The sequence below is a fragment of the Pedobacter sp. V48 genome (genome assembly GCF_000523515.1).
Taxonomy (GTDB): Bacteria; Bacteroidota; Bacteroidia; order Sphingobacteriales; family Sphingobacteriaceae; genus Pedobacter.
This window is the reverse complement of sequence record NZ_AWRU01000016.1, coordinates 1-115,343: the sequence shown is the minus strand read 5'-3', so window position 1 is coordinate 115,343 and position 115,343 is coordinate 1. Positions and strand designations below refer to the sequence as shown.

The window sequence follows — 115,343 nt, the reverse complement described above, 5'->3', positions numbered from 1 at the left end:
AAAATCAACATGAGCGTAAACACTTTGAATAACGAATTTTTTAAAAATATCGGTAAGGTTAACTTCGAGGGGCGTGAAAGCGACAACCCTCTGGCATTTAAATGGTATGATCCTGAAAGGATTGTAGCTGGGAAAACACTTAAAGATCACCTTCGTTTCGCCGGCGCTTACTGGCATTCATTCTGTGGTAACGGTGCCGATCCTTTTGGCGAAGCAAGCCATATCTTTCCTTGGAACCAAAAAAGCGATCCTGTAGAACGTGCTAAAGATAAAATGGATGCAGCATTTGAGTTTTTAACCAAGCTAAGTATCCCGTATTACTGCTTCCATGATGTTGATATGGTAGATTACGGTAACGACATTAAGGAGAACGAAAGAAGACTGCAGGCATTGGTAGATTATGCCCGTCAGAAACAAGACGAAACAGGCGTAAAATTATTATGGGGTACTGCAAATCTGTTCTCGCACAGGAGATATATGAATGGTGCAGCCACAAACCCAGATTTTCATGTGCTAACGCATGGTGCTGCCCAGGTAAAAGCTGCCCTTGATGCAACTATTGCATTAGGTGGAGAGAATTATGTGTTCTGGGGTGGTCGCGAAGGATACATGTCGCTATTAAATACCGACATGAAGAGAGAGCAGGAGCATCTTGCCCGTTTCCTTCATACTGCAAAAGACTATGCAAGAAAGAATGGATTTAAAGGTACGTTCTTAATTGAACCAAAACCATGTGAGCCTACCAAGCATCAGTACGATTATGATGCAGCAACAGTTTTAGGTTTCCTTCAAAAATATGACCTTCTGGGCGATTTTAAATTAAACCTAGAAGTAAATCACGCAACCCTTGCCGGTCATACCTTCCAGCACGAATTACAAGTAGCTGCAGATGCAGGTCTTCTTGGATCTATTGATGCAAACCGCGGAGATTATCAAAATGGTTGGGATACAGATCAGTTCCCAAATAACATTAACGAATTGGTAGAGTCTATGCTGATCATTCTTGAGGCAGGTGGCTTTAGCCGTGGTGGAATAAACTTTGATGCCAAAATCCGTAGAAATTCAACTGATCAGGCTGATTTGTTCTATGCACATATTGGTGGTATGGATATGTTTGCCCGTGCACTTATTATTGCTGATGATATACTTCAAAACTCTGACTATAAAAAAATCAGAACAGACAGATATGCATCTTTCGACAACGGTAAAGGAAAAGAGTTTGAAAATGGTAGTTTGAGTCTTGAAGATCTGCGCGATTATGCAATTCAAAATGGTGAGCCACAAACACTAAGTGGAAGACAAGAGTTCCTTGAAAACTTAATCAACAGACACATTTAAATTCAGCCATTAATCGGAATTTATGAAAACACTGGGCGCATTGGACTATGCAGTTTTCCTGATTTATTTTCTGATCGTTGCGTTTTACGGATGGTGGGTTTATAGACAAAAAAAGGCTCATAAGGAGAACTCTAAGGATTTCTTTCTGGCCAAAGACTCACTTACCTGGTGGGCAATAGGGGCTTCCCTTATTGCCTCCAATATTTCTGCAGAGCAGTTTATTGGAATGAGTGGATCAGGATTTAAGATGGGGTTGGCAATTGCTACCTATGAATGGATGGCGGCTGTTACCTTAATAATTGTGGCGGTGTTTTTTATCCCCGTATACCTTAAAAATAAGATATACACTATGCCGCAGTTCTTAAATCAGCGCTACAATGGTACTGTAGCAATGATTATGGCTATTTTCTGGTTGTTACTATATGTAGTAGTAAACTTAACCTCCATACTTTATTTAGGGGCTCTGGCAATCCATAGCATATCAGGAATTAACCTTACTGCGTGTATGTATCTGCTGGCTATTTTCTCCATCATCATTACACTTGGTGGAATGAAGGTAATTGGTTATACAGATGTAATTCAAGTGTTTTTCCTTATCCTGGGTGGTTTAGCAACTACCTATCTGGCATTAGAACTCGTAGCTACGCATTTCGGTTCAAGCGGGGTAATGAAAGGTTTTAGTCTTTTAAAAGTTCACGCTGAAGAGCATTTTCATATGATCTTTAAGAAAGATAATGAGAATTATCTTGATCTGCCGGGCTTAACTGTATTAATAGGTGGTATGTGGATTGTAAACCTTAACTATTGGGGTTGCAATCAGTACATCACTCAGAGAGCACTTGGAGCTGATCTTAAAACAGCAAGAAATGGACTCCTTTTTGCATCTTTCTTAAAATTACTGATGCCAGTTATCGTCGTACTTCCAGGTATTGCAGCGTTTGTTCTATATAAAGAAGGATATGGTGACTTTAAAACAGATATGCTGCAAGGCGGAGAGGTATCTCCAGATAGTGCTTATCCTGTACTTTTAAATCTTCTTCCTGCAGGATTAAAGGGATTGTCGTTTGCCGCATTAACCGCTGCGGTAGTTGCTTCCCTTGCTGGTAAAGCAAATAGTATTGCAACCATTTTTACGCTTGATATTTACAAGAAAGTAATCAATAAAACAGCGAATGAAGACAAGCAGGTAGTGATTGGACGGATTACTGTGATCCTTGCAATGCTTGTAGCCATCATCATTTCTCCTTTACTTGGTATCGATAAAAAAGGTGGCTTTCAGTTTATTCAGGAATATACCGGCTTTTTCTCGCCAGGTATATTTGCCATGTTTATCTTAGGTTTCTTCTGGAAAAAGACAACCTCAAATGCAGCGTTATTTGCAACAGTTGGAGGTTTTGCGCTTTCAGTGATATTCAAATTCCTTCCAAATTTTATGAACCTGGAATTCCTTAGCTCAACAGGCTTTTCAAAGCTGGTGCAACAGAGAGATGGAAGTATGCTTTATGAAATACCATTTCTAGACCGGATGGGTTTTGTATTTATCATTTGTCTTGTGGTGATGTATGCAATTAGCATCATAGAAACCAGAAGAGGTGTACTAACAAACGGACTTGAAATAGAAAAAGAAATGTTTAGAACTAATAGGGCTTTTACAGTCGGGGCAATCATTGTTTGCGGGCTAATTGTGGCACTATATACAATTTACTGGTAGTTAGGTTTTATCCAGTTTAGGTTAGGACGGTGGGCTGGTTACCTATCGTCCTCTTTTATTATAGACCTTTCAATACACGGGATTTCTTTTATTTATGTTGATCAAGAGCAGGTTGTAACCACATTAATTATTCTCGAAATGAGAAATAATTAATGGGATAAAAAAAGGCAGATAGTTAAATCTGGTCGTTCAATTTCAGCAAGAAATCTTTTAATTTCTCAAGCGAGTCAATGATCTTTTGATTTTCTTTAACCTCTGATGTGTTATTTTTTAGATGATCTTTTGCACCCTTTAAGGTGAAACCTTTATCTTCTACCAGATGAAAAATGATCTTTAAATTTTCAATATCTTCGGGAGTAAAAAGACGGTTTCCTTTTTTGTTTTTTTTAGGTTGCAATACGTCAAATTCCTTTTCGTAAAATCGGATTTGGGATGCATTTACACCAAACATTTCGGTTACCTCACCCATCGTATAGTACATTTTATTGATTTCCCGTTCTTTGTAAGGCATACTTTAGTGTTGATTATTAGTGTTTTACGGCTTTTATTTAAAGTATTCAAATGTAGGGGGATTTTAGTAGAATCCAACAATAAAATTTCAATTTTCCTCGATAGAGGTTATTTTTTTATCTAAGTTTGTTCCAAAATCAAGAGAAGGATGACAGCTAAGGAAATCAGACAGGCATACTTAAAATTTTTCGAATCAAAACAACATCATATTGTTTCATCGGCACCTATTGTAGTTAAAAACGACCCCACATTAATGTTTACTAATGCGGGAATGAATCAGTTTAAAGATTTGTTTTTAGGAGAAGCCCCAATAAAATATCCAAGGGTAACTGATACCCAACGTTGTTTACGCGTATCTGGAAAACATAATGATTTGGAAGAAGTAGGGATAGATACCTACCACCATACCATGTTCGAAATGCTTGGAAACTGGAGCTTTGGCGATTATTTTAAGAAAGAAGCCATTGCCTGGAGCTGGGAGTTGTTGACTGAGGTTTATAAAATTCCAAAAGATAAATTATATGTTTCCATTTTTGAAGGAGACGAAAAAGAAGGTTTGCCAAGAGATAATGAGGCTTACGAGCTTTGGAAACAATATGTTCCTGAAGACCGCATTATTTTAGGTAATAAAAAGGATAATTTCTGGGAAATGGGCGATACGGGCCCATGTGGTCCATGCTCTGAAATCCATGTTGATTGCAGATCGGACGAGGAGCGTAAAGCTGTTGAAGGTAAATCACTGGTAAATGCCGACCATCCTCAGGTTATCGAGATATGGAATAATGTATTTATGCAGTTTAACCGTTTAAAAGATGGTTCGTTGCAGCCACTTCCAGCTCAGCATGTAGATACCGGGATGGGTTTTGAGCGTTTAGTTCGTGTATTGCAAGAGAAATCTTCAAACTATGATACCGATGTTTTTCAACCCTTAATTCAATTCATCGCTAAACATGCGGGGATTGATTATGGTGTAGATGAAAAAACGGATATCGCCATGCGGGTGATGGCTGATCATATTCGTGCCATTTCATTTGTAATTGCCGATGGGCAATTGCCTTCTAATAATAAAGCGGGATATGTGATCCGCCGTATTTTACGTCGCGCGGTTAGGTATGCTTATACTTTCCTTAACCTTAAAGATCCGTTTTTAAATCAGCTGGTGCCTGTGTTGGCTGAGCAATTTAAGGGGGTGTTTGATGAGCTTTCGATGCAGCAGGATTTTGTACAAAAGGTAGTTTTAGAAGAAGAGATTTCTTTCTTAAGAACTCTAGCTACAGGTATCCAACGCTTTGATAATTATACTAAAAAGCAAGGCGAAGTATTAATGGCAGAGAATGCTATTGAGCTTGAGAAAAGATTTGATGATCCATGGGTTTACAGCATATTGAAAGACCAGATGGTGATTTCAGGTGAGTTTGCTTTTGAACTGAATGATACCTACGGGTTTCCGATAGATTTAACGGAATTGATGGCCCGAGAACAACGCTGGACTGTTGATATGGAAGAATATAACAAGGCGCTTTTGAAACAAAAAGAGCGTTCTCGAGCAGCTACTGCGGTTGATACCGGAGACTGGGTTGTGGTAAATCCTGATCTTGAGGTTGAATTTGTAGGATATGACGATTCTGAGGCTGAAACTGAGATTGTAAAGTACCGCAAGGTCAGTGCAAAAGGTAAAGATCAATATCAGATTGTACTGAGTAAAACACCTTTTTATGCTGAGAGTGGCGGTCAGATAGGTGATACAGGTCGCTTAGAGGATCATAGTCGTCTTTTCTTTGTTGAAATAACCGATACCAAGAAAGAAAACGGAGTAATTGTACATTATACCGATACTTTACCTGAAGATGTTGACGGTCAGTTTTGGGCTGTTATTGATGAAGATAAAAGGTTGCTATCTCAGGATAACCACAGCGCTACGCATTTGCTGCATGCTGCATTGAAGAAAGTATTAGGATCGCACGTGAATCAAAAGGGTTCATTGGTAAATCCTGATTACCTACGTTTCGACTTTTCGCATTTTGCAAAAGTTACTGATGAGGAATTGGCGCAGATTGAACATCTGGTTAATCAGAAAGTAAGAGAAAATATTCCTTTAAAGGAGCAAAGATATGTTCCATATGATCAGGCTATTTCGAGCGGTGTAACTGCTTTATTTGGTGAGAAGTATGGAGATTTAGTACGCATCATCACTTTTGATGATCACTATTCTAAAGAGCTTTGTGGTGGTACACACGTACAGGCAACAGGTCAGATCGGTTATTTTAAAATCACATCTGAAAGTGCTGTTGCTGCCGGTGTAAGAAGAATAGAGGCGATTACAGCAGATAAGGCTGAGGCATTTATTTTAGACCAGAACAAAGAATTAAATGAGCTTAGATCATTATTAAAAGGAAATAAGGATCTTAAAGCTGCTGTTGCTGCCCTTATCGAAGAAAATGCGAAGCTTAAAAAGGATGCTGATAAGGCAGTTGGCGAACAAGCTGCAAATCTTAAGCATGAAATTGTACATCACCTTAAGACCATTAATGGCATTAATCTGATCGCAACTCATGTTGATCTGCCAAATGCCGAAGCCGTTAAAAACTTAGCATTTTCAGTTAAGGATCTGGTTGATGATCTGTTCCTTGTGTTTACTACCTTAATTGATGATAAACCTGGAATTACAGTAATGCTATCAGAGAATCTGGTTAAAGATAAGGGCCTTAATGCTTCTAATATAGTTAGAGAATTAGCAAAAGACATACAAGGCGGCGGCGGCGGGCAACCTTTCTATGCTACTGCCGGAGGAAAGAATAAAGATGGTTTAGCTGCTGTTTTAACTAAAGCTGAATCATTAATCAGTTAGTTATACTATTTTTAAAGTTATAGCCTTAATAAAGTCGTCATCTCGACGATAGGAGAGATCTCCTGTCATCGAGACGACGAGGTGGCTATTTTAGAACGATAACTTAATCCACTCGTTTTACTTAAGATCGACTTTCTGCGAAAAGGCCTAGGAAATTTTGCTTATTTAGCGACGCGGGCAAAGATTCCAGCCTTAGAGTAGAATGGCTATTTTACCGTCAGTTTTTTAATCGGCTCCAGTACCACTTTTCTAAACTCCACTTCAGAGCCCTCTGCTTGCAATGCAATATTGCCACTACTAACGGTACAATTGGTTCCATGGTTTACAAAAACGTCATTAACCCATACTTTTACCTCATCACCCAAACATTCGATAACCATTTTATTCCACTCGCCTACAGGCTTTTCAACATCCTGAACCAGTCTTTTAATTCTTCTAAGTTTATCGCCATTAACGCCCCAGTTTTCTTTTGGACCACGTCTTGTTTCCATATCAGGAACAGTAATGTCTTCCTGGATGCACCAAAAATCGCCGGCCATGGTATGCTGCATTTGTACTTCTATTGATTTTGGGAACATATCGTAAAGTGCCCTTGGAGTAGAAGCATGTACAAGTACACCACAATTACCCGGTTTGGCGGCAAAACGATATTGTACTTCCAAACGGTAATTTTTATAAGTAGCATCGGTAATCAGGTGACCTCCGGGAGTTCCCAAACTCACCAATAAGCCGTTGCGAATTATAAAAGGCATCCGGGCATTGGAATCTTTGTCCATTTCAGGAACATCTGCATGCCATCCTGTTAGATCTTTACCATTAAATAAGCTCTTTGATTGAGCAAATGAGGCAGCTGAGCTTAAAATTAAAGCCAGCGCAATGAGTGATTTGGTTAGGTTTTTTTTCATGTTTATTGTAATACTAATATAGAAATACTTTTAGCAACTCGCTTTTTTTTCTATTTTGTGTTTTCCAAATAAAATAAGAAAGTATGACCATCCTAATCGTCCTATTGTGTATCCTATTTCTGATTGTTTTAGTTTCAGCATTTAAGGTCAATGCATTTGTTGCATTCCTAATTGTATCTATACTTGCCGGTATTTTACTGGGTATTCCGCTTAATAAAGTAACAACCTCTGTCGAAAAGGGAATTGGAGATGTTTTAGGCTCGTTGGTAGTAATCATTACTGTGGGGGCTATGCTGGGTAAGCTTGTGGCCCAAAGTGGCGCAGCGCAAAGAATTGCATCATCTATGATGAATTTTTGCGGAGAGAAATATATACAATGGGGTGTAGTTACTACCGGGTTCTTAATCGGTATTCCATTGTTCTACGGGATAGGTTTTGTGTTAATGGTTCCGTTGATTTTTTCTATTGTTTACAAGTATAAGTTGCCTGTTATTTACATCGGTTTACCAATGCTTGCTGCATTATCAGTTACTCACGGGTTTTTACCACCGCACCCTTCACCATCAGCACTGGTTATTCAGTTTAAGGCCAATATGGGTCTAACCTTGTTGTACGGATTAATTGTAGCTGTACCTGCCATTATTATAGGAGGGCCATTGTTTTCGAGAACGCTTAAAGCCATACCATCAAAACCTTTGGAAGCTTTTGTTCCTGCCGATATGCCTGAAGAAGAATTGCCGGGCGCATTTAATAGTTTTTTCACAGCTCTATTACCTGTTTTACTTTTAATAGGCGCTACGGTATTTACGTTTTCAGAAAATCAGAATCCAGCTGTGTCCAGCTTCTTTGCTTTCGCAGGCAGCCCGACAATTGCTATGCTTGTTGCGTTGTTTGTAGCAACATTTTCGCTAGGTATTTTTCAAGGCAAGAAAATGGGAAACATCATGAATATCTATGGCGAAGCGATTAAAGATGTTGCCATGATATTGTTAATTATTGGTGGATCTGGAGCATTAAAGCAAGTTTTGGTAGATAGTGGGGTGAGCGGACAAATAGCGGTGCTTTTAAAAGACATGGATATGCAGCCTTTATTTTTAGGCTGGTTAATTGCCGCAATTATTCGTTTTTGTGTAGGTTCTGCAACGGTAGCAGGCTTGACAACTGCCGGGATTATTTTACCTTTGATGGTATCGTCTAACACAGATCCTAACTTAATGGTTTTGGCGGTAGGCGCAGGTAGTTTAATGTTTTCGCACGTAAACGATTCCGGATTCTGGATGTTTAAAGAGTACTTTAACTTAAGTATGAAAGATACCTTTAAATCGTGGGCTGTAATGGAATCAATAGTAGGAATTGTGGGATTGGCGGGCGTACTTTTATTAAATCAAATTATTTAAATATAGATATGGGAACTTTTAATGCAGATGAACAGTTTGAAAAATTAGGATTAACATTGCCTCCGGCTCCAACGCCTTTGGGTGTTTATAAACCTTTTTTGATTGATGGAAAGTATCTTTATTTATCAGGGCATGGGCCTGTTAGAGATGATAAAAGCTTAATAATTGGACGTGTTGGTGTCGAGTTTGATAAAGAAGAGGGCAAACTTGCTGCAAGACAAGTTGGATTAACCATGTTATCAACCATAAAAACCAATTTAGGAAGCTTAAACCGTGTAAAAAGAGTAATCAAAGTTTTAGGGATGGTAAACTGTACGCCAGATTTCGAAAGACATCCCTTTGTAATTAACGGTTGCAGCGAACTTTTTGCCCAGGTTTGGGGAGAAGAAAACGGCATCGGTACCAGAAGTGCAGTAGGTTTTGGTTCGTTGCCTGATAATATCCCTGTTGAGATTGAAGCTTTATTCGAACTTCATGAATAACCGTAAAAAACTAACAAACCGGTATTGGTTTGAGATTGACAATGTGAGTGAATTTGATTCTCCGGCATTGGCCTTTTATCCCGATCGTATAGCAGGTAACATTACTTATCTAAAAGCCAGCATTGATTCGCTTAGCAGATTGCGCCCTCATGTAAAAACGCACAAATCCAGCGAGGTCACCTTGTTAATGATAAATGCCGGAATAGCCAAGTTTAAATGCGCTACCATAGCAGAGGCAGAGATGTTAGCCCTTTGTGGTGCTACTGATGTCCTGCTGGCCTATCAGCCAGTTGGCCCAAAAGTTAAAAGGTATATATCGCTTATAAAAGCTTTTCCGCTAACAAAATTTTCGTGTCTGGTTGATAATGAGCAGTCATTAAATGAACTTTCGGAAGCTGCAGTTGAATCAGGTTTGGAAATCAATTTGTTTCTGGATTTGAATTTAGGGATGAACCGGACCGGTATTTTGTCAGATGAAAAAGCCTTGGCGCTTTATCAGAAAATGTATACTTCTGGGGGAATAAATGCTATAGGTTTGCATGGCTATGATGGTCATATCCATGACGTTTCGTTATCGCAAAGAAGAGAAAAGTGGCAGGTTGGCTGGAATTTGATTAAAGGCTTAAAAGATAACATTACAGCCAATGGTTTGCCTACGCCGGTTATTGTGGGTGGTGGTACACCAACTTATCCTTTTTATGCAGCGCAACCCGAAGTAGAATGCAGCCCCGGTACGTTCATTCTGTGGGATAAAGGGTATCAGGACTCTTTTGAAGAGCAGGAGTATTCAATTGCAGCGGTGCTGATAAGTCGCGTAATCTCTTTGCCGGATGAAACTAAAGTAAGTCTGGATTTGGGGCATAAGGCTGTAGCTGCCGAAAATGAACTTACTAAAAGAGTTTCATTTTTGAATGCTCCGGATGCCAAAATAATAAGTCAGAGCGAAGAGCATCTGGTATTGGAAATGGCTAAAGGACATGGTTTTAAGATAGGAGATGTTTTGTATGGGTTGCCAATCCATATTTGCCCAACTGTTGCCTTATATGACCGTGCAGCAACGGTTATAGATTATAAAATTACCGGCGAATGGGCCATTGTTTCAAGAAATAGAAAGATTAATATATAACTTATGTTTACAATTGATGCACATTTGGATTTAAGCATGAATGCTTTGGAGTGGAATCGTGATTTGACTTTGTCTGTTTCTTCGATCAATGCAAGGGAGGAGGGATTAACTGATAAGCCGGATAGGGCAAAAGCAGTTGTTTCGCTCCCTGAACTTAGAAAAGGTAAAATCGGACTTGTCGTAGCTACCCAGATTGCCCGATTTGTAGCACCAGGGAATAAATTGCCTGGATGGCACTCGCCAGCTCAGGCATGGGCGCAAACTCAAGGTCAGCTTGCCTGGTATAAAGCTATGGAAGAGGCAGGGGAGATGGTTCAGATTACTGATCTTGCCAGTTTGGAAAAGCACCTTACTTTATGGGCTGCTGATACCGCGGATGCTGAAAAACCAATTGGCTATATTCTAAGTCTTGAGGGTGCTGATTCTATTGTAACCATAGGGCATTTAGAAAAAGCTCACCGCAATGGTTTAAGAGCCGTTGGTCCTGCCCACTATGGCCCTGGAAGATACGCTCAGGGTACTGATGCGACTGGATTTTTGGGGCCGAAAGGTCATGGATTGCTGAAGGAAATGGAGCGATTGAACATTATTTTAGATGCCACACACTTATGTGATGATAGTTTTTGGGAAGCCCTCGATCATTTTAACGGCCATGTTTGGGCCTCACATAACAACTGTAGAGCGCTGGTGAATCATAACCGTCAGTTCAGTGATGATCAGATCAAGGCGCTAATAGAACGCGGTGCTGTTATTGGTGGTGCTTTAGATGCCTGGATGATGGTGCCTAACTGGGTACGTGGTAAATCTACCCCTAAGAGCATGAATTGCAATCTGGATGTGATGATTGATCACATAGATCATATTTGTCAGTTAGCTGGTAATACGCATCATGTTGGAATTGGTTCTGATCTTGACGGTGCATTTGGGAAGGAGCAGTGTCCTTATGATTTGGAAACTATTGCTGATCTTCAAAAGATACCTACATTGTTTAAGGCCAGAGGATATTCGGATGTGGATATTGAAAATCTGATGAGAGGAAACTGGTTAAGGTTTTTGCGAAAAGCCTGGTAATTGGGATCTATACATCTTGGTATATACGTTATCATTTAAACCACTCTAAAAAGCATTTTTAATGATAAAGGTCGGTCAGAGTCGTTCAATAGCCGTCTGAAAATCGTTTAATTTTATTTAAGTGCCCAATACCCTACGGCCAGCCAGATAAGGCCTTTTATCAGGAAAAACAAAAATCCCCAAACACCGACTTTTTTCAGCCATTTTAGGATTGCAGCTTTTTTTTCTGATGGGGTTTTATTAATCATAAGATATCAATTCATAACGCTGTTTATCTTCAGACAAATATATCTTATTTGAAATAATTATAAATAAAATTGAATGTAATTTTAATGTTTGAATACACTCGTTATCATGAGCGCCCAGCATCCGGGAGGGAATGATGTTGACATCATGAAATAGCTCACATCGGCATCTTGACGATGTGAGCTATGAAACGAAAAGCTTTGAGGCAAAACTTTTACCCTCTTGGTCTGATTATTCTTTCAATACCAGGGTCTCTTCTTTCCCTTTTGTTTTCGTAATGCCTGTTGTCACGTCTTCTGTCATTACCTCTTTCTCTGTATTGTCTTCTGCCGTTATCATGGTGTCTATCTTCACGATATCTTTCAGTGTAATGTCTTTTATTACCTTTCCAGTTATCATGTCTACCATATTTAACCCTATAAGCATTATGGTTATGATACGGTCTTGGTGAATTGATCACATATTTTCTTCCAGAGTATAAGTTATAACCCCTGTATCTATGCGGAAGTGAACGAGAATGAACCCATCTATTTCCATTTAAGTAAATAAACTGTCTGGTAGGTACATAGTAATAACTCTCTATGTCGGGCATGTAATAGTAGTCTACATAATCGTAGCCTCTTGGTCCCCATTGCGGCTGTGAGCCTATGTTTACGCTAATGTTTACTTGCGCCTTTGCGGGTGCTGTTAAAGCTATTATTGATGCAAATCCAAGCATCGCCAATAAAAATAGTTTTTTCATAGAATTGATTTATTATTTGTGTGTGATGTATTAAAACCAAAGTTTGTGCCATAAGTATAATTCTAGCTACAAATCTGTGTTAATAACGCATAAATGGTTATGTTTGTATCTTAAATACATGTTGATTAAAGTTAATTATTGCATATAAATGAGTACGAAAACTGCAGTTTCTCCATCAGAATTCGAATTGGTATCTGGTTTAGAAATCCACGTACAATTAAACACACAAACAAAAATATTCTCTTCAGATAGTGCTTCTTTTGGAGCAAAACCTAACGAGCATATCTCTGCTGTTTCGCTGGCATTACCAGGCGCTTTGCCTAAATTGAATAAAGAGGTGGTTGCTAAAGCTGTTAGAATGGGTCTTGCATTAAACTGCACCATTAACCAACTCAATTTTTTTGATAGAAAGAATTATTTCTATGCCGATTTGCCTAAGGGATATCAGATTACTCAGGATAACAGACCAATCTGTCAAAATGGTTACCTGAATGTAACGCTAAGTAATGGTGAAGAAAAACGCATCGGAATTAACAGGATACACCTGGAAGAGGATGCTGGTAAAAGTATGCATGATCAGAATGATCAATACTCTTACGTAGATCTAAACAGGGCAGGGGTTCCATTAATAGAGATCGTTACGGAACCTGATATCAGAAGTTCAGAAGAAGCATCTGCTCTGCTAACAGAGATGAGAAAGTTGGTTCGTCATTTAAATGTGAGTGATGGCAATATGGAAGAAGGAAGTTTGCGTTGTGATGCAAATATCTCTATCCGTGAGGTTGGTGCTACAGCGTTTGGGACGCGCTGTGAGGTAAAAAACCTAAACTCGATAAGAAACGTGCGCAGGGCAATGGATTTTGAGTTTAACAGACAAAAAGAAGTTGTTACCACCGGAGGCAGGATTATACAGAGTACTTTGAACTTTGATGCTGAAGAAGGTACTACATCGCCAATGCGGAGCAAGGAGGAGGCCAATGATTACAGGTATTTTCCGGATCCGGATTTGCCACCTATACATATTTCTGATGAGTGGCTGGAGCAGATAAAGGTTACAATGCCTGAACTGCCTGCAGAGATCTCTAAAAGGCTGGTAAAGGATTATGGAGTTAACGCATCTGAAGCTACATTGCTTGCTGAAGATATTGACTTGCTTACCTATTTTAATTCGGCCTTGCCTATAGTTAAAAATACAAAGAGTCTTGTGAACTGGCTTACAGGATCTATCAGAGCTTTGCTAAGTGAACAAGAAATCACCATATCAGGATTTAAAGTTAGCCCTGTTCAACTTGCAGACGTAATAAATCTGGTAGATAATAAAAAGATCACCCAACAAATTGCATTACAACAGCTGTTGCCTTTGATTGTTAATAATGAGGATGCTGATGTAAATAAACTGGCTACTGAACATAGCTTGCTAATTGAAGAAAATAGTGATGAACTGGCTGGTTTTGTGGATCAGGTTCTATCAAAATATGAAGTGCAGGTACAAGCCTATAAAAAAGGAAAAAAAGGAGTGCTTGGCCTTTTTGTAGGTGAGGTAATGAAACTTGCCAAGGGAAAAGCAGATCCTCAAAAAATAAATGAATTGTTACAAGAGAAATTAAAATAGCAAATATTATGATGAAACGTATTGGGTATGTATTGGTGTTGTGTGTCGTTTTTGCAGCATGTAAGGATAAAAGTAAGTTTGTAATTAACGGGGAGTTTAAAAACGCTGCTCCAAAGAGCAAAGTTTACTTATTTGGTTTGCAAAAAGACAATGCTTTGCCATTAGATTCAACTGTGTTTTCTGAAAAAGGAGAATTTAAATTTACCCATTCTACCCCAGGGGCAGATTTCTTTAGGATTTCTGTGGGCAATAACGAGTATATGATTATTGCAAAGAATGGCGATGAAATTAAAATTACTGCTGATTTGGCCGACAAATCGTTAGCTTATACTACTTCTGGTGCTGCTGAAGCAGATAAACTCCAGGAACTGAATACCACCAAGCATGAATATATGACTAAAATCGCTGCTATACAAACGCAGTTTGATGAGGCGGTGACTGCTCAGCCAGATAAGAGAGAAGCTATTATGGAGCAAATGCGACCTCAATACACTGCTGAAATTGAGGGGCTTAATAAAGCAGTGTTGAAATTTGCTGAGGAGAATACAGAATCGTTAGCAGGTTTTTATGCCATAAACTTGTTAAACCCTTCGGAATTTGAGAAAGAAATGGTGGCTTACTCTGATAAAATTAAAAGTAAGTTTAATGATAATGCTGCAGTTACTGAATTTTTAAAGAGAATGGCTAGCTTAAAGGCAGTTCAAATTGGTCACACTGCACCTGAATTTACCATCACCGGTATCGATGGAAAGCCAGTTAAGTTGTCTGATTTTAAAGGAAAATATGTATTGCTTGATTTCTGGGCTTCGTGGTGTATGCCATGCAGACAGGAAAATCCGAATGTGGTTAAAGCTTACAATACTTATAAAGACAAGAATTTTACCATACTGGGTATTTCTTTAGACAAAGACCCGGCAGCATGGAAAAAAGCAATTGCTGACGATAAACTAACCTGGAACCATGCTAGCGAATTAAGTGATTTTGAAGGTTCAACCGTTAGGTTGTATCAGATAGAGGCTATTCCAAGCTCATTTATTATAGATCCAAAAGGAACAATTGTTGCCAAGAATCTTCGCGGCGAAGAGCTTGATGTATTTTTAAATAAAACTTTACGCTAACCCTAAATTCATGTTAATATACATGATGGTATTAACAATTTGTTAACATGAGTTTAACGGTATATTATAATTGATTACCTAATTTCGTAACAAATAATTAAAGCTATGAGCACCGTAAAACAGAAGATACTAATTGTTGATGACGAACCAGATATTTTAGAGTTAATTGAGTATAACTTAAAGAAAGAGGGATATCAGGTATTCTTAGCCAATAATGGTCAGGAAGGCATTACGATTGCAAAGAAGGTACATCCTGATTTAATTATCTTGGATATCATGATGCCAAAGATGGATGGGATTGAGGCATGCAGGTTAATGAGGGCTATTCCTGAGTTTAAAAATACTTTCATGGTTTTTTTAACAGCACGGAGTGAAGAGTATTCAGAAATAGCAGGATTTAATGTTGGCGCAGATGATTATATAGCTAAGCCAATTAAACCTCGTGCACTGGTAAGTCGTATCAATGCCATATTAAGAAGAAATGCAAGCGGAGACGAAGTTTCTGATAATAAGGTTGAAATAGGTGATTTGGTAATTGACAGAGAAGCTTATCTTGTTTTTCAGAGTGGTAAGAAAGTAATTTTAGCTAAAAAGGAGTTTGAATTACTTTATTTATTAGCCTCAAAACCAGGTAAGGTGTATACCAGAGAATCTATTTTAAAGAATATTTGGGAAGATTCTGTTGTGGTTACCAACCGTACGATTGACGTACACATTCGCAAGTTACGTGAGAAGTTAGGCGAAACTTATGTTGCTACTGTAAAAGGAGTGGGGTATAAATTCGAACTTTCTTAGTACTTTTGCATTCTGGAAGATCATTGGGCTTTTTGCTACCCGTAGCGAATTAGCTCATTGATATCTTTACAGGCTGGAATGCACTAGTTACTTCTGAAAAACACACTGAATTGAAATATCCTTCATTTAAAGACATTATCCTATTCGAAAACGATGATTATATCGTTGTAAATAAACCACCTTTTGTTGCCTCTTTAGATGAGCGCGGCGGTTCGGGTGAAGTAAATATCTTACGCCTTGCTAAACAATATAGTGCTGATGCGCAGGTTTGTCATCGCCTTGATAAAGAAACCTCGGGTGCAATTATTATTGCAAAAACTCCTGAGGCTTACCGTTCTGTAGCCATGCAATTTGAAAAGCGTAAGGTAAATAAAGTATACCACGCTGTGGTTGATGGGCAGTTTACTTTCAAAGATTTGTTTATAGACCTTCCTATTTTAAATGATGGAAATAAGAGTGTAACGATAGACCGTAAGGAAGGTAAACGTGCGGAAACGTATTTTAACTCTATTAAAAACTACCGACATTATACTTTAGTAGAGTGTAAACCAATAACTGGAAGAATGCACCAGATTCGTATACATTTAGCTACACAGCGCGCCGCAATTGTTGGAGATCATATGTATAAGGGTAAGCCGGTATACCTTTCGGCCATGAAAAAGGGATACCGCATTGCAAAGGATGATGAAGAACAACCCATCATGAAACGTTTTGCTTTGCATGCCCGCCATCTGGTATTTAAGGGCCTTGATGATAAGGATATTGTAATTGATGCACCATATCCAAAAGATTTTGCTACGCTAATTAAACTACTAGATAAATTTGACGCTTAAAAGGTAAATTATGTATATACGGCTGGTGAATTATATAGATTCAATTAACCATTACCGGAAAACTAAAATTTCTAACCGCAATTTCCTGGTTATTGCTGCGCTGATTGTTGGTATTCTGGCCGGTCTTGCTGCTGCACTTTTAAAAACCTTAACACACCATATAGAAGATTTTCTGCAAACAGGCTTCCATTGGCAGTACAAATATTATCTGTATTTCTTTTTCCCTTTTATAGGAATACTTCTTTCGGTAATGTATGTTCGAAGATTCATCAGAAAAGGAAAATTTGAAACCGGGTTAACACCTTTACTATATACAATTTCAAAAAAATCAAGTAAAGTAGAGCCTCATAACATCTATTCACAAATTATTACAGCCGCATTAACTGTTGGTTTTGGGGGTTCTACAGGTTTGGAAGCTCCAATTGTGACCAGCGGAGGCGGTATTGGTTCTGTAGTAGGCAGATTTTTAGGGTTATCGTATCGTGAAACTACGATGTTGCTGGCATGTGGCGCAGCAGCCGGAATATCTGCTGCATTTAATAGTCCAATTGCGGGTATTGTATTTGCTATAGAGATATTACTTCCAGAATTCACCATCCCTGCCTTTATACCGTTATTGCTCGCCTCGGCCACCGCTGCGGTTGTAGCAAGGTTCTTTTTTAATGAGCAGCTTTTCTTTCTGGTTACTGAAGGCTGGAAGATGAATGCGCTTGTATATTACGTGCTGCTTGCCGTGTTAATTGGTCTTTTCTCTATCTATTTTACCAAAGCAAATTCAGTTATTAAATCCTTTTTTTATAAGATTAATCATCCATATAAACGAGTGGTTGTAGGCGGTTTGATGCTGGGTATAATGGTTTTCCTGTTTCCAACATTATATGGTGAGGGTTATATTACCATTAAAAATTTGCTTGGTGGAAATTACACCAATGTAATGACAAATAGTATATTCTCTGAGTATAGTAGTTTGCCATGGCTGGTTATCCTTTTTACAGTAATAACTATTTTTGCTAAGTCATGTGCCACCCTTATTACTTTAGGTGCTGGCGGAAATGGAGGAATTTTTGCACCGAGTTTGGTTATTGGAGGTTTAATCGGTTTTGTTGTGGCATTTTCTGCAAATACCTTGGGTATAGCAAACCTGAATGTTGCGAATTTCATTGTGGCGGGTATGGCGGCTTCATTAAGTGCTATTATGMATRCACCGCTTACCGGAATATTTTTGATTGCTGAGATCACAGGTGGTTACGTTTTAATGGTCCCATTGATGATTACATCTGCAATCTCTTATTTGATCAATCGTAGTGCAAATAAATATTCTATCTATACCAAGCCTTTGGCAGAGAAGGGGGAACTGTTGTCGCATGAAGATAAAGACACTACGGTTCTTAATATGATGAAGCTTAAATATCTTGTTGAACGAGATTACCTTGTTTTAAATGAAGATGATTTGGTTTTGGTAAGAATGCCTGAAATTCTACTTTCTAAAAGAAATTTGTTTCCGGTTGTAAGTGCGGACAGGAGCTTTAAGGGTTTGGTGTTTGTTGAAGATGTTTTAAAGAGGAATGTTGCCGAAGAAGATAACCTTTCTGTGAATGACCTGATGCATACCGCTCCAGATATTGTACTGGTTACTGATTCGTTAAAAAAGGTGCTGGGAAAAATGGAAAAGGAAAATGCGTGGCTATTGCCTGTCTTGGATGAGGGTGGGGCATATCTTGGCTTTGTATCCAAAACGGCAATTTTTAATAAGTACAGGGCGCTGTTAAGCAGGCAAGCTGACTATATGGAATAAAAAAAGCTCTTGATTTTTTGAGGGTACTGAAGAAGTGGCTCGAAAATATATGAGATAAATAAAGTTATGAAATAACTGAATTTGACTTCCTTAGAATTAGCCATAGGAAATTTCAGCTAGAAAAACTTTTTACAACTTAAAGAAAATGGGGTAATTCATGACTTATGAACTACCCCATTTTTGTAAATGACTTTTTCAGTGCCCTCGATTTTTTCAGGAGCTTTTTTTTATTCTGAGGATCTTTTTAATCCGAATTTCTCGATCTTACTATATAGATGACTGCGTTGGATATCTATATCATCTGCAGTTTTAGATACATTCCAGTTGTTCTTTTCCAATTTAAACTTAATGAATTCTTTTTCAGCATAGTCTTTGTAATCCTGAAAGTTGTTGAATTTATCATAAGCCAGGGCCGGGGTAGGTACTGTCTGGGTAGATCCGTTTGGCGCAGTACCTGCTGCACCTATATTTGTTCCTCCGCTAGGATTTGCAAATACAGTTACATCATGATCTGTGATGGTTTTATCACTTAAAATAATCAGACGTTCGATCATATTGTGTAATTCCCTAACGTTACCTGTCCATGGCAGACTTTGTAATGCCGTCATGGCGCTATCGCTGATCTTTTTAACCGGCATACCGTATTCTTTACAAATTTCTTCAAGGAAGCTTTGTGCAATCTCCGGGATATCATCAATGCGCTCACTTAGATGTGGAACATGGATGTTTATAACGTTTAGACGATGGTATAAATCCATGCGGAAATTACCATCTTCGATTTCTTTTAATAGATTTTTATTGGTAGCTGCCAGTACACGAACATTAACTTCAAGTTCTTTCTCGCCACCGACACGGGTGATTTTGTGTTCCTGTAATGCGCGTAAAACTTTTGCCTGAGCAGAAAGGCTCATGTCGCCAATTTCATCTAAAAATAGCGTTCCCCCATTGGCAAGTTCAAATTTACCTATACGCTGTTTTACAGCAGAGGTAAATGAGCCTTTTTCGTGGCCAAATAGTTCGCTCTCTATAAGTTCTGACGGAATAGCAGCGCAGTTAACCTCGATAAGAGGGCTGTCAGCGCGATTCGATTTTTCGTGTAACCAACGTGCAACCAATTCTTTACCACTACCATTTGCTCCGGTTATTAATACCCGTGCTTCGGTAGGGGCAACACGCTCAATAGTTTCTTTAATTTTGTTGATATTCTCTGAACTACCTAAAATATCTCTTGTTTTGCTAACTTTTCTTTTTAATACTTTAGTTTCCGTAACTAAAGTACCTCTGTCGAGTGCGTTTCTAACTGTAATCAGTAGCCTGTTTAGATCTGGTGGTTTTGAAATGAAATCAAATGCACCTTTTTTACTGGCTTCTATTGCGGTTTCGACGGTTCCATGTCCTGAAATCATAATGAATGGAAGGTCCGGGCTGTATGCAAGCGCTTGTTCTAGCACCTCCATTCCATCCATTTTATTCATCTTGATGTCACATAGTACAAGGTCGTATTTTTTCTTTTTGATGAGTTCTAATCCATCTACGCCATTGTCAATATCCTCAACCTCATAGTTCTCGTATTCCAGGATTTCACGTAAAGTACTTCTTATCGCTCTCTCATCATCAATTATTAACAATTTTGCCATAGGGTATGCTAAATCTTCTTATTATCCAGTGCTAATATATTATTTTTCAGTTTAATAATGTGCTTTTTAAAATTATGAAACTGATATATCATATAAAAAATAAAATGCAAGCCTGTAAGCCGGGTTCTGTAATCTGATTGCTCAGGTTTTCTATCATTAATCCAGTATAAATGTTGCCATTTATCTCTAACGACCTACCCACTAACATCGGACGAGCAGCCCTACATGCGTTAGCCTATTTGGTCTTTCAACTCCCGGGGTTTACCAGTTCTCCGATCGCCCGGAAAAATCGTGAGCTCTTACCTCACGTTTTCAACCTTACCTGTGCTTAGAAGCCATCGGCGGTATACTTTCTGCGGCACTTTCCATAATTCGGGTGTTCACCCCCAAACCTCTTCCCGTTAGGAAGCGAGATGCTCTGTGTTGCCCGGACTTTCCTCTCCGATATAATCGCAGCGATAGAACGGCTTGCATTTGCGGCAAAGATACAAAATAAGGAATGTATAAATTAGAGTTGTTTACTTTGTCACGTAAATCTTTTTACTGTTTCCTTTGATCGATTTTATTTTACCGAATAACCTTTTTGCATCAAAAGAATTAAAATAGGCGATTTTTACATTTCCTATTGACTTAACCTTTYMGRMSKRAYYRTTAAYRWCAWAAGCATTGTTGTATTTAATCTGAATGGGACCTATAGATTTAATTGCCCCAGATTTATCGTGGACATCGAAAGCATTATTGTATTTAATTTGAATGTTACCGATGGATTTTATTTTTCCTTTGGGATCATGAATATCAAAATTATCATTGTAATCAATTTTGATTCCCCCTATCCATTTTATTTTTCCCGATTTTTCATTGTCAAAACGATCGTAATATTCAATTTTCTGATTGGCAATGAATTTAGAATGTTCGTTATCGGTATATTCTGAATTATTTGTGTAATCCGGAAGTGCTCCTTCGGCCTCATCGATATAAGATATGTCGCCATTAGAATTTAAACCAATGATAATCATGTTGTTAATAGTTAGTTCTACAGATCTGATTCCATTTTCTCTATCGGAGACTCTAAAATGTGCACTTGTTAGGGTCTGTGAGCCGGAAATAAGGCTGTGGCATAGCAACAAGCCAAGCACAAACAGGAGTTTGCGTTTCATAGTAGTTTCATTAAGTGTGTAACCTAAAGTAAGTAAATCTTATCAATCTCGGGAGAAGAAAATCTTATATTTATGGAAACAATCTGTTACGTGCATCTTTTTAATAAATATGAATACACAGAAAATGAAAAGAATTATAACCAATAATTTTAGACCAAAATTAATACTAACTATTTTAATGTTACTGGGCCTTTCAGTTTACGCCAATGCAGCTGATGTAATAAAGCTTATAATTAAGGAAGATCGTGCAAGTTGCACAGGTGTAGCACCACAAACTTGTTTTCAGGTAAAATATAAAAATAGTAAAGGTTGGGAGCTGTTTTACAGCAATATCTCTGGTTTTAATTATAAACCTGGTTATCGTTATGTAATTCTGGTAACACGTACTAAAGGGGCCAATGTTCCTGCTGATGCATCAATTTATACTTATAAACTAAAGAAAGTTTTAAAGAAACAAAAGATGCCAGTGAGAGCTGGTGATTGGGATTTTGTTATTAAACACAAATGGAAACTGATTCAGATGAATGGTGTTACTCAGGAGCGATCGACTGCTTATGTAGTATTTGACAAAGAAAAGGGAAGAATTAATGGTTTCGCAGGATGTAATTCTTTCTTTGGAATTTACGAGAAAGGCGATGGTAAACTTACATTTAAACAAATGGCCAGCACTTTAAAGGCCTGCATAGATGAAGATAGAAATAAGCTCGAAAATGAATTTTTAAAACTAATAAGCGACAAAACATTTAAATACGATGTTGCTGAGCAAACATTAAATTTTTATGAGAACAACCGTTTGGTTTTAATGTTCGGGATGGCTCCTTTAGATAAGAAATAGGGTAACAAAAAACCGGCATCTTTATCAGATGCCGGTTTTTTGTTACCCTATTTTAGTGACCTCTTTTATTTGATATTTTTTTATTCCGTCGGGCATTTCCCATTGTACTATGGCTCCTTGAGTATAGCCAAGGATTGCTACACCTATTGGTGAGAGAATGGAAAGGGTATTGTGTTTTCTTCGTGCCTTTGCAGGAGCAACAAGTTTGTAGGTGAATTCTTTTCCTGATTCCATTTCCCTCACTTTCACATTGGTGTTCACCGTAACCACGTCAGCGGGTAATTCATTTCTTAAAACCTGTTTGGCATGTTTTAGTTCCAATTCAAGTTTTGCTTCGTTATACCTGCTTAACTTTCTTCTTCTTAAATGATCTTTAAGGAGATCATAAATTCCAGTTGATAGCATGATAGGTGTTTCGTTTATTTTTATTAATGCAGTATTCATATTTTTTTGTATTGATTAAATGACTGAATAATTTGATTTTTATGAATTGCCTCAGCCAGTATTAATCGACTGAGGCAATGCCATCGAAGTCTTTATTGCTGTACCAGCTCATTAAAAAGATAAAAGTGCCTGCTGAGAGTAAAACCAGAAGTGGCTTAAGTAGTAAAATAGCCAATAGTAAAACCATCAGTAGAGCTAAAAGCAGCATGATATGAATGGCCCTAAAAAAGCATTTAGCGCTTATTAATTTCATTTTGGAAAAGCAAGAAGGTGAAAGGAAAGAATTAAATATCTGGACCCCTGACCCTAAGAAAAGGGAGGGGTTTATTTAATAAAGTCTTTACTGCTTTTAAGAAACGAATCTCCTAAACCGTACTGTAAGGAAAGAAAGCGTAAAAACATAGCAATAGCAGTTCGCAATAATGTTGCAAGCTGAATACTTATTGTTTTATAAAATTGCTTAAAGAGATACATTGGTTCAAAGATAGCCCTAATGCTTTGATATAAAAATTATACCTGAATGGAATTGCGATTATTGCACTATTATGCCATATGTGGGTCCTGATTTTTGAAATCGGATGTCTAAATTTAATTGATTTATTGTTTCTTTGTTAGCTAAGAGGAAATCCTTTTAGCTAAAGACCTTATGAAGAAAAATACAAAGGCATGTGATCTGCAAAGCTGCTTAATGTGCAGATTGGTTTTAAAGGAATGGAAATTACCTATTGAGAATCATCGGAAGAACTTTTTGATGAAAAAAGGGGAGGTGATAATTAAAGAAGGAGATCCGGTTAATGGTATTTATTTCGTTAATAAAGGCAAAGTTAAAATACACAAAACCTGGGGAGATAAGGAGCTAATAGTTCGTTTTGCCAATAATGGTGCAATTATTGGTCATCGCGGTCTAAGTACCAAAAGTGCCATTTTTCCTATATCTGCCACTGCGCTTGAGGCTACATCGGTATGTTTTATTGATTTAGATTTCTTTATGTCGACCCTTAAGATAAATTCAGACCTTACTTTTCAATTGATGATGTTTTACGCTGATGAACTGCAGGAATCGGAACGTAGAATGCGGAATCTGGCACACATGTCTGTTAAAGGGCGTTTGGCTTTATCTATTCTCCAACTTAAAGATCAATTTGGTGTGAATGATAGAGGACATATTGATATAGAGTTGAGCAGGCAGGATCTTGCTGCTTTTACTGGAACCACATATGAAACGGTTTTTCGAATGATGAATGAGCTTGTTAGAGAGGATTTGATTTCGATAACGGGAAAAGCAATAAGTGTTAAAGATTCCAGGGGTTTAAAAGCATTAACACTTATTGCATAATCCTTGTACTTTAAAATTTATACCCTAAGCCCACTCCAACATTCCACTTTCCATCTTTAGTACTTGTTTTTGCTGTATAAAGCATCGGCATCTGCAAAGCGATGTGTTTATAAATTGCCGTTACACCACAGCCTAAAGAAGGTATGATAATTGCATTTTTGGGCGCATTTCCAGCTGATTTGTCTTCTTTGATTTTTAAACTGGGAAGCAAACCTATTAGTAAGCTAAAAGGTTTGCTGGTGTATTTAATTGCGGGGCCTGTACAGTTTATTGCTGCTCCATGATCAATGTAACTTAATACCACTACTCCCTCAAATAGGGTAGGTTTAATTTGTGTTGCTTGAGCTTTTCCCTTAAAATTTAGCATGCAAAGTGCCAGTCCGCCATAAATGGCAAGTTGTAATTGTGTTTTCATGAAATGATAATTTAAATGTGAAACCTTAACTGTTTGTTTTGCTCGTAATAGTTGGCGGTATTAATTTTTAATTATTCTGGGCATTGAAATCCTAAGCGGTTAGTATTGACTCTTTTTGAATCGGAATAATATCTGATTTAAGCGCTCCGCAGACTGCGCAGCTGTAATTCTCTTTTAGGTCTGAGAAACTAGTTCCAGGCAATATTCCATTTTGCTCGTCTCCCCATGTCTCATCATATATAGTTAAACAGTGATTGCACTGGTGCACAATTACATGCTCAATTTCTGTAGCTAATTCTGTTTCGTAGTAATTGTCGGCAGAAACACTTTCTGATAAAGTTTGAAGCTCATAATAATTGTCGCAAAGTTGTACCAATTCTTCAGCTAATGATGTCCTGTCAATGTTGTCTTTATAAAGCGTGAAATTCTTTGAATTGGGATTAAAATCAGTGGTATGAAGAATGTCGAATTTGCATTCATTCTCTAAGTCATTATTAGCGCATTTTCTTATAATTACCGAACCAAACAAGCCGCTTTTTGGATTGGTCTTAATTGCAAAACAAAGTTTAAAAGTTCTTAAGTCTACTTTGTTGAACTCGGTAATGAGCTCACGCTTAAGGTTAAGCCCATATTCACAGAGATCCTCGCTTTGCCAATTTAGTTCATTAGATGCGTGGCGTACATTTATACGATTCTTGTCCAGTACGGCATTCCAGAGTTTTTTGTCGCCTGTTTCTACACCTTTTATGATAATTGATTTCCATGGAGTAGTATATAGCTGGCCAATGCGGGTTTTTGCGCAAATAGCACAAAGATCTTTAAGAAATGAAACTGAAAACAATTCGTTCCTACGGTAAATTCCTAGCCAATATTTGTCGTTGTATTTATTGAATCCCTCATAGTATGGTAACTGAAAGTCCGGTAACTTTAACGGGGCAGAGGGGGGTTGGTGAAAAACGTTTCCGGCTAGTTTTACCTTATTTTCCAATACCTGCCCGTCAATGTTAATTTGATCATAAAACAAATTTTTATTGCTGAATATTGCGTCTTCAATCAATTTACTAAGGGTGCCAATGTCCTCAGAGTAAATTAAAGATGACCAGCAGTAAATGATATTAGTTCTGGGAAAACGTATATATAAATACCAATAATTGCCAATCTCTGAAGATATGAAGTTTAAATTCCCTGTGAAAAAGGGAATTAAGGTCTGACTGTTGTCTGCCAGATTGATTTTTAATCTTGGAGTGTAGTTAAAAGCGTCTAAGACGTCTCTGTAAACTCCTTCACGGAGCCAGTTCGAATTGTTAAATATATCTTCTGTTACATAAGAACTAATGATGTTTGGCTGTTTATCTGCATCTATTTCAAAGTCAGTGTCGGATATAAAAAAGCCATGCTCAATGTCCTCTAATTTATCTTCATCAACAGAAAAATAAAGTTGCTGTCTGGTACCAAATCTTACGTTTTCTATTGCTGATTCTTCGAGAATGTTGAGGATTTGTAAAAGATCACCAATAGAGACAATGCCTCCCGGGAGGTTTACTTTAATCTGATGTTTTCTTACTTCCTTATTTTCCATATCAGTTTGTTTTTTCTAATAATTCTTCCTTTAAAGCTTCCTGAAGGATAAGCTTAACCTCTGGTTTACAAGAACCACAACCCATTCCTGCTCCTGTTGATTCACATAATTCCTTAAAATCGGAACACCCTGAGGTTATTTTTTTGAGGATGTTTCCTGCTCCAACATTGTTGCAGCTGCATACCAGTTTACCCGATACCGGTTCTGTTTTTTTACCACTTCTGAGCAGTTGTAATCTTTTATCACTTAATTCTATTTTATTGGCTATTAGTTCTCTGAACTCAAGGAATTCGGTTTTATCTCCAATTAGGATAGTTCCAACAAGTCTGTCCTGGTGGATGATGCATTTTTTATAATAGCGCTTTGCCTTATCGATAAAAACAATCTCTTCATAGTTTTGATCATCAGGGCATTCTGATAGCCCAATACTACAAAGGTCAAATCCATGAATCTTTATAATGTTCATGAAGAGACTACCTTTATAATAGCTGCTGATGTCTCCGTTGTGAAATTTGGCAACTACCTCTGCTTGTTGCTCTGCAGCGGCGGTTATTCCATATAGTGTGCCCTCAAACTCAGCAATCTCACCTATAGCATAAATGGAAGGGTCGTTAGTTTGTAAACGCTCGTTTACAAGTACACCACGTTTACAATCTAATCCTGTTTCTTTTGCCAGTTCAATATTGGGAGTAGTACCAATAGCCAGTATAATTGCGTCACAATTTATCCTGCGGCCACTTTTTAGTTCGATACCTGTTAGTTTGGAGCGACCATAGTAAAGCTGTACTTCATCATTGTAATAAATATCACAGCCCTGATCTACCATTTCCTCATGTAGCATCTGGCTTCCCAGCGGATCCAACTGTCTATTCAGAAATCTGGATACCCTATGAATGATGGTTATTTTTACGCCTATTTCACGTAGTGATGCGGCCATTTCCAACCCGAGCAGACCGCCACCGACAACTACAACATGAGCGTTTTTAGGAATATGTTTTTTGAAATTGTCCGCATCTGTACGGCTACGCATGGTGAATATGCCAGGTAAGGAAGGCGCGTTTTTGGGAAGGGTAGAGCGACTTCCGGTAGCCATAACAAGTACATCATACGAAGTTCTTTTGCCGGTTGAATCTATTACATACTTCTGTTCTCTGTTTACTTTTTCTACGCTGATGCCTCTTAACAGTCTGATATTGTATTCAGGTTCTTCCTCATCATTCATTTTCACCAATTGTTCCCATTTTTGTTCTCCGCTTATGTAATCAGGGAGCATTACGCGATTGTAAAATGGAAAATTCTCTTTGCTGAAGATTGTGATTTGGTCTTCCTTGTTGATTTCCCTGTAAGATTTAACAAAGCCATAAGCGCCGGCACCAGCACCTATAATTACTATCTTTTGGAAATGTTTTTGGAACTTCTCAATATTTACTGCACAATATTTAAAATCAGGTTCTTTGGAGAGGGGATCTAATATAGTACTGGTAACGTTGTTGGCTCTGTTTAAGTCGCTACCCAATATTTTTCCCCAATGCATAGGAAGAAATACCACGCCTCGCTTTATGGAAACGGATAGCTTTGCTTTAACCTGCACTTCGCCTCGTCTGGATCGCACAACAATAACCTGATTATCTTCTATAGACAAGAATTCTGCATCTGCAGGATTGATTTCCATAAAAGCATCTTTAATATGCTGTTTAAGCTTGCTCACTTTGCCTGTTTTTGACATGGTGTGCCAGTGATCACGAACTCTGCCTGTGGTTAGGATAAATGGAAAATCCTCGTCAGGAAGTTCGCTGTTTAGCTGATCGGAGGGGCTGTGTATAATTGCCTTCTTTGAACCTGTATGAAAAGAATGATTTGTAAACAGCCGTTTTGTACCGCTCTCAGTTCTTTTGTTGAAGGGCCATTGCAGAGTATTGCTTTTGTCGATTTGTTTATAATCTAACCCGTGTATATTAATGCTGGTTCTATAGGTGAGTTTTGCATGTTCTTTATAGATATCCTCCATGCTATTGTATTCAAAACCATTATAGCCCATTTTTTTTGCAAAACGGCAGATGATCTCTGCATCAGGAAGTGCTTCTCCAGGTGCATCGATAATTTTATTCAGGTGACTTATCCTTCTTTCGGAATTGGTCATGGTGCCTTCTTTTTCTGTCCAGGCTGCTGCGGGTAAAATAACATCGGCATAAGCAAGTGTTTCTGCCTTATCTGTAATTTCCTGTATTACCACAAATTTTGCTCTTTTTAAAGCTTCTTCAGCAAATCGAGCATTGGGTAAACTTGTTAATGGATTTGTGCAAAGTATCCAGATTGCTTTAAGCCGACCATCGTGCAGGGCTTCAAACATTTCTGTAGCGGTAAGCCCTGTTTTGCCAGAAATTGTTGTTCCTCCCCAGAATTTTTGTACTTCCTGACGGTGTAGTTCATTCGATAGATCGCGATGTGCAGGAAGGAGGTTTGCTAGTCCACCTACTTCGCGGCCACCCATCGCATTTGGTTGTCCGGTAAGTGAGAATGGGCCAGAACCTGGCTTTCCAATGTGACCTGTAATGAGATTCAGGTTAATCAGGCTCAGATTCTTGTTTACACCAATTGAACTTTGGTTAAGCCCCATTGTCCACATCGTTAAAAAACCCCTGGCATCTCCAATATATGTTGCCGCAAGTTGTATTTCAGAGACAGTGACGCCGCAGATTTTGGCTGATTCTTCTAAAGTTCTTTCCAATACCTTCTGCTTGTAATCGGCAAAACCCTCTGTGTGATTCGTTATAAAATCACTGTCTACATTACCTGTTTCAATAAGCACCCGGCCTATTGCATGATTAAGCGTTACATCAGTTCCAGGATTGATTTGCAAGTGAAGATCAGCAAGACCACAAGAGTCAGTCACTCGTGGGTCTGCTACAATAATTTTAGTGTTTGGATTTGCAAGTTTATGAGCCTCTACTCTGCGCCAAAGTATTGGGTGGCACCATGCCGGGTTAGCTCCGGTAACGAAAAAGCAGTCGGCCAGTTCAATATCGTCATAACACACCGGAACACTATCTTCACCTAAAGCCATTTTATAAGCAGTAACAGCACTGCTCATGCAAAGACGAGAATTGGTGTCGATATTGTTACTGCCTATGAAACCTTTAATTAATTTATTGATAACATAGTATTCTTCGGTAAGGCATTGGCCGGATGCATAAAAAGCAACAGAATCAGGACCGTATTTATCGATAAAAGTCTTAAAAACAGCTGCTGTCCGATTCAGTGCATCATTCCAGCTTACCCTTTGCAAGGGCATATTTTTATTATACCTCATCTGAGGATAGAGCAGACGATCACTTTTGTCGTTTACAGTGTACTGGAGGTTAAGACCTTTACTGCAAAGCATCCCATGGTTTACCGGATGATCTTTGTCGCCCTGTACCGTAATGGTCTTGTTTTTTTCTAAAGTAACGTTTACGCCACAGCCAACACCACAATAGCAGCAGGTGCTTTTAAAAATCTTGTTCTTATCTCCAGACATACATGTTTTCTGTTAGGTAGAATTAAGCCTGTTGGAACTCTTGTTTTACTGTTTCCGTATTTTCGGATCTTTTTAACTGAAATCGAGTAATAAATACCAGCAGACCAATTACTGCTACTCCAATCCCTATATAGTGAAATGCATCAGCGTAGGTGAGGTGCTCCGATTTAAAAAGGAAGCCTACCAGCATGGCGCCTATATTTCCGCCTGCCCCAACAATACCACTTACGGAACCAATTGCGTCTTTATTAATGAAAGGAACAATACCATAAGTACCACCATTAGCCATTTTTAGAAATAGGGCAAATAAAAGCATTGCTGCTATAGCTAAACCAAGAGTTTGTGATTGGGCAAATAAGCTAATCCCAATCCCTTCCAAGACTAACAATGCCCCTAATAGTATTCCTTTTCCTCTTAGGCCATAAGATTTTCCAACTTTATCACTAACAAAGCCGCCTAGCGCTCTTGCAAAAATGTTCATACCTCCAAATATGCTTGCCATGGCACCTGCCATAATCATTGATGCACCGAACTGGTCTGTAAAAAAGGTTGCAGCAACATTATCAACGGTTATCTCTATTCCAAAGCATGCGGCGTAAGCTAATGCCAGCACCCATGTTCTGTAATCTTTTAATGCAGCCATAAAAGAGCCCTTTTGAGCTTTTTTGACCTTAATGACCTGTAAATCATTAAAGTTTCCGGCGGGCGTGTCTTTTGTATACCTATAATAAACAAAAGCCATAATTAATAAAATTACACCAGGAACTATCATGGCAACCCTCCATGAGTTTGCTTGACTTACAAAGCCCAGGCCGGCAAAACCTGCGGCGATAAGTGGCATTATCAGGTTTGTTACTCCACCACCAAGATTTCCCCAACCGCCTGTAACGGCATTAGCGGTTCCTATTACATTTGGGGCAAACATCATTGAGGTGTGGAATTGGGTGATTACGAAAGAAGCACCAATAATTCCGATGACGAAGCGGAATAAAAGAAAACTTTCGTAGCTGTTACTTAATCCTATACACATAACGGGTATTGAACCAAGAGCAAGTAGAATTGTGTAAGATAACCTTGGTCCAAGGGTATCGCATAGCTTACCAATAATTAGTCTGGCAATAATTGTTGCAGAAACTGAGGCGATAATAATATTGCCGATCTGATCTTTACTTAAGTGTAGCTGTTCTCTTATCAGCGGCATGAGGGGGGCTACACCAAACCATCCAAAAAAGCAGAAAAAGAAGGTTATCCAGGTAATATGAAAGGTTTTCATTTGAATGCCTTTCGTTGAAAATATATTAAGTTTTTTTAGTGGTTTAAGTTCTTCAGTCATAATTCATGAGATTTAGGTTCCGGAATTTGTTTGATGTTGTGGTGGTTAAAGGTTTACGGAAATTAATTTCATGAAGGTGCTGCACTGATAGAAAGAATAAATACTTTTTGATACATTTGATAAGTTTTATTTAATCAATGAGACTATTTTACCCCGTCAGAAATCCGACCTTCTGATGGGGTTTTTTATGTTTAATTTTGTAAGCCGATGTATACTAATCCATCTTCAACCTTAACTGGGTAGGTTTGTATGGCGCATTCATCTCCACTTAAACACTCTCCTGTAGAAAGTGAAAATGTCTTTTTATGAAAGGGACAAGCAATTTTAGGGTCTTCACCCACAGAGCCGATCATGCCACGGCTAAGTGCCATCTGCCTGCGGTGTGGGCATAGGTTTTGTGTGGCATACCATTCATTTCTGCGGGTAAAATAAAATAAGGCAATTTGTTCCTCGCCGCATTTAACACATACTCCTCCGTTTTGTACTGCGTCTTCAACGCGACATGCTTCAAACCAGTTTGTTGTTGTTTCTATCATGATTTCTGTTTTGTTAGTGTATAAATAGGTTTGTTTATTTTAAGTTATGCTGTTGTCCAATTCGCTGCCTTTTTCTGGCCGCGCATTTCGTCAAATTTTATACTTGGATCTTTCTCTTCCGGTGCATTCACAAAATGATTGAACCTTTTTCTTATTTCAGGATCCTCAATTGCTGTTTTCCATTCACATTGATAGCTATTTACAATGTTTTGCATTTCAATTTCCCATTGTTCTGCCATTCCCAGGCTATCGTTTACAACTACATTTCTCAGGTATTCAATTCCACCCTCCATTTTGTTTAGCCATGGAGCAGTTCGTGTTAATGGATCGGCAGTGCGGATATAAAACATTAAGAATCTATCGATGTATTTGATGCATGTATCACTGTCTACATCGGAAGCCAGAAGGAGTGCGTGCTGAGGTTTGCTGCCGCCATTACCACATACATACAAGTTCCATCCCTTTTCGGTTGCTATGATTCCAAAATCTTTACTTTGTGCTTCTGCGCATTCACGAATACATCCGCTAACGGCAGATTTTAGTTTATGTGGAGCCCTTAAGCCTCTGTAACGTTCTTCTATTCTGATGGCATAACTCACACTATCATGCAAACCAAAGCGGCACCATGTGCTGCCAACACAACTTTTAACTGTTCGTAATGCTTTTCCATAAGCATGTCCGCTCTCGAAGCCGGCAGCAATTAGTTCTTCCCATATTAATGGCAGGTCACTTAAATGGGCTCCGAACATATCTATGCGTTGTCCGCCGGTGATTTTTGTATACAAGCCATACTTTTCAGCAACCTCTCCAATGATTACAAGTTTATCCGGTTTGATTTCTCCTCCCGGAATTCTTGGAACTACTGAGTAGGTTCCTCCTTTTTGAATATTTGCCAAAAACCTGTCATTACTGTCCTGGGCGGTATCATTACCTCTTTTAAGAATCATATCATTCCAGATACTTGCAAGAAGTGATGATACCAGCGGTTTGCATACTTCGCAGCCATCGCCTTTGCCTACGTTGTCCAGTACTTGCTCGTAATTTTTAAGGTTGTGTATTTTTATAAGATCATATAATTCTTGTCTGCTCAGTTGGAAGTGTTCACATACTACATTTCTAACGTACTTGCCGTTTTCTTTCATGGTGTGCAGCATCAAATCTTTTACCATTGGTATACATCCTCCGCATCCTGTACCGGCTTTAGTGCATTTTTTGATTGCATCTACCGATTCGCATCCCTCTGAAGAGACAGAATTGCAAATGGTTCCTTTTGATACGCCTTCACAGCTACAGATCAACGCATCATCTGGAAGTCCGGCTAACCCAGCGTTCTCAGTTTGTGAGCTGCCGCCACGCGATCCTAATATCAGATCTTCTGGGTTAGGAGGGAGCGTAATTTTGTTGTTTACAGTTTGCAGTAACATATTGTAAGCCTCTGCTTCGCCAATTAATATACCTCCAAGTAAATATTTCCCATCGTTGCTGATGTTGATGCGTTTGTAAATCCCCTTATGGGTGTCTTCAAATAGAATACTTCTTGAGTCTGGTTCTGTAATAAATGGATCTCCGAAACTTGCTACATCTACACCAATAAGTTTAAGCTTGGTGCTCATATCGAATCCGTTGAATATTTTGCTGCCTTCGCATAGATTAGTTGCTACTACTTCGGCCATTTCGTATCCTGGAGCAATCAATCCATAAATGTTGTGGTTAAATAAAGCACATTCTCCAATTGCAAAAACAGATGGGTCACTGGTTTGCATAGTTTCATTTACCAGAATTCCACCTCTGGTGCCTACTTCAATTCCGCATAGTTTGGCTAGTTCATCCCTGGGGCGTATTCCGGCAGAAATTACAAGTATGTCCGTTTTTAATTCACTTCCGTCATTAAATTTTAGAGATTCAATACGGTTTTCGCCTTCTATGCTGCTCGTACCTTTGTTTGTGTATATGGATAATCCTAATGCGTTAAGTTTAGTTTGTAGCATTTGACTTGCAGCACTATCTATCTGCCTGGGCATTAGCCTTGGCGCAAATTCAATTACATTTGTTTCGGCAAGATTTAAATCTATTAATGCTTTAGCGGCTTCTAAGCCCAGTAAGCCTCCGCCTAATACGGAGCCTGTTTTTACATTTAAGGCATAGTTTTTAATGAGCTCAAGATCTTCGATGGTGCGATAAACAAAAACCCCTTCTTTATCAACACCAGGGATATCAGGTACAAAAGCCGATGAGCCTGTTGCCAGAACCAGATAGTCGTAATTTAAAATAAGCCCTTTATTTGAATGGATGGTTTTGCTTTCTCTGTCAATTTCTTTTACCGGGTCGCCAAGATGAAGTGTGATGTTTTGTTCGTTGTACCAATTTTTATGAGATAAAGAAAGGTCTTCTGCACTTTTTCCGTTAAAGTATTCGCTTAAATGAACTCTGTCGTATGCTCTTCTTGGTTCTTCTCCAAATACAATAATTTTAAAATTATCGGATTTAGTGGCTAATTTTTCGCAAAACTTGTGTCCAACCATTCCATTTCCTATTACGATTACTATTTTATGATTCATAATTCCGATTTTGTTGGGTTATTTATTTTATTTAACGAATATATGTGGTTTGTTTAGTCAAATATATACAATAATTTATATTATTATAATTAATTTATGATTTATATCATGTTTATTTTAAATTATTGGTATGTTTTTAAGTTATTTTGTGTTTTATATTATTTAATTGTGTTAAATATTTTGTTTAAATGAGCATTTTTGATGTATTTATGTTATTTAAATTGTATATTTATGGTATTAAATCATTTTTTTAATATTTAATCTCGGTTTTATGGCTGTTTCTTTAAAAAAAATAGATAAACCATTGTTTTTTGTTGTTGGTTCTGGTCCTGGGGATCCAGATTTGTTAACAATTAGAGGTTTTAAGGTTCTGCAGGCTGCAAAAGTTATACTTTATGATAATTTAGCATGTAAAGAGTTGCTGGATATAGCTTCTGATGATTGCGAAAGAATTTATGTAGGTAAAAAGCCCTATGGACTTTGTACTTCACAGGAAACTATTCATCAGTTGATAAAGCATTATGCACTTACAAGAGGGAATGTTGTCCGTTTAAAAGGAGGGGATCCTTTTATTTTTGGAAGAGGTTTTGAAGAAATCTTATTTGCGCGTGAGCACGGTATAGAATCTCATTACGTGCCGGGTATCAGTAGTATGCAGGCGAGTGGTTTAAGTGATATTCCTTTAACCCATCGCGGAGTAAGCGAAAGTATCTGGATTATAACAGGTACAAAAAAAGATGGTTCTTTATCGTCTGATCTCCAATTAGCAGCTAAAAGTAAAGCTACAGTAGTTATATATATGGGAATGAAAAAGCTGACAGAAATATCGTCGTCTTATATTATGTCTGGCAGAGGTGCTGTTCCTGCTGCAATAATTCAGAATGCTTCGCTGCCGCATCAAAAACAGGTTGTCTGTGAGGTTAAAGATTTATCTCAGGCGGCAACGGATTCCGGGCTTTCCCATCCGGCAATTATAATAATTGGAGATGTAGTAAAAGCTGCAGAATTCGTCGCTGCTCAAGAAGCACATAAGTATGCCTAGTTTTCTTTTACTTTATGAATTAATTGACGTCCTCTTACAAGTATTTTGATGCGTTGACGCTTTAAGGACAAGTTAATTCCTGCCTCCTGATTTTCCTTGAGGTGTATTTTGTATGCGGTAAGTATATCTTTATAAGTGAGTAAACCAATTACCCTGCTTTTTTCTTTGGCGGATAATACAGGTAGAAACTCCTTGTCACATTTAGACATTAACTCTACGGCCCGTGCCAGATTATTGTTGCTTTCTATAGCAGGTATATTTTGTTCCATGATCTCGGCTATAGGACCACTTGCATCATGATTTTTATTATATATACTTGAAAGCGTAATCACACCTTTAAAGTTATCATCCTCATCTGTTACTATAAAGTGATTTTCCAGCGGCGGGTTAAGGTCAAAGAATGACCTGATTTCACTTATGCTATTTCTGGTGCTTATAACCATGCTATTTGCTCTTAATACATCCACTACAGTCATTTTTCGTAGTACATCTGGTTCGTAGGAATCTGGGGTGTATATTCCTCTTCTTGCAATTTTCTCGGTCATAATTGTATTTTCCATAAAAAAGAAAGATATCAGGTATGACGCTGTACAGGCTCCGAGCAAAGGTAACAGTGCGTGAGATTGCATGGTGGCTTCCAGCGCGAAAGTTATGCTGGTTAGATAAGCTCTTGAAGCACCTGCAAACATAGATGACATGCCCACTAAGGCAGCCATTGGAATGCTTATACCTGAATTTGGAAAAAGAATAAATGTAATTGAGCCAAGTATAGCTCCGGCTGCGCCACCAATTGTTAATAGAGGTGCGAGTGTACCTCCTGATGTGCCACTACCGAGAGCAATTGCCCAGGAGAGAAATTTAAAGAAGCAAAGACTCAACATCAAAGCCAGTGGTATTTTTCCTGATAAAACACTGGTGATGTTATCGTAACCTACACCTAGGGTATGGGGGGCAAAAAAGCCAATTATTCCAACCGCCAAGCCGCCAATTGCAGGCCACCACATCCAGTGAATAGGTAATTTTTCAAAGGCATCTTCGATATGGTAGACAACTTTGGTTAGCCCAAGTGAAACAAAGCCTATGATTATACCTATAAAGCTGTAAATGCCCAGAGCCATATTTGATGGTGAACTAAGCTCAGGCATAGGGAACACTGGTCCTGATTCAAATAGAAACTGATGCGCGGCGGCACCTGTTATGCATGCCAGCGCTACAGGTAATATGGCTTTGGGTGAAAATTCAAATAGCAGGAGTTCAATGGCCAGAAAAATAGCTGCTATGGGTGTGCCAAATATTGCAGACATACCCGCAGTAGCTCCAGCAGCAAGAATGATTTTGCGCTCGTTAGGCGTAATTTTAAATAACTGACCTAATGTAGATCCCAAAGCGCCACCGGTTGCAATTATAGGCCCTTCTGCCCCAAATGGCCCTCCGGTACCTATCGCAATAGCGGAAGAGATGGGCTTTAAAAGTGCAATTGAAGGTTTAATTTTGCTTTGGTTAACAAGGATTTGTTCCATTGCTTCTGGAATACCATGTCCTCTTATTGCTTTTGAACCATATAGTGCCATCAATCCAACCACAATGCCCCCAATTGCAGGAATAATAATTACCCATATTCCCAGATGATTGTTCGCAGGGCTGTTGAATTTTAAGTCGAAGCTTCCGTAAAATGCGATGTTGGTTACAAGATCTATAAGAGATATTAAAACTTTTGCAATTAGACTAATTGCAACAGCAACACCAATAGATAGTAAAGAAACCTGTAGTAAGCGTTTTTTCTGGAAGTAGCCCTTCTTTGTATCATTTGCTGACTGAGTTAAATAATCTAAGGAGGGGGATATTNGAAKCYMNGWTTTTATGCAACGGTCTTTTCATTTAGCTGGTGAATTTTGTAGTGTTAAAATGTGAGTGTTTTTATATGTAGGCACAAAGGTAAGGTTAATTTATATTCTAAAAAAGCTAATTATATTGTTTTTACAATATTTTCAATTTATAATTATATTTAAATTTATTGATTTATATTGTTTTAACAATATTTATATTTTGAACTTTTAATGCGCATATTCTTCCTTTCTGATATTTATATAGTATTATTGCATATCAAATGCCCGTATAAAAAATGAAGGAATCTCGTTACCTATGTGATCTTAAAAGCTGTTTTCTGTGTAAATTATGTTTGCCAGAATGGTTGCCGGCACTTCAAATTCAAAAAAAGAATTTTGAGGTAAAAAAAGGCGAGGTGATCTTCAAAGAAGGCGATCCGGTAAAAGGGATTTATTTTGTATACAGCGGTACTGTTAAGGTTCATAAAAGATGGGATAAGGAAAAGGAATTGATTATTCGTTTTGCCGGCCCGGAAGATATCATCGGTCATTTGGGGCTAGGAAAAAAGCCGTTATATCCGGTTTCAGCTACTGCATTAGAAAATACAGTAGTATGTTATCTGGAAAGAGATTTCTTTGAAACTACACTAAAGGTAAATACTGAATTAACCTATAAGTTAATGCAGTTTTTTGCAAATGAATTACAAGACTCTCATAGGGCAATGCGTGATCTGGCCCATATGTCGGTTAAAGCGAGGATAGCGCAATCTATTCTGGCTCTGCTACATAAGTTTGGGGTTGATGAGAATGGCTTTATCGCCTTAGGACTAAGCAGACAGGATATTGCATCGTATTCTGGAACAACATATGAAACCCTATTTAAAGTAAGTAATGATTTTATAAAAGAAAAGATAATTGAGGTCTCGGGCAGAAACATTCTTGTATTAAATGAAAATCGGCTTTCAGAGCTCATTGGTGTTAACCATTAGCCGTACTAAATGTTTGATTAACCAGCTTCCAGTATAAGTACCCAATCCAATGCATCTCCACTAGTTGGAGGTGTAAAAGTAAGCTGAGGCTTTTTGTCGATTTTAAAAGCCGAGCTAAATACACCATTTCTAGGGTTAAACCATTTGGCCTTAAAGGATTGGTTTCCTTTCAGATGAGTTGTGTTCACAGTCAATTTACGTCCGGTAGGAGTATAAATGAAAGCATAATGTCCATCATTTGCCCGGGTGGCGCTACAATGTGTTCCGTCTTTAGGATTATCTCCTGAAATTAGACCCTGATCGGGAATTCGGTCAAGCATTGATTGGGACTGGATTAGTTTTTTTACATAGCCCATTTGTTTTGAGCCTGGTAAATCCATTGCTTCTTTCCAGTAATGCCGGGCTAAATTAATTGGTTCGCGGCCGGGAGCATAGAACTGCCATATGTCGTGGCAACCATAAGTATGTCCAAGTGCACCGGCAAATACCTGCCAGTAGGCTAATTTTCGAATGTCGTCTGCTGTTGAGAACCCATTCTTTTTCGCATCGAAACATACCGGATGATCCTCATAAAGAGGTTCCCCATCAACCACTGGTTTTGTGGGCTTTAAATTGTAATCATAAGAAATCTTGTCATAATTACTCCCATCCCTGCAATGTCCTGTCTGAAGCATATTAAAATCCAGCCACTCGTCATTATGAAACCAGGTTGATGAACCGCCATTTTCTTTTGGTTGCGGATGAAAAGTCATTAAGGCTTTATCATTACCTCCGGCACCTTCGGCAATGCCTTCAGCTAAAGCACGCCAAATGGCCACATCTTTTTCACCACGAGGATTGCGGTCGCCACCCAATATCCATATAATGTTAGGTTGGTTCTTGTATCTGTTGCCTAAAAATCTTCCATATTCATTTGCATTTTGAACATTAAAAATTTCAGGACCTTTCCCCCAGGTGCTTTTAAAAACTTTATCACCCCATAGCGGTAACAGACCCATGTATAGATTTTTACGGGCAGCCAATTGAACAAACGCATCAATATCCTTAAAATAGTCTTCATTAAGTTCAGAAACGTTATTGTTTTCCATAGGTTTATGTCCCAGTGCATTGGGCTCGTTTATGCCATCCAGCTCGGCCAATATTACCGTTTGAAGTACCGTAAATCCTTTGGATCTGCGGTTATCCATATAGATCTCCGCGTCTTTAAGGGTCAATCTGTGTAATAACTCCCAGGCGGTATCGCCAAGATAGAAAAAAGGCTTGCCATCAGCATACACAAGGAATCTGTGGTTGTCTGATACATGCAATTGCTGCATTTTTGCATTTTTCCGGTTTATTTTTTGACTATGGGCTGCTGAAATATTCGTTAAAATGAGTAATAATAAGAAAGGCCAGTATATTTTTTTCATCTCCATATATTTAATCGAGTTATTGTAATCATATGAACAACTTTTGCATATATTTAATTAACTAAATATAACCAAATAATAAGAGTTAACATCCTGTTCATATTGGAACTCTACTTTTGAATATGCTTCAAGTTGGAAGAAAAGACGATGACATAGTTCGGCAACTTAAGTTGGGCGATACTGCAGCTTACGATCTCTTGTATGAGATGTATTGGAAGAAGCTGTATGTCCATATATTAACCCGTATCAAAGATGAGGAAGCTGCGAAAGATATTGTCCAGAATGTTTTTATCAATATTTGGGAGCGAAAAGAAACGATCATAATTAAAACCAGCCTTGAACAATTTTTAATGGGGGCAGCAAAATTCCAGGTGCTCAATTATTTCAGAACGGAAAAGATAGAAGAACGTGTTTTTGATCATACTTTAAGGAAGTTTGAAGATGCATCAGTTTCTATTAATGAACTATCAGACTATCTGGATCTGGAAAAGCTCATAGAGGTAGAAATAAAAGGTTTTCCGGAAAAAATGCGCCATGCATACCTGCTTAAACATGCCCATCATTCTACATCTGAAATAGCAGAAAAATTAAACCTTGCTGAGCAGACGGTTTCAAATCATATTTGTGAAGCCATGAGAAGGATCAGGAAGAGGTTAAGTGAAAAATTCCCCGAACGACTGATTAATTAATACAAACTTAACAATTTCTCAAAGTAGATTCGAGTGTTTGAAGTTACTTATAGGAAAGAGGCAGAAGGTTGGAATCAGAGCAGTTTAAAAAAATACTAGAACGTTATGTCAGCGGAATGGCAAATGACGACGAAAAAGAAATCGTTGAGAATTGGTATGCTTCATACGATGATGAAGCTGCTATGCAAGAATTTTCTGCATCCGGTAAGGAAGAAGTCATTAAGGCCGAAATGGAAAATGCTATTTTAGCTAAGAGGGATAATTTTTCAAATACGAAAGTATCGTTATTTAAACATTACTATAAGTACGCTGCAATACTGGCTTTAATTATACCAGCTCTCTTTTTTGGTAGAAAATTCTTAAAGCCATCAAATGATTTTAAAAAAGCGGTAGAAAGCGAGGTGTTTAGTGTAGTAGAGACTAAAAACGGAGAATACAAAAAGATAATCCTCGCAGATCAGTCTGTCATTCAAATGAACCCCAAAACAAGGCTGCGGATACCGGCTAAATATGTTTTGAATTCTTCAGGTGAGCCAGTTTATTCCGATAGATCAATTTTTTTAGATAAGGGAGAAGCTTTTTTTGAAGTTACTAAGGACTCTAAACACCCGTTTGTGGTTTATACCAAACAAATTAAAACACGTGTACTGGGTACTAAGTTCGCCGTGAGTACGCAATCGAAAACCATAACCGAGGTAAGCGTTAGTGAAGGAAAAGTGGAAGTGAGCAATAGTAAAATGGTGTTTGATAATTTACTTCCTGGCAAACGTTTACGCTATAATTCAAAAACAAGTAAGTGGAAAACAGGTGATTTTGCTACGCGTGAGCATAGTTCATGGTTCGAACAGGTAACAGACTTAGATCATGCTTCATTTGCGGCGTTGGCAAAGGTTATGAAAATTAATTATGGTGTAATTCTAAAGGGTAGCAGAACAGTTACTTCAACTTACCTATATAATATACAAATACGATCTGCTCGTTCACTTGATCAGACTATGAAAATAATTTGTTCAGTACATCAAAATAAATATAGGAGGATAGGAAATGAAATAATGATATACTAAAAATAAAAAAACCGGATCTGAAGCAGATCCGGATTGATAAATTCAACAGGAAGTAGTTTGAGACCCTCTACCTGTTGGATCTTGTAGAATCTTATTTATCAATAAAATAACAAATATATGAAAAAACATTTACTGCTTTTGCAGAAGATTATGCGTTATACACTGCTTATTTACGCCATTATAATCGCCAGTACGCAAATATTATTTGCAGACAATTCAAGTGGCCAGGTTTTAAATAAAAGAGTCAATATTACCTTCGAAAATGAAAATCTGCTTATTGCGATAGAAAAATTGCAAATGAAAAGCGGAGTCGATTTTGCCTACGACCCGGTATACCTAAAACTTAAAAGATTCAGAACCCAGGAGAAGGATTTTAGTAACGAGAAAATAGAAGAAATTTTAAAGTCTATTTTTGACGAAACGGGTCTTACTTTCCGTGAGGAGGTGAAAGGAACCATCACCWYRAYKMWMWWYSRAKMTYMCGGTAAGATTACCGGTAAAATTGTCGACGAAAAGGGCGACCCACTGCCTGGGGCCAGCATTAAAATTCTAGAACTAAATACAGGAGTACAGAGTAAGGTTGATGGTACTTATAGTATTAATGTCGCACCGGGTGTTTACACGCTTGTAGTTAGTTTTGTGTCTTACGGCTCATCTACACAGAGCAGGGTTGTGGTAAAACCTGGAGAAACAACAACACTAAATGTTTCACTTACTGCGCAAACAGGCACATTAAATGAGGTATTGGTGGTGGGGTATGGTACACAGAAAAGAGAAAACCTGACGGGAGCTGTTGATCAGATCTCTTCGAAATCATTAGAGAACAGACCTGTGCCTAACCTTACTCAAGGGCTTCAGGGACTGCTACCCAATCTGAACATCAAAATGATGGACGGAAAGCCAACGCAGTCACCCAGCTATAACATCAGGGGAACTACGTCTATCGGGCAGGGCGGAAGTGCATTGATTCTGATTGATGGTTTTGAAGGCGATCCAAGTTTGCTGAATCCAAATGATGTAGAAACGGTGTCTATTCTAAAGGATGCTGCCTCGGCAGCAATTTACGGTGCCCGGGGCGCATTTGGTGTTGTGCTTATCACTACAAAGAGACCCGAAAAAGGCAGAACAACAGTGAATTTCTCCAGCAACTATGCTTTAAAGAACCCTTTGCAAACTCCGGACTTTGTAACCGATGGATACACCTGGGCAAAAATGTTTGCCGAAGCATTTGTAAACGGAGATGGCTCATTTCCTCAGAACGTTAATAAAACCCAGAAATTTTCTCAGGCTTACCTGGACGAGTTTAAAAGAAGAGCCGAATCGGGACAACCTTACAATGAAGTAGAGGTGAATCCAACAACAGGTGAGTATACTTATTACGGAAATACAGACTGGTATGGCCAATTGTACAAAAAAAATACAGTAGCTACAGAAAACAATTTGTCCATCAGTGGGAGTAGTGATAAAACCTCCTTTCTGGTTTCAGGTCGTTTTTTAGGACAGGATGGTCTTTTCAGATATAATACTGATGACTACAACATGAAAAACATCCGTGCAAAGGGATCTGTACAGGTATTTCCATGGTTGACCATAGAAAATAATGCAGATTACTCAGTAATGAATTACCATAATCCTATTAACGTAGGAGAAGGCGGAGGAATCTGGAGGAACATTGCTGATGAGGGTCACCCGACTATGCCGATGTTTAACCCCGATGGTTCCATGACTTTTACTGCTGTATATACCGTAGGCGATTTCTATTATGGAAAGAACGGCATTGATACGAAAAGACAGGTTTTTAGGAATATCACCGGATTGAGATCAAACTTCTTTGATAATAAATTTAGAGTTAATGCTGATTTTACCTTCCGTAATGCCAATAATGGTATTAATCAAAAACGAGTTCAGGTACCTTACAGCAATATAAAAGGGATCACTTCTTATGTAGGTACTACTACCAATGATCTTTTGTTTGATAGAAGAGAAACGCAATACCTGGCTGCAAATATCTATGGCGAGTTTGAAGATAAGTTCGGCGACGACCATTATTTAAAGTTAATGGCCGGATATAACTATGAAGAATCTACCTACAAGAGACTCTCTACACAGCGGAATGGGATCATTTTTGAAGATGCTACTGATTTAAATCTGGCACTGGGACAAGCAATTAATACATTAGGTGCTTATGAGCAATGGGCAATCTTAGGTGGTTTTTCAAGATTGAACTACTCCTTCAAAGACCGTTACCTGTTAGAGGTAAATGCACGCTACGATGGATCCTCAAAATTCCCTTCTGGCCAACGTTACGGATTCTTCCCTTCGGTTTCAGCCGGATGGAGAGTTAATAAGGAATCTTTCTGGAATGTTTCAGATAAAATTATCTCAGACCTGAAAGTACGTGCCTCTTACGGCTCATTGGGTAACGGAAATATAAATTCGTATGAATTTCAAGAGCTTTTTCTTGTCTCGCAGTCCCCATTGGTACTGGGGGGTGTTAGACCACAGACCACTAAGCAACCCGGTGTGCTTCCAGACCAGATTACATGGGAAACTTCCACCACCACCAACTTTGGTTTGGATCTGGCGATGCTATCTAACCGTTTGACATTTAGTGGTGATGCCTATGTGAGGAAAACTACAGATATGTTTACTGTTGGTTTAACAGCACCTGCTGTTTTCGGAAATACTGTGCCAAAAGGAAACTATGCAGATTTAACAACCAGAGGATGGGAAGCCTCAATATCATGGAACGACAGGATTGGTAATGCAGATAAACCTTTTAAATATAATGTACGTTTAACCCTATCTGATAGCAAATCGAAGATTGATAAATATAATAACCCCACTAAATTGCTGACGGATGTTGGTAATAACGGGACCGGTAAAGAGTATTACGAAGGCCAGACAATAGGAGAGATCTGGGGCTATGAAACAGAAGGTTTCTTTATAGATCAGGCTGATATTGATGCACATGCCAAGCAAAGTCCGCAAATGCGCGCCTCGCCAACCAATATCTGGTACCCTGGCGACATCAAACTGAAAGATACAAATGGTGATGGTTTTGTGAATATTGGAGACAATACTGTGAATAAGCCAGGCGATAGAAGGATTATAGGGAATTCTGCTCCAAGATATCTATATAGCATAAGCCTTGGTGCCGACTGGAACAATTTCTTTTTCTCTACATTTTTTCAAGGCGTGGGTAAGCAGCAATGGTACCCGAGTACAGAAACGGAAATGTTCTGGGGTCAGTACAACAGGCCATACAACAACATTCCTACTTTTCATGTAGGCAATATGTGGACACCTGAAAACACAAATGCTTATTTCCCAAGAACGATGTCGCGTGCGGCTTCCAGCAACACCAATAGGGAGCTTGGCGTAGCGCAAACTAAATACCTGCAGAATGTAGCTTATCTAAGGATGAAGAACCTTCAGATAGGTTACAATTTGCCTGCAAAACTGATTTCACGTATTGGGGCACGCTCGGCAAAAATATTTTTCTCGGGAGAGAATTTGTTTACCTACTCACCACTCTATAAAATTGTGAAAACCATAGATGTGGAGAACGCAGTACCTTCAGACCAGGACCTGAACTCTGGCAGTACCAACGGAGATGGTTACAACTATCCTTTGATGAAAAGTTATTCGTTAGGCTTAAGCTTAGGATTTTAACCTCTATTGATGAACATTATAAACAGATAATCATGAAAAAACAATATATATGGATCCTACTGAGCTGCTTGTGTTTTACAGCCTGTAAGAAGCTTGATCAGGAGCCCCAATCTACCCCAACAAATAAAGCTGTTTTTGGCAGTGAAAGTGGTCTGAAGCTCTATACCAACTCTTTTTATGCAATGGAATTTTTACCCAAGAATTCCACCAGTCAGGATGCTGTTTCTGACTACCTCGCTGTAAAATCTGTTTCCGATTTTATAAGACCCGGGATATTCACTCCAAGTCAGAGTACGGGGTGGACATGGACCGACCTTAGAAACATCAATTACTTTATTGAAAATTGTAAAGATCCTTCTGTTCCTGTTGACATTAGAAATAATTATCTGGGTATAGCCAGGTATTTCAGGGCATATTTTTATATGGAGAAAGTTAAGAGATTTGGTGATGTGCCATGGATTGGTAAGCCGCTGAACATCAATGATCCAGCATTGTATGCCGGTCGTGATAAAAGAGCGTTGGTTATGGATTCTGTGCTGGCCGATCTTGATTTTGCCTGTGCTAACATCAAAGCAACTAACGATGCGACCCGCAGTACTGTTACCAAATGGGTGGCCTACGCTTATAAATCCAGAATCTGTCTTTTTGAAGGAACTTTCAGAAAATACCATACTGAACTTGGCCTGCAGTCTAGCGCGTCTGCGTGGCTTGAAAACGCTGCATCAACCGCAAAAGAGATTATGGATAAAGGGGGATATTCAATCAATACAGCCGGAGGTCCGGGTATTTCCTATCGTCAGGTGTTTACCAGCACAGTCCCTGTTGCAAGTGAAGTACTACAGGCTGCTGTGAGTGACCTTACTTTAAATGTATTGAATGAGGCAAACTGGTGGTGGACCAGCGGTACGTATGGTGCCAAAGCAAGTTTTACCAGAACATTTATCAATACCTATTTAAATCTGGATGGAACTCCATATACCAACAACCCTGCTTATACTACCATGTTATTTAAGGATGAAGTGAAAAACAGAGACCTTAGATTAAAACAGACCATCCGTTCGGGAGACTATAAAAGAATAAGCGGAGGAGTACAAGTTCCGGCACCTCCGGTATTCTCGTATACTTTTACTGGTTATCAACCGATAAAATGGACGTTGGATGACATGTATTATGATGCAGGAGCACTTAATATTAACTCGATTGCATTATTCCGTTATGCTGAAGTATTGTTAAACTACGCAGAAGCCAAAGCAGAACTTGGTACGCTTACTAATGAAGATTGGGCTGCAACCGTTGGAGTACTTAGGGCAAGAGGTGGAATAACAGGAGGATTATCAGCAAAGCCAATAATTGCGGATTCGTACCTTACAGCTAACTATTTTCCTGGAATTACTGATCCATCTATTTTGGAAGTAAGGAGAGAAAGAGGTATTGAGCTGAGTCTTGAAGGGCTGCGCTATAGTGATCTCTTAAGATGGAAAAGAGGTCCGCTTATGGACCAGGAATGGGACGGTTTTTATGTTCCTGCTCTGGTTACCCCTATGGATCTTAATGAAGATGGCATACTTGACGTAGCTTTTTACCAGGGGGCAAAACCAAAACCTGAAGTTGCAGGAGTTACCTATGTGGACGTTTCAGCAACAATTGGTGGTAAAATAAATTCGCAGTTGCTCAAAAATGGTACTTTTGGAGAGCTAACCTGGATGAATGAAATAGTGAGAAAATGGGATGATAAGATGTATTATTATCCAATTCCACAGGCGGACTTACAAAAGAATCCTGCTCTTGGACAGAATCCAGGTTGGCAAGGCAATTAATTAGATTATATAACAAATTAAATAAACATGAAAATAAGACAAATCATTCTTTCTATATTTTTGGTAGTAATGAGCGTTAGCGCCTTTGCTCAAAAATTCACTATCGGATCTTTTAATATTCGTTATGACAATGCCGGAGATGAAGGCAACAGATGGTCGCAAAGGGCTCCTGTAGCTGCAAATCTCCTACGTTTTCACGAATTCGATGTCTTTGGTATTCAGGAAGGATTAAAAAATCAGGTAGACGACCTAAGTAAATTGTTGCCAGAGTATGCACATTACGGTTTAGGCCGAGATGATGGTAAGGATGCTGGCGAGCACTCCTCTATCTTTTACCGTCAGGATAAATTTAAGTTACTTGATAAAGGGGATTTTTGGTTGTCTGAAACACCTGACAAACCAGGGAAAGGATGGGATGCTACTTGCTGTAATCGTATTTGTACCTGGGTACATCTTCAGGACATCAGTAGTGGTAAAAAGTTCTACTACTTTAATGCGCACTTTGATCATCAAGGTAAAGTTGCACGTGTAGAAAGCGGAAAGCTGATTGTAAAAAAAATCAGTGAAATAGCAGGTGATGCACCAGCTATTTTTACCGGAGACTTAAATGGCGGTCAGAAGAGTGAATGGTATTTAACATTGGCCAATTCAGGTATTTTAACTGATACCTATACACAGGTCAAAAATCCATATGCAAATAATTCATCGTTTAATGCCTGGGGAAAAAGTGTAGATGGTTATGAAATTATAGACCATGTATTTGTTACCAAAGGTTTTAAAGCCGACAAATGGGGCATACTTACGGATACTTATCATGGTAAGTTTGTTTCAGATCATTTCCCGATTCTGGTAAATGTAACATTAGTAAAATAATCTATTAACCACTAAGAGGCCATACCATTTTATAATGGTATGGCCTCTTTTTTGTTGGGTATTTTACTATGGCAAAAGACAATACAAGCAGATTTAGTAACAGGGTTGAAGACTATGTTAAATATCGCCCGGGTTACCCGATAGAGATCATCGATTTTCTTCAGTCCAGATTTGGTTTATCTCCAGATAAAATTATCGCAGATGTGGGGGCGGGAACAGGAATTTCTGCTGAACTATTTCTTAATTCAGGATATGAGGTCTTTGCTGTTGAGCCAAACATGGAGATGAGAGAGAAGGCGACTGAACTTCTCGGACATCTTCCCGCATTTCATGCAGTAGATGGAACCGCGGAAAACACGAGGCTAGAAACAGATAGCATTGATGCTGTGGTGGCTGGCCAGGCCTTTCACTGGTTTGATAGGGATGCTGCCCGATCTGAATTTAGCAGAATATTAAAGCCAGAGGGGTTAGTAGTACTTATCTGGAACGAAAGAAAAACTAAATCTGCTTTTGAGGTTGCATATGATGAACTGATCATTAAGCACGGAAAGGATTACGTGAAAGTTGATCATAGAAATATTGATGAAATTAAAATCGGACAATTCTATGCTCCAGAGTCTTTTTCCTATCATCTTTTTCAGAACAAACAGGTTTTTGATTTTTATGGATTGCAAGGGAGATTATTTTCATCCTCTTATATGCCTGCAAGAGGAGAAAATGGGTACGAAGCAATGGTTATGGACTTGAAGCAGCTTTTTGAGGATTATAAGGAAGATAATTCAATTACCATTAATTACGATACCAAATTATATATTGGTAAGGTTTGAAGCACGACTGAAGAAGGAACCAACCATGCCGGAATCTATTATGTGCAAGCTAAAGCAATGGCGATAGTAATCTTGCTGCCTTTTCCAATAATTTCTTGTACACTGGGCGTGAATTCCAATAGACGGGATTAATTTTTAAGGCATCTTTCAAATCCCTATAAAAAATATCGCTTAATTCCGTGGCAATTGTAGCGTCATATACAATTGCATTAACTTCAAAATTAAGATCGAAGCTTCTGAAATCCATATTGGCAGTACCAACCATAGCTATCTTTTTATCTGTAACCATTGTTTTTGCATGTACAAAACCTTTCTGATATTGATATATTTCTACACCTGCACTTAGTAACTCGCTATAGTATGATCTTGCTGCAGAGTTTACAAGTATAGAATCTGATACTCCTGGTACTAAAAGTTTAACAGAAATTCCACTTAAAGAAGCAATAATCAATGCATCCAGTAAACTTTCACCAGGAATAAAGTAAGGACTTGTAATGAGTATTTCGCTGGTTGCAAGATTGATGGCTTGGAGTATAGAGAATAAAATTGTTGGCGATTCTGAATCGGGCCCACTGGCAGCAATCTGAACAATTTTATTGTCATTTCCATTTTGCGTGGGTTTTGGAGGAAAAAAATCTGCATTGGGTTGTAGCAATTCATCAGCACAGAAATTCCAGTCGCATAAGAATAGATATTGCAGATATTGTGCTCCCGGACCATCAATTCGCAGATGCGTATCACGCCAGTAGAGTTTATTTGATCCATTGTTAATATACCTGTCGCTAACATTTATGCCGCCTACGAAAGCAGTAACGCCATCAATTACAATTATTTTACGGTGGTTCCGGTAATTAAGACGGTTGGCAAAAAGCATAAAATGCACTTTTAAGAAAGGAAATGCTTCTACACCATTCTCTACCAATCTTGGAACTAACTTTTTGCGGATGCTGCGGCTTCCGAAATCATCATAAATAAAACGAACTGTAACCCCTTCTTTCGCTTTTTCACTCAAAGCTTGTTCAATTGCATGGCCTATTTCATCATCCTCATAGATATAATATTCAATATGGATATGGTGTTTTGCACTTTTAATTGCATTTAATACTTCCGGAAACTTTTGCTCACCATTAATCAGTAGTTTTAAAGCGTTTTTTGCAGTTAATGGACTCATAGAATCCTTTAATATCATAAATGCCAACTCCTTATTGCCAAGAACAGCATTGCCGTTTTCCTTAAAAGTGAGCTCTGAATACTGAAGTACGTCATGCCTGAATTTACTTGCCAGATCATCGTTGCCATAAAGTTTCTTGCTATACATTTTTCTGTGTCGGTAATTAATGCCAAAAAAGAAATAGAAGAGCATCCCAAAAAAAGGGACAAATATGGCAAATAACAGATATGCGAGGCTTTTGGTTGTGCTTCTGGTATCGTATATAATGCGCAGACAAACAAAGATTAAAAGAACAACGTAAATGATTTCTGAAATCAGCAGCCAGTCCATAATGTTGATAAGCAGGTAAAACGAATAGATATGTAGTAAGTTAATAATTCCTGACCAATAAATAGATGAATAAATTATATTTACAGTAATAACACACAAGAACCAAACCTAAGAACCAAATTAATGAAAACACTAACTCTTTTTGCGTTATTTTCTTTTTCAATTTCTATGCATGCCAGTGCCCAATTAGAAAAAACCGCATTTCAGACAGGTAGTGCCTGGAAACCCGAAATAGATGTGCGGTCTGATATTGCAATTGTTTATGGGGCAAATGATAGGCAGGGTATGACGTTTCTGGAGCGCGTAAACTCGTGGCGCGATCATGGCTACCAAACACACTTTATGACAGGAATAGCATGGGGTGAGTACCAGGACTATTTTTTAGGTAAATGGGATGGAAAAAACCATCAGGATATTGGACAGGTAGAAAGAAATGGAAATGTGATATGGCATGGGGGAGGTGTTCCTTACATAGTGCCTGTTCAGTCTTTTCTTGAATATATGAAAACGGCTATCATTAAAAAGGTAATTGATGCCGGTATAACCTCTATTTATTTGGAGGAGCCAGAATTTTGGGCAAGAGCGGGATATAGCGAGGTATTTAAACAAGAGTGGAAAAAGTATTATGGTTTTGACTGGCGGCCTCAACATGAGTCGGCAGAGAACACTTATTTATCAAGCAAACTAAAATACCATTTGTATTATGAGGCAATTAAGGATGTTTCCTCGTATGCCAAATCATATGGTAAAACCAAAGGGCTAGCTATTAAAGTATATATTGCTACGCATTCATTGGTTAACTATTCATCATGGCAAATAGTTAGTCCGGAGGCGAGTTTAGCTTCTTTGCCAGGGATTGATGGATACATCGCTCAGGTTTGGACAGGGACATCCCGTGAGCCAACATATTTTGATGGACATAAGAAAGAGCGGGTATTTGAAAATGCCTTTCTTGAATATGGTTCTATGGTTTCTATGACCGCACCTACGGGTAGAAAAATGTTCTTCCTTACAGATCCTATTGAAGATTGGCCACGCGATTGGAGTGATTATAAGCTTAATTATCAGGCCACATTTACAGCTAAGTTGCTGTATCCGATGGTTAATAACTATGAAGTAATGCCCTGGCCGGAGCGTATTTATACCAGACCTTACAAGTTGGCTAATAGCAAAGAGGCAGTGTTAATTCCTAAGTATTATTCTACCCAAATGCAGGTAATGGTTAATGCGTTAAATGATATGCCCTTGTCTGAAAATAAGGTTACAGGTAAGAATGGTATCGGTGTTTTGATGGGTAATAGTCTAATGTTTCAACGATTTCCTGATCATAAGGGATATGAGGACCCACAGTTTTCTAATTTCTATGGACAAACATTGCCACTGTTAAAAAATGGGGTGCCAGTACAAACGGTACATATGGAGAATCTTTCGTTTAAAGGAACGCTTAAAGACATAAAGGTATTAATAGTTAGTTATTCAAATATGAAACCTGTTTCGGCCGAAGTGCATAAATATGTTGCAGATTGGGTTAAAAGTGGTGGGGTGCTGCTCTATTGCGGACGCGATGACGATCCATATCAGTCAGTTATGGAATGGTGGAATACAAAAGGCAATCAATTTAAAGCCCCTTCAGATCATTTGTTTGGCTTAATGAATGCAAAGCCGATCGAGAATAAAAAAGTATCGGTAGGCAAAGGGGCAATCTATTTGATTAAGCAAAATCCTAAAGAGTTTGTGTTAAATGCCAATTCATCAAAAGTCTATCTGGATCTTGTTAAACATGCTTATGAGTATGATGCTAAAGCAGGGGAACTATCCTTTAAAAACAATCTTTATTTGCAAAGGGGGCCATATGATATTGTTTCTGTAATGGACGAATCTGTAAGTAATGAGCCATATAAAATTAAAGGTCCAGTTATTGATCTTTTTGATCCAAATCTTCCGGTGCTTGCAGAGAAGGTGATTAAACCCGGGGAACAAGCTCTTTTATACAATGTACTGCGCATAAAAGATAAAACTAAGCCTATGGTTTTGGCTACAGCATCAAGAATATATGATGAAGTCAGGAATGGAAGAGCATATTCATTTGTATGTAAAAGCCCTGCAAAAACGGTTAACAGTATTCGTGTTTTACTTCCGGCTAAGCCCATAAAGAATACTATCTTGGACAGCAATGGCGAGGAAATAGCTGACGTAAAATCCTCATGGGATGAAAGTTCAAATACACTTTATCTGGGTTTTGAGAATAGCCCGGATGGGATAAAAGTAAACCTTACATGGTAACTGGCAACTAACGCGCGAATATTTCAAACAACCTGCGATAAGCATTGTTGTTAAAATAAAAAAATCATGATCACACCAGAAAACAACATACCTCTTGATGATTCTGAAAATTCAGAAGCAGAGGATCAGCAAAGTCAAAAAGACATTCATTCAAATGGTTTGGATGATACCTTTGAAGAAGAGAAAATAGAACAGCCGGAAATAGAATTATTCGAGCAAGCCTCTAAGGCTTCAGAAGCATCTTATACTTTAGAGCCTGAAAAGGGAATAGCGCCGAAAAAGGAAGGTAAATGAAGAAAGTTTTAATTCTACTTGTCCTTACCTGCAGCTCAATTGTTGGTAGGGGACAGGTAGCATCTGTAAACTCTATAATGAAGGAGGCTGAAAAAAGCTATCATTCAGGCGATTATGAGGCTACATTAATCAAATTGGAGCAGGCACAAAAAAATGCAGGGAAAATAACCTCTGGTATTTTATATTGGAGGATTTTAGCACAAAAAGCCATATTACCCGGCGTTAAAGATCCGGTGTTTTATACCAATATGAAGAAGTTTGAAGCGCTGGAAATGCTAAGGGAAAATTGTAGTTTTTACTTGAAAAGTTATGGGAAATTGCCAGCTTTTAGTGAACAATGTAATAAAGTATATGAGGTGCAGCGGAGTTTGAAAGGCTATCCAGTAGCAAAAGTAGAGTTTGATGAGATTATGCACCTGCAGAATGCGGTGAAGTCGAATCAGTAAAAGACAGCGTTTACTTTATTGCCAATTCCTGTTCTTCGTGAAGGAGGATACTATCTCTTATTGAATTGAGCAAAGGCAAGTCGACTTTACAATCCAGACTCTGCCTGTAATGCTGACGATCCTCATTGTCTATTTCAATTGTTCCAATTCTTTCTTGTTGATCATTATAGATCTGATATTGCTCATTTTTGATTGCCTTTATGTTTAAAAAGCGACCGAAGGCTTTGTTATCAGCAACTTCTATTCTAAACTGTTCCATTATATTTTGAATTAATGTAACCAGTTTAACAAACCAAATTAAAGATTGTTCCTGAAAAGTAACTGTTTTTGCATTAATTTTGCTACTTAAACTACTTATAATGATTTCATTAACCCGAACCACTTCTGAAAATCCAGATTTTAAATCATTAGTACTGCTACTCGATAAAGAACTAGCCATCCGCGATGGCGATGATCATGCATTTTATTCTCAGTATAACAAAATAGTAAACATCAAAAATGTTGTAGTTGCTTATGATAGTGGTAAGCCGGTTGGCTGCGGTGCTTTTAAGCCATTTGAAGCGAATACAGTGGAGATAAAAAGAATGTATGTAACCAAAGATTCCAGAGGCAAGAAGATTGCGAAGCAGATTTTATCAGAACTTGAGCGATGGGCAGTTGAAATAGGATATGAAAGCTTTGTTCTGGAAACGGGATTAAAACAACCTGAAGCTATTTCGTTATATAAAAATATGGGATATGAAATTATACCTAACTATGGTCAGTACCAAGGCGTAGAAAACAGTGTTTGTTTTCAAAAATATGGCTAACCGTTTTCTATTGAAGTCGGGTCTTTTTATATTCAGTAGGGGTCATTCCGTATTTGTTCTTAAAGATGGTGGAGAAATAAGTGGGGGAGGATATACCAACCATATAAGTGATTTCGGAAATGGAATACTCTTCGTTGGTTAAATAGTACTTAGCTTTTTTAAGTCGCCTGTTCAGAATGTAATCTGTTATGCTACAGTTTAATAAAGCCTTAATTTTACGGTAGAGCTGAACTCTGGATATGCCTATTGCTTTGCTGATGTCATCAACACTGAAGTGCTCATTGCTGAGGTTATGCTCTACAATCCCGGCAAAGTCATTTAAGAATTTCTTGTCAATTACATTTGTAGTTGTCCTTTTAACGCCTGATGAGGAGATGTCGCTTGTATAATGCTCTTTTAAAATAACCCTGTTCTTAATCAGGTTTTCTACATTTGCTTGCAGGTATTCGAAGTTAAATGGTTTAGTGATGTACACATCTGCCATGCTCTGTATACCATTTACTTGCTGTTCTATGCTGCCTTGCGCAGTTAATAATATAATTGGAATGTGTGAGGTACGAATATCAGATTTGAGTTGCTGGCTCAGGTTTTTTCCGGATATACCAGGCACAACAACATCAGTAATGATCAGGTCTGGAATTTTTTCGTATGCTTCTGCCAATCCGTTCGTGCCTGTAGATGCCGTAAATATTTCATAGGTTCCCTCAAATTTATCCGTTAAATAATCCAGGAGATCCTGATTGTCCTCAATAATTAATATGGATTGATCTTTAATATGCTCAAATGCACGGTCTTTTTCTTTAATAGCCGCATGATCATGTTCTGTAGTGTATATTTTTATCTGATCATAAAGCTTTGCACTTTGCTGTTCCTGGGCAACTTTTTCTTCAGCAGTAAGGTGAGTCTCTCCTAGGGGAAGCGCTATTGTAAACGTAGTTCCCTGCCACTTTTGGCTGCTCACAGAAATACTGCCTTTGTGCAAAAGAATCAATTCTTTTGAAAGGGATAGCCCTAAACCTGAACCTCTGCTGTAATTTACATCCGATTGATAGAACTGATCAAAAATATGTCTAAGCTCTATGTCAGTCATTCCCAGTCCATTATCTTCTACATCAATATGAACAGTATCTTCAGTTTTGCTTATTGTAATGTATATTCTGCCATTATCGCTGGTAAATTTTAAAGCATTGCTTAGTAAGTTAAATATCACTTTATCAAGGATGTTTACATCAAACCAAACTACTCCCGGACTTTCTTTAATCACTAGTCTTAAGTCTATATTTCGTTTTTCAGCACTGTGTTTAAAGCTATCCAGGATTTCTTTTATAAAATCTATAATGTTATTGGCAGTGGCATGCAGCTTGAATTTTTTATGCTCAATTTTCCGGTAGTGCATCAATTGATTTACTAATCGAAGTAGCCTATATACGTTTTTATTAATTAGCTTAAGATTATTACCTGCGGATGCTTTTATCCGTTCATTTTTCAGCAGATCTTCCAGAGGTGATAAGATCAGCGTTAGAGGCGTTCTGAATTCATGAGATATATTGGTGAAAAAATTAAGTTTAGCCTCTGTTGCTGCTTGAGCTTTTTCCGACATTTCAATCAGCTGATTGCGTTGGTTTAAGATTTCCGCATTTTTTTGCTCCAGACTCTTGTTAATTTTTCTATTCTCTAACAAAGCATGAAAGGCGAGCCCCCCGAACACAACCGCTAACACAAGTGTAATCACAATGAAATTCAATACTAACCTCTGGCTATTATATATCTTGAACTGGTCTGCCAGTAGAGTCTGTTGGCGTTCAATATCATTTTGCTGGCTGTTTATTCTTGCCCATTGAAGTTTCATCAGCTGTACATTACTGCTGTCGATAACTACAGTTTGCAGAATATTCTCTTTAGAGAATGATTCTCTGTTCAGTATCCTCATGGCTATATTAATAGCTTCCTTACCCCCGGTCGGGTAAAGTACACTGGCCGTAAGTGTTTTGTTGCTTACCAGGTTTAGTCCGCCACCATTACCCGGCAAGGCATCAACACCAATAACTTGTATGCGCTTATCGAGGTTAAGCTTTTGAAGTACCCTGCGTGTGCTTGTTGCCATTACATCGTTATGTGCAAATATGGCGTCAACATTCTTAAGTTTATCCTTGTTTTTAAGCAGTTGAACCTCTGTGTTTTCGCCAAGCCAGTCGCCATAAAACTGACCACTCACTTTAATTTTAGGATGCTTTTTAAGCGCATCGATAAACCCTCTGTCGCGTTCAATGGCAGGTGAGGAGCCGGGCAATCCCATTATCTCTACAACATTTCCTGAGCCTTTTAGGCTGTTCGCCAGATATTCGCCGGCAATTTTACCAACCTGATAGTTCTCTGCACCAACATAAGCAGTGTAAAGAGGCGAGGAAGTTTTACGATCGATGACAATTACAGGAATTCCTTTATTATATGTCTCCTCAACGATTTTTGTTAAGGGAAGGGCTTCATTTGGAGAAATAATAAGCAAATCAATACCCTCCTCAATCATTTGTTTAACCTGGTCTATCTGTTTGCTGCTGCTGTTATTGGCATCAGCGTAACTTAATTTAGTTCCAGGACGTAGTGAAAGCTCGGTTTTCATCTCATCGAGCATTGTTTTTCGCCACAAATCAGATCCAACACATTGCGAAAAGCCAATTTTATACTCGGGGGTTTCCTTTTTATCTGAGCATCCTATTAAAGGTAATATCAGCCCAAATACAATTACGATCAGCATTGTAACCTGGTATTTAAAAAGACTTTTAAAATTGACTGAATTGCTCATTTATTTGGTTGGAAACTAAGTAGTAATCATTAAAGCTATAAATTATATCCTTCATTTTAAAATTTCGAACAAGCAGCTGTAATAAGCAGTGTAACGAGAGTTAAAGAATTATGTAACCAGATTTAATGTAAGGGAAATTACCGCTTTTGTTTATTTATAACTATCTGATTATAAGGTTGTTTATTTGTGTTTGATTTTTTAAAGAATTTGATGTAAGAATCATAACACCTGCTTCTGATTAACCGCTAATTTGCAATCATTAACCATTTATAAATCGAACTTCATGAAAAAAAATTCAGTGCTTGCCTGGTCGGTAGTAGTAGCATTAGGTGGGTTTCTTTTTGGCTTTGATACCGCAGTGATATCAGGAGCCGAGAAATCAATTCAACAATATTGGAATCTTTCTGTATTTGAACACGGTCTAACCATCTCAATAGCTTTAATAGGTACTGTGATTGGTTCATTACTTGGTTCCAGACCGTCTGATAAGTTTGGCCGTAAAAACACTTTGTATTTTGTTGCGGTAGTTTATTTGTTGTCATCATTAGGAACTGCATTGGCAGATAATTGGTATGTTTTTCTTGTATTCAGATTTATCGGAGGTTTGGGAGTTGGCACATCCTCAGTAACGGCTCCAATTTATATATCAGAAATTTCGCCGGCCGACAGACGTGGCCGTTTGGTAGGATTGTTCCAGTTTAACGTGGTACTTGGAATTTTGATTTCTTACCTTTCAAATTACCTGATTAGCCAGGGTGGGGAATCATCGTGGCGCTGGATGTTGGGAGTGCAAGCGGTACCATCTTTAATTTTTCTGATCCTAATTAAGTTTATTCCGGAAAGCCCACGTTGGCTTATCCTTAAAAAAGGAGCTACTGAAAAGGCTCTGGAAATACTAAGGATTATTAATCCGCTGAACTGTGAGACTGAGTTAGCGGCAATTAAAGGATCGGACAAGAAACTGGGAGAATCTTCAAAAAACAATGAAAGCTTGTTTTCTGGTCAGTATTCGAAACCGGTGATATTTGCGGTGTTGTTTGCATTTTTTAATCAGGTGTCGGGTATTAATGCCATTATCTATTATGCGCCTAGAATTTTTGAAATGGCCGGACTTGGGGCACACTCTTCGCTGTTATCTACAGTTGGAATTGGGCTGATTAATTTTGCTTTTACCTTATTAGCTTTAAATTTTATTGATAAAGTTGGTCGCCGTGTTTTGATGTTAATCGGGTCGTTTGGCCTTATCGCTTCCTTATTTTTAGTGGCCTTTACATTTTATACCGAGCGTTTTAGTGGCATGGCTATTCCCATCTATATGATGGTGTTTATTGCTTTTTTTGCATTTTCTCAGGGAGCAGTTATTTGGGTATTTATTTCAGAAATCTTCCCAAATCAGGTGAGGGCCAAAGGGCAAACCTTAGGTAGCTCTACGCACTGGGTAATGGCCGCGCTGGTTGCTTTTTACTTCCCTTATTTTGCCGAAACTTTTGGAGGCGCGGTAACTTTTAGCTTTTTCGGCTCCATGATGGTTTTACAATTGTTATTTGTATGGCGCTTTATGCCTGAAACGAAAGGAAAATCATTGGAGAGCATCGGCGACAATATTGTTTTACATTAAATTCTAAACCATGAAACAAGAAAAATCTTTAACAGCAGAGGCAGTATGCTATGGAGAAATACTTTGGGACGTTTTACCTGATGGTCCTCAGCCGGGCGGTGCGCCTTTAAATGTTGCTTATCACCTCAAAAAATTGGGTGTAGCATCTGGTTTGATTAGCAGGATTGGTGATGACAACAATGGGCATAAGCTGGAAGAATTGATGGGCAATTGGGGGATTAATAAGAGCTTCCTGCAAACTGACAAAGAGCACGCTACCAGTGAAGTGCTTGCCAGAATGAACAATGGGAATGAGGTAACTTATGAGATTGTTTTTCCGGTTGCCTGGGATTTTATTGATGAAGCAAATAAGTTAAAGGAACAAATAAAGCCATCAAAATATTTCGTTTACGGTAGTCTGGCTTCCAGAAATGATACCTCCAGAAATACCCTTATCGAATTGTTGGATACTGATGCAATAAAAGTTTTTGATATCAATATTCGTCCGCCTTTTATTAATCATTCTTTGTTAGAGGTGTTATTGACTAAAGCTGATATTGTAAAGTTTAACGAGGCAGAGTTGAGTATGGTGCAGACCATGTTTAGTGGTTCATTTGAGGGAGAACCACAGATGGTTAAGTTTATCCAAAACCGTTTTAATGTTCCCGAAATCGTTGTTACTAAAGGAGAGTTTGGAGCTTCGTATTACAAGAATGATGAAGCACATCATATTTGGGGCAATGAGATAAAAGTAACGGATACGATTGGTAGTGGCGATTCTTTTCTGGCTGCTTTTATTGCCAGTCATTATCTTAAAGATCAACCTAAAGATATATTAATGAAAGCGATAGCCATGGGCGGGTTTATTGCAACCAAAAAAGGAGGCTGTCCTCAGTATGATATTGCCGAATATATTCAGTTCAGAGATCAGATATTTAAACCTAAATAAACCTAAACAACAACCAAATATTTAAACCATAACCAAATAAATCATGAGAAAATTTTTCTTGCTATGCAGCTTGCTGCTGATAGCGATAAGCGCGAGCTTTGGGCAAACCAGAGTCATTAGCGGAAAGGTAACTGATGGAGAATCAGTGCCTTTAGAAGCGGTGACAGTAGCAATTCCAGGCACTAAAATCACCGTTCTTACTGATCAGAACGGAAATTTCAAGATCAGCGCAGAGAACGGACAAACCATAAAGTTTATTTATATGGGTGCCGATCCATATAGCTACACTGTTACTGCCGAGTCTCAAAATATTCAGATCAAACTTAATGTTGCCAGTACCAGCTTGAATCAGGTCGTAGTAACCGGATACCAGAAGGAACGCAAGAAGGATATTACCGGGGCCGTAAATGTTGTAGACGTGAAAGGTATTAAGGATATACCCGTTGGGAATCCGGTTAAGTCTCTTCAGGGACGTGTGCCGGGAGTTTTTATTACTACAGATGGTTCTCCATCAGGCGGTGCCACGGTGAGGATTAGAGGTATCGGAACCTTAGGTAACAATGATCCACTTTACGTAATAGATGGCGTGCCATCAAAGAGGGGTTTACAAGAATTAAATCCTAATGATATTGAATCTATTCAGGTTTTAAAAGATGCTTCTTCATCTACAATTTATGGTTCAAGAGCTGCAAATGGGGTAATCATTATCACTACTAAGAAAGCCAGAGCCGGATATTCAAAAATTGACGTAAATGTTTCTGCTTCTATTCAGAATTACGCCACAAAACTAAAAACGCTGGATGCAGAGGGCAGAGGAAAAGCTTACTGGCAGGCGGCCGTTAATGATAAAGTGGATCCAAATAAGCATCAGATCTATCAGTTTGACTGGAATAATGATGTGAATAACCCCGTTTTAAATAAAGTTATTTATCCTGAATTTATTGATAATGCCAAGACCATGAGACCTGCCAATACTGATTGGTTTGATGCCATCTCGCAAAATTCAATTATTCAGTCATATGATGTCGCCTTGAGCAATGGCAACGAAAAAGGGAATACGATGTTTTCTTTAGGCTATTATCAAAACAAGGGTATTGTAAAGTCTTCTAAAAACGACAAGTTTACCGCCAGACTAAATACTGATTTTAATTTTTTAAATTCCAAGCTTAAAATAGGAGAAAATCTTACCGCCAGTTACATTAAGAATGCACTTACCCCAGTTAGTGATATTTTGTTTGCATCCCTTGTACAGCAGCCAATTGTGCCGATACACACTGTAGATGGTGGGTGGGGTGGTCCTGCTTCGGGGATGACTGACAGACAGAACCCGGTGAGATTGATCGAAGATAACAGGCAAAATTCAAGCAGTTTCTATCGTATCATGGGAAATATATATGCTGATTATAGTATTATCCCTGGATTAAACTTACGTACCAGTTTGGGAGTAGATTATAATGGTACTTACCAAAGAACACTGCGTAAATCATACATTTCCGGATTTTTAGCAGATCCGTCTAATCAGGTCACGAATTTACAAAATTACGATGGTAACATAGTTTGGCAAAACACGCTGAACTACAAACTAACCAGTAATAAACATCAGGTGGAATTTTTGCTTGGTCATGAGCAAATTAAAAACATCAATCAATCATTCCTTGCCAGCAGACAGGGGCTAGCCTTAGAAACTATTGATTATGCTTATCTCGGGGCTGCGACAGGCAATACCTTAAATGAGGGAATAGGATCCGGGAATGCGCTGCTCTCTTATTTTGGAAAAGTAAATTATGTTTTTAATGACAGATACATTGTTTCAGCTACAATAAGGAGAGACGGTTCTTCGCGCTTCGGACAAGATAACCGTTATGGTACATTTCCTGCATTTTCTGCAGGATGGCGCGTTAGCGAGGAAGAGTTTATGAAAAAACTTCCATTTATTTCTGATTTAAAACTTAGATATGGCTGGGGTAAATCGGGTAATCAGGAAATTCCGAATAATGCTAACAGAGCACTATATGCCGCTATATATGGCATGGATCCGACATGGGATTTCGATGCTGGAAGTGCTTACGATATTACAGGTAGTGGCTCCGGACAGTTGCCATCAGGTTTTACCTCAATACAAAGGGGGAACAATGCCCTGAAATGGGAATCTTTACAGGAATCTAATTTTGGTTTGGATTTTGGCTTGTTAAACAACAAAATCACAGGTTCATTTGATTATTTTATTAAAAATACCTCCGATATTTTAATTAAACCCGCTTATCTGGCTGTTCTGGGTGACGGAGGTAGTAAATACATCAATGGTGCTTCAATGCGTAATAAAGGATTTGATGCCTTACTGTCTTACGATAACAAGTTTTCTAATGATTTTTCAATGAATCTGACGGGTAATTTTTCATTGTACCGAAATGAAGTTACTTATTTGCCAGAGGATGTTTTAGCTTCTTATCCGGGCAATGGAACCGATAAAACTGTTTTGAACAGGCCAATTAATTCATTTTTTGGGTATATCACCGATGGCTTGTTTCAAAATGCAGACGATGTAAATTCTTCAGCGGCTCAGCCTGGAAAAGGAATTGGCCGAATCAGATATAAAGATTTAAACGGAGATAATGTTATAGACGACAAGGACAGAGATTTTATAGGTAATGCAAGTCCTAAGTTTACCTGTGGTTTAAATGCTTCTTTTACATACAAAGACTTTGATCTTAGCTTCTTTGTGCAGGCAATTAGCATCAAAGTAACAAATGAATTTAAAACGTACACTGATTTTTCATCCTTGTGGACAGGGACAAACTGGGGCCAGAGAACTCTTGAGGCATGGACTCCATCTAACCCATCCTCAACCATTCCTGCGCTTACCTTAATTGATAATAATAACGAGGGCAGGTCATCAACCTATTTTATTGAAGATGGCTCTTATGTAAAACTAAGAAACTTACAGCTGGGCTATAACCTTAAGCGTATGTTTAAATCGAAGATTCAGAATGCCCGCGTATTCATACAGGGAAGTAATCTATTTACGATCAAGAGTAAGTCGTTTACCGGTACCGATCCGGAAACTCCAAATTATGGATTTCCAGTGCCTGTAATAGGAACTATTGGCCTGAACATTACATTGTAACTAAAAAATAAACAGAACATGAAAAGATTATTATATACACTAGTGGTTCTTGGTGTCCTTCTTACGTCTTGTAAAAAGGTACTTGACGAACCAGCACAGGGAGTTGCTTCTGGTGAAGAACTAAATACTCCTGAAAATGTTGACAAGATGGTAATTGCAGCTTACTCATCTTTGGGTAACGACCATTATACCTCTCCTTACTCAAGTATGTGGCCATATGGTAGCGTTAGAGGTGGAGATACTTACAAAGGAGGAGATGGACCCGGAGATTTGTCTGAATTCCATCTTTTTGAAACCTTTGTTACAAATAGGGTAGATAATGGCTTGTTAGATCAGTTGTGGTTTAGGCTTTATGTAGGTGTTGGAAGAGTTAATGACGCCTTAAAAAGAGTAAATGCTTTATCTGAAGCGGATTATCCTAAAAAAGCAGAAAGGCAAGGAGAACTAAAATTCTTAAGGGGGCACTATTACTTCCTGCTTAAAATCCTTTTTAAATACATACCCTTTATTGATGAAACGCTTGTAAAAGAGGATTATCCAACTGTTTCTAACAAGGCATTAAGTAATGAAGAGTTGTGGGACAAGATTGCCACAGACTTCAAAGATGCAGCTGCTGTGCTTCCACCAGATCAAAGTGATAAAGGCCGGCCGAATAAATTTACTGCAAAGGCTTATTTAGCTAAAGCGCTTTTATATCAGGCCTATATTCAGGACGAAAGCAATACCGTAACTTCCATAAGCAATGAAAAATTAACAGAGGTTAATGCTTTATGCGATGAGGTAATTGCATCCGGCAGATATCATTTAAGTGATGATTTTGCTAATAATTTTCTGGCTGCAACTGAAAACGGACCAGAGTCCGTGTTTGCTATTCAGTATTCGAAAGATGATGGAACACCTAAGGGGCGGCTTGACTATGGACACGCGCTTAACTACCCGATGAACCAGGATTATGGCTGCTGCGGATTTAATGTGCCTAGCCATGATTTGATTAACTCATTTAAAACTGATGTCAATGGTTTACCAATGTTTGGTACCTACAACGATGTTGATGTTGCGGCCTCACTTGATTTTCAGACCAGTACTTTTGATCCTCGTTTAGACCATACCGTTGCTAAACCTGGAGCTCCTTTTAAGTATAAAACAGATTTTATATTTGAACGGTTTTGGGCAAGAGCACCTGCAGTTTATGATGCATTTGCAAGTTTAAAAGAAGCGGTATTGCCTGGTGATGCGTCTTTCCAGAAAATCCCGCCATTTATGTCGAGCTCTAAAAACTGGGAGATCATACGTTATTCGGATGTGTTGCTATGGAAAGCCGAGGCAGTTATTGAACTTGGTAGACAAGATGAGGCTTATCCGTTGATAAATCAGGTAAGAGACCGTTCATCAAAAAGTAAAGCGCTTCTTAAACTTGCTAATGGACATCCAACCTCAAATTATAATGTTCAGTTATACCGGCCGGGCGTGAACTGTACATGGACCCAGGAATATGCCAGAAAGGCGCTTCGCTTTGAAAGAAGAATTGAATTTGCAACTGAAGGCTATCATTTCTTTGACCTGGTACGCTGGGGAGTAGCTGCGCAAACTATGAATGCTTATTTTAACATTGAAAAATCAAGAGCCAACCATTTGGCTAATGCTAAATTTACAGCCGCGAGAGATGAATATTTCCCAATTCCATTAAATCAGGTTAATTTTAGTAAGGGCTTATACCAACAAAATAAGGGCTGGTAATGGATTTAAAATACTATAATTACATAAACATACAATTTAACCTAAATAACTAAACGATGAAATCAATTTTAAAAGCCGTACTTACCACGGGGCTAATGTTGTGCTGCAGTATCTCAATATTTGCTGCAGATATTTCTATTAAGATAGCTAAAAAATACCTCAACTTACCGGTATCTCAACGCCAGGATAGGGGAACAATGAAGTTTGAAATAGGAGGTAAACTGGAGCGTTCATTTAAAATCAGACTGGCACCAGGTGATCCTGAATATTGGGTTTTTACGGACGTATCGGCCTTTAAAGGTAAGACCATAAAAATAAGTTATGATGGGGATGGAGCTGGACTTAGCAAAATTTATCAGGACGATAAGATTGCTGGTCAGGATTCTTTGTACCATGAGAAAAATCGCCCTCAGTTTCACTTTTCAACAAGAAGAGGATGGATTAATGACCCAAATGGACTAATATTTTATGAAGGTGAATACCATCTTTTTTATCAGCATAATCCTTATGAAAGAGAATGGGAAAATATGTCATGGGGACACGCAGTGAGTAAAGACCTTGTGCACTGGGATGAGCTTTCTGTAGCCTTACACCCGGATAATTTAGGAACCATGTTTTCAGGATCAGCTGTGATTGACTATGACAATACCGCAGGATTCAATAAAGGGAATACTCCTGCAATGGTTGCTATATATACAGCTGATAATTCAGACAGAGAGATTCAATGTGTTGCTTACAGCCTGGATAAAGGACGTACCTGGTCTAAGTATGAAAAGAATCCTGTTATAGATTCTAAAGAGAAATGGAATAGCAGAGATACCCGTGATCCTAAGGTTTTCTGGTATAAGCCAGCTAAACACTGGGTAATGGTATTAAACGAACGTGATGGACACTCGATCTACACTTCAAAAAATTTAAAAGAATGGAACTTCGAAAGCCATGTTACAGGATTTTGGGAATGTCCTGAGCTTTTTGAGTTACCTATTGATGGTAACAAGGATAAAACCAAATGGGTAATGTATGGTGCATCTGGCTCTTATATGATTGGTTCCTTTGATGGAAAAACCTTTACGCCTGAAGCAGGTAAATATTTTTATTCGACAGGGTCGATATATGCTGCCCAAACCTACACTAACATTCCGGAAAGTGATGGCAGACGCATCCAGATTGGATGGGGAAGAATCGCTCAACCTGGTATGCCTTTTAATAACATGATGTTGTTGCCTACTGAACTAAAACTCAATTCCACTAAAAATGGAGTAAGGGTATTTAGTACGCCGATAAAAGAAACCGAACAATTGTTTAACCGCACAAACCAATGGGCTGATCTAAAATCTGATGATGCCAATCAGAAGCTTAAGGAATTCTATAACGCTGATAAAATACGCATTAAAACCACCTTTAAGCTTTCGCATGCAACTAGTGCCGGGTTTAATCTATTTGGTCAGCGTATTATTGATTATGATATGAATAATAATACAATTAATGGGGTTTTCTATTCACCTAACGATATGACAAGTATGGAGTTGACAGCAGATATTTATATAGATAAGACCTCTATAGAAGTGTTTATCGATGGGGGTGCTTACTCTTATTCGATGGAAAGAAAACCGGTTACCGACAATAAAGAGGGGTTCCATTTCTGGGGAAACAATATTGATGTTAAAAACCTGGAAGTGTATTCAGCCAAGTCTATCTGGAAATAGTTTGGTACAATACTGTAATCGTGGTATAGTACACGTCGTCATCTCTACGATAGGAGAGATGACGACTGTTTTAAGACTATTTTAGAATTATTTACAATTTTTTAAATCTTCTGCTATTTGCTCTGGGGTATACATTCCTTGTTTATTACCGTATGTGTTGGTAATGTAAACAACTATTTGAGCAATGTCTATGTTGGCCAGGGTAGCAAAATCCGGCATTTTTCCATCGTATTTTTTGCCGTTTACAATAATTGGGCCTGATGCGCCATTTTTAATAAAACAAGCTATTTTTTGTTTGTTCTCCCTTAGAAAAACAGTGTCTGTAAGAGGCGGAGCCAAATCATTTAATCCTTCTCCTTTTGAGCCATGGCAGTTTTGACAATGCTTAATGTAAAGATCACGGCCGTTTGCATAGTAAATGTCTTGCTTTAATTGCTCTGAGCTCTGACAGGAATAGATCATTGTAGCAGTTGTGATCAGAAATAATGCGCTTAATATTAATTTACGCATGATTACTTCTTATCTTCTGCTAGTAAAACCGGGATATCTTTGGTAAGCTGAGCGACTTGCTCCGGGTTAGTTCCGTCATAAGCTCCACGAATGCGTTTTTGTTTGTCAATTAAGATTAGCCAGCCCTGGTGTACATATCCTTCTTTAGCAGTGCTGTCTTCAATTACTGCAACCAGATAATCCTTTTCCGCAATCTTGTAGATACTGTCTTTTGAACCATAAGCAAACTGCCATTTTGGACCGTCTACTCCTAGCTTTTGCGCATACTTCTTTAAAACTGAAGGATGGTCGTATTTAAAATCAATAGTATGCGAAAGGAACATCACATCAGGATTGTCTTTGTATTTGTCAAATATTGTTTTCATGTTGCGGTGCATGGTAGGACATATTGTGGTGCATGAAGTGAANAMAGMAMTNRSYAAWGWARNATNTKTAYMCCWRRRMKKRYYRWTSTTAATNGASRRWKMTWKYYTKNATKTWRSRRWSYAWRNGYAGGWMWTRTTKTGKNTRCMKKANNTSAAMRMKWSWKKATCYAYMWGMTTKYKKAAMWGKWKYWKCTKSYNTGSRRNNTAAWWKARGANAGYWYTTTTTGATCCTGACAAGAAGCCAGAAACACTATGCTGCCAAATAAAAATGCGGATAAGATGGGTCGGTTAAATTTCATAATAATGCTTTTAGAATGTTGCAAAGGTACACTACTCAAAAAATAATATGTAATGTGTGGGTAATAAAATGTAAGTTTGCACCTTATAAGTTCTTTACTTTAATTCTTCATCAACCGGAGAGGTTTTACTTAATTGTAGATTAATAGGGAATCGTGTGTAAATCACGAACTGTCGCGCAACTGTAAGTAACACAAAGGTTTTTACCCTTAGAATATCCACTGTTCCAGTAATGGGATGGGAAGGATGGTAAAAATGTTACAAGTCAGGAGACCTGCCTTCACCGAATTGACAATGCTTTCGCGATTTGAAGCACAAGTCAGGTATGATGTATTGACGCCCGTCATATCGACGGTAGGAGATATCTCTATGTTTATGCCGAGAGATCTCTCTCTGCGTGCGAGATGACGGCATCTTGAGTACATCTTTTCCTTTCTTAATCTTCTTTATTTCTATTGCATTGCGAAGTTCAGCAAAGGGCTTTTAACTGATTTTTTCAATTAAATGCAACAAAATGCTAACAAACAATCTAGGCTATCCGCGAATTGGTAGCAACAGAGAACTCAAAAAAGCCTGCGAGCAGTATTGGTCGGGCAAAACAACAATTCAAAACCTGGTGCAGGTTGGGAGAAACATCCGCCAGCAAAATTGGGAATTACAAAAGCACGCGGGTATTGATTTAATTCCCAGTAATGACTTTTCATTCTATGATCAGGTACTGGATCTTTCGTTAACAGTTGGAGCAATCCCTAGCCGTTATCACGAGGTAATTTTAAATAAAGGCAATTCAGAATTAGACCTTTATTTTGCAATGGCCAGAGGGTATCAGAAAGACCATCTGGATATTACCGCCATGGAAATGACTAAATGGTTTGATACCAACTATCATTATATTGTTCCTGAATTTGTAAAGGATCAGCAATTTAAACTGTTTTCTACCAAGATATTAGATGAATACAATGAGAGTAAAAGATTAGGCATTAAAACCAAACCGGTAATTATTGGTCCGGTTACCTATCTTTKRSWKKGTANAAGNMRARSAAGMTGRRWTTGWYASGWTANRACMWTWKKWWAAWSSWGMWKMSGSWGYANRYCGANWAKYTKRMRGAWAMTRKWARWGCRANATGNKKSWWTRRRWWCANKTTTSMMGANGYYTYTTCYMTCNWYWASANYYAACAGATAAAGATAAAGTGGCTTTTAAATATGTTTATGCAGAAATAAAAAAGCAATTCCCTAATCTTAAAACACTGCTTACTACCTATTTTGAAGCTTTAAAAGACAATACGGAATTAGCAACATCATTACCGGTTACTGCTCTGCACATTGATCTTGTGCGTAATCCGGAGCAATTGCAATCTGTTTTAGATGCTATTCCTTCTAATTTAGTTTTATCGGTTGGTGTTGTTGATGGAAGAAACATCTGGAAAAATGATTTTAAAGCCTCATTAGCTCTAATTGAGACTGCGCAAGCTAACGTTGGCGTTAAAAGATTGATCATAAGTCCATCTTGTTCGCTTATACACTCTCCATGTGATCTTGAACTGGAAACAAATGAATCTGTTTTGACCCCAGAAATTAAACAATGGCTATCGTTTGCTAAGCAAAAGGTAGATGAAATTGTTACGTTAAAACAATTGGTTAATGGAGAAGAGGCAGCAGCCGAAAAGCTGGCGGATAATATTAATGCGAATGAAAACCGTAAGACTTCTTCCTTAATCCATAATCAGGCGGTAAAACAAAGAGTTGCGGGTATAACTACTAAAGATGAAAATCGAGAAAATACTTTTGCTATTCGTAAAGAAGCACAACATAAAGCATTAAAACTTCCTTTGTTCCCAACAACAACTATTGGATCATTTCCGCAAACAACTGAGGTAAGAAGTTGGAGAGCTAAATATAAAAAAGGCGATTTAACTCTTGCAGAATACGATGCGTTAATCGAAAAGGAAACTGAAGAAACGATTCGTTTTCAGGAAGAATCGGGTATTGATGTTTTGGTACACGGCGAGTTTGAACGCAATGACATGGTTGAGTACTTTGGTGAGCAACTTGCGGGTTTTACTTTTACTAAAAATGGATGGGTGCAGAGTTATGGCAGCAGGTGTGTAAAACCACCAGTTATCTATGGTGATGTGCATCGCCCTAGGCCAATGACTGTTAGGTGGTCAGCCTATGCTCAATCGCTTAGTGACAAATGGGTTAAAGGAATGCTTACCGGTCCGGTAACTATTTTGCAATGGTCGTTTGTTAGAAATGATCAGCCAAGGTCAGAAACCTGTACACAGATTGCGCTTGCAATTAGAGATGAGGTGGTGGATCTTGAAAAGGCAGGGATTAAGATCATACAGATCGATGAGCCGGCTATTCGCGAAGGCTTGCCATTGCGTAAAGCTGATTGGCAACAATATCTACATTGGGCAGTTAGGGCATTCCGCATCTCAGCAAGTGGAGTTGAAGATGAAACTCAGATTCACACACATATGTGCTACTCTGAATTTAATGACATCATTCAGAACATTGCAGATATGGATGCTGATGTAATTACGATAGAATGTTCAAGATCACAGATGGAATTATTAGATGCCTTTGCTGATTTTAAATATCCTAATGAAATTGGCCCGGGTGTTTATGACATTCACTCGCCAAGGGTTCCGAGCAAAGAAGAGATGGTTTTACTACTTGAGAAGGCCAAATCTGTTATTCCGGCAGCCCAACTTTGGGTGAATCCTGACTGCGGTTTAAAGACCCGCCATTGGGATGAAACAAAAAAAGCTTTGATAGAAATGGTCGCAGCTGCAAAAGTACTGCGGGAATATGTGGAAGAAGCCGTAACTTTGTAAAAAAAAAGAGGCAGGTTTTATGCCTGCCCCTTTTTACAGAATTACATAAACATAAATGAGAATAAGGAAAAATGCGGTGATTACCGCGGTTGGGGGTTATGTTCCGGACACTATTTTAAGTAACCATGACCTTGAAAAGATGGTAGATACCAATAACGAGTGGATTGTTGCCAGGACCGGGATAAAGGAGAGAAGAATAGTAAATGATCCAAATATTGCTACATCCGACATGGCTACTTATGCCTTGAATAGATTGATGGAAGAAGGAAATGTAGATCCAGATGAAATTGATTGTGTAATTGTCTCCACTTCAACACCAGATTACGTAATGGTATCAACCGGGAGTATGGTTTGTGAAAAGGCAGGTCTAAAAAATGCATGGGGTATTGATACTAACGCAGCTTGTAGCGGTTTTTTATATGCACTAACGCTTGGTGCAAGTATGATTGAGAGTGGTCGTTGTAAAAAAGTAGTTGTTATTGGTGCTGATAAAAATAGTTCGATAATAAACTATGCCGATCGTAATACCTGCATTCTTTTTGGAGATGGTGCGGGAGCGGTTTTATTAGAGCAAACTGAAGAACCTGTAGGTTTAATGGATAGCTATTTTAGAACTGATGGTAGTGGTAAGGAAAATCTGATTGTTACTGCAGGAGGATCTAAATTCCCTGCATCTCAGCAAACACTTGATGATAAATTACATTACGTGCGTCAGGATGGCCGTGTTGTATTTAAAGCGGCAATTCAGGGTATGACAGATACTTGTAACAAGGTTTTGAAATCTAACGATCTAGAGAGTTCACAAATCAATTACCTTATCCCTCACCAGGCTAATTTAAGGATTATCCAATCTGTAGGTGATTATCTTGGATTATCTGAAGATCAGGTTAAGGTTAATATTGATAGATACGGTAACACAACTGCAGCAACTATTCCTTTATGTTTATGGGACTTTAAAGATGATTTCAAGTATGGCGACAAATTGATGTTAACCGCATTTGGTGCCGGTTTTTCATGGGGCGCAACTTATTTGAAATGGGGTAACCTAAGAAATAAACAATCAATTTAATGACATTAGAAGATAAAATTACGGCTTCGGAGACTAGAATTTTCAAAGCCGTTTTTCCAAATACAACCAATCATTACGATACATTATTTGGTGGTACTGCTATGCATATGATGGATGAGGTAGCTTTTATTACCGCTACCCGTTTTAGCAGACAAATTATGGTAACTGTAAGTAGTGACAGGATAGATTTTAAGAAACCAATTCCTGCCGGCACAATTGTGGAACTGATAGGTAGGGTAAGTCATATTGGTAATACAAGCCTTAAAGTTAGTGTAGAGATTTTTATTGAACAGATGTATTCTGAGCATAGAGAAAGAGCCGTAACCGGAGAGTTTTCGTTTGTAGCGATAGACGAGAATAAAAAACCAACCTCAATATTAAAGTAGGTAAATGAATCGTCATTTATGATGCTTACATTTGTCGCGTAATGCTATTAAAACCCATAACCATATTACTTTTGTTTAGTTTGTTCAGTGCAAACTGCTCAAATCTATTTGTGTTTATGGGTTTTGAAGTTAATCAGAAATATATTGCTGCCGAACTATGTGAAAATAGAGACAAACCTCAAATGCATTGTAATGGCAAGTGCTATTTAATGAAGAAATTAAAACAGGCACAAGACAAAGAGCAAAAGCAGGAGCGGCAGTCGCAGAAAACACAGATACAAGATGCTTTAATTGTTAAGCCTCTGGTTTTTAAGCAATATTCATTAGCGGAAATCAAATTCCATATTCCTTTTTCTACGGGAATACCGCGAAGTATTAAAAATTCTATATTCCATCCGCCACAACTAAATTAACCGATCTCTTCAAAGATTGGAGTAAATGCGCTGAACAAGCGCAATGATTCCGAGGCCTTTTCTGAGAAGGCGAATTTACAAGGAAACAGGATGTAGACAAGTTTGGCGCAGACAGGTTTGTTGCCCCTGAGTTTGGCGCAGAAATTTTGTGCGTCACTTATAAGTGATTTATATATTTTAATATTTAAAAATGAAGAAAATAATTTTTGTCGCTTTTATAGCGCTAGTTGCTGCTGCATGCACGCAGCAAAAGAATGGTACAAAAGATTATAAAGCTGTTCGTGATGAAGTAATGAAGTTTCATGATGTAGTAATGGGCGATCATAGTGCACTTGTCAATAACCAGATGAAACTTGATACTTTGTTGAAGAATCTTAGTGGGTTAAAGATTAAGTTTCCTGATGTTGATACGGCAAAAGAAAAACAAGTCATAATAGCTATGGTAAATGATTTAAGTAAGGCTGAAGATCAGATGAACGATTGGATGCACAAATTTGAGCCTGATGTAACTGGCAAATCAAATGAAGTCGCAGTTCAGTATTTTCAAGATGAGCGGAAGAAAATAGAGATTATTGATAGCTTGTATAAGCAGGAAATTAAATTGTCTGATGATTACCTGAGTAAATTTAAGAAGTAATGAGGAATTTGCGTTTTGTGGCTTTAATGATTAGCCTTTTTGCTTTAGGCTGTAAGAATGAGACTAAACGACTCCCTTTTTTACAAATGGAAATTTCCGAAAAGGTGGTTGATGGAAAAACTGTTGCTGATACGGCATTTAGAACTATTCCATCATTTAAGTTATTGAATCAGGACAGTGCTGTTGTAACTCAAAAGAATTTCGATGGAACAATTTACGTTGCCGATTTCTTTTTTACCTCTTGCCCTACAATCTGTCCTATTATGCACCGTAATCTGTTTAAGATCTACAAGAAGTACGAAGGAAACCCGGAAGTAAAACTTGCTTCCCATACCATAGATGTAAAGTATGATACACCTTCAAGAATGAAAGCATATGCTGATAAACTTGGAGTTAAGGGAACGCAATGGGAATACTTATGGGGGTCGAGGGACGAAATCTATACCCTTGCTGAACGCAATTATCTGGCCGCTGCACAAGAAGATAAAGCCGCTCCGGGTGGTTTTGTTCATGGAGGATATTTGACACTTGTAGATAAAGAGAAGCGCATAAGAGGTGTTTACGACGGCACTGATGATGCTGATGTAAAGAAGTTACTGGGAGACATGGATATCTTATTGGCAGAATATAAAAGATAGAAAATCTTCTGAGTTTATTTAATTCTGTTAGGGCTGGCTATTGCTGGCCTTAACTGAAATGGTATGATTTTTATGATAATTTTGTAGAATATATCGATAATTTTTTATCTTTATGTCATGATTATTTGCTCATTAAAATAAATATTTTTGCTTTCTCTGAACTAGCATCTAACTCTTATGGTAAACGTAGAACTAGAAAATGATTTAATTGAGTTTAAAGCTCGTCTCGAATTTAGACAAGATGAAATTTTAAGATTAGTTCATGAAATAAACTTGCTTCATATTAGTAAGGCAGTAATTGCTCTGGCGACAGCTGATTTACTTCATGAGTCGGTAGCAGAATTAGAACAGATTTTTGAAAAGCATAAATGAAATTGAAGCTGGCAAGTGCTACCAAGAACCAATTTGAATCTAAATTGTTATTTATACAAGTTTGTTTAATAACTAAATAAAAAGTTTAAAGACATGGGGTTAATGGGATATTACCTGATAGCAGGAATTATGTTTGTCGTAGGTCTTATTGTTAGCAACAGACTTAAAAGCAAATTTAAAGAATATAGTGAGATTGGACTTGCCAATGGCATGAGTGGTAGCGAGATCGCCGAAAAAATGCTTTCTGATAATGGTATTCATGATGTTCGGGTCATCTCCACACCTGGACATTTAAGCGACCATTATAATCCGGATGATAAGACGGTAAACCTGAGCCCTGATGTTTTTGAGGGCAGAAGTATATCCGCTGCGGCTGTGGCGGCACACGAATGTGGTCATGCCGTTCAACATGCTACAGCGTATAGTATGCTTACATTTAGAAGCGCTATTGTTCCCCTCGTGAATATAAGCACTCAGCTTTCTCAATGGGTAATACTTGCGGGCCTGGGTTTTTTAATAGGTCGTGCTAATCCGACTATTTTACTTGTGGGAATCGTTTTGTTTGCCATCACAACAGTCTTTACAATTATCACACTTCCTGTTGAATATGATGCAAGCAACCGTGCATTAAAATGGCTTGAAAATAATCATATTACTACACCTTACGAGTATGATAAAGCGGCTGATGCATTAAAATGGGCAGCAAGAACTTATGTTGTCGCTGCAATAAGTTCTATAGCTACCTTACTGTATTATATTTTGCTTTTTGTAAATAGTAGAGATAGAAACTAACAAAATACACCTATATTACTTAATCTAAAATTATACGGCAATGAAAAAATTCTTTGTGTTGTGTTCTCTCTCCATTTTTTTATTTTCTTGTTCCAGCGTTAAGCAACGGAAATCAGACGGCTGGATTAGTTTGTTTGATGGCAAAACTTTTAACGGATGGAAAAAAAATCAAAATCCCGAAACATTTAGTATAGAGAATGGTGCCATAAAGGTGGCCGGGCCTGTTTCTCATTTATTTTATGATGGTTCAGTAAGTAATCATAATTTTAAAAATTTTGAATTTAAAGCACAGGTAATGACTAAGCCTGGTGCAAATTCAGGAATTTATTTCCATACTGCTTTCCAGCAGGAGGGGTTCCCGGGTAAAGGCCACGAAGTTCAGGTAAACAACTCACATAGTGATTGGCGAAGAACAGGAAGCTTATATGCGGTTCAGGATGTGAAAGAAACTTATGTGAAAGACAATGAATGGTATGAAGAATATATCATGGTTAAAGATAAAAACGTTATCATAAAAATAAACGGAAAAACAGTTGTTGAATATACTGAGCCTGATAATGTTGCAAAGGAAAATGTTGGAGGTAAAGCTATTTCTGAAGGCACCTTTGCCTTACAGGGACATGATCCGGGTAGTGTGATCTTTTATAAAGATATCAAGGTTAGGCCGTTGCCAAACTAATTAAATAAAAACTATGAATAATTTGAAGATTGGCTGGGCTGGGCTTGGCAATATGGGCAGCGCTATGGCTGCAAACTTGCTGAGCGCAGGATACGAAGTACAAGTTTACAACAGGAGCAAGGATAAAGAAAAGGAATTGACAAACGCAGGGGCGCAATCGGCTAAGGATCTTCGTGAACTGGTTGATTCTTGTGATGTTGTTTTTACCATGTTATCTGATGATCATGCGGTAAAGGGAGTTTATAATGAAACCAACGGACTGCTATCTGGAGAAAACTCAGGTAAATTGTTGATTGATATGAGTACCGTTGCTCCAGAAACATCAAAATATTTATCTGCTCTTTCTGAAAAGCACAAGATGAATTTTATTGAGGCTCCGGTTTCTGGAAGTGTAAAGCCAGCCCGGGATGGAACATTGATTATTCTGGTTGGCGGTAGTGCTGAGAACTATGATAAGGCAAAACCTCTTTTTGATGTACTGGGGAAACTTTCTTTATACTTAGGTCCGGCGGGAGCAGGCAGTTCGGCAAAGCTGGCAATCAATTACCTGCTTGGTATCAATATACAAGCACTTGCTGAGACTGTTCTTTTTGCCGAACAAAATGGAATAAGCAAAGAAAATATGTTAACCATTATAAATGAAGGGGCATGCGGAAATGGAATTATCAAAATTAAAACGCCATCGGTTTTAAATAACAGTTATCCAGCAGCCTTTGCGCTTAAATATATTGTTAAAGATTTAAAGTTGGCAAAAGAAGCTGGTCTTTCTTCGCCACTATCAGTTCCGCTGTTGAATACCTTTAGTGCAGCAATGAATGAAGGAGGTCTTGGCGATCAGGATCTTATGGCCGTAATTAAATATCTGGAAAAGGCTTAACGTGTAATGCTTTGTAGGAATGTTACACTCCTTTTAAGTGCAAGTTTACCTGCACTTTTACCCAAGTTAAATTGATATTCGTGCGGCAATTTAGGACTGTAATCAGCTTTAAAGAACAGAGTGTCAACCTTTACGTTTAAGCTTTTAAGTTTCCTGGCCATAGCCAGTGATTGAGGAAGTAAAGGGTCATCATTCCCGGCTGAAATGAAAGAAGCTGGGAACTTGCTTGTAACGTAATCTATAACTGAGGCAGTTTTGAATTTTTCAGAAGCCAGAAAATCCTTTTCACCACTGTAAGACCAGAGTACTGTTTTAATAAACGTCCCGAAACTTCCATTCTGGTTAATGCTTTGTGCATCATAGGGGCCGCAATATAAAAGTAATCCAGAAAGCTGGTTTTTACCAATAGAAGGGGTTATATTCATTAAGTGGGCATACCCAGGGTCTGTAATTACATTAGCCAATTGGGCAACAATATGTGCGCCACCAGAGTCGCCTGCCAGTATAAAATTTGTTGTGTCTATGTGGAGTTTTGTCGAATTAGTCAATAAATAGGCCAGCGAGGCATTACTTTGTATAACAGGTGTTGGATATTTTTTTTCGGGAGCTATTGAATAATCAATAGAAACGGCAACAAACCCTTTTGAAGCTAATATTTTGCAGTAATTGCCTATGTGTGCTTTGTTACCCGAAATCCAACCACCCCCATGAACCCATACAATCACAGGCAAAGTTTTTGTATAGTTCTGATTGGCAGATGGGTAATAAACATCAAGCTTAGCATCTTTATCAGCTACCTTATATTGCAGGTCAATTAGTGAGGTTATTCCTGATGGTACATGTTTGCCTAATGCTTCGTTTACCCTAACAGCTTCTTTATTAAAAACATACCTGATTAAAAATGCAGAAGGCCATGGCGTAAATTTAAATGCTAAAAAGGCGCAAATTGCAATAGCTACTAAACCTAAACCAATCTTTACCAGTATTTTCTTCATATTAGGGCATTCTTGATTATAAATATAAAACTTTCACTAACAGTATCAATTCATTTAATGACCCAACACCCTTAATTTTATTGTTATCTTTAGCACATCGCTATTACATTACTGAATGACGGAAAAAGAAGGATACAACTCGGAAAATTTTGACTTCTCTACGCTGAAGCCGATTTTAAATGCCAAGCAAAGTGTTAAGCTTCCTGTATCTGAAACAAAGGGCAATACTAAAATGATATTGATATTTAGTCAGCATCGTTTTTACAGACATCTGGTAGTAGAACTTGCAGAAGCTGAAATCACTTTAAACGGCAAACCTAAAAACCCACTTACTTTTATTGACCCGACTGACATGATCTGGAAAACAGAAAGTCAGGAGGAACTGAAGTTTTATACCGGCATTTCAAAGTTTAGAAACAACTATGATGCAGGTAAATCAGAATCTGATCTGGAAGGGCTTAAAGCACTGGCTAAAAATCCACTGGGATTGGATGTATACCTTCATGACGATAAAGTTTCAACGAATATTACCGCATCATCTATTATACCGGGGCAGCTAAAGGTTTTAAAGGTTGATCTTACTTTAACTGTAGATGAAAAAGGGGATTTTTTTGAGGTTTCGGCCAAGCTAATGCTAGAAAATAAGCCTTTCTCTTTGGATATGCTTAAAGTAAAATATCATTATTTTATTCAATTAAGCAATACACTTTATCTGATAAATAATCAATACTTCCTGAGCGTGCTGGCATTTTTTAAACAACATAATGATATTATAGTAGTACACCGATCAGAATTTGAATTGTTTCAGGAAAACATACTTTCTAAACTAGAGGATAAGGTTAAGATCAGTTATTCTTATTTAAAAACAGCTACCAAAAAGCAAATAGAAGAAAAGGGATTCGATCTTGATAATGAACAGATCATCTATTTGTCCGAATCAGAAGATTTTGTATTGATTACACCTGTTATCAGGTATGGCAGTCTGGAAATTCCGATACTTTCTAAAAAGCAAATTAGAGCTAAAGACAAAAGAGGAAACATATTTACATTAAATAGAGATGAGGATACAGAGTTCCAGTTTATATCTAATATCTCAAGAGAGCATCCGTTCTTTTATGAACAGGTACAGGAATTGCCCGAGCAAGCACATGCAGACTGCTTTTACCTCCATAAAAAGAGATTTATAGAAGACAACTGGTTCTTGAATGCTTTTGAGGCATGGCGAAACAAGGGGATAACAATTCTTGGTTTTAATGAACTAAAGAACAGTAACTTAAATCCATATAAAGCGGATATTTCCATTAACGTGATCAGTGGCATAGATTGGTTTGAAACCTCCGTAAAAGTTAAATTTGATAAGCAGGCGGTCTCATTAAAACACCTGCACCGCTCCATCCGTAACAAAAGTAAATTTGTTCAATTGGATGATGGGACGCTAGGGATATTGCCTGACGAATGGATTGAAAAGTTTACGGGCTACTTTAGTGCAGGAGAGGTAGTGGAAGAAACTATTCGTACCTCAAAAATTAATTATGCTTCGGTTGGCGAGTTGTATGAACTGGAGCATCTAGATGAAGTTGTTAAAGATGAAATGAAACTTTATCGCTCTAAATTGTCTGATTTTGAGTCTATTAAAGAAGTGAATGTTCCTTCAGGACTTAATGCCACACTCCGTGAGTATCAGAGAGAAGGCTTAAACTGGTTGAATTTTTTAGATGGTTTTAATTTCGGAGCTTGTTTGGCAGACGATATGGGATTGGGTAAAACTATCCAGGTACTCGCATTCATCCTTTCACAGAGGGAGAAAGGCCATCACAATACCAACTTAGTTGTAGTTCCAGCCTCACTTATTTTTAACTGGCAACAGGAAGTAGAAAAGTTTGCCCCGTCCATAAAAATACGGATCGTATATGGTTCAGACCGAGCCAAAGTAGTTCATGATTTTGATAATTTTGAGATCATTTTAACTTCGTACGGAACGTTATTGGCTGACATCAGGTTCCTTAAAGAATATAGGTTTAACTATATTTTTCTTGATGAATCACAAACAATCAAGAATCCCGAATCGCAACGTTATAAAGCCGTTCGCTTGTTGAGATCGAGAAACAAAGTTGTGCTTACAGGAACGCCGATAGAGAACAATACCTTTGATTTATATGGCCAGTTGTCCTTTGCCTGCCCTGGCTTGCTTGGCACAAAACAGCAGTTTAAGAGACTTTATTCAGTGCCGATAGATCAATTTAAAAATAACAGAAGTGCTCTTGAGTTACAAAAAAAGATTAATCCATTTATACTTAGGCGCACAAAAGAGCAGGTAGCCAAGGAACTGCCAGATAAAACCGAAATGGTAATATACTGTGAAATGGGAGCAGAGCAGCGTGATATTTACGAAGCCAATAAGGAAGAAATTCGCGACTATCTGATAGGTAAATCAGAAGATGAGCTTGCCAAGAGTAGTATGCATGTTTTACAGGGAATTACCAAACTAAGACAGATATGTAATTCACCGGCAATTCTAAAAGAAGGTAAGCATGAAAATACTTCTTCTAAACTGGAAGTGCTAATTGAACAGATAGAAAATAAGTCTCCTCATCATAAGATCCTTGTGTTTTCTCAGTTTGTAACGATGCTTGATCTGGTAAAGCAAGAGCTTATCGATAGAAATATTGGTTTTGAATATTTGACAGGTCAAACCAGAAACAGATCCGCCGTGGTTGGCTCTTTTCAGGATAACCCAAATATTCGTGTTTTTCTAATTAGTCTGAAGGCAGGGGGGACAGGCTTGAATCTAACTCAGGCCGATTATGTTTATCTGATCGATCCTTGGTGGAACCCGGCAGTTGAAAATCAGGCGATAGATAGGAGTTATCGCATCGGACAACAAAAAAATGTTGTGGCAGTAAGGTTAATTTGTCCTGATACAATTGAAGAAAAGATTATGAAGATGCAGGATAGCAAGAAAGATCTGGCTACAGATTTGATAAAAACAGAAGAGTCGATATTTAAGACACTGACAAAAAAAGATTTATTGGGATTATTAGGTTAATAGATATATGTTAAAAAATAAGTACATCAGAAACGGAATACTTGCGCTATCTGGAATTTTACTTTTCGGATCATTTTACGCGTTTATAGCAGCAAAAAGAGATATTATTCCATTTAATTTGGAGCGTTTGGCGCGCGTAACCGGCAAATCCATTTCGGGAGAAACGTTACCAAATCCGAATAAAACAAATGAGCTTTACGATGTAGGAGGTACAGATTTAGGTATAGCCTGGAAAATGGGAAACGGAAAAGTAGGGTTCTTTTTTGGTGATACTTATGGTAATGATTTTATAGTGGTAAAAGAAGGTGGACCAGGCAAAGCTGGCAACTGGCGGTCCAACGTATTGGGATTATCGACTGATAAAAACCTGGAAGATGGGCTTACCTTTGATGATATGGTAGCCCATCAGATTGTTCCAAGTCCGCATATTACAGATGGTACAGGCAGTCATACAACTATTCCAACTGCTGCAATACACGCTGCCGGCACAGATTATGTTCATTATATGGATGTCAGGAAATGGGGTAGTATTGGAAGCTGGACTACAAATTATTCTGGCTTATACAAATCTGCTAATAATGGCAAGAATTGGATTAAATGCAATGAGATACGCTTTGGAGCATTAAGTAATTTTGCACAGGTTACATACGCTAAAAAAGACGGCTTTGTGTATATGATAGGTACGGTTCCGGGTCGATGGGGATCAGCTCACCTTGCCCGTTTCAAGGAAAGCGATATATTAAAGCAGGCCACTTACGAATACTGGAGCAACACAAAGGGCTGGGTTAAAAATGATGAGATGAGTGCTGATGTGATAATTGATGCACCTTTAGGCGAACTTTCGCTGACATATAATAAAAAGTTTAAGCGATGGATAATCACCTATTTAAATGAAAAGAAAGCCGAAATTGTATTGAGAGATGCTGAAAACATTACAGGACCCTGGAGCTCCGAGAAAACATTGGTAAAAGCAACAGAGTATCCGGGATTGTATGGCGCATTTATGCATCCTGCAAATGAGAATAGTGATGAATTTTATTTTCTGATGTCTATGTGGAAACCTTATAATGTTTTTCTGATGAAGGCCAAACTAAAATTTGCAGATTAGATATACTTACACCATATTTATACAATTAATAAAGTACCTACTAACTACTGAAAAATGCAATACCGGGAATTATTAGATCTGCTTAGAGCGCATGTTGCAAGTTTGTTTCAGTCCCACGAAGACGAACGATTCATTTATCATAATTTACATCATACGGAGCAGGTTGTAGAAAACGTAGTTAGAATTGCTAACCACTACCAGCTATCCGACCAGGATTTCTTTATTGTTGTTGCCGCAAGTTGGTTTCACGACATGGGATATTTTTTTGATTGCACCCAGCATGAAATCAAAGGGGCAGGTTTAGCCAATGATTTTCTATCTGATAAAGATGTTTCTCCAGAAATAATTGATCAGGTGAAGGGTTGTATTATGGCTACCAAAATGCCTCAAAACCCTGGAGGACTACTACAGCAGATTGTTTGTGATGCAGATCTTTTTCATCTGGGAAGCGATAGGTTTAAAGAACGCAATAGGTTAATGCGTAAAGAAGCCGAAGCATTTGTTAAGCATAAAATTGATAAGACTAACTGGCGAATTAAAACAATAGCGTTATTTAAAGCGCACCATTACCATACGGAATTCTGCCAGCAACTGCTAAATGCTAAAAAGGCAGAAAATCTTGCAGAACTGGAAAATAAACTCATAAAAGAACAAAACGTGGAAATAACGGAAGTTTCTAAAATGGAAGACTCTAAAGAAAAAGAAACAAAAGGAGATAAAAAGAATAAAAGTGATAAACCAGGACGTGGTATTGAAACTATGTTCAGGATTACCTCTACAAACCATCAGCGCTTAAGCGATATGGCCGATAATAAGGCTCATATAATGATCTCTACCAATTCAATTATCCTTTCGGTTATTTTAAGTGTGCTGTTGCGTAAACTTGAAGATAACCCTCATTTGATTATTCCAACACTACTTTTGCTGATCATTTGCGTGGTTACTATGGTGTTTTCTATACTTGCCACCAGACCCTCAATTCCGACGGGTGTATTTACACCAGACGACATTAAGGAAAAACGGGTGAACCTGCTGTTTTTTGGTAATTTCTACCGGATGAGTTTGCCGGATTATGAAAGCGGAATGATTAAAATGATGGATGATCGTGATTTCTTATACGGTAGTCTGATAAAAGACGTGTACGCCCAGGGTGTGGTTTTAGGTCGTAAATACAGGTTGTTAAGAATTGCTTACAATGTTTTTATGTTTGGTATTGTAGCAGCCGTATTAGCCTTTATTATCGCATCTGCCCTGGTAACAATGTAATAGCTTTATGGGGGAATCGGTTTTTTTTAACAGAGATCTAAGCTGGCTTGGGTTTAATGAAAGGGTGCTTCTGGAAGCAGCAAAGGATACCGTTCCAATTCTAGAAAGAATTAAGTTTCTCTCTATTTATTCTTCTAATCTGGATGAATTTTATCGGGTAAGGATGCCGGTGTTGATGGCTGTTGATGAGTACCGACAAAATATAGATGGTCAGGGAAACTATGAGCTCGCCAAAACAGAAATTAACAGGCAGCAAAGGAAATTTGGAGCAATCGTTGCAGACCAAATACTGCCGCAACTGACCAGTCACGATATACATTGGATTTATAACAAACCTATCCCTTCACAAATAGCAGATCAAATTGTAAACCTATTCTTTAACGAAGTACTGGCTTACATTTATACAATTTGTATTGATAGGGACCTTACCGATTTTTTTGCCGAAAATAATAAGCTCTATCAGTTGATTGTTCTGAAAGATGCACTTGGTGCTGAACGATTGGAGCTGATTAATGTCCCATCAGAAAGTTTACAACGCCTGTATGCTTTAGAAAATGATGGACATAAATACGTTGTTTTTTTGGAAGACATCATTAAACATAACTTGTCATACCTCTTTCCAAATGATACAATAGCGGGAGTATACAATCTTAAAATTACCCGTGACGCAGAACTAAAGATTGGTAATACCACAGAAGAAGATATTACAACTGTCTTGGAACGTCAGCTGGAAACCCGTGATTTCGGTTTTGCAACGCGCTTTCTAATAGAACCCGGAATTCCTTTAAGAAGTTTATATCGCTTAATATATGCTTTAAAGCTAGGTAATGCATCGGTTGTTGAAGGAGGAGGGTACCACAATTTAAAAGACCTGAATAGTTTTCCACTGAATGGAGCAGAGTTCAGCTATCCAAAATGGCCTTCAGTATCTTCTGTTCTTATCCCGGAAAAAGATACATTGTTTAATCTGATCTTAAAAGAAGATCTACTTGTAAATGTCCCATATCAGAGTTACGACCCAATACTTAGGTTTTTTAATGAGGCCGCAAACGATGTTTTTGTTCAGGAAATCTACACCACACTTTACCGGGTGGCAAACAATTCCAGAATTGTAAGTGCATTGATGACCGCTGCAAAAAATGGCAAAAAGGTTGTAGCACTTGTTGAGCTAAAAGCCAGATTTGATGAAGCTAATAACATCAAATGGGCTAAACAAATGAAAGCCGCAGGCGTAAAGATTGTTTACAGTAGTATTGATTTAAAAGTGCATGCAAAAGTTGCTCTTGTAAAGCGGGTTATAAGTGGGAAAGAAGAGTTTGTAGGTTTGCTCGCTACCGGGAACTTAAATGAATCAACGGCAAGGTTTTATACAGATCAAATTCTGCTTACTTCCCATCAATCAATGCTTAAAGAGCTCGAATCCTTGTTCGGGTTTTTGAGTAAAAATAAAAAGGCACCCGGACCAGAAGATCAAATAGATTTTAGGCATTTGTTGGTAGCTCAATTTAATTTACAGCCAAAATTCCTTAGCCTTATACAAAGAGAAATAGAAAATGCAAAAGCGGGGTTAGCCAATGGAATTACGATAAAATTAAATAATCTCGAAGAGAAGATCTTGATCTCTAAACTTTATGAAGCATCACAGGCGGGAGTGAAAGTGCAACTTATTGTAAGAGGAATCTGTTGTTTAATACCCGGACAAGCCGGATTAAGTGAAAACATTACGGTAACCAGAATTGTAGACCGCTACCTTGAACATGGTCGAATATTCATTTTTGAGAATAATGGGAATAAGGACATATATATGGGATCTGCAGATTGGATGAACCGTAATATTTATAGCCGAATTGAAGTATGTTTCCCAATATATGATGCTAAGTTGAAGGAAACTATAATGAAAATAGTTAACTTACAGTTACATGATAACGCTCAGGAATCTATTTATAAATTTCTAAAAGATACTGATACAATATAAATCCCGATTATTTATGAAACGAATCTACTCTAAGTGTTTATGTATTGTTATTTTATTAGCTCTTTTTGGAACATATGCATGTAAAAGCCCCCTAGGGAAATATACAAGCCCAAAGGGTTATGATTTAACTAAACCTGATAAATTCAATATGCCATCGAGTTTGCTTGAAATATCAGGTATTGCCTTTCACGACAGTAATAGCGATACTATCTATAGCATTCAGGATGAAGAAGGTAAATTGTTCAGACAAAAATGGGATGTAAAGGAACAAAAGAATATGAAATTTGGCTCCAGAGGAGATTATGAAGATGTCAGCATATTTCATGATAGAGTCTTTGTCCTTAAAAGCAGTGGCGCCCTTTACTCTTTTCCTTTCTCTGAGGCAATTAAAGAAAAATCTGACCTTGTAAAAGAGACAAAACACCTGGTGCCAAAAGCGGAGTATGAAAGCTTATACGCCGATGCTGCTACCAGTAAGTTATATATCTTGTGTAAAAACTGCCCGGAGGATAAAAAAGCGAAAAAAGCAACAGGGTATATATTAGATTATCAACCAGCTCAGGATACATTAATTGCTTCAGGTAGTTTTAAGATTGATTTAAAACAACTTAAGGCTGTTTATCCTAAATTTAAAAACGATTTGCGGGCTTCAGCAATGGCTAAAAACCCTAAAACAAATGAATGGTATATTATTTCATCGGTAAGTAAGCTACTGGTTATTACTGATGATAAGTGGAAAGTAAAAGCTGCCCACCATTTAAGCTCGTCAATATTTAATCAGCCCGAAGGAATTGCATTTGATAAAGATCTTAATCTCTATATCTCTAATGAAGGAGATGAATTAACAGATGGCAATATTATAAAATTCAAGTATACTCCTTAAGAGGTAAACAGAATCAGATTAAATAATTACCTAGGTTTTACCTATTATGCAAATACAGGTGCTACCTTTGACAAGTTATTTTTATTTATATTAAAGAATTTATTTCAGCGCTTTAATGTTGTTATTAAGGTTCTGTAACGAATAGATCAATGCAATCAATAACATTAAATCTAAATCAAACAATAAAGGAACCAGGAAAACATCCGATAGGTGCGGATATTAAATTGTCCTTAAATCCGTTTATTGAATATATTCAAAAAAGAGCGAACAAGGAAAAAACAGCTAAGATTAACTTTTACAGATATATCCTTGAGCAATTTAATCATTACCCCGAGCTCAGGAGCCCGATACCTCCAGAGAACGCTAAAAATTATGCTGCGCTTTTTGAATTAATTTATACCTCATTATCGCCCATTATTAATGACGAAAGCCAACAATTCTGGGCAATAGGTACACCCATTTCTCCATGTTTTCATTATGGTACTGATGCATTTTATAGTGTATTCATGGAACCATCAATGTGCAGTTTAAAGTCAGACCTAAGTTTGCCATCCAAAAAGGAAATGGATAAAAATCTTCTGGCTACTTTTTATAATCTTATTCTGGAGAAATTTTACAACTTCTCTTTAAGCAATAACAAATTCACCATTAAGTCTATTATAGACCCTAAAACTCATTTACTGAAATATTATCGCTTAAATGTGGATACCAGGTTTTTGGATATCAGGGCAAAAACAAAACTACCTGAATATAATTTAAAGGACGTTAAGGATTATATTAAAGATGAGCGGAACTCATTAAAGATATTAACAAAACTAATACCACCTGATATCTTTAGTATTGAGGGGATATCCATTGTAACCTTAACTGATGTTACAGATGAGTATGCTCTTGAAACAGTCAAAAATCTAGTTATTGAACATAATGAATCTCAAAACGGACAACATAGCAGGGATATAGCTACTGCGTTGAAAACCCTTGTAGGATCTGATGAAGTAAACTTTGGGATGCTGCCTTATCTTAAATTAAACAAAAAACTGTTGATCAATGATCAATCAGGTTTTCAAAGTAAGGTAGTTCAATTGGCAAAAGAAAAGGGTATGGATGATACTGAATATTCCAGCCTTATTGAAGACTATCTTGACCATCCAAGAACATTAATTTTTCCAGATATAGCAGACGAAGAACCTGAAGTTTATCCTATGCTTAGTCTGTTAGATGAAGTAGGCATTAAGTCTTATGCCTTGTTTCCGTTGTTTTATAATGGAAAACTTGTTGGGGCTCTTGAGTTATATACAAAAGATTCTACCAAATTTAACGGCAATACCCTCACAAAAATAGAGGCAGCATTTCCTTTATTGGCACAGCTATTCCATAACATAATTATAGATTTTAATAATGAAATTCAGGATGTAATAACAGATAAGTTTACTGCCTTGCAGCCTTCGGTTCAGTGGCGCTTCCACGAAGCAGCGCTTAATTACATACAATCGGGTGCGAGAGACAGAAATCTGCCTATTGAGCCTATTTTCTTTAGAAATGTATATCCCTTTTATGGAGCAGTAGATATCAGAAATTCAAGTATACAGCGTAACGCAGCAATTAGGAGAGATCTGTACGTTCATTTCGAAATTCTTGAAGAAACACTTAATGCTGTGAGGAATACGGTTTCGGCTTGTAAGGAAAGCGATATACCTCATGAAGCAGCAATTTGGAAATATAAAGATCTTGATGAGCTTTCAGATCGGGAAATCTTAAAAACAGAAGATTACTTACAAAGACAGATACCGACCTCATTAAATCATCTGCGAGATACACACCCAGAAATAAAAAGCATAATCGATAGATATTTTATGCTTACAAGTGTTAACGGAAAGGTATTTGAAAACAGAGAACGCTACGAAAAAAGTATGCAAATGATAAATGTTGCGGTAACACGTCACCTTGATGAATTTAATACCGAAATTCAGAATATTTATCCAAGCTATTTTGAGAAGTTTAGAACAGATGGCGTTGAATTTGATATTTATCTGGGACAATCTATTGCCCCTAAAATTCCCATGTCTGAAGATTTACTTGGTACATTCCGATTGAAACAGTTGAGGGTACTGGCTGAAATTGCTCAAACAACAAGTAATTTAGGTCCATATTTTTCTTTACCTCTTGAAACAACACAACTTATTTTCGTTTACGATAAGCCTATTGATGTGAGTTTTAGGATTGATGAACAAAGGTTTGATGTAGAGGGTAGTTACAATATTCGCTATCAGATGGTTAAAAAACGAATTGATAAAGCTCATATCAAAGACACATCTGAGCGGTTAACACAGCCGGGTAAAATATCAATTGTGTATTTTAACAGTTCAGAAGCCAGAGAATACCTTGGCTATATTAAAAAGCTGCAGAATGTGGGTTTACTGAACAATGATCTCGAATATTTAGAAATAGAAGAATTACAAGGTGTAGAGGGATTAAAGGCGCTGAGGATAGGAGTAACCTTAAAAAGAATAATTAACTAATATGCGCCCTCTAAAGAAGCTCTTAAGTGCTGTTTTTATTACTTTGTCTATCCCTGCGATAGGGCAGACTCAGAAACCGGCAGATTCCATTACGGTTGCTATCGCACCCGAGTATAACAGCGTAAGCGGCTTTCATCGGTTTTGGCTAGGCGAAAGTTATCGCAAAATATGGGCAACTCCTGTAAAAGTCCGCATTATAGATCTTCAGAAAGAAAAAGGAGGGCTAAAGATCGTTAAACTTGGAGGGGGTATGCAAACCCGGTCCTTAAGGTTAGTAGATCCAACTGGCAGAGAATATGCGCTAAGAACAATACAAAAGTATCCGGAACAGGGTTTGCCTGAAAGTTTAAGGCCAACTATAGCTAAAGATATTGCTCAGGACCAGGTTTCAACTAATCACCCTTTTGCGGCTTTAATTGTTCCTCCTTTGGCAGAAGCACTTGAGCTTGCCCACTCTAAACCAGAGATCGTATATGTAGCCGATGATCCGGGGCTAGGAGAGTACAGAGAAAAATTTGCAAACGCCGCTTACTTATTGGAGCCAAGGTCGCCTTTTGAAGAAGAAACAGATAACACAGCTAAAGTACAGCGAAAAATACAGGAAGACAACGACCATACATCAGACCAGAAGCTAACACTTAGGGCCAGGTTACTTGATTTTGTTTTGGGAGATTGGGACAGACATGAAGATAACTGGCGTTGGCTAGCTCAGAAGGAAAAGGGAGAAACTACTTATATTCCTGTTCCCAGAGACAGAGATAAGGTATTCTACAAAACTTCAGGGGTATTTCCATGGATTCTTAACCATCAGTGGCTGAAATCTCATTTGCAGCCTTATAGTGATAATATCAGAGATGTAAATCATTGGAACTTTAATGAGCGATACTTTGACCGGTATTTTTTAAATGAGCTTAACGAACAGGACTGGAAGGATGCAGTTAAATTTGTACAAGGAGAACTAACTACTGAACTTATTAATACCTCTTTCAGGCAAATGCCAGATACAATATTTAAGCTTAGTGGTAATCAGTTAATTGGTCACTTTATTTCAAGAAGAGATAAACTGGATACGCTTGCTTTACAGTACTATAAATTTTTATCCATAAATGTTGATGTACCGACCTCGGATAAAAAAGAGTTTTTTGATGTTAATTATGCTGATAACGGAAATGTAGAAGTTACGGTATATAATATCAATAAGGAGGGTAAGAATGGAAGACTGGTATATAAAAGAACATTTGATCCTAATGTAACCAAAGAGGTTAGACTGTTTGGAATGGCAGGTGAAGATGTGTTTTCTGTAAGGGGAAAAGAGAACACTGAGATAAAAGTACGGATGATAGGAGGAAGCGATGCAGATAAGTTCCAGATTGCACAAGATGTTTCAAACAAGCCATTCATTTATGATCGTACTGATGAATCAAATGAATTGCCAAATAAAACAAAGGCAAAGATGCGTCTTGCAAATGATACCCTGGTAAACAAGTTTGATAATAATGCGTTCTTATACGATAGATCAGGACCGCTTTTTAATTTTAATTATAACATTGATCAGGGCGTACAGATTGGTTTAGGTTACATCATAGAAAAACAGGGCTTTAGAAAAGAACCCTATGCTTCAAAACATGAGTTCTGGGCCAATTACTCTACTGGTAGGAAATCATTTATTCTGGACTACCTTGGTGATTTTAAGAAAGCAGTAGGTAATAACGATCTTGTGGTGCATGCAAATCTGCTTGGGCCTAACAACTTGAGTAACTTCTTTGGAATTGGAAACAATACACAATATCTCGATTTAGATAACGATGATGATGAGGAATCAGACAGAGAGGATGGAATTTCCTATTACAGAAATCGTTACGACTATTTAAATGTGGATGTAAGGCTGAGTAGAAAGCTCACCAAATACCTGAAAATTGAAGGCGGAGTATTGGGATCATTTTATACAAGTACGGAATCTGGAAACGAAGAACGTTTCTTTAATGATTATAATGCCGCTCATCCAGAAGAAGAAATATTTTCGGATAAGTACTATGCCGGTTTTGTAGCGGGATGGACTTACGATAGCCGTGATAATATTGCAAATCCTAAAAAAGGGTTGTATTGGAAAACATCTTTAACCGCTCAGCAACGGGTTGATAAAACCAACGATCGTTATGGGGCGGTAACCACAGAATTCCGGTTTTACATTAATCCTGGGAAATCAGGTTTAGTATTTGCAAATAGAATAGGAGCAGGAACTGTTGTGGGCGATCCGGCTTTCTTCCAGCATATGCAAATAGGCGGTGTTAATAGTTTGAGAGGGTTTAACAGCAAAAGATTTACAGGAACAACTATGGCTTACCATAACCTTGATATGAGGTTAAAACTCTTTAATTTCACTTCCTACCTGGTTCCCGGAACCGTTGGGATGATTGGTTTTAACGATGTAGGGAGGGTATGGGAAAAGGGAGAGTCATCTGCAAGATGGCATCATGGCTATGGCGGCGGCTTGTATGTGCTCCCTGGCGAAGTACTTTTGATACAGGCAACACTGGGATTCTCAAGAGAAGCAACTATGCCTTATTTTTCAATTGGATTTAACTTTTAGCATAAAGTAAATGAAAAAGTCGTCATCTCTTATATCGCCGAGATGACGACTTTTTTATTTACTCTGCTTCGTGATCAATCAGTATCTTTATTTCATGATCTGAAATGGTAATCAAGCGGTCTTTATATAGCCCACCAATTACCTTCTTAAATGCATTTTTACTGATTTTAAATCGTGCATATATATCTTCTGGAGTGCTTTTATCGCCTAAAGGAATTGCGCCGCCACTTTCTTTTAATTCTTCCAGTACACTGTCCTTAGTGTCAAGAATATGGCCATAGCCCATTGGCTGCAGACTTAAGTCAATCTTACCTTCAACACGGATCTTTTTAATCCAGCCTTTTCTTAGTTCACCAGGATTAAGTACATCAAACAATTCGTTAGTGTACAGCAGCCCGATATACTTATTATCAACTATGGCATTATATCCAAGATCCGAACGGTCTACTATAAGTAAACTCACTTCATCGCCCTCTTCTAAATCTATATCTTCCTCTTCAACAAAGTTAGTTAACCTGGAAGATGCAACCATACGGTCATTACTTTCATCAAGAAAAACATAAACTACATGGCGGTCTCCTTTAAACATCGGACGTTTCTGCTCTCTTTTAGGAACATATATATCCTTATCAAGCCCCAAATCCATAAAAGCGCCGTCTTCGCTGTCATCAACAACAGTTAGATAAGCAAAATCCCCCACACATGCCAAAGGCTTTTTAGTTGTACCCATTAATCTGCCATCTTTATGAACATAAACGAATACGGTTATGTTATCGCCTATTTCGGCGTTCTTTGGAACATCATTGTAAGGAAGTAATACTTCTTTATCTCCCTCGGTTAAAATAAGGCCGGCTTCTGTTTTGTTTATTATTCTTAAATCGTTGTATTGTCCTATTGCTATCATGGTCACTATGTTGAATCATTTCCGATAAACCGGAAATGATTGTATTTACTTATGAACTGCAAAGGTAGCATTACTGAATGGGTAAATTGCTAAGTGAGCCCGGCTGTATGCAAAAATACTTTTCAATTTCGAGTGCAACATGATAAGGGATGTCTTCCTTTGAGTCTAAGGATATATAACTGTAATTGACTAACGTATTAATATACTTGCCAATTCTCTTCGGAAGCTCTCTTCTCATAGCCTTATGTGCACTATGAGTCAGATTGTTCTTTAACTCTAGGATTTTGAATTTTTTTGGTCCTGTTTTGTCGTGAGCCTTTTTAACTGGTATCTGATTCTTACTTGTACTGTTTTTATTTGCAATCTGTTTTTTCATTTTGAACTTTTTGAGTTTTTTTATGAGTTATTAAGATTGTAGATCTACACTGTAAGTCTATATGGAAAAGAATATATAGCTTTTGAAATATTGAAATAAAAACTATTTTATTTATTAAGACTCAGAATATAGATCTGAGCATCTGTTCTTGTTTTTAATAAGTTATAAGCAATTTTACTTCTTAAGCCACTGGTGCAGCAAAGCACAATTTTTTTATCCTCAGGGATTGAATGCATATGATCATTAAGCTCATATAAGGGAAAATTATATCCACCGATATTGTACTCGTCAAATTCAAAATCCTCTCGCACATCAATTAAAAAGAGAGAAGAATCTTTTTCTTTTAAATATTCAAATGCTTCCAGGTTTATTTCCTCATAGTCGTTTTTAGCAGGAGCCGAGGCAACTGATTCATAAACCGACTCAAATTTTTTATCAGAGGTGGAATTAGAGTCAATAGCGTTTACACTTTTCCCTATATTAAGGACCAATGAAGAATTGTTGAGCACATTAAGAATGAGTAATTTACCTGATAGCACTTCGCCAAAACCACAAATTAGTTTGATGGCTTCATTGGCCATATAACTGCCTATTATCCCCGGTAAGCTTCCAATTACACCACCGTCATCACAATTTGGAACTTCATCAGAAGCCGGCGGTTCAGGAAATAGCGTTCTGTAATCTACGCCGCCATTATAATTAAATACCGATACCTGACCTTCAAATTTAAATATGGAACCAAATACCAACGGTTTATTTAAAGCAACGCAAGTATCATTAACCAGATAACGGGTAGGGAAGTTATCAGATCCATCCACTACCAGATCATAATCCTGAATTAATGAATTGGCATTACCCAGTTCAATTTTAAAAGGATAGGAAACGAAATTAACATATGGATTAAGTAGCTGCAGCTTATTTACCGAGATAACTGCTTTGTTTTTTCCAATATCAGAAGTATTAAAGAGTATCTGTCTGTGTAAGTTACTTTCATCTACAGTATCATGATCAACAACGCCAATTTTGCCTATGCCGGCGGCGGCAAGATAAAGTAATACCGGAGAACCCAGACCACCGGCCCCAATAGCCAATATTTTAGCAGCTTTTAGCTTCTGCTGACCCTCTATACCCAGTTCTGGTAATCGTATCTGTCTGTTATATCTCTTTAGTTCAGCGCTATCCATAATTAATTAGTTTTTTGTTAAACTGACATCCCAATCTTTCCATACCGGTTCATAACCTTGGGAACTAATCATTTGGGCTATCTCTTTTGCGTTGCGCTCATCAGAAATCTCAAACTGTTCTAACGACTGTGGCTCAACGGCATACCCACCAGGGTTGGTTTTAGAACCTGCACTTATAGATGTGATCCCTAATTTCACAATATTATTCCTAAAAACGATGGATTCACGTGTAGAAATTGATAATTCTACTTCTGCATTATATATTCTATAAGCACAGATGAGTTGTACCAGCTCTTTGTCGTTCATCACAACTTTAGGTTCCAGACCCCCGCTAAATGGGCGTAAACGTGGAAATGAGATGCTGTATTTACTCTGCCAGTACTTTTTTTCAAGATAACTTAAGTGCATTGCTGTAAAAAAGGAATCTGTTCGCCAATCTTCCAAACCTATAAGCACACCTAATCCCATTTTATGAATTCCGGCCTGTCCCAGTCTATCCGGCGTTTCCAATCTATACTGAAAATTGGATTTTTTTCCCTTTGGGTGATGTTTTTTATAGTCATCCTGATGATAAGTTTCCTGATAAACAAGAACTGTATTTAACCCATAGGGTGTAAGCTCTTTATAATCTTCGGTGTCCAATGGCTGAACTTCCATTGATATATGAGAAAAGTGAGGCTTAATAAGCTCCAATACCTTTTTGAAATATTCGGTATGCACGGTTTGATTGGCCTCGCCGGTAACCAGCAACACATGATCGTATCCCATGTCTTTAATTACTGCCACTTCCTGCATAATTTCCATTGAAGACAGCGTTTTCCTCCTGACCTTATTGTCATAACTAAAGCCACAATAAGTGCAAATGTTATTGCATTCGTTGGAAAGATATAGCGGCACATACATTTGAATGGCCTTACCAAAACGCTTAAGGGTTAGCTGCTGACTCATCTGTGCCATCTGTTCAAGATAAGGAGCTGCTGCGGGCGAAATAAGCGCTTTAAAATCCTCTAATGTTCTTTGAGAAGAATTTAAGGCACGCTTCACATCAACACTAGTTTTGGCATAAATGCTTTTACTGGTCTCGTCCCAGTTGCACGATTCGAAGAGGTCGGTAAAGTTAGTCATCTAAAAATGAGGTTAACGGGCTGCTGGCCACAGCATGTAAATTAACAGAACCAAGTTTGGCCTCAAAAGCCATTCTTCCGGCCTCTACGGCGATCTTAAAAGCTCGGGCCATTTGTTCAGGATATTGCGAAACTGCAATGGCGGTGTTTACTAAAACCGCATCAGCGCCAATTTCCATGGCCTTTGCAGCATCAGACGGAGCACCAATCCCGGCGTCAATAATTACAGGAACGTTACTTTGGCTGATGATGATTTCTAAAAAGTCAATTGTTTTTAAACCTTTATTACTGCCAATAGGAGAGCCCAAAGGCATTACTGCCGATGTTCCTGCATCTTCCAGTCGTTTACACAAAACCGGGTCGGCGTGTATATAAGGGAGCACGATGAACCCCAGTTTTGCCAATTCCTCTGTGGCTACTAGTGTTTCAATTGGGTCAGGCATTAAATATTTAGGGTCCGGATGAATCTCTAGCTTGATCCAGTTGGTTTCTAACGATTCTCTGGCCATTTGAGCTGCAAAAACCGCCTCCTTTGCATTGCGTACACCAGATGTGTTCGGTAAAAGATTAATGTGAGGGTGATTTAAATGTATTAAAATATCATCGTCATTGTCTTTCAGATCAACTCTTTTTAAGGCTACAGTTACCAGCTCCGATTCCGAAGCAAGTAATGCTTTTTCCATTTCATTAGCTGAGCTGAACTTCCCGGTTCCCGTAAACAATCGGGATTTAAATGTTTTGTCTGCTATTTTTAACATAATAGTTAGTTATTAATGGGGTTTAAGACCTTTAGCGCACTGTACATTTTTGCAAGCTCAGCGGCAGGATCATTTGCATTGGTTAGTGCACCTGATAATGCCACACCATGAACTCCAGTTGTCATAATCAAAGAAATATCATTCAGCTCAATCCCTCCAATTGCAATAATTGGAGTGGTGATGCCAGCTATAGAAACCTGTTCCATAATTGTTTCATATCCTTCCAAACCGATTATAGGACTTAAATTTTGTTTGGTATTGGTAAACCGATAAGGGCCCAGTCCTATGTAATCGACTCCCTCGGCAACCCTTTGTTTGATATGCTCAAAAGTGTTTGCTGTACCACCAATAGTCATTCGCTCACCAACAATACTTCTTGCTTCTCCGATTGCCATGTCAGTTAAGCCTAAGTGCAGCCCATAAGCTCCAGCTTTTAGCGCAATTAAGGGATGATCATTTACAATTAACCTTGCTCCATAAGCTTTGCAAAGAGCATTAGTCTTAATAGCCAACTCAAGAATCACGTCCTCAGGCTTGTTTTTAACCCTCAGTTGTATCCACTTTGCACCCGCGATAAGTGTTTTGTTGATGGCATCAAGGTGGCTTGTGTGTTCAGTTTCCTGCGATATATAGTGTAATTTATCAATCATAATGAATGGTACCCAAGTAGGGCGCTGTTACTGTTTAAGAATTTTTCGATATATAATTTAGCATTGCTGCAAGCTTGTTTTAAAGGATAACCAAGTGCCACATTTGCGGCAATAGCTGCCGATAAAACACAACCAGAACCGTGTTTTTGATGAATTTGAGCAACTCGAGGACTAAACTCAGAAATGTGATCCTGCTCATATAGATAATCAGTGCCAATTGCAGCAATGCTATGCCCTCCCTTTAATAAAACAGGGCAGTGCTGTGCCCAAAGCTTAGCTGTATAGCTTACATCCATTGCCTCACCACCTAAACTTAACATTTCATTGTAGTTCGGAGTAATCAGGTCTATCTGTTTAAGTACGGGCGATAATATTTCCATTCCATTCGTCCAATCGTGAAATTCATGACCGGAGCTTGCCTTTATTACTGGATCCACAATAATTTTCACATCAGGCCTTTTTGATTTAAGGAAAAAGACCACCTCCTGTAATACAGCAACATCCTTTATTAGCCCTATTTTACAGGCAGACACCTGGAATTTGGTTACTAATGGTTCAAGTTGGGCAATGATTTGGAGTGAATCTAACCAGTTGTTCTTTAAGAATTCATTATCTGTTTGCACTGTTAGTGCACTGCAGATGCCAAAACCATAAACATGGTGTTGCTCAAAGCACTTTACATCGGCCAAAACACCGGCGCCTGCACTGGGGTCAAATCCTGCAATACTAATTGCATATGGTCTGTTTGCTAGCATCTTTCTTGTATACTTTTAAAATTACGGATCGCTTTTGAAGGGTCATTCCAAATAAAACCAAGTAGGGCGACTCCGTCAAAACCCATTGAATGGAGCGTTTCGGCATTTTCAGCATCAATTCCACCCAGTGCTATAAGTTTTGTGCTGTTTAAACGCTGTGGCAATTTAAAATCCTGATTCAGCACTCCAGCATACCCTGGCTTGGATATGCTGTTAAATACCGGCCCAAAAAAAGTATAATCAAATCCTTGCAAATTATTAACCTCCTCAAGTTGATGGATGGATGTACTTAGCACCGTTCCCTTCAAATTAAACATTGTTTTAGCCTCCTGTAATTGTTTTCTGTGCTCTTCCTTATAATGCAGCCGTTTAATTCCAAAGTAGTCTGTAAGCTCATGATATTGATGTAATGCAATCCTATCGTGATATACCTCATCAATCTCAGAAATCAGCTGTTTACAGTATGCACTTGTACATGAATCTTTTCTTAAATGAAATATATCTAATCCGCTTTCAAACAGTTGATTAATTTTATTTGATTCATTATCAATTATAGCAGGATTTGCAATTACAATTACATTCACCTATAAATAGATTTCGCTACCCTTCTCTGTAAATTCTTTAGATTTTTCTGCCATCCCTTTTGCCAGCGCATCTTGTTCATCAACGCCCTGCTTTGCGGCATATTCCCTAACATCCTGAGTGATCTTCATCGAGCAGAAGTTAGGCCCGCACATCGAGCAGAAGTGAGCGATCTTTGCGCCGTCAGCCGGTAGGGTTTCATCATGAAATTCTTTTGCTGTGTCCGGATCCAGAGAAAGGTTAAACTGATCTTCCCATCTAAATTCAAATCTTGCCTTGCTTAAAGCATTGTCTCTGTATTGTGCACCAGGGTGGCCTTTTGCTAAATCGGCAGCATGAGCGGCAATTTTATAGGTAATTACACCATCTTTAACATCTTTTTTATTTGGTAAGCCAAGATGCTCTTTTGGGGTAACATAACACAACATTGCAGTTCCAAACCAACCTATCATGGCAGCACCAATGGCTGATGTGATGTGATCATAACCCGGAGCAATGTCAGTAGTTAGGGGGCCTAATGTATAGAAAGGAGCTTCAGAACAATGTTCTAGCTGTTTCTCCATGTTCTCTTTAATCAGGTGCATTGGTACGTGACCAGGTCCCTCAATTATGGTCTGTACATCATGTTTCCAGGCAATTTTTGTTAACTCACCAAGCGTTTCCAATTCAGCAAACTGAGCCTCATCGTTAGCATCGGCAATACAACCAGGCCTTAAACCATCGCCTAAAGAAAAGGACACATCGTAAGCCTTCATGATCTCGCATATCTCCTCAAAATGAGTATAAAGGAAGCTTTCCTTATGATGTGCAAGGCACCATTTAGCCATAATAGATYMRMMTCWWSRYNCAWTTCCGGTCACCCTTTTTGCGGTAAGCGGGATGTAGCGCAACAACACACCGGCGTGTATGGTAAAGTAATCTACACCCTGTTCAGCCTGTTCGATTAAAGTATCCCTAAAGAGCTCCCATGTCAAATCTTCTGCTTTTCCATTGACTTTTTCTAATGCCTGATATATTGGAACTGTTCCAATTGGAACCGGAGAATTACGAATAATCCATTCGCGGGTTTCGTGTATGTTTTTTCCGGTCGATAGGTCCATTATCGTATCCGCACCCCATCGACATGCCCATACAGCCTTTTCAACTTCTTCTTCAATTGAAGAGGTTACGGCCGAATTACCGATATTGGCGTTGATTTTAACCAGGAAATTACGGCCAATAATCATTGGTTCCAATTCAGGGTGGTTAATGTTGCAAGGAATTACCGCCCTTCCCGAAGCAACTTCCTGACGAACAAACTCTGGTGTAATGTATCCTTTTGGGGTATTTGCGCCAAAGCTATGGCCTTTATGCTGATGACTCATTACATCATATTGTGCACCTAGCTGCTCATTTAAAAGATCTATTCTTTGGTTTTCTCTAATGGCAATGTATTCCATTTCGGCAGTAATAATGCCTTTTTTTGCATAATGCATTTGCGAAACATTAGCGCTATTTTTTGCCTTGTAAGGTTTGTTGATATAAGCAAAACGCAACGAATCCAGTTTGCTGTCGGCCAGGCGCTGCTGACCATAGTCAGAAGAAATGTGATCTAACTGTTCAACATCCTGCCTGTTGGTAATCCATTTTTCTCTTAATCTAGGCAAACCTTCTCTTACATCGATATGTGCATTCGGATCGGTATAGGGGCCGCTGGTGTCATAAATTGTTACGGGAGGGTTTGGTTCTGTTAAACCAAACCCATTGTGGATTTTGGTATCACTCAAACTAATCTCGCGCATGGCAACTTCAATATCGTGCAGTTGTCCTTTTACAAAAATTTTGCGTGAGGCAGGGAAGGGACTACGGCTGATCACTTCTTCGGTTGGAGTTTTTTCACTTTTCATAAATACTTTAATTTATAATGAAGGATTGATTTAATACATGATTGAAGCATTAGCCACCTTGGGTGGCCTTAATTATGATTACCTGATCGCCATGTTTTAGCGTATGTTCGGCCCAGGCAGATTTAGAAATAATGGTTTGATTGATGGCTACAGCGGTACCTTTAGCCTGAACGTTAATAACAGACAGCATTTGCTCTACAGAACAAGGGCTGTTAAATTCGTAATTTTGTTGATTTACAGTTATTTCCATCTTTAAATGATTTGGAAAAACTATAGAGATTGCCCGTAACGGGACGAAAAGATAGCAATAGGTTTGCTTCTACTTTTCCCTTCGGCAGTACTAACTGCATCAGGTTCAAAGGGTATATCTCAGCGCAAGGCACCCCTAAAGTTTTTTGTAAAGCTATGTTATTTTTTGGAAAAACAAATAGGAGAGATTTAAAAACTGCATGTAGTGACTCGTCTTAAATAAATTACTAGCCTCAGATTGTTTAAGGTTTTCGTCATCCGATCATAAAAGAGCTGACGATGCGCGATGACAACGTATGAGTTTTTTAGCTATCAACATTACCCATATGGAAATAATCTGTGCAACTTGCTAAATAGTTTTTTCAGCTCCAATTTGAATTGTTTACATTTGTAGCCTATTAATTACGACTAGCTGCACTTTAGGGTGATTAATTTTATTTTTTCATCTCAAATTAATGATTTCAAATAGTAAACATCGGTTTTTCTTAAGCCTTTTCTTTTTCATTTCAGGATTTAGCTTTGCTACCTGGGCGTCAAGAATTCCTACGATTAAAACCGCTTTTGGATTTAATGAAGCAGAATTAGGAAGTATTCTATTGGCAATGCCGGTCGGCTCTTTAATCGGATTACCCATTTCAGGTTGGTTAGTTTCCAAATACAATAGTCGTGTGCCGTTAACGGTGGGCTATGCATTAAATGCACTTTCGCTCGCGCTGATAGGAATTGCACACAATACACTTAGTCTTGTTTTTGCAATTTGTGTGTTCGCTTTTACTACCAGAATATTTAATATTTCAGTAAATACGCAAACACTAACACTACAAAAGAGATTTGAGAAAAAGATAATAGGTTCATTCCATGGGTTTTGGAGTATTGGTGGGATAGCAGGAATTGCCTTGTCTACACTTTTGCTGACCCTAAATGTTACGTTGGCAGTACATTTTTCTATAGTTGCGGTGTTAATGTTGCTTGTAACCTTATACTCATACCAGTTTTTATTAAAAGGAGATAAGTCTGAAACAGGCAACAAGTTGATCTTGAGTAAGCCAGACCCATATATCTTTTATCTTGGTATAGTTGTGTTTTTATGTGCAATATGCGAAGGAGGCATGTTCGATTGGAGTGGAATTTACTTTCAGGAAGTGTTAAATGCGCCAATATTTACTTACGGTTACCTGATCTTTATGACATTTATGGCAACATCAAGGTTCTTATCTGATATTATCATTGTAAAATTTGGTATGCCGAAAACATACATTATGAGCGCTGTTTTTATTGTTTCTGGAATTTCCCTGGCCATTATATTTCCAACATTCTGGACAGCTATGCTCGGTTTTTCATTAGTAGGCTTTGGAACAGCATCAATAATACCAATGTCGTATGCGTTGGCAGGTGCTTCAAAGAAGTATTCGCCGGGAATGGCCATATCCATTATAGCCACTTATTCGATAACTGGAATGCTGCTGGGGCCTCCATTAATTGGATACCTGGCGCATGCGTTTAATTTAAGAGTATCCTTTGTAATTTTCGGATTATGTGGACTATTGTTAGTTCCAATAACCAAAATGTTTTTTAAACACCAAAGGATAGCTCTAGATATTAAACCATAGATTAGGCCTTTTGAATGGCGTCATTTGCATCATCAGCAGTATTTTTGATTGCTGATTTTGCTTTTTCTAATTCAGTATCTCTAAATTCTTTAAACTCCTGAGATACAGAGTTCACCTTAGTCTTAACGTTGTCCACAACCTGATTTTTTAGTCCCCCAAGACTTTGTTTTCCATTACTGATATTATCCTTAATGGAATGGAAACCATCTTTTACATTATCTGCAAGGTCTAATGCTTTATCAGATATTCTTTCTCTTGTTCTTTTTCCACTGTCAGGAGCAAATAGTACTCCTATAACAGCACCTACCGCTAAACCAGCTAATAATCCAACTATTGCTCCAGATTTGTCAGTTGGCATAGTCGGGAAATTGGACAAGCGGCTAGATATTAATTTTTTATAATTCATAATAGATGTTTTTTACTTAATCACTAACACATTCCGTACCAGAGTGTTTTAATAAATTGAAATTTAATCATATTGTGTAGTTGCGGGTAGAAAATCGTGTAACAGTTTAAAAAAGAGAAAGGAGAAAACTGGTATATTTAGGGTAGATATGAAAAAACTCTGTTTCTCCCTGATTTTATTCGTTGTCATTAATGCAGGTGCAGTCAGGTCTCAGTCTATAAATCCCGATAGTACAGAACAAGTTTTTACGGAGTTGGTTAAACTTAAAAAACAACTTGTTTTGCAGGCAGACACTGCTGCAAATGCAGCGCCTGTAATTAGTCGAATGCTTGAGCTTGGATTGTGGGAGATAGCTGATAGTTTGATTGAATCATCAAAACATAATAATTTAGATTATCAGTTACTTAAGTGCGATTACTTAATCTTAAACAATAAATATAAGGAGGCCGAGATTATAGTGTCTCAAGTACTAAAACAAGAACGGAAAAATGAAAAGGCGCTTCTCATAAAAGGCTTTTTGGAGATACAGGCATGGCGTTTATTAAAGGCTGAAAATATAGCAAAGCAAGTGTTTCAAAGTAATCCGGATAGTGAAGATGCAGCGCTGTTACTTGGTAGGGTTAAGCTGCTTAAAAAGGAATACGAAACGGCCTTAAAAATTGCAAAAGAGATACAGCAGAGAAATCCAAAAAGTGCTAAAGCCTATTTGTTGGAAGCCGATGTTTATTTTTGGGATCAGCGTCCTGAGAAAGCCGAACAACCGTTAATTAAATCCATTGAATTAGATCCTTTCAATGCAGATGCCAGATTCAGTTACGGCTATGCAATATGGAGAAGGGTAGATGCAACACAGTTAGATGCCATGGCTGACCAGTGGGAATTGGCACTGGCAATTAATCCGCTTCATTATCAAACTCACTGGCATTGGGGCAATGGCCATACCAATTTAACCTATGCAGATTATGCGGAAACTAATGATGAAGAGGTTAGGAAAGCGCTTTTAACGGCCGACCAGCGAATAGTAAACAATGAGGTGCAAGGAGCAATAGAAATTACCAGAGCGGTAGAGAAGAAATACGCTAACTCTGTTTTGCCTTTAATGCATAGGGCGTCGATTTATTATAGCGCATTTGATCTGGACAGAGGCATGCGGCTTGATTCTGCTGAGCATATTTTTAAAGCGATTTTGCTTAGAAAAAAGCACTATGGCCCGGCCCACAATGGCTTGTCGGCAGTCATTAAATCGAAAAGGATTCCATACCTGGATGCTTTCGATGCCATCACTAAAACGCTTGTTAATACCAAGATCGAGGATATGACGAATTTCACCAAAGTGTTTTCTGACGTAGGCTATTATCCAGGAGAAACTGCAAAAGCAATGGTTTGGAACCAGCTATATTCATCAGTAGTTTACTTTTCTTTTTTATCTAAACAACGTAATACCTTTAAAATACCTCCATTGCACCAGGATTTAGCGGTTGCTATGGACGCCCCGGCTTTTAGGTACATGACCACATTTGATAACAGGCAGTGGATGGATATAAGAGGGGTAGGAAGTGGGGCCGCGGGAATAGAATATGTAGAGCGTGGGGCTTTTATGGAGCGAAATGTGGTATTGCATGAGTACGTGCATTTGTTTCATGGAGCAGTACTAACCGATGCTGAAAGCAGAAAAATAAGATCGCTATACTATAATGCCATGAAACAAAACCGTACGCTTGATTATTACTCCCAAAACAATGAAAGCGAGTATTTTGCGCAAACTTATCCCGCGTATTTTGAGCCCGTAAAAGTGCACCCGCTTGATTTTAAATCAATGAATACAAGAGCCGATTTAAAATCAAAAGATCCTGATATGTATAGTTTTCTGGATAAATTGGTTTCAAAGGAAAAGGCTTATTTGGCTGGCGATAAAAAAGCCATGGCCAACAATTGGGCTGAGGTTTATGTGAACCTGGCAAGTCGTGCGGGTAATTCAAAACTTGCAGTAACTTATCTGGATACAGCTTTGACTTATGATGCTAAGTATCTTCCGGCGTTTCTAAGTATCGCCCATCTCAAAATCTATAACAAAGATTTTAGTGGAGCTGAGCAATGGCTGGTAAAAGCTAAAAATATTGATATAGTTTATGCACCTATTTATGCGATGTATGCAGATCTAGTTGCGGCTAAATATGCCGCCCGACAAATCAATCAGGAAGAATCTGTTAAACAGCAGGCGGGTTATCTGCAGCAATCTATTACTCTTGAAGACGATTATCAGGAGCTGGCAAAGGATAATTTGTTGCTCCGGGAAATGTACAGAAAAAATGCCAAGCTGAAGGAAGCCATTGAAGCGGCTGATCTGTATACTAAAACCGGAGCTACGGTGTCTACCTATTTAAGGGATAGAATTGATGATGCTATTGCGTTTTCTGCATCTTTAAGGGCAACTTTAGGTGATACAAAGCAGGTTGCTGTTTTGAAAAAGCTGGTTGATCAGAAGCCCCAGAATTTTGAACTTAGAAATATGTATGCTGACGCTCTGGCCGAAAACAAGCAATATGAACCAGCCATTGCTACATTAAAAGAAGCCCAAAGGATTTTGACCGCTTCGGGAAATGGAAGACCAGATTATAATTTAAGGATAGCAGAGTTCTATCATGAATTGAAATATAAGGATAGCACTGATTTTTATTTGCAACCATTTTTATCGGGTAAGTTATATGTAAAAGGGCTTGATCAATTGAGGTTTATAAGGCTATTGACCCAAAAAGGCTATAAAACAAGGGCATCGGAGCTATTAAAAAAGGTAAACAGGTCCGGCGATAATATTTATGCTTCAGATTATTTATACACCTTGGCAAAATTGCTGCAAACCAATCATCGCAAAACAGAAAGCATGGCGCTGTATGAAAAGGCGATTCAATTAAATCCATATCATTTTGCTGCCTATCTAGAATTAATTGATTATGCTAAAGCTAAAAAACAAGCTAAGAGGATCAGTGAGTTAGAGTTAAAAATGAAAAAAAATAACCTTAGGTAGGTCAAAATTAATGGTGAATTTTTTTTACCAAAAATAGACCAATTAACCTATTTTATTATCTACTTTTGTAGTGTGTATTTTTTACACTAACCTATAGTAGATTATGAAGAAAAGTTTGCTTGCTTTAACCCTTGGAGGCCTTGGAATCGGGATCACAGAATTTGTGATGATGGGCCTTTTGCCAGACATCGCAAAAGATTTACATATTACCATACCTCAGGCCGGGCATCTCATTTCTGCTTATGCTTTAGGGGTTGTAATTGGCGCACCTTTATTAGTAGTTATTGCGGGTAGCTATCCTCCCAAAAAAATACTAATGGTTTTAATGCTCATGTTTACAGGTTTTAATGCCTTTTCGGCATTTGCACCAGATTATAATACCATGTTTGCAGCTCGTTTGCTGGCAGGCTTACCACACGGAGCTTTCTTTGGCGTGGGCTCCGTGGTAGCAAGCAGAATAGCAGAAAAGGGTAAAGAAGCCCAATCTGTGTCGCTAATGTTTGCCGGATTAACTATAGCAAACGTAATAGGGGTACCGCTAGGTACTTATATTGGCCATAACTATTCATGGAGGTATACTTTTGTAATCATTGTTATTGTAGGTATAGTTACTTTGTTGAGTTTAAAATCATGGATGCCAGCACTTCCAGCTACTAAAAATCGCGATTTGGGCAAAGAGCTTAACTTCTTTAAACTTCCTGAATCATGGTTGATCATTTTAATGATTGCAATTGGCACAGGTGGGTTATTTTCGTGGTATAGCTATATCGCTCCATTGCTCACTGAGGTTTCGGGATTCTCTGCCAATTCCATCACCTATATCTTGGTAGTAGCCGGTTTAGGGATGTTGGTAGGTAACTTCATTGGAGGTAAACTTGCAGATAAAATATCGCCTGCAAAGGCAACTATAGCACTACTGATTGCAATGTCTGTTAGTCTTTTAATTGTACATTATGTATCAGGAAACCAGGTGTTGGCTGTAATAATGACATTTGTGACTGGTGCAATTGCTTTTGCAGCGGCATCACCAATTCAGATGCTGATGATCAATACAGCCAAAGGTTCGGAAATGCTTGCTGCCTCTGTTAGTCAGGCCAGCTTTAACATAGGTAATGCGCTTGGTGCATTTTTAGGTGGTTTGCCACTTGCAGCAGGTTATGATTATACTTCTCCGGTTTCGGTGGGTTCAATAATGGCTCTAACAGGAGCTGCGTTTGCATGGGTGCTTATTGCAAGAAGCAGAAGAGTTGCTAAACTGAATTACGCATAAAAGTTCTAGATTAGTGTCGTGAAAAACATTATTCCAGTCCATAAACTCTATGAGCGCTCTTCGGCGGGAATGGAGGTTATTTATTTTGAAAACGTTAAAGAACGTGCTTCCATTTTAAGTGCACACCGCGACGATCATTATATTTTTTTATATCAGGAAAAGGGAGAAAGCAATTTCATGCTTGATTTTAAGTCTCTTTTAGTTAATAACCGTGCCATATTATATGTACTGCCGGGGCAGGTACATCACAGCATAGACAGTAAAAATGTTTCGGGTTGGTTTTTGGCCATTGATACCCTATTGGTTAATGAAGAGTACAGAACTGTTTTTGAGCAGTACATTATAAGCAATGGGCCCTTATCACTTGATGATGCTAAAGCAGAAAAATTTAAACAATGTCTGAAATTACTTCATGAAAGGTTTTTGCTTATTGAAGAGCCATTGAGCAGGGCAATCGCACATTCTCTTGCGCAATCTTATATCGGGATGGTTGCTGAAGCTTACCTTTCGCAAACTCAATTTGGGCAAAAGCAAAATACAAGACCTGTGCAGATCAATAGTCAATTCAGGAGTTTGCTGCTGGCAAATTTTAAAACAGTTAAACGCCCTTCCGAGTACGCAGAAAAATTAAATATTTCCCTTACTTATTTAAATGAGGTTGTTAAAGGGCTAACAGGCTTTCCGGTTAGCTACTGGATTCACAACGAGATTGTACTCGAAGCAAAGAGGCTACTGTACTATACCGATCTAACGGTTAAAGAAATCTCATTTGAATTGGGATTCTCAGACCATACTTATTTTTCCAGATTGTTTACTAAGTTTGCCGGAACTTCTGCCGGTGCGTTTAGGGCTATATACCGCAAATAGTCCAATACTTACCTTTCTTTCTTCATTGTAATGTGAACGTTTTTAACGTTGTTTTGTAACATCGAAACAAAGAAATTATGAATTTAATAAAAAGAAAGGCGCTTGTAATATTTGAAAAACAATTTGGTAAAACCGGACATGTTCTGGATGTTCGTGCATGGAATCCTTCAACGTTTTACGAAATAGATCTGCACTTACCAGGGGTAGACATGAGCAAGTGGCAAAGCGTTCAACATATGAAATGTAAAGTTGCCGATGGCGTTTACAGAGACTATACACCCGCGCATTGGGATGAGGATACACAAACCTGTACGTTGTATGTTGATGCAGCACATGACGGTAATGGAAGTAAATGGGCTGCCAGCTTAAAACCAAAGGACCAGATTACGTATCTTGGAATTTCAAGTACTTTTACAAAACCAGTTTCTTCTGCTTCATTAACCTGCCTTGGTGATAGTTCTGCAATAGGACATTTTTTAGCTTTAGAGCAATTGGCTGGTAAGGGAAATGTATCGGGAGCCGTAGTAATAAAGGAAGAAGAACATCGCAAAGCATTTATGTCTTATTTCGATTCTACATTGGAGGCTATCCCTCAAAAAGTGAGTAGCAATATCAACAATTTGCAGGAATGGTTAAAGGAACAAAACCTTGATGGGCGCGCGGTATACTTAGCAGGTAATGTTCCTATGGTTGTTGAGCTCAGAAAAATAATTAAAGCATTACCAGGTTTTAATGGACGTGTTAAAGTTCAGGGTTTTTGGTGGTAAAATTTTATCTTTGCCGCCAGGAAAAATTAAGGAATAATGAGTAGCGCACCGCTGGAAAGAATTCAAAACGAAATAGAGCCATTAAGGCAACAGATAATCAATCATAAAGTTTATTCAGTTATCAATGATCTTGAAGATCTAAGAATCTTTATGCAATATCATGTGTATGCAGTTTGGGATTTCATGTCGCTGTTAAAATCGCTTCAAATTAACCTTACCTGTACTACTATTCCCTGGTTCCCTGTTGGATCGGCAAACAACAGGTATTTAATCAATGAGATTGTTGCCGGAGAAGAATCTGATGCTGACAGTAAAGGCGAAAGGAAAAGTCACTTTGAGATGTATCTTGAGGCAATGAATCAATGCGGAGCAGATACGAATCAGATTGATCAATTTGTAAACGCATTGAAAACAACCGGTGATTTGAATAAGGCATATGAGTTATCTAATACTCCAGATGAGGCTCAAAGCTTTGTAAACTTTACTTTTAAAATAATCAACAGCAATCAGCCACATTTGCAGGCAAGTACGTTTACGTTTGGCAGAGAAGATTTGATACCTAATATGTTCCTGACTATAGTAAACGACCTGAATAAGAAATTCCCTGATCAGATATCTTTATTTAAGTATTATCTGGACAGACATATTGAAGTTGATGGCGACCATCATAGTCACCTCGCGCTTGAAATGACTTCAGATCTATGCGGTAATAGCGATGAATACTGGAAGTCAGCGGAGCAGGCTACAATAGAATCCCTTAAAAAGCGGATTGAGCTATGGGATGGCGCCTACAACAAAATTGTATTTGCCACCACTACAGCGTAAATTATTTCATCAGCTCAAAGAATTTTGGTAAATCCTTTTCGTTGCTTGAGTAAAACGTCAGTTTTTTAGCTGTGTCGTAAAGGTATAGAGATGGGTATTGTTTTGGGTGAAAAATGGGAATAAACACATGATCCCGATCTTGTAGTATCGTAACATTCTTTAGTGCCTGTAAGGGCTTACCATAATTGGTAAAAAAGTAATCTATAGAACGTTGCTCGTCCTGTGTAATCATATAAATATTAACGTTCTTTAGCTCTTTGGTTCTTTTAGACATGTTTGCAGCTGTTCGCTGGCAATGTTCGCAAGTAGCATCAAAGAACATCAATAAAGCTTTTTTTCCTTTAGTTATCTGACTTGTAGAATAGGCATTGCCGTCAGTTTTATAGAAAACAGCGGTAGGCAACACACTACCAGGTAAAAGCGCCTGGCTAAAAGCAATTGTAGAAAATGCACAAAGGATTAAAGAGAATATTATTTTTTTCATAGGATGTTCTTAATAAAGAAAGCGCTAATATCATATTCTTTATAATAATTAACGTCATTTAAAACCTAATTTTTACAATAGAACATTCAGTTATTAATAAGGATGTTTGCTCTAATTACTTGCTAATGGCTTGTTTGTGCAACAATAAGATGATAAAAGGTTAGCCATAATTGTATATAAAAACTTTTCTCTAAGTTTGTTTACATACAAATGAGCAAGGAATGAAAGTTGAAAATTTAGAGCCGGCATCGCTTTGGAATAATTTTATCCGTTTAAATGCAATACCCCGTGCATCAAAAAAGGAGCAAAGGGTAATACAGTTTATGGTTGATTTTGGTGAAAACCTTGGACTACAAACAATTCAGGATCATACTGGAAACGTAATTATAAAGAAGCCGGCAACTGCTGGTATGGAAAACAGAAAAACTGTAATCCTACAGTCGCATCTTGATATGGTTCATCAAAAGAATGGCGATACAATTTTTAATTTCGATACTCAAGGTATTGAAATGTATGTAGAGGGAGATTGGGTTAAAGCTAAGGGTACTACACTGGGTGCCGATAATGGTATTGGGGTAGCCACTATTATGTCCATTTTAGCTTCGTCCGATATTGCCCATCCTTCTATTGAAGCCTTATTTACAATAGATGAAGAAACGGGTATGACGGGTGCAAAGGAGCTTGATCCATCTAATCTTTACGGAACTATTCTACTGAACCTTGATACAGAAGAAGATGATGAGCTTACCATTGGCTGTGCCGGTGGCATAGATACAAATACAATATATACTTATAAGCAAAAACAGGTTGCAGACAGCAGCTTTGCTTATGAGATCTCTATAAAAGGTTTACTAGGCGGCCACTCTGGTATGGATATCCATAAAGGCAGAGCCAATGCGAATAAATTGATGAACCGATTGCTTTATGAAGCAAATAAGGAGGTTAGTATTCAATTGAGTTCGGTAGATGGCGGAAGCTTGAGAAATGCCATTCCAAGAGAGTCTAAAGCTGTGGTAGTAGTAGCGCCCACTCAAAAAGAGAAATTTAATTCCTTTGTAAAAAGTTTTACAGCTATTGTTGAGGCAGAATTTCATGCCATAGAACCTTCTTTATTGATTTCTGCGGTTGAAACGGAATTGCCTCGGTTTGCAATGGACGAAGGAGATTTTACCAGGATCGTGAATGCAATTTATTCTCTTCCAAACGGTGTTTTTAGGATGAGTCCTGATATTGCTGACCTGGTGGAAGCCTCTTCTAACCTGGCCAGAGTTATTATTGGAAACGGAGAGTTTGTTACCCAATCGTTGCAGCGCAGTAGTGTTGAAAGCACTAAACGAGATGTTGCAATTGCCGTTGGTGCATCTCTGGAAATTATTGGATGTGATGTTTCACGCAGTGGCGATTATCCGGGCTGGAAACCTAATCCCGAGTCCAGTATTTTAGAATTGATGGCTGATCTATATAGAGCCAGTTTTAATTCCGAGCCTAATGTTAGTGCCTGCCACGCTGGTTTAGAGTGCGGTATTTTGGGTGGTCACCTGCCGGGAATGGATATGATCTCCTTTGGACCAACAATTCATGGTGCCCATTCGCCCGATGAAAAGGTACAGGTCTCTTCAGTACAAAAATTCTGGAGCTATTTGCTAAAAGTACTTCAACAAATTCCACTTAAAAATAACTAATACTATTCTACGTTTGTTCCTATTATGAAAGTTTACATATACGCATTTTTAATACTTATTGTATTTTCTTTATATCAATGTCAGAGTTATAAAAAGGTTTCTACAACAAAAGCTACTTCCGATAAACCCATCGACTTTAACGCATCACCGGTGGTTCCTGCCGATGAATCCATAAGTAAAATGGTTATAGAAGATGGTTTTGAGGTAGAACTTATTGCCGCCGAGCCAATAGTAACAACACCTGTGGCAATGAGTTTTGATCAGAAAGGGCGTATGTGGATAGTAGAAATGAATGGATATATGCCTGATACATTGGGCACCGGAGAAGACAAGCCATCGGGTAAGATCATTATTCTGGAAGATAAAAATAAAGATGGTGTTGCAGATGAGCGTAAACTAGTAATTGACTCATTGGTGTTGCCAAGGGCAATTTGTTTAATTGAAGATGGAATTTTGGTAGCTGAACCACCAAACTTATGGTACTATGAGCTTAAAAATGATAAACCGGTTAAAAGAACGCTTGTAGATAGTAAATACGCGGTAGATGGTAATGTGGAGCATCAGCCCAATGGCCTGTTAAGGGCTCTTGACAATTGGATTTACAATGCAAAATCTAGTAAACGATATAGAAAACAAGGCGATAAATGGTTGATTGAGGATACTCATTTCAGAGGTCAGTGGGGAGTAAGCCAGGATAACTATGGTAGGTTGTATTACAATGATAACTCGACGAACTTGCTGGGCGATTATTTTAGTCCTGGTTTTGGTACCTCAAATAGAAATCAAAGAGGAGTGGATGGCTTTTCTGAAAGAACGGTACCAAACAACCGTGTATATCCAATTAGGCCAACGCCGGGCGTAAACAGAGGTTATTCGCCAGGAACACTAGATGACAGTCTAAGATTAAGAAACTTTACAGCAGCTTGTGGTCCGTTGATTTACCGGGGAGATCTGTTTGGCAGTGCTTATGATTTTAATGCTTTTGTAGCAGAACCTTCGGCTAATTTGATTAAAAGGAATATTTTAAAAGAAACCGGATATGTAGTAAAAGGTGAGCAGGCATATAAAGATAAGGAGTTCCTGGCTAGCGTTGATGAAAGATTCAGACCGGTTAGCTTATATAATGGTCCTGACGGGGCATTATATGTTGTAGACATGTATAGAGGGATTATACAGCATAAAACCTATGTTACGCCATATTTGTCGGGCCAGATTAAAGCCAGAAACTTAACCCTGCCATTGGCATGTGGCCGAATCTATAAGATTGTTCCTAAAGGGAAAAAAGCCGTTGTTACAAGCATTCCTAATGATCCTGAAAAATTGATAGCGCTATTGGGAAGTGCTAATGGTTATTTACGAGATATGGCTCAGCAAACTTTAATAGATGGAAAATACAAGCAGGCAATCCCTCATTTAAAGGCAGTTTTAAAACAGACAACAAATCCTCTACAGGTAATTCATGCGTTATGGACGCTGGAAGGGCTTAATGCATTGGAAACAAATGAGGTATTGGCGTTGTTGAAAAGTACAGAATGGACAATCCGTATGCAGGCATTAACCGTACTGCCATCGGTTATTAACTCATCATCTTATGTTAGCTATGTGAAAGCATTAGATGAATTAGTTGATAGTAACGACGAATTAGCTGCTCCTTATGTGGCATTTGTATCAAAATATATTAAGCCATTTAACGAAGAAGCTGCTGATAATATGCTGGTAAATCTGATTAAAAAGTATCCGAATAACAGCTTTGTTTCTGATGCTGTGATCAGCAATTTAGCTTATCGTGAAGAATCATTTAAAGAAACAATATCCAAGTTTGAGCCCGATACCAACCTGAAAATAAACAAACAGTTACAGAAAGTAATTACGGCTTATAACAACACTAAAAAGAACCGTGATCCGGATGCGCTTGCTAAAGAATATCCAAAAGGATCGGCGCTGTTCTTGTCCACCTGTCAAACTTGTCATTCGCACGATGGTAATGGTATTGCATCTTTAGCACCGCCATTAAATAAGTCGCAATGGGTAAATGGTGATAAAAACACTTTAATTTCAATTGTTTTGTTTGGACTAACAGGCCCTGTAAATGTTAACGGCCATGTGTATGAAGCGCCAGAAATTGCAGGTGATATGCCTGGAATTGGTCATAGCGATGAAATTTCTGATGAAGATGTTGCTCAGCTATTAAGCTTTATCAGAAGTTCATGGCAAAACAATGCAGGTAAAATTGATGTTAAAGACGTAGTGAGTGTTCGTGAGAAACTTAAGAGCCGACAAAAAGCCTTTACAGTTGCCGAATTAGAATCAAAAAACTGATATTAGATTTATGAAAGTAATAATTGGATCAGATCATGCGGGTTTTGCTTATAAAACCATATTAGTAAAAATGTTGCTTGATGAGGGATATGAAGTGGTAGATAAGGGTACTCATACAAGTGCACCCAGCGATTATCCTGACCATGCTGCACATGTAGCCCATGCGTTGTTAAATAAAGAAGGCGACAGGGGGATTTTAGTGTGTGGCAGTTCGGTAGGAGTTAGTGTAGCTGCCAACAAATTTAAGGGTATTAGAGCTGGTGTATGCCATGATACCTATTCAGCACACCAGTCTGTTGAGCACGATGATGTGAATGTTTTATGTATTGGAGAACGTGTAATTGGAATTGAGTTGGCCAAGGATATAGTTAGAGCGTTTCTCAAGGCTATCTTTTCTAATGAAGAACGACATGTTAAACGATTAGAAAAAATAGCCGCCATTGAGAGTGGAGAGATGTAGGGGGTTATTGATTTGTAATGACTTGTCCGTCAAAAGCATGTTCTGTTCCAGCTGGAGTAAGCATGCCTCTTGATATGATGGTATAAGTTTTTCCTTTCTTGATATCGATGTCTTTGAGTTCTTTTTTAACTGCACCAGATGCTTTATCCTTAATTTCGAAGGTGTAAATTTTAGCAGGGATCTCTACAAAATCACTTGCAGCTTTGTATGCCTTGTCAGTAGCTACTGCTACGCTATCTTTAAATGCAAGATTAAGTGCAGAAGCATCAGGAGATAAATTAATAAATCTTACAAATGCTTTTTCCGCGGCAGGAGTTTTAATGTCATCGTTGATAAGAAGATAATCAAGGCCTGTCTGTTTGCCGATAAAGAATAGGGAATAGATTTTGCCGTTTTCGAATTTTAAACTCTCTGAAAGCAAGCTTTCTGTACTACTTTCTGTCGTAAGTTTACCTGTATATTCACCAGGACTTAAGCGAAAATAAGATACTACGCCTCCAAAAGGAAGGGCACCTGAATTTACTTTACTCTGGTTTAAATAGAAATTATAAGTAGCTAATGTTGGCGAAGCGTTCGTAACACTTAACAGAGAAAGTTCTGGATCAGGTGCAGGATCATTGTTTTTGCAAGATTGCATTAGTAGGGTTAACAGCAAGATGATTATAGCTACAATGCAGATTATAAATGAGTTTGAGTAAGCGCTTTTAGTAAAGGATTTAGTGGCCATAAGAATTGGTTTAGGGTTTATAGTTAACAATAGAGCATTGATGGTAAAAAAACAGAGCCGGCTCATATAGAGCCGACCCTGAATCTAAATTAACGCTCTCAAACCACTAAACGAGGCGAGTTGATAAATCGCTACAGTAGGATTAAGAAAAAATGAAAATTATTCTTCTTTAAGTAGCATGCTGGCCAAAGGCTCATCTCTGCTGTAAATATCTTTACGGAAATTTAACCGGTTATTTCGGTCAATAAAAGCTGTGAAATAGGCTATATAAACGGGAACTTTGTTTTTTAGTGTAACGTATTGCTCTTTCCCCGAATTCATAGCCGTTTTTATTTTAGCTGCATCCCAGCCTTTGCTGTTTTTAAGTAAAAAAGCGGCGAGCTTTGCAGGGTCTTCTACACGGATACAACCATGACTAAACGCTCTGGACGACTCTCCGAACAGCGATTTAGAAGGCGTGTCGTGCAGGTAGATGTCGTAACTGTTTGGGAACAGGAACTTTACAAGACCTAAAGAGTTTTTAGGTCCGGGTTTTTGTCTCACTACAGGCAAACCTCCACTATAACCCGTTATTTCCATCTGATGGCTTTTAATGTAGTTTTTGTTGCGCCGCATATTGGGTAGAACCTCATTACGAACAATGCTGGTAGGAACATTCCAGTAAGGGCTGAATACAACATATTTCATGTCCCCTGAAAAGATAACTGTTTTGTGTATAGATTGGCCTACTACAACATTTCCACTCCATAATAAGCTGTCTGCATGGTAAACATGCAGTTTAAATTCAGGGATGTTTACACCAAGATAATTGGAGTCAATTTGTACTGGCAACCATCGGCTGCGCTCCATGTTTACTAAAAGCTGTCTGATTCTCTTTTTTAATGGTGTATTTAGTTCTGTTAATGTGCCCGGCCCAATTGCTCCATCTGGGGTCATGCCACTTCTTTCCTGAAACTGCTTTACAGCTAAAAGAAATTCATCATTGTAATGAGTATCTGTAGTATCACCTTTAAAATCCTCTAACTTGAATAGGCGTGTTTTTATTTGGGCAATCACTTCTGAAGAATCTCCAGGCTTATAAGATTTTTTATCAGCTACTATTTGGTTCCATGAGTCTTTTTGATCCAGTTCTCGATACTTAATGAGGAAGTTCTTTAAAAGATCATATTGTCTGTAAACCGGAGCAACCGCTGCACCTGCAAATTTGGCTGGGCTTTTAATCATGCTGTCCAAGTAAACATCATACGCAACCTTTTTGCGTGGAAGAAACCATTCGGAAGATTTGCTAATAGAGGCATCCATACCTTCCCATGCTAATTTGGCAAAAACAAAATATTGAGCAGTGAGCATCAGCTCTAGTCTGATATCTGGTTTTTTACTCGGCTTGGCATAGATCATAGAATCCAATGCGACCCTATATGGGATATCCTTGTTGATTCCCTCATCTTTAAGATTTTTAACCCGATCGGTAAGGTTACCTGCCTGTTCTATTAGTCCATTTTTGTTATACCATGCAAAAGCAAAGTGCCTGTTGGTGTAGAATTTTTGGATTGATGCAGCGTATTCTTTGAGTAGTGGATGTGCAGCAATAAATGATTCAATTTGAAGGGTGTCAAAAAAAAGCTCCTGTTCAGAATTAAAATTTCCGGGGATAGTTTTGTTCCAGTCTTTAATGGAACGTCTTTTTAGTGAGTCTTTTGTGATTTTTGTTGCCTTCTTTTCAGATTGGTTGCAACTATTTAGAGATAGCAGACCAAAAAGCAAAAAGGCTACAATAGGGAAGGGGCGTAACAAATTCATGCTTTAATTTTATTTAATAAATATCATGATTCCAAATTGATTTGAAAAGTAAAGCTCGGCTAAAAGTGAGGATATGAACATCTTTTGATTTTTTGTTTTTGTAAGCTGCTGTATTACAGTTGTTTTTTGATTTTTAACTGTTTATAACTATGTTGAAAACCTGTTGGTAAGCTGTTAGTGAATTGTTAGAAAAATAAATCAGATTTTCCTTGTTTTCAATGGTTTAAGTGTGTAAATTAGATCTATCAATTACGAAGTACTTTGACAGTCTGAAGAAATTCCAAAAAGAACACTTAGCTTAAGGGCAAAAAGATTCTGGTAATTTCGATGATCAGTAAATAAAAACTCGAAGTTCAAAGGAGACAGAGAACACGAGATTTAAGATTACCGGAGCCCCAGCGCAAAGGTATGTAGACTGTGTCAAGACGGACGTATCTCAGATGATGAAGCCTACGGGATGATTTATAAAGAGATAACTTAGACGGGTTTCAAAGTTCGTGAGAACTAAGAACACTACGAAATGGTAAAGTAAAAGAAGAATTGGTGCTTTTTTATAGCTACGGCGATAAAAAGGTGGAAACGGAGTACTCAAATCGAAAGAAGCGAGACTCCGTTTTCTTTTGTACGTGCTTTTTTTGCTTTCTTGTTTCCTTTTGGTGTTTCTCATCTGCACTTTAATAGTCGAGGTATATTTTTTTAGCGACTTTCCAACGACTCTGAACGACCTTTTGTCGTTTTTAAGACTTTTTGATGTGAGGTATCAGATGATGGTGTATTATACCTAATGTTGTGTATACTATATATAGTGTAGAATTTGATGTGATTATGCACATAGTATATATATAGTGTAGGGAGTTGTTTTTGCCGGCCTTGTTTAGCCTTTTATGGTATTTTAAGATAAAGAATTAACCTGGTTTTAACTTTCTGTTAATTTTTCTGGTTGTGGTTTAGCGAGTTAGGATTATTTTGCAAGAAATAGTGTTTAAATGTTTGCGTGGTGGTTGAATTTTCCTACTTTTGCATCCMGCTAAGATCGGAAG

88 protein-coding genes, 1 other RNA gene, 5 pseudogenes and 2 riboswitches are annotated in these 115,343 nt (G+C 38.1%); of the genes and pseudogenes, 58 read left to right on the top strand and 36 right to left on the bottom strand.

Translation table 11 applies throughout. From position 1 onward, the window contains the following. Positions 1-9: 9 nt before the first annotated feature. A complete protein-coding gene (gene xylA / locus N824_RS15785) occupies positions 10-1,338 on the top strand; it encodes a xylose isomerase (protein WP_048906119.1) in 1,329 nt (442 codons plus the stop codon). Positions 1,339-1,360: 22 nt separating this feature from the next. After that, a complete protein-coding gene (locus N824_RS15780; RefSeq protein ID WP_048906118.1) occupies positions 1,361-3,049 on the top strand; it encodes a sodium/sugar symporter in 1,689 nt (562 codons plus the stop codon). A gap of 175 nt (positions 3,050-3,224) precedes the next feature. Here N824_RS15780 and N824_RS15775 read toward each other — a convergent pair whose 3' ends face one another. Next, positions 3,225-3,560 (bottom strand): MerR family transcriptional regulator, encoded by a 336-nt coding sequence (locus N824_RS15775; RefSeq protein ID WP_048906117.1) that lies wholly within the window; start codon positions 3,558-3,560, stop codon positions 3,225-3,227. Between the two features lie 147 nt (positions 3,561-3,707). Here N824_RS15775 and alaS point away from each other — a divergent pair, with 147 nt between their 5' ends. Next, positions 3,708-6,407 (top strand): alanine--tRNA ligase, encoded by a 2,700-nt coding sequence (alaS, locus tag N824_RS15770; RefSeq protein WP_048906116.1) that lies wholly within the window; start codon positions 3,708-3,710, stop codon positions 6,405-6,407. Positions 6,408-6,613: 206 nt separating this feature from the next. Here the strand turns inward: alaS and N824_RS15765 are convergent, their stop codons facing one another. Continuing rightward, positions 6,614-7,312 carry a DUF1080 domain-containing protein gene (locus N824_RS15765; RefSeq protein ID WP_048906115.1) on the bottom strand — a complete coding sequence of 233 codons (699 nt, stop codon included), beginning with the start codon at positions 7,310-7,312 and terminating at the stop codon, positions 6,614-6,616. A gap of 83 nt (positions 7,313-7,395) precedes the next feature. On the opposite strand from N824_RS15765, the gene N824_RS15760 reads away from it, so the two are divergent. From N824_RS15760 to N824_RS15745, 4 genes are read left to right on the top strand one after another with little or no spacing between them, the layout of a single operon-like run. Then, on the top strand, positions 7,396-8,709 hold the full coding sequence (locus N824_RS15760) for a gluconate:H+ symporter (protein WP_048906114.1): 1,314 nt from the start codon (positions 7,396-7,398) through the stop codon (positions 8,707-8,709). 8 nt (positions 8,710-8,717) lie between these two features. Further along, positions 8,718-9,191, top strand: coding sequence for a RidA family protein (locus N824_RS15755; RefSeq protein WP_048906113.1), 474 nt, complete (start codon positions 8,718-8,720; stop codon positions 9,189-9,191). Next, a complete protein-coding gene (locus tag N824_RS15750; protein WP_048906112.1) occupies positions 9,184-10,317 on the top strand; it encodes a D-TA family PLP-dependent enzyme in 1,134 nt (377 codons plus the stop codon). Before N824_RS15755 ends, N824_RS15750 begins: the two co-directional genes overlap by 8 nt. Before the next feature lie 3 nt (positions 10,318-10,320). Then, complete coding sequence (locus N824_RS15745) at positions 10,321-11,388, top strand: dipeptidase (protein ID WP_048906111.1); 1,068 nt, start codon at positions 10,321-10,323, stop codon at positions 11,386-11,388. A 460-nt stretch (positions 11,389-11,848) separates the two neighbouring features. On the opposite strand, the gene N824_RS15735 is transcribed toward N824_RS15745, so the two are convergent. Further along, positions 11,849-12,376, bottom strand: coding sequence for a hypothetical protein (locus N824_RS15735; protein ID WP_052334155.1), 528 nt, complete (start codon positions 12,374-12,376; stop codon positions 11,849-11,851). A gap of 148 nt (positions 12,377-12,524) precedes the next feature. Here N824_RS15735 and gatB point away from each other — a divergent pair, with 148 nt between their 5' ends. The 5 genes from gatB (at position 12,525) to N824_RS15710 (ending at position 18,529) form a co-directional block, all read left to right on the top strand. Next, on the top strand, positions 12,525-13,988 hold the full coding sequence (gene gatB / locus N824_RS15730; protein WP_048906109.1) for an Asp-tRNA(Asn)/Glu-tRNA(Gln) amidotransferase subunit GatB: 1,464 nt from the start codon (positions 12,525-12,527) through the stop codon (positions 13,986-13,988). A gap of 8 nt (positions 13,989-13,996) precedes the next feature. Then, the gene (locus tag N824_RS15725; RefSeq protein WP_048906108.1) at positions 13,997-15,106 is read left to right on the top strand and encodes a TlpA disulfide reductase family protein; all 1,110 of its coding nucleotides are present in this window, start codon (positions 13,997-13,999) and stop codon (positions 15,104-15,106) included. A gap of 105 nt (positions 15,107-15,211) precedes the next feature. Continuing rightward, positions 15,212-15,901 (top strand): response regulator transcription factor, encoded by a 690-nt coding sequence (locus N824_RS15720; protein ID WP_048906107.1) that lies wholly within the window; start codon positions 15,212-15,214, stop codon positions 15,899-15,901. Positions 15,902-16,011: 110 nt separating this feature from the next. Next, entirely contained in the window at positions 16,012-16,734 is a 723-nt protein-coding gene (locus tag N824_RS15715) for an RluA family pseudouridine synthase (protein ID WP_048906106.1), read from the top strand. A 10-nt stretch (positions 16,735-16,744) separates the two neighbouring features. After that, positions 16,745-18,529, top strand: coding sequence for a chloride channel protein (locus tag N824_RS15710; RefSeq protein ID WP_048906105.1), 1,785 nt, complete (start codon positions 16,745-16,747; stop codon positions 18,527-18,529). A gap of 227 nt (positions 18,530-18,756) precedes the next feature. Here N824_RS15710 and N824_RS15705 read toward each other — a convergent pair whose 3' ends face one another. From N824_RS15705 to N824_RS15700, 3 genes and pseudogenes are all read right to left on the bottom strand, one after another. After that, positions 18,757-20,166: a sigma-54 dependent transcriptional regulator gene (locus N824_RS15705; protein ID WP_048906104.1), complete on the bottom strand. Its 1,410-nt coding sequence runs from the start codon at positions 20,164-20,166 to the stop codon at positions 18,757-18,759. Between the two features lie 99 nt (positions 20,167-20,265). Further along, positions 20,266-20,641, bottom strand: an RNA gene (gene rnpB, locus N824_RS28065) — RNase P RNA component class A. Positions 20,642-20,684: 43 nt separating this feature from the next. Beyond that, positions 20,685-21,323 (bottom strand): annotated as a pseudogene (locus tag N824_RS15700) (hypothetical protein). Between the two features lie 124 nt (positions 21,324-21,447). Here N824_RS15700 and N824_RS28060 point away from each other — a divergent pair. Further along, entirely contained in the window at positions 21,448-22,158 is a 711-nt protein-coding gene (locus N824_RS28060) for a DUF4377 domain-containing protein (RefSeq protein ID WP_161662327.1), read from the top strand. Positions 22,159-22,200: 42 nt separating this feature from the next. On the opposite strand, the gene N824_RS15690 is transcribed toward N824_RS28060, so the two are convergent. Then, on the bottom strand, positions 22,201-22,602 hold the full coding sequence (locus N824_RS15690) for a GreA/GreB family elongation factor (RefSeq protein WP_048906102.1): 402 nt from the start codon (positions 22,600-22,602) through the stop codon (positions 22,201-22,203). 61 nt (positions 22,603-22,663) lie between these two features. Next, entirely contained in the window at positions 22,664-22,855 is a 192-nt protein-coding gene (locus N824_RS30305) for a hypothetical protein (protein WP_152542321.1), read from the bottom strand. A gap of 393 nt (positions 22,856-23,248) precedes the next feature. Between N824_RS30305 and N824_RS15685 the strand changes: the two genes are divergently transcribed. Beyond that, positions 23,249-23,938 (top strand): Crp/Fnr family transcriptional regulator, encoded by a 690-nt coding sequence (locus N824_RS15685; RefSeq protein ID WP_048906101.1) that lies wholly within the window; start codon positions 23,249-23,251, stop codon positions 23,936-23,938. Between the two features lie 10 nt (positions 23,939-23,948). Here N824_RS15685 and N824_RS15680 read toward each other — a convergent pair whose 3' ends face one another. From N824_RS15680 to nirB, 6 genes are all read right to left on the bottom strand, one after another. Then, the gene (locus N824_RS15680) at positions 23,949-24,353 is read right to left on the bottom strand and encodes a hypothetical protein (protein WP_235207146.1); all 405 of its coding nucleotides are present in this window, start codon (positions 24,351-24,353) and stop codon (positions 23,949-23,951) included. A 91-nt stretch (positions 24,354-24,444) separates the two neighbouring features. Next, a complete protein-coding gene (locus tag N824_RS15675; protein WP_084498356.1) occupies positions 24,445-25,932 on the bottom strand; it encodes a rubredoxin in 1,488 nt (495 codons plus the stop codon). 1 nt (position 25,933) lies between these two features. Then, the gene (locus tag N824_RS15670) at positions 25,934-29,449 is read right to left on the bottom strand and encodes a nitrate reductase (RefSeq protein WP_048906100.1); all 3,516 of its coding nucleotides are present in this window, start codon (positions 29,447-29,449) and stop codon (positions 25,934-25,936) included. 22 nt (positions 29,450-29,471) lie between these two features. After that, the gene (locus tag N824_RS15665) at positions 29,472-30,782 is read right to left on the bottom strand and encodes a NarK family nitrate/nitrite MFS transporter (protein ID WP_048906099.1); all 1,311 of its coding nucleotides are present in this window, start codon (positions 30,780-30,782) and stop codon (positions 29,472-29,474) included. A gap of 191 nt (positions 30,783-30,973) precedes the next feature. Continuing rightward, positions 30,974-31,318 (bottom strand): nitrite reductase small subunit NirD, encoded by a 345-nt coding sequence (gene nirD, locus N824_RS15660; RefSeq protein ID WP_048906098.1) that lies wholly within the window; start codon positions 31,316-31,318, stop codon positions 30,974-30,976. Between the two features lie 44 nt (positions 31,319-31,362). After that, on the bottom strand, positions 31,363-33,876 hold the full coding sequence (nirB, locus tag N824_RS15655; protein WP_084498355.1) for a nitrite reductase large subunit NirB: 2,514 nt from the start codon (positions 33,874-33,876) through the stop codon (positions 31,363-31,365). A 271-nt stretch (positions 33,877-34,147) separates the two neighbouring features. Here nirB and cobA point away from each other — a divergent pair, with 271 nt between their 5' ends. Then, positions 34,148-34,918 (top strand): uroporphyrinogen-III C-methyltransferase, encoded by a 771-nt coding sequence (gene cobA / locus N824_RS15650; protein ID WP_048906097.1) that lies wholly within the window; start codon positions 34,148-34,150, stop codon positions 34,916-34,918. On the opposite strand, the gene N824_RS15645 is transcribed toward cobA, so the two are convergent. Then, positions 34,915-36,501 carry a chloride channel protein gene (locus N824_RS15645; RefSeq protein WP_235207145.1) on the bottom strand — a complete coding sequence of 529 codons (1,587 nt, stop codon included), beginning with the start codon at positions 36,499-36,501 and terminating at the stop codon, positions 34,915-34,917. The genes cobA and N824_RS15645 overlap by 4 nt on opposite strands. Before the next feature lie 539 nt (positions 36,502-37,040). Between N824_RS15645 and N824_RS15640 the strand changes: the two genes are divergently transcribed. Further along, the gene (locus N824_RS15640) at positions 37,041-37,733 is read left to right on the top strand and encodes a Crp/Fnr family transcriptional regulator (protein WP_048906095.1); all 693 of its coding nucleotides are present in this window, start codon (positions 37,041-37,043) and stop codon (positions 37,731-37,733) included. A gap of 17 nt (positions 37,734-37,750) precedes the next feature. On the opposite strand, the gene N824_RS15635 is transcribed toward N824_RS15640, so the two are convergent. After that, complete coding sequence (locus N824_RS15635; RefSeq protein ID WP_052334158.1) at positions 37,751-39,142, bottom strand: glycoside hydrolase family 140 protein; 1,392 nt, start codon at positions 39,140-39,142, stop codon at positions 37,751-37,753. 122 nt (positions 39,143-39,264) lie between these two features. On the opposite strand from N824_RS15635, the gene N824_RS15630 reads away from it, so the two are divergent. The 6 genes and pseudogenes from N824_RS15630 to N824_RS15605 all read left to right on the top strand — a co-directional run bounded on the left by N824_RS15630 (position 39,265) and on the right by N824_RS15605 (position 48,087). Continuing rightward, positions 39,265-39,831 carry an RNA polymerase sigma factor gene (locus N824_RS15630; protein WP_048906094.1) on the top strand — a complete coding sequence of 189 codons (567 nt, stop codon included), beginning with the start codon at positions 39,265-39,267 and terminating at the stop codon, positions 39,829-39,831. Between the two features lie 68 nt (positions 39,832-39,899). Next, a complete protein-coding gene (locus N824_RS15625) occupies positions 39,900-40,895 on the top strand; it encodes a FecR family protein (RefSeq protein WP_048906093.1) in 996 nt (331 codons plus the stop codon). Between the two features lie 117 nt (positions 40,896-41,012). Continuing rightward, positions 41,013-44,570, top strand: a pseudogene (locus N824_RS15620) (SusC/RagA family TonB-linked outer membrane protein). A gap of 32 nt (positions 44,571-44,602) precedes the next feature. Then, positions 44,603-46,387, top strand: a complete 1,785-nt coding sequence (locus N824_RS15615) for a RagB/SusD family nutrient uptake outer membrane protein (protein WP_048906092.1) — start codon at positions 44,603-44,605, stop codon at positions 46,385-46,387. 27 nt (positions 46,388-46,414) lie between these two features. Beyond that, on the top strand, positions 46,415-47,260 hold the full coding sequence (locus N824_RS15610) for an endonuclease/exonuclease/phosphatase family protein (RefSeq protein ID WP_200869892.1): 846 nt from the start codon (positions 46,415-46,417) through the stop codon (positions 47,258-47,260). Between the two features lie 68 nt (positions 47,261-47,328). Then, positions 47,329-48,087, top strand: coding sequence for a class I SAM-dependent methyltransferase (locus tag N824_RS15605; RefSeq protein ID WP_048906091.1), 759 nt, complete (start codon positions 47,329-47,331; stop codon positions 48,085-48,087). A 49-nt stretch (positions 48,088-48,136) separates the two neighbouring features. Here N824_RS15605 and cls read toward each other — a convergent pair whose 3' ends face one another. Further along, complete coding sequence (gene cls, locus N824_RS15600; RefSeq protein WP_048906090.1) at positions 48,137-49,588, bottom strand: cardiolipin synthase; 1,452 nt, start codon at positions 49,586-49,588, stop codon at positions 48,137-48,139. Positions 49,589-49,711: 123 nt separating this feature from the next. Here cls and N824_RS15595 point away from each other — a divergent pair, with 123 nt between their 5' ends. The 3 genes from N824_RS15595 (at position 49,712) to N824_RS15585 (ending at position 52,611) form a co-directional block, all read left to right on the top strand. Next, on the top strand, positions 49,712-51,871 hold the full coding sequence (locus tag N824_RS15595) for a hypothetical protein (protein WP_052334153.1): 2,160 nt from the start codon (positions 49,712-49,714) through the stop codon (positions 51,869-51,871). Positions 51,872-51,937: 66 nt separating this feature from the next. Next, on the top strand, positions 51,938-52,165 hold the full coding sequence (locus tag N824_RS15590) for a hypothetical protein (RefSeq protein WP_048906088.1): 228 nt from the start codon (positions 51,938-51,940) through the stop codon (positions 52,163-52,165). Further along, positions 52,162-52,611, top strand: coding sequence for a hypothetical protein (locus tag N824_RS15585; protein ID WP_048906087.1), 450 nt, complete (start codon positions 52,162-52,164; stop codon positions 52,609-52,611). The genes N824_RS15590 and N824_RS15585 overlap by 4 nt, the downstream gene beginning before the upstream one ends. A 10-nt stretch (positions 52,612-52,621) precedes the next feature. On the opposite strand, the gene N824_RS15580 is transcribed toward N824_RS15585, so the two are convergent. After that, a complete protein-coding gene (locus N824_RS15580; RefSeq protein WP_048906132.1) occupies positions 52,622-52,870 on the bottom strand; it encodes a hypothetical protein in 249 nt (82 codons plus the stop codon). A gap of 100 nt (positions 52,871-52,970) precedes the next feature. Between N824_RS15580 and N824_RS15575 the strand changes: the two genes are divergently transcribed. Then, positions 52,971-53,420 (top strand): GNAT family N-acetyltransferase, encoded by a 450-nt coding sequence (locus N824_RS15575; RefSeq protein ID WP_048906086.1) that lies wholly within the window; start codon positions 52,971-52,973, stop codon positions 53,418-53,420. Positions 53,421-53,427: 7 nt separating this feature from the next. On the opposite strand, the gene N824_RS15570 is transcribed toward N824_RS15575, so the two are convergent. After that, a complete protein-coding gene (locus N824_RS15570) occupies positions 53,428-56,223 on the bottom strand; it encodes a substrate-binding domain-containing protein (protein WP_235207144.1) in 2,796 nt (931 codons plus the stop codon). Between the two features lie 283 nt (positions 56,224-56,506). On the opposite strand from N824_RS15570, the gene N824_RS15565 reads away from it, so the two are divergent. Genes N824_RS15565 through N824_RS15545 form a run of 5 tightly spaced genes read left to right on the top strand, consistent with a single transcriptional unit; the run spans position 56,507 to position 65,336 of the window. Next, complete coding sequence (locus tag N824_RS15565) at positions 56,507-57,841, top strand: sugar porter family MFS transporter (protein WP_048906085.1); 1,335 nt, start codon at positions 56,507-56,509, stop codon at positions 57,839-57,841. A 10-nt stretch (positions 57,842-57,851) separates the two neighbouring features. Further along, positions 57,852-58,769: a carbohydrate kinase gene (locus tag N824_RS15560; protein ID WP_048906084.1), complete on the top strand. Its 918-nt coding sequence runs from the start codon at positions 57,852-57,854 to the stop codon at positions 58,767-58,769. Positions 58,770-58,812: 43 nt separating this feature from the next. Then, positions 58,813-61,893 carry a TonB-dependent receptor gene (locus N824_RS15555; RefSeq protein WP_048906083.1) on the top strand — a complete coding sequence of 1,027 codons (3,081 nt, stop codon included), beginning with the start codon at positions 58,813-58,815 and terminating at the stop codon, positions 61,891-61,893. 18 nt (positions 61,894-61,911) lie between these two features. Continuing rightward, positions 61,912-63,630, top strand: coding sequence for a RagB/SusD family nutrient uptake outer membrane protein (locus N824_RS15550; RefSeq protein WP_048906082.1), 1,719 nt, complete (start codon positions 61,912-61,914; stop codon positions 63,628-63,630). 56 nt (positions 63,631-63,686) lie between these two features. After that, positions 63,687-65,336 carry a GH32 C-terminal domain-containing protein gene (locus N824_RS15545; RefSeq protein WP_048906081.1) on the top strand — a complete coding sequence of 550 codons (1,650 nt, stop codon included), beginning with the start codon at positions 63,687-63,689 and terminating at the stop codon, positions 65,334-65,336. Positions 65,337-65,423: 87 nt separating this feature from the next. Here the strand turns inward: N824_RS15545 and N824_RS15540 are convergent, their stop codons facing one another. Both N824_RS15540 and N824_RS35575 read right to left on the bottom strand, forming a co-directional pair. After that, complete coding sequence (locus N824_RS15540) at positions 65,424-65,846, bottom strand: cytochrome c (RefSeq protein WP_048906080.1); 423 nt, start codon at positions 65,844-65,846, stop codon at positions 65,424-65,426. Positions 65,847-65,848: 2 nt separating this feature from the next. Next, positions 65,849-66,448, bottom strand: a pseudogene (locus N824_RS35575) (SCO family protein). A 165-nt stretch (positions 66,449-66,613) separates the two neighbouring features. Continuing rightward, positions 66,614-66,805, top strand: a riboswitch (cobalamin riboswitch). 217 nt (positions 66,806-67,022) lie between these two features. Here N824_RS35575 and N824_RS15530 point away from each other — a divergent pair. The 11 genes and pseudogenes from N824_RS15530 (at position 67,023) to N824_RS15480 (ending at position 75,211) form a co-directional block, all read left to right on the top strand. Next, positions 67,023-67,691 (top strand): annotated as a pseudogene (locus tag N824_RS15530) (hypothetical protein). A gap of 7 nt (positions 67,692-67,698) precedes the next feature. Next, a complete protein-coding gene (gene metE, locus N824_RS15525) occupies positions 67,699-69,348 on the top strand; it encodes a 5-methyltetrahydropteroyltriglutamate--homocysteine S-methyltransferase (RefSeq protein ID WP_373419289.1) in 1,650 nt (549 codons plus the stop codon). Positions 69,349-69,403: 55 nt separating this feature from the next. Next, positions 69,404-70,417, top strand: a complete 1,014-nt coding sequence (locus tag N824_RS15520) for a beta-ketoacyl-ACP synthase III (RefSeq protein ID WP_048906078.1) — start codon at positions 69,404-69,406, stop codon at positions 70,415-70,417. After that, positions 70,417-70,803, top strand: coding sequence for an acyl-CoA thioesterase (locus N824_RS15515; RefSeq protein ID WP_048906077.1), 387 nt, complete (start codon positions 70,417-70,419; stop codon positions 70,801-70,803). The genes N824_RS15520 and N824_RS15515 overlap by 1 nt, the downstream gene beginning before the upstream one ends. Before the next feature lie 209 nt (positions 70,804-71,012). Then, positions 71,013-71,216, top strand: a complete 204-nt coding sequence (locus tag N824_RS34315; protein WP_235207141.1) for a hypothetical protein — start codon at positions 71,013-71,015, stop codon at positions 71,214-71,216. Between the two features lie 190 nt (positions 71,217-71,406). Next, positions 71,407-71,853 (top strand): hypothetical protein, encoded by a 447-nt coding sequence (locus N824_RS15505; protein WP_048906075.1) that lies wholly within the window; start codon positions 71,407-71,409, stop codon positions 71,851-71,853. Then, positions 71,853-72,491, top strand: coding sequence for an SCO family protein (locus N824_RS15500; protein WP_048906074.1), 639 nt, complete (start codon positions 71,853-71,855; stop codon positions 72,489-72,491). The genes N824_RS15505 and N824_RS15500 overlap by 1 nt, the downstream gene beginning before the upstream one ends. A 177-nt stretch (positions 72,492-72,668) precedes the next feature. Next, complete coding sequence (locus N824_RS15495) at positions 72,669-72,863, top strand: hypothetical protein (RefSeq protein ID WP_048906073.1); 195 nt, start codon at positions 72,669-72,671, stop codon at positions 72,861-72,863. 93 nt (positions 72,864-72,956) lie between these two features. After that, on the top strand, positions 72,957-73,655 hold the full coding sequence (locus tag N824_RS15490; protein ID WP_048906072.1) for a zinc metallopeptidase: 699 nt from the start codon (positions 72,957-72,959) through the stop codon (positions 73,653-73,655). A gap of 40 nt (positions 73,656-73,695) precedes the next feature. After that, positions 73,696-74,334, top strand: coding sequence for a DUF1080 domain-containing protein (locus N824_RS15485; RefSeq protein ID WP_048906071.1), 639 nt, complete (start codon positions 73,696-73,698; stop codon positions 74,332-74,334). 13 nt (positions 74,335-74,347) lie between these two features. After that, positions 74,348-75,211: an NAD(P)-dependent oxidoreductase gene (locus N824_RS15480; RefSeq protein WP_084498353.1), complete on the top strand. Its 864-nt coding sequence runs from the start codon at positions 74,348-74,350 to the stop codon at positions 75,209-75,211. Here the strand turns inward: N824_RS15480 and N824_RS15475 are convergent. Then, the gene (locus N824_RS15475; RefSeq protein WP_048906070.1) at positions 75,208-76,206 is read right to left on the bottom strand and encodes an alpha/beta hydrolase; all 999 of its coding nucleotides are present in this window, start codon (positions 76,204-76,206) and stop codon (positions 75,208-75,210) included. The two genes, N824_RS15480 and N824_RS15475, sit on opposite strands and share 4 nt — an antisense overlap. Before the next feature lie 115 nt (positions 76,207-76,321). Between N824_RS15475 and N824_RS15470 the strand changes: the two genes are divergently transcribed. From N824_RS15470 to N824_RS15440, 7 genes are all read left to right on the top strand, one after another. Further along, the gene (locus N824_RS15470; protein WP_048906069.1) at positions 76,322-79,252 is read left to right on the top strand and encodes a DEAD/DEAH box helicase; all 2,931 of its coding nucleotides are present in this window, start codon (positions 76,322-76,324) and stop codon (positions 79,250-79,252) included. A 7-nt stretch (positions 79,253-79,259) separates the two neighbouring features. After that, the gene (locus tag N824_RS15465) at positions 79,260-80,360 is read left to right on the top strand and encodes a DUF4185 domain-containing protein (RefSeq protein ID WP_048906068.1); all 1,101 of its coding nucleotides are present in this window, start codon (positions 79,260-79,262) and stop codon (positions 80,358-80,360) included. Between the two features lie 54 nt (positions 80,361-80,414). Next, positions 80,415-81,626 (top strand): Pycsar system effector family protein, encoded by a 1,212-nt coding sequence (locus tag N824_RS15460; RefSeq protein WP_048906067.1) that lies wholly within the window; start codon positions 80,415-80,417, stop codon positions 81,624-81,626. 7 nt (positions 81,627-81,633) lie between these two features. After that, positions 81,634-83,601 (top strand): polyphosphate kinase 1, encoded by a 1,968-nt coding sequence (gene ppk1 / locus N824_RS15455; RefSeq protein ID WP_048906066.1) that lies wholly within the window; start codon positions 81,634-81,636, stop codon positions 83,599-83,601. A gap of 13 nt (positions 83,602-83,614) precedes the next feature. Next, positions 83,615-84,484: an SdiA-regulated domain-containing protein gene (locus N824_RS15450; protein ID WP_048906065.1), complete on the top strand. Its 870-nt coding sequence runs from the start codon at positions 83,615-83,617 to the stop codon at positions 84,482-84,484. A 149-nt stretch (positions 84,485-84,633) separates the two neighbouring features. Further along, entirely contained in the window at positions 84,634-87,003 is a 2,370-nt protein-coding gene (locus tag N824_RS15445; RefSeq protein WP_048906064.1) for a GAF domain-containing protein, read from the top strand. 1 nt (position 87,004) lies between these two features. Continuing rightward, positions 87,005-89,593, top strand: coding sequence for a BamA/TamA family outer membrane protein (locus N824_RS15440; RefSeq protein ID WP_048906063.1), 2,589 nt, complete (start codon positions 87,005-87,007; stop codon positions 89,591-89,593). A 58-nt stretch (positions 89,594-89,651) separates the two neighbouring features. Here N824_RS15440 and N824_RS15435 read toward each other — a convergent pair whose 3' ends face one another. The 10 genes and pseudogenes from N824_RS15435 to thiS form a co-directional block, all read right to left on the bottom strand. Beyond that, entirely contained in the window at positions 89,652-90,497 is an 846-nt protein-coding gene (locus tag N824_RS15435) for a S1 RNA-binding domain-containing protein (protein ID WP_048906062.1), read from the bottom strand. A gap of 70 nt (positions 90,498-90,567) precedes the next feature. Next, positions 90,568-90,873, bottom strand: coding sequence for a hypothetical protein (locus N824_RS15430; protein ID WP_048906061.1), 306 nt, complete (start codon positions 90,871-90,873; stop codon positions 90,568-90,570). Positions 90,874-90,980: 107 nt separating this feature from the next. Continuing rightward, the gene (locus tag N824_RS15425; RefSeq protein WP_048906060.1) at positions 90,981-92,057 is read right to left on the bottom strand and encodes a HesA/MoeB/ThiF family protein; all 1,077 of its coding nucleotides are present in this window, start codon (positions 92,055-92,057) and stop codon (positions 90,981-90,983) included. 6 nt (positions 92,058-92,063) lie between these two features. Further along, on the bottom strand, positions 92,064-93,182 hold the full coding sequence (thiH, locus tag N824_RS15420; RefSeq protein ID WP_048906059.1) for a 2-iminoacetate synthase ThiH: 1,119 nt from the start codon (positions 93,180-93,182) through the stop codon (positions 92,064-92,066). Further along, positions 93,175-93,939 carry a thiazole synthase gene (locus N824_RS15415; RefSeq protein ID WP_084498352.1) on the bottom strand — a complete coding sequence of 255 codons (765 nt, stop codon included), beginning with the start codon at positions 93,937-93,939 and terminating at the stop codon, positions 93,175-93,177. Before N824_RS15415 ends, thiH begins: the two co-directional genes overlap by 8 nt. Before the next feature lie 5 nt (positions 93,940-93,944). Next, a complete protein-coding gene (locus N824_RS15410; RefSeq protein WP_048906057.1) occupies positions 93,945-94,589 on the bottom strand; it encodes a thiamine phosphate synthase in 645 nt (214 codons plus the stop codon). Further along, entirely contained in the window at positions 94,586-95,344 is a 759-nt protein-coding gene (locus N824_RS15405; RefSeq protein ID WP_048906056.1) for a hydroxymethylpyrimidine/phosphomethylpyrimidine kinase, read from the bottom strand. The genes N824_RS15410 and N824_RS15405 overlap by 4 nt, the downstream gene beginning before the upstream one ends. Then, the gene (locus N824_RS15400; protein WP_048906055.1) at positions 95,338-95,928 is read right to left on the bottom strand and encodes a thiamine phosphate synthase; all 591 of its coding nucleotides are present in this window, start codon (positions 95,926-95,928) and stop codon (positions 95,338-95,340) included. Before N824_RS15400 ends, N824_RS15405 begins: the two co-directional genes overlap by 7 nt. Then, a pseudogene (gene thiC, locus N824_RS15395) lies at positions 95,929-97,812 on the bottom strand (phosphomethylpyrimidine synthase ThiC). Positions 97,813-97,861: 49 nt separating this feature from the next. Then, on the bottom strand, positions 97,862-98,062 hold the full coding sequence (gene thiS / locus N824_RS15390; RefSeq protein WP_048906053.1) for a sulfur carrier protein ThiS: 201 nt from the start codon (positions 98,060-98,062) through the stop codon (positions 97,862-97,864). Positions 98,063-98,121: 59 nt separating this feature from the next. After that, a riboswitch (TPP riboswitch) is annotated at positions 98,122-98,209 on the bottom strand. 307 nt (positions 98,210-98,516) lie between these two features. Between thiS and N824_RS15385 the strand changes: the two genes are divergently transcribed. Next, positions 98,517-99,671, top strand: a complete 1,155-nt coding sequence (locus N824_RS15385) for an MFS transporter (RefSeq protein ID WP_048906052.1) — start codon at positions 98,517-98,519, stop codon at positions 99,669-99,671. 1 nt (position 99,672) lies between these two features. Here the strand turns inward: N824_RS15385 and N824_RS15380 are convergent, their stop codons facing one another. Continuing rightward, positions 99,673-100,077 carry a YtxH domain-containing protein gene (locus tag N824_RS15380; protein ID WP_235207140.1) on the bottom strand — a complete coding sequence of 135 codons (405 nt, stop codon included), beginning with the start codon at positions 100,075-100,077 and terminating at the stop codon, positions 99,673-99,675. A 148-nt stretch (positions 100,078-100,225) separates the two neighbouring features. Between N824_RS15380 and N824_RS15375 the strand changes: the two genes are divergently transcribed. The 5 genes from N824_RS15375 to N824_RS15355 all read left to right on the top strand — a co-directional run bounded on the left by N824_RS15375 (position 100,226) and on the right by N824_RS15355 (position 106,831). Further along, entirely contained in the window at positions 100,226-103,102 is a 2,877-nt protein-coding gene (locus tag N824_RS15375; protein ID WP_048906050.1) for a tetratricopeptide repeat protein, read from the top strand. A 103-nt stretch (positions 103,103-103,205) separates the two neighbouring features. Further along, positions 103,206-104,372, top strand: coding sequence for an MFS transporter (locus tag N824_RS15370; RefSeq protein ID WP_048906049.1), 1,167 nt, complete (start codon positions 103,206-103,208; stop codon positions 104,370-104,372). Between the two features lie 18 nt (positions 104,373-104,390). Then, positions 104,391-105,239, top strand: coding sequence for a helix-turn-helix domain-containing protein (locus N824_RS15365; protein WP_048906048.1), 849 nt, complete (start codon positions 104,391-104,393; stop codon positions 105,237-105,239). Positions 105,240-105,316: 77 nt separating this feature from the next. Next, complete coding sequence (locus N824_RS15360; protein ID WP_048906047.1) at positions 105,317-106,006, top strand: hypothetical protein; 690 nt, start codon at positions 105,317-105,319, stop codon at positions 106,004-106,006. 36 nt (positions 106,007-106,042) lie between these two features. Further along, a complete protein-coding gene (locus N824_RS15355) occupies positions 106,043-106,831 on the top strand; it encodes a DUF3050 domain-containing protein (protein WP_048906046.1) in 789 nt (262 codons plus the stop codon). A gap of 1 nt (position 106,832) precedes the next feature. Here the strand turns inward: N824_RS15355 and N824_RS15350 are convergent, their stop codons facing one another. Then, positions 106,833-107,315, bottom strand: a complete 483-nt coding sequence (locus tag N824_RS15350) for a peroxiredoxin (RefSeq protein ID WP_048906045.1) — start codon at positions 107,313-107,315, stop codon at positions 106,833-106,835. A 221-nt stretch (positions 107,316-107,536) separates the two neighbouring features. On the opposite strand from N824_RS15350, the gene N824_RS15345 reads away from it, so the two are divergent. The 3 genes from N824_RS15345 to rpiB are packed head-to-tail and all read left to right on the top strand — an operon-like array spanning position 107,537 to position 111,776. Then, positions 107,537-108,997 (top strand): aminoacyl-histidine dipeptidase, encoded by a 1,461-nt coding sequence (locus N824_RS15345; protein WP_048906044.1) that lies wholly within the window; start codon positions 107,537-107,539, stop codon positions 108,995-108,997. Positions 108,998-109,021: 24 nt separating this feature from the next. Next, complete coding sequence (locus N824_RS15340) at positions 109,022-111,316, top strand: c-type cytochrome (protein WP_048906043.1); 2,295 nt, start codon at positions 109,022-109,024, stop codon at positions 111,314-111,316. A 10-nt stretch (positions 111,317-111,326) separates the two neighbouring features. Next, a complete protein-coding gene (gene rpiB / locus N824_RS15335) occupies positions 111,327-111,776 on the top strand; it encodes a ribose 5-phosphate isomerase B (protein WP_048906042.1) in 450 nt (149 codons plus the stop codon). Between the two features lie 4 nt (positions 111,777-111,780). On the opposite strand, the gene N824_RS15330 is transcribed toward rpiB, so the two are convergent. Together N824_RS15330 and N824_RS15325 are read right to left on the bottom strand one after the other, a co-directional pair. Further along, on the bottom strand, positions 111,781-112,503 hold the full coding sequence (locus N824_RS15330; RefSeq protein ID WP_161662326.1) for a DUF4397 domain-containing protein: 723 nt from the start codon (positions 112,501-112,503) through the stop codon (positions 111,781-111,783). A 159-nt stretch (positions 112,504-112,662) separates the two neighbouring features. Next, complete coding sequence (locus tag N824_RS15325; protein WP_048906040.1) at positions 112,663-114,303, bottom strand: murein L,D-transpeptidase; 1,641 nt, start codon at positions 114,301-114,303, stop codon at positions 112,663-112,665. Between the last annotated feature and the right edge of the window lie 1,040 nt (positions 114,304-115,343).

Excerpts from the sequence above, each read along its gene's own strand:
- xylA (WP_048906119.1), top strand. The coding sequence starts at position 10 with ATGAGCGTAAACACTTTGAATAACGAATTTTTTAAAAATATCGGTAAG.
- N824_RS15780 (WP_048906118.1), top strand. The coding sequence starts at position 1,361 with ATGAAAACACTGGGCGCATTGGACTATGCAGTTTTCCTGATTTATTTT.
- N824_RS15775 (WP_048906117.1), bottom strand. The coding sequence starts at position 3,560 with ATGCCTTACAAAGAACGGGAAATCAATAAAATGTACTATACGATGGGT.
- alaS (WP_048906116.1), top strand. The coding sequence starts at position 3,708 with ATGACAGCTAAGGAAATCAGACAGGCATACTTAAAATTTTTCGAATCA.
- N824_RS15765 (WP_048906115.1), bottom strand. The coding sequence starts at position 7,312 with ATGAAAAAAAACCTAACCAAATCACTCATTGCGCTGGCTTTAATTTTA.
- N824_RS15760 (WP_048906114.1), top strand. The coding sequence starts at position 7,396 with ATGACCATCCTAATCGTCCTATTGTGTATCCTATTTCTGATTGTTTTA.
- N824_RS15755 (WP_048906113.1), top strand. The coding sequence starts at position 8,718 with ATGGGAACTTTTAATGCAGATGAACAGTTTGAAAAATTAGGATTAACA.
- N824_RS15750 (WP_048906112.1), top strand. The coding sequence starts at position 9,184 with ATGAATAACCGTAAAAAACTAACAAACCGGTATTGGTTTGAGATTGAC.
- N824_RS15745 (WP_048906111.1), top strand. The coding sequence starts at position 10,321 with ATGTTTACAATTGATGCACATTTGGATTTAAGCATGAATGCTTTGGAG.
- N824_RS15735 (WP_052334155.1), bottom strand. The coding sequence starts at position 12,376 with ATGAAAAAACTATTTTTATTGGCGATGCTTGGATTTGCATCAATAATA.
- gatB (WP_048906109.1), top strand. The coding sequence starts at position 12,525 with ATGAGTACGAAAACTGCAGTTTCTCCATCAGAATTCGAATTGGTATCT.
- N824_RS15725 (WP_048906108.1), top strand. The coding sequence starts at position 13,997 with ATGATGAAACGTATTGGGTATGTATTGGTGTTGTGTGTCGTTTTTGCA.
- N824_RS15720 (WP_048906107.1), top strand. The coding sequence starts at position 15,212 with ATGAGCACCGTAAAACAGAAGATACTAATTGTTGATGACGAACCAGAT.
- N824_RS15705 (WP_048906104.1), bottom strand. The coding sequence starts at position 20,166 with ATGGCAAAATTGTTAATAATTGATGATGAGAGAGCGATAAGAAGTACT.
- N824_RS28060 (WP_161662327.1), top strand. The coding sequence starts at position 21,448 with ATGAAAAGAATTATAACCAATAATTTTAGACCAAAATTAATACTAACT.
- N824_RS15690 (WP_048906102.1), bottom strand. The coding sequence starts at position 22,602 with ATGAATACTGCATTAATAAAAATAAACGAAACACCTATCATGCTATCA.
- N824_RS30305 (WP_152542321.1), bottom strand. The coding sequence starts at position 22,855 with ATGAAATTAATAAGCGCTAAATGCTTTTTTAGGGCCATTCATATCATG.
- N824_RS15685 (WP_048906101.1), top strand. The coding sequence starts at position 23,249 with ATGAAGAAAAATACAAAGGCATGTGATCTGCAAAGCTGCTTAATGTGC.
- N824_RS15680 (WP_235207146.1), bottom strand. The coding sequence starts at position 24,353 with ATGAAAACACAATTACAACTTGCCATTTATGGCGGACTGGCACTTTGC.
- N824_RS15675 (WP_084498356.1), bottom strand. The coding sequence starts at position 25,932 with ATGGAAAATAAGGAAGTAAGAAAACATCAGATTAAAGTAAACCTCCCG.
- N824_RS15670 (WP_048906100.1), bottom strand. The coding sequence starts at position 29,449 with ATGTCTGGAGATAAGAACAAGATTTTTAAAAGCACCTGCTGCTATTGT.
- N824_RS15665 (WP_048906099.1), bottom strand. The coding sequence starts at position 30,782 with ATGACTGAAGAACTTAAACCACTAAAAAAACTTAATATATTTTCAACG.
- nirD (WP_048906098.1), bottom strand. The coding sequence starts at position 31,318 with ATGATAGAAACAACAACAAACTGGTTTGAAGCATGTCGCGTTGAAGAC.
- nirB (WP_084498355.1), bottom strand. The coding sequence starts at position 33,876 with ATGAATCATAAAATAGTAATCGTAATAGGAAATGGAATGGTTGGACAC.
- cobA (WP_048906097.1), top strand. The coding sequence starts at position 34,148 with ATGGCTGTTTCTTTAAAAAAAATAGATAAACCATTGTTTTTTGTTGTT.
- N824_RS15640 (WP_048906095.1), top strand. The coding sequence starts at position 37,041 with ATGAAGGAATCTCGTTACCTATGTGATCTTAAAAGCTGTTTTCTGTGT.
- N824_RS15635 (WP_052334158.1), bottom strand. The coding sequence starts at position 39,142 with ATGAAAAAAATATACTGGCCTTTCTTATTATTACTCATTTTAACGAAT.
- N824_RS15630 (WP_048906094.1), top strand. The coding sequence starts at position 39,265 with ATGCTTCAAGTTGGAAGAAAAGACGATGACATAGTTCGGCAACTTAAG.
- N824_RS15615 (WP_048906092.1), top strand. The coding sequence starts at position 44,603 with ATGAAAAAACAATATATATGGATCCTACTGAGCTGCTTGTGTTTTACA.
- N824_RS15610 (WP_200869892.1), top strand. The coding sequence starts at position 46,415 with ATGAAAATAAGACAAATCATTCTTTCTATATTTTTGGTAGTAATGAGC.
- N824_RS15605 (WP_048906091.1), top strand. The coding sequence starts at position 47,329 with ATGGCAAAAGACAATACAAGCAGATTTAGTAACAGGGTTGAAGACTAT.
- cls (WP_048906090.1), bottom strand. The coding sequence starts at position 49,588 with ATGGACTGGCTGCTGATTTCAGAAATCATTTACGTTGTTCTTTTAATC.
- N824_RS15595 (WP_052334153.1), top strand. The coding sequence starts at position 49,712 with ATGAAAACACTAACTCTTTTTGCGTTATTTTCTTTTTCAATTTCTATG.
- N824_RS15590 (WP_048906088.1), top strand. The coding sequence starts at position 51,938 with ATGATCACACCAGAAAACAACATACCTCTTGATGATTCTGAAAATTCA.
- N824_RS15585 (WP_048906087.1), top strand. The coding sequence starts at position 52,162 with ATGAAGAAAGTTTTAATTCTACTTGTCCTTACCTGCAGCTCAATTGTT.
- N824_RS15580 (WP_048906132.1), bottom strand. The coding sequence starts at position 52,870 with ATGGAACAGTTTAGAATAGAAGTTGCTGATAACAAAGCCTTCGGTCGC.
- N824_RS15575 (WP_048906086.1), top strand. The coding sequence starts at position 52,971 with ATGATTTCATTAACCCGAACCACTTCTGAAAATCCAGATTTTAAATCA.
- N824_RS15570 (WP_235207144.1), bottom strand. The coding sequence starts at position 56,223 with ATGAGCAATTCAGTCAATTTTAAAAGTCTTTTTAAATACCAGGTTACA.
- N824_RS15565 (WP_048906085.1), top strand. The coding sequence starts at position 56,507 with ATGAAAAAAAATTCAGTGCTTGCCTGGTCGGTAGTAGTAGCATTAGGT.
- N824_RS15560 (WP_048906084.1), top strand. The coding sequence starts at position 57,852 with ATGAAACAAGAAAAATCTTTAACAGCAGAGGCAGTATGCTATGGAGAA.
- N824_RS15555 (WP_048906083.1), top strand. The coding sequence starts at position 58,813 with ATGAGAAAATTTTTCTTGCTATGCAGCTTGCTGCTGATAGCGATAAGC.
- N824_RS15550 (WP_048906082.1), top strand. The coding sequence starts at position 61,912 with ATGAAAAGATTATTATATACACTAGTGGTTCTTGGTGTCCTTCTTACG.
- N824_RS15545 (WP_048906081.1), top strand. The coding sequence starts at position 63,687 with ATGAAATCAATTTTAAAAGCCGTACTTACCACGGGGCTAATGTTGTGC.
- N824_RS15540 (WP_048906080.1), bottom strand. The coding sequence starts at position 65,846 with ATGCGTAAATTAATATTAAGCGCATTATTTCTGATCACAACTGCTACA.
- N824_RS15520 (WP_048906078.1), top strand. The coding sequence starts at position 69,404 with ATGAGAATAAGGAAAAATGCGGTGATTACCGCGGTTGGGGGTTATGTT.
- N824_RS15515 (WP_048906077.1), top strand. The coding sequence starts at position 70,417 with ATGACATTAGAAGATAAAATTACGGCTTCGGAGACTAGAATTTTCAAA.
- N824_RS34315 (WP_235207141.1), top strand. The coding sequence starts at position 71,013 with ATGAAGAAATTAAAACAGGCACAAGACAAAGAGCAAAAGCAGGAGCGG.
- N824_RS15505 (WP_048906075.1), top strand. The coding sequence starts at position 71,407 with ATGAAGAAAATAATTTTTGTCGCTTTTATAGCGCTAGTTGCTGCTGCA.
- N824_RS15500 (WP_048906074.1), top strand. The coding sequence starts at position 71,853 with ATGAGGAATTTGCGTTTTGTGGCTTTAATGATTAGCCTTTTTGCTTTA.
- N824_RS15495 (WP_048906073.1), top strand. The coding sequence starts at position 72,669 with ATGGTAAACGTAGAACTAGAAAATGATTTAATTGAGTTTAAAGCTCGT.
- N824_RS15490 (WP_048906072.1), top strand. The coding sequence starts at position 72,957 with ATGGGGTTAATGGGATATTACCTGATAGCAGGAATTATGTTTGTCGTA.
- N824_RS15485 (WP_048906071.1), top strand. The coding sequence starts at position 73,696 with ATGAAAAAATTCTTTGTGTTGTGTTCTCTCTCCATTTTTTTATTTTCT.
- N824_RS15480 (WP_084498353.1), top strand. The coding sequence starts at position 74,348 with ATGAATAATTTGAAGATTGGCTGGGCTGGGCTTGGCAATATGGGCAGC.
- N824_RS15475 (WP_048906070.1), bottom strand. The coding sequence starts at position 76,206 with ATGAAGAAAATACTGGTAAAGATTGGTTTAGGTTTAGTAGCTATTGCA.
- N824_RS15470 (WP_048906069.1), top strand. The coding sequence starts at position 76,322 with ATGACGGAAAAAGAAGGATACAACTCGGAAAATTTTGACTTCTCTACG.
- N824_RS15465 (WP_048906068.1), top strand. The coding sequence starts at position 79,260 with ATGTTAAAAAATAAGTACATCAGAAACGGAATACTTGCGCTATCTGGA.
- N824_RS15460 (WP_048906067.1), top strand. The coding sequence starts at position 80,415 with ATGCAATACCGGGAATTATTAGATCTGCTTAGAGCGCATGTTGCAAGT.
- ppk1 (WP_048906066.1), top strand. The coding sequence starts at position 81,634 with ATGGGGGAATCGGTTTTTTTTAACAGAGATCTAAGCTGGCTTGGGTTT.
- N824_RS15450 (WP_048906065.1), top strand. The coding sequence starts at position 83,615 with ATGAAACGAATCTACTCTAAGTGTTTATGTATTGTTATTTTATTAGCT.
- N824_RS15445 (WP_048906064.1), top strand. The coding sequence starts at position 84,634 with ATGCAATCAATAACATTAAATCTAAATCAAACAATAAAGGAACCAGGA.
- N824_RS15440 (WP_048906063.1), top strand. The coding sequence starts at position 87,005 with ATGCGCCCTCTAAAGAAGCTCTTAAGTGCTGTTTTTATTACTTTGTCT.
- N824_RS15435 (WP_048906062.1), bottom strand. The coding sequence starts at position 90,497 with ATGATAGCAATAGGACAATACAACGATTTAAGAATAATAAACAAAACA.
- N824_RS15430 (WP_048906061.1), bottom strand. The coding sequence starts at position 90,873 with ATGAAAAAACAGATTGCAAATAAAAACAGTACAAGTAAGAATCAGATA.
- N824_RS15425 (WP_048906060.1), bottom strand. The coding sequence starts at position 92,057 with ATGGATAGCGCTGAACTAAAGAGATATAACAGACAGATACGATTACCA.
- thiH (WP_048906059.1), bottom strand. The coding sequence starts at position 93,182 with ATGACTAACTTTACCGACCTCTTCGAATCGTGCAACTGGGACGAGACC.
- N824_RS15415 (WP_084498352.1), bottom strand. The coding sequence starts at position 93,939 with ATGTTAAAAATAGCAGACAAAACATTTAAATCCCGATTGTTTACGGGA.
- N824_RS15410 (WP_048906057.1), bottom strand. The coding sequence starts at position 94,589 with ATGATTGATAAATTACACTATATATCGCAGGAAACTGAACACACAAGC.
- N824_RS15405 (WP_048906056.1), bottom strand. The coding sequence starts at position 95,344 with ATGCTAGCAAACAGACCATATGCAATTAGTATTGCAGGATTTGACCCC.
- thiS (WP_048906053.1), bottom strand. The coding sequence starts at position 98,062 with ATGGAAATAACTGTAAATCAACAAAATTACGAATTTAACAGCCCTTGT.
- N824_RS15385 (WP_048906052.1), top strand. The coding sequence starts at position 98,517 with ATGATTTCAAATAGTAAACATCGGTTTTTCTTAAGCCTTTTCTTTTTC.
- N824_RS15380 (WP_235207140.1), bottom strand. The coding sequence starts at position 100,077 with ATGAATTATAAAAAATTAATATCTAGCCGCTTGTCCAATTTCCCGACT.
- N824_RS15375 (WP_048906050.1), top strand. The coding sequence starts at position 100,226 with ATGAAAAAACTCTGTTTCTCCCTGATTTTATTCGTTGTCATTAATGCA.
- N824_RS15370 (WP_048906049.1), top strand. The coding sequence starts at position 103,206 with ATGAAGAAAAGTTTGCTTGCTTTAACCCTTGGAGGCCTTGGAATCGGG.
- N824_RS15360 (WP_048906047.1), top strand. The coding sequence starts at position 105,317 with ATGAATTTAATAAAAAGAAAGGCGCTTGTAATATTTGAAAAACAATTT.
- N824_RS15355 (WP_048906046.1), top strand. The coding sequence starts at position 106,043 with ATGAGTAGCGCACCGCTGGAAAGAATTCAAAACGAAATAGAGCCATTA.
- N824_RS15350 (WP_048906045.1), bottom strand. The coding sequence starts at position 107,315 with ATGAAAAAAATAATATTCTCTTTAATCCTTTGTGCATTTTCTACAATT.
- N824_RS15345 (WP_048906044.1), top strand. The coding sequence starts at position 107,537 with ATGAAAGTTGAAAATTTAGAGCCGGCATCGCTTTGGAATAATTTTATC.
- N824_RS15340 (WP_048906043.1), top strand. The coding sequence starts at position 109,022 with ATGAAAGTTTACATATACGCATTTTTAATACTTATTGTATTTTCTTTA.
- rpiB (WP_048906042.1), top strand. The coding sequence starts at position 111,327 with ATGAAAGTAATAATTGGATCAGATCATGCGGGTTTTGCTTATAAAACC.
- N824_RS15330 (WP_161662326.1), bottom strand. The coding sequence starts at position 112,503 with ATGGCCACTAAATCCTTTACTAAAAGCGCTTACTCAAACTCATTTATA.
- N824_RS15325 (WP_048906040.1), bottom strand. The coding sequence starts at position 114,303 with ATGAATTTGTTACGCCCCTTCCCTATTGTAGCCTTTTTGCTTTTTGGT.